Below are 113942 nucleotides of genomic sequence, written 5' to 3'. Positions count from 1 at the left end.
CGATGGATACTTCGTGCTGTTTCCAGAGCGCAATCCGCAACCGCAATTTTGGCTGCAAGAAGCCCGAGTCTCTGCCTTGGTACAGGGCGGTGCGTGGCAAGTTGAACTTCGTGATTGGTCATCGGATCAAGCGCTGATTGATGCACCTGCACGCTTGCAGGCGCAGTCTTCTCGGTTACCGCAAGCCGATCAGGCGTCGGTCGCCTTGACGTGGGATCTCCGAAACGCGTCACGTATCGACATTGCTGCCCAAGCAGACAATTGGCGCGTCGGCGGGTGGCAATTAGCCAATCCCGAAATGCCGTTGGGCTTAACCGAGGCGCAGACTCAGATCACACTATCGGCAACTCGAACGACACGTTGGGATGGGCAACTCGACTGGGCGTTTTCCTCGCCAGACTTCGGCATGCCCGCCAGTTGGGGTAGTCGGCACCCTTTAAGGCAAGCGTTAACGGATATATCTACGTTTTCCGTCGCGGGTGCTTTAGGCGGTACACAATGGTTTCCAGACATCCGTTGGTCTTCCGATTTAGACGATCAGGTGACGGCCTCGGTGACCAATCAAGCCAATGCTCAGTTGGCAGCGTGGCAAGCGGATGTCGAAGCTGAATTACGCGCCCGGCAACAAGCCTTTGCGGCACCGGTGCAGCAGGAGTTAGCGCGGTTAAATGCGCAACGTACGCAGTGGGTGGCGCGTCAGGAGGCCTTAGAAGCCGAGGTTATTAGCGCCGTGGCTAACGTTGAGCAGCGGGTTGCTGATCAAGCGCGGAACTTAGAGGCTGCAGCCACGTCTGAATTACGTGCACTTGAAGCTGCTGCGCAAGCCGAACGAGAAGCTTTGGAACGGGCGGCAGAAGAAGAGCGCGAGCGCTTGGAAGCTGAAGCAGAAGAAGAGCGTGCGCGCTTGGAAGCGGAGGCGGAGGCTGAGCGTCGACGGATCGAGCGCGAGGCAGAGCAGCGTGCGCGCGATGCCATCCGAAACCGATTATTTTAAAAGGTCGAAAGGCCAGAGGGCAGTATGTTGAAACAATGGACAATAACCATCGGTCTGATCGCCATTTTAGTGCTGGCGGGCGGGTTGGGTACATGGGCGGCTCAAGCGACATTTGAGCGTTCCAGTGGTCAAATGAATGATTTGGAAAACCGGTTGAGGGAATTAGGTCTCACGGAAAGCCAGCTACAAAACACCATCGCGCAGGGCATAGAAACCTTTATTATTGACCAGCAAATGGCTCAAGCGCGCGCGGAACAGGAGCGTCAAGATGCGCTGGCTGCGCGGCTGAGACCCATTAATCCACAAGAAGATTTCATCGCCGGGTCGTTGAATGCGGAGTTTTCAATGATCGAGTATTCCGACTATGAATGCCCGTTCTGCAAGCGCTTTCATGCGACCGCACGTTCCTTTGTGCGCGACAATGTCAGCGTGAATTGGGCGCATCGGCATTTCCCACTGCCCAATCACAACCCGATGGCAACCCAAGCGGCCATGGGCGCTGAATGCGTTGGTTATTTGGCGGATGCTGCGGCCTATTGGGCCTACACAGATGCCTATTACGAGCGGACACGATCGAGTGGCCGTGGGGTAGAAGGTCAAACGGTACAACAGTTGATGGAAGAAGTAGGCGTTTCCAGTGCCGATGCACAAACCTGTTTGAACGACCCGCAAATACTGGCCCGTGTGCAAGCGATGACAGATGAAGGCCAGGCAGCGGGCGTTAGCGGTACGCCGGGCGTTTTCATCCGTCATAATCCAACAGGTCAGGTTATGCGCATTCCCGGCGCGGTACCTCTGCCGCAACTGCAGGCCAGTTTTAACCAGTTTCGTGCATCAGTCGGCGGCTGATCCCGAAAAGCGCTGTACCCGTTCTTCAGTGACCGGGTGTGTAGACAAGTATTTGGATAGGCTGGATTCGGGTTCGCCCAGTGTCCTACAGGCTTCCAGCGTCTCGCAGCGCCCATCGTAGGTTAAGCGCAGCATGATCCGGCCAAAATGGTCGGTATCCATGCCGCGGTACAGCATGGCGTCGCGGGCGAAATCGTCCGCTTCACGCTCAAAGCGGCGTGAATAGCTTAATTCAGAGAATACCAGGGGCGCCGTGAGCACCAACTCAGCGGTGGCTGACGAGTCACCCACCAGCAAGCCCCACGCCAGCGCCATTAGTGATCCCCGAACAACACTCTGTACGCCATGGCGATGATGTACGTGGGCGATTTCATGCAACAAAATGGCTCTGAGTTCATCGGGATGTTCGGCCAAACTCACCAGTTGGTCGGTAAATATCATGGTGCCGTCCGGCAGTGCCAACGCATTCGCACCAAGATCACCACCATCGCGAAACAGCACTTGGAGCGTTAAGTAAGGGTAGTCGTCCAGCAGGGGTTGAAAGTGTTCCAGCCAACGTGTCTGTTCTTCGGCGTTCAACGTGCTGGGTGAAAACAAGGTGCGGTCGAGCGCGATGAGGGTTTCCTGCGTTAATTGCTCAGTCACCGGTGCGGGAAGGTGCATGGCAACCACACGGGCCAGGCCTGGTATGCCATAGGCATATACACACCAGCCGAAGACCAACATGAAGGCCGCTGTGGCCGCGATAAATTTTCGGTGCGATTCCAGTCGATGCGCCAAGCCGGACCAGCGTTTAGGCGTTTGTGTCTGGGCAATACGATCCAGGCTCGCGTGGTCATTGCTGGTGAATTTCCCCGCCGGAAACCCGACAAAACGGGTCGTATTACCAATCCGTGATGAAACTTTTATTTCCGTCAGCCGTGCTTGGGCTAATACTTCAGCGGTTGCCTGGTCGAGGATATCGAATTGATCTGTTCCCTTCGAATCAGAGCACAATCGTGCCGGTACGCGACGGGACGAACCCGCCGCGTACCAGCTTCCTTCGACGACAATGGGTGTCGTGAACATACGGTTATACACCTACGTCCAGATCGAACAGATCACCAATGCCTTCGCCCAGCGTTGATACTTTTTCGTCTTGCTCGGAGATGAATTCATCGAGGTCGCCGAACACCACCGCATCGGTGTGCTCTGCGGCGTATTTTGCCGAACGTACTTTAGCCCAAGGAATGAATAGCCCTAAGGTGAGCAGTGTAAACAAGGTGTTGGTAAACAACAGTTTAAAATAAGAGCCAACACGCCAGTTGGGTGCAAAACTGTGTTGGCCGACATAACTTGAACCATAGGTAATGTTGGCCATTTGTACGTTAAAAATGGCAAACAAGAGCAAATAGCCACCTAGCCATACCGGTACCATTAATACCATGCCCAGCGTCTGAAGAACCACGAAGCCAACGGCCAACAAGGCGATCCAGCCCACGGTTACACCCAGTAAAATACCAAATAATGCATAGAACTCGCCGGGGCGGGCCGTAAAGGTGAAGGGTGAAGTACCAAACTGGTGCTGCCCGACAATGTATTTTTGTTGTTGGTAAATCGCAAAGGGCATCAAAATGCCTACCGTGATAACGCCCAAGATCGGCCAGAGCAAGAAAGCCTTATAGGCACCACCTAACGAGCCTCTGAACACAAAGGGAATGTTTCGATACAGGCTGAACCGTGCATTGAAGCGCAGAGACTGGCGAATAGCCCACGGCATAAAGACAAAAAATGCCCCTGTAGCAGCGAGTGCCCAAACCAGCGAGAAATTTTCCGCAAACACATAAAGCGCAAAGAAAACAGAGGCGATGATTCGCCCGGCCAGAATCTTCAGCGGGTCGGCGGTGTATTCAAAGGTCGCGCCTTCCAGCTCGGTGTTGCCATAGAAATATTGTTGATTGCGCACTTTGGCCCAAGCGGAATAGATGCCTAGGGTGACGATGGTTAAGCAGAGGTTAACTATCCAAATGCCGAAGTATTCTTTTCCATTGCCATGGAATTGGAAAGGGCTTTTGTGCGTGTTGGTTAAAGATAAGGTGGCATCAAGCGGTGGCGTACCACGCCAGTTGGTTTGCTCTTGCTCGTTGTTTGTTCCATTGAATGGGAGGTCACCCGTGTATTGCGTCATGATTAAGTCCTTGGTTGTGTTATCCGTTGTCGCTTGGTGGCTTGGCAATCGCCTCTCCGACCCATGCGATGCCGCATAATATGCCATCAACCGTTCATGACGCTATGGTCTATCTCCTACAGCGCTTTGGGATTTCCCCTTTATTGTTGTGCTGTGTGATCCAGTTCACATAGGAGCGCATCTTTGTTTGCCCAGAGGTCGGAAACCCATTGCTGAAAGCGCGCTCGGTATTCGGGATCGGTCTGATAGCCGCCACGCACCCAGGCGTCCGTAATCGGGTATTCTCGGAGGTGGACGCTGACCTCAGTTATTTGGCCGGACACTAATTGCCAAAACGTGGGTACGCCCTCCGGGTAGTGAATCGTAATATCCAGCAAAGCACCGATTTGGTCGCCCATGGCTTCAAGCACAAAAGCAATGCCTCCGGCCTTGGGGCGTAGCAGGTGTTTGTAGGGTGAGTTTTGTGCTTGATGTTTAGCCGCCGTGTAACGAGTGCCCTCGGCAAAATTAATGATTGAAACCGGAATGCCGCGAAATTTCTCACATGCGCGTCGCGTGATTTCCATATCTTTACCCGCCAAATGAGGGTATCTGGCGATGTGCTCTTTGGAATAACGCTTCATAAAGGGATAGTCCAGCCCCCACCACGCCAAGCCGAGCAGTGGGACCCAAATCAGTTCCTGCTTAAGGAAAAATTTGTAATACGGGACACGACGATTTAGCACTTGAATAAGGGCAGGGATGTCGACCCAAGATTGATGGTTAGCCACAATCAAATAGGAGGTGTCTTTACCCAGATTAGCTGACCCATGCACCTTCCATTGAGTTTTGGTGCACAACGCAAAAATTCGCTTGTTGGTTTCGGCCCAAGTCTCCGCAATCCACAAAATAATTAACGCGCAACGACGCCGGAAGGCCGGCACCGGGATGATCAGCTTCAATATCGCAAAAAACAGTAACGGCCCTATGCCGAGCAGGGTATTGAGCAACATAAAGAAGGATACGAGACAGCCCAACACGGCATATTTCATACTATTTCACCGACATTAAGAGAAAATAAGACGGCTCGAACACTGTCAAAGTAACCTCAACTTGCAGTAGTATGCACCGCACCGTTTCATACCGTACACTACTCTTAGTGTCCCTTAGCAGAGGTCAAGAGTGACGCATTCGAACTCCCATGCGAAGCGCCAAGTTTACCGCTTGCGTAAACTGCTGCACAAATATCGGCAAGCATTTGTGCTGCAATCGGCGGTATTGCGTCTGGCTGACCTCGCTAGTGCCGTCACGAACATGAAAGAGTTTTATCCGGCCGTCCATGCGCTGGTCAGCGAGCATCTGCATGCGACCAATTTCTATGTCAGCATGATCACCCCAGAGCGGCAGTTTCAGGTGGAATACTTGGCCGATGAGGATGAAGTAGTTCCTCTGGACAGCATTTCATCAGACACCTTAGCACAAGGATTAACCGGCTATGTCGCCCAACTGGGTATGCCTTTCCTATGTGACCAAAAGAGTTATCAAGCCCTATTGGATCAGGGTGCGGTGATGCGCAGCGGCAGAATGATCACACAATGGATGGGCGTTCCCTTGCGACGTGACGATAGCGTCATCGGGGTGATGGTGTTACAGAGCTACGATGACACCATACATTACGACGAGCGCGATTTGTCGTTATTCGGCCAACTGGCAGAATACACCGTGGTGGCGATAGACCGCGTGCAACACCGAGAGTATTTGGAAGCGACCGTCGAACAGCGCACTTCAGCCTTACAACGTATTAACGACTCTCTGCAACATGAGATCCGCGAGCGCATTGAAGCGGTAGAATTGCAAAAAGCGTTGTTCCAGATTTCTGAACTGGCCGCTGATGGTGCCGATACCACAGAGTTCTATACCGCCATTCAAGGTGTTTTGGGCGGGCTGATGGATTCGGAAAACTGCTACATCGCGTTGGTCAATGAAGACCGAAGCCTGCTCGCCTTTCCGTTCTATCGTGACCAATACAGCGTACCAGCCTTTACCCGGCCGATGGCGAGAGGGTTAACGGAATACGTTATTCGACGTGGTGAAACCACACTGTTAGACCGGCAAAAAGTGGATGCTTTGGCAGCGCAGGGGGAAGTGGTGCCAGCAGACTTCAACAGTGTAACAACCACGCATCGTCCAACCAGTTGGTTAGGCGCACCCTTGAGCCTTGGCGGCGACGTGATTGGTGTGGTGGTGGTGCAATCCTACAATGAAGATTACGTTTACGGAGAGCGCGAAAAGACCATTTTGCACTTCGTGTCACAACACATCGCCGTAGCAATCCAGCGACGTTTATCCGCCGATCAGCAACGGCAGCACCAACAGGAGCTGGAACGTCGCATCGCGGAAAGTACGCAAGAGTTACGTGACGCCAACGAAAGCCTGCGCCGGGAGGTGGAGCAGCGCAAGAAAGCCGAGCAGCGCTTGTATTTTGAAGCCAATCACGATGCCTTGACCGGCTTGGCCAATCGACAGAATTTCTTGCAACAACTGACGTTAGAACTGGCCAAGCGTAAACGGAAACCCAATGGCCTGGCACTGTTGTTCATGGATCTGGACAGTTTCAAGGAAATCAATGATACCCACGGTCACCACGTAGGCGATGAATTGTTGATTGAGGTAAGCAAGCGCTTACAGACCGTGGTTCGTGACCATGATTTGGTGGCCCGACTCGGCGGGGATGAGTTTGTGGTGCTGTTAAATGTGATGGAAGAACGAGCCCATGCCGAAGATGTCGCGCAACGCATCATCAATGTGCTCACCGAATCTGTTCGAGTGGCGGGCCTGGAATTGACCACCGGCGCCAGCATTGGCATTGCGCACTGGCAGGCGCGCTATGACACGCCGGAAGAAATGATGAAAGATGCTGATGCGGCTATGTATCAAGCCAAGGGCTGTGGTCGAGGCTGCTTTGTGGTTCACCAAACGCACTGATCAACGCCGTCCTATCCAACCCTGCGACTGAGCGCGCGCCTACTTTTCCGCACACTATGCTATGCTGAACCGGCATCCATTACGTTAAAAAGGAAGAACAATGAATACAGCAATTATTTGGGTGATTGTGGGCATTGCCCTCATTCTCAGTGAGTTGATGGCGACCAGCATCGTCGCCGTTTTCTTAGGAATCGGCGCCCTGGTAACCGGGCTGTTGGTATGGCTCGGCTGGGTAGACAGTTTAGGCATGCAATTTACGTTGTTCGGGATAATTAGCTTGCTCAGTTTGGTCGTTGCCCGTAAACATTTTCAGCGCTTATTTGGTGGTTTTACGGCAGACGCGGGTGAGCAGGGCAGCCAGTTTCAGCGCGATATTGGCGAGCGCGTAACGGTTGCGCAAGATTTCAGCCAAGGCAGTGGTCGTGTCACCTTGAATGGTGTAGCGTGGGATGCCGAATCGGCCGATGACTTAAAGGCTGGTGAAGTGGCTTGGGTGATCGCCAATGAGGGGATTCACCTAACCGTAACACGTCAAAAACCGGGTAATTAACCTCTGTAAGGAAAGCATCATGGAAAATTTTGATCTCGGAACACTGCTTGGCATCGGCATCGCGCTGGCGGCCATTATTGTTATTCTTAAGTCGGCGCGCATTGTGCCGCAGCGAAGCAACTTCGTCATAGAGCGTTTGGGCAAGTATTCCCGGACCCTCGACTCAGGCTTCCATTTTCTTATCCCCTTTGTCGACAAGGTGGCCTATCAACAAGTACTCAAAGAAGAAGTCATTGATGTAGAGCGCCAAGCCTGTGTAACCAGAGACAACATACAGGTGGGCATCAACGGGGTGATGTACATTCAGGTCGTGGATTCCCATAAAGCCAGTTACGGTATCAACGACTATCGTTACGCCGCCTCGCAGTTGGCACAAACCACCATGCGTTCGGTAATCGGGCAAACCGACTTGGATAAAACCTTCGAAGAGCGGGCCAAGATCAATGAAGAAGTGGTGCGGGCATTGGATGAGGCCGCAGCACCTTGGGGCATTAAGGTTCTGCGTTATGAGATTTCTGACATTGAATTGCCGACCAGCATCAAAGACGCCTTAGAACAACAGATGCGTGCCGAACGTGAACGTCGTGCTGCCATTGCCAAGTCGGAAGGTGAACGTCAGGCCATGATCAACGTATCGGAAGGCCAGAAACAGGAAGTCATCAACCTGTCCGAAGGTGAGAAAATGAAGCAGATCAACGAGGCAGAAGGTCGCGCCCGTGAGATCGAGCTGATCGCTGAAGCCACGGCGGAAGGTATTCGCAAAATTGCCCTCGCCATCAAAGAACCGGGTGGTTCGGAAGCCGTCAGTCTTCGCATTGCTGAACAATATGTGAAAGAGTTCGGTAATCTGGCGAAAACCAATAACACCATGATCATCCCGGCAGAACTGTCCAACATTGGTGGGGCGGTTGCCGGGTTGTCCGAGGTGTTGCGCGCTACGCAGAAGAAAACGTAATCGGTAACGAGACGACGGAGAGCAGGTGAAGATCAGTGCAGCGGCGCAAGCGTCTGGATTAACCGCAAAAACCATTCGCTATTATGAAAGCATTGGCTTGCTGGACAGCCATCGCTTGGACAATGGATATCGCGACTACACGGATCGGGATATCCAGTCGCTCCGTTTTTTAAGCCGCGCCCGCAGTTTAGGCTTTAGCCTAGAAGATTGTCGTAGCTTACTCGAGTTGCAAAAGAACCCGCAGCGCGCCAGTGCTGCGGTTAAGTCGGTAGCCGAGCATCGCTTGGCGCACATTGAAGAACAAATGCGGGACCTCGTACAGATGCGTGAAACGCTGGTGTCTTGGGTGGCGCAATGTCCGGGGGATGACTCCGCACACTGCGCCATTCTGGATCATCTCTCTGAGCCTGATCGCGGCGACTAATAGGCCTTCAGTGGTGTTTCAGGAAGCTCGAATACCGCCGTCTGTGCTTCTTGTTGCGGCTTACCCCAATGTTTTTCCAAGGGTATAATGCCCGCCCAAACCGGCCAATTAAGGTCTGCCTCATCATCGTTCACACCCGTGGCGCGTATCTTACTAGACGCCTCGTTGATGTGCAGCCTGACCAAGCCGGTGGCTTTTGCTTCATTGTCGGTCATTGGCCGGAGGTGCGCCCAGCGTCCGGGTGATACCTTGTCCACAAAACGTTCAAACTGCCGCGCTTTCTCCAGTGGATCAGTGATGGCTTCGGCCTGACCAAACAAGGTTGCCGACCGATAATTGACCGAATGGTGAAACGCTGAACGCGCCAGTACCAAACCATCCAACTGCGCGATGTTGACACACACCTCCTGCCCAATGGCGAGGTTGCGTGCTTTGGCATGCCCATGCCAATACACATAATCACCTTCGCGCCAGTGGCAAGTAGGGGTCGCGAAGGGTTGTCCGTCGATACTTTGGGCTACGGTACACATCAGCGTTGTATCCAGAATTTCGTCAAGTACCTTGCGGTCGTATAAGGCTCGGCCAGGGCCGCGTTTTACGTGGCTGCGTTGGCCATGCAAGGGTGCATTCTCAAGGGTGCGCATTAAAAACTCCTTTACATCAATGACTGGGTAATGGCCCTTGCCAGCTTAGGGCATCTGGCATTTAATTAAATATCCAGATATTGATTATTTTTAGAGGCCAGATTATGCCGAATGCGCATCTCCTGTGGTCGGTTGAGCTTCAACATGGCAAGCGCTATCGGCAGTTGATTGAGCATATAAAGCGGGGCATTACGACGGGCCTATGGTCATCTGGTGATCGGTTGCCGTCATCGCGCCAGTTAGGGGCCATGCTTGGGATATCACGTACCACCACCAGCCGGGCTTATGATCATTTAATTGCCGAAGGATTCCTGGTCAGTGAGCCTAAGCGTGGGGTGCGGGTCGCGGATACTCGTTGGGCTGTCGCGTTACCAAAGAAAACGCGACCGTTGTTGGCCCCTGCAAGGCATGACATACGCTGTGATTCCGGTGCGGACAGTACCGTGTTTCCCGCTCGCCAATGGGCCGCCAGTATGCGGCGTGCTTGGGTTAAACCGGACACACAGTTGCTCGAAGGGCGCTACACCACAGGTTATCCCTTGCTCAAAGAGGCCATTGCCGACTATCTTCAGCGTTCATGCGGACTGGATTGTATCGCCGAACAAATATTGGTCACCGCAGGCAATCGGGACGCTTTGGTGCTGCTACAGCATGCGTTGGAATCCGTTGTTCCCAACGCGCAATGGTGGCTGGAGGATCCATCGTATGGGCCGATGCGCACGCTGTTACAGCAACGCCGCCGTGGTGTTCAGTGTTTGCCCGTAGACGACGAAGGCGCGCAATTGCCTCTGGCATCGGTTCGGCCGCAGGTCGCACTCTTGACGCCTAACCGGCAATATCCCTTAGGTATGAGCATGAGTTCTGCCCGTCGACAGGCATGGCTACAAACCCTGCAAGAGCAAAACTTGTGGGTAATCGAAGACAATTACGACACCGAATTTACCTATCAAGGGCGCCCACAATTGCCTTTGATGCAGGCCGACCACCAAGATCGTATTGCGTTGGTAGGGAGCTTCTCGAAAGTCTTATTTCGTGGCTTACGATTGGGGTACGTCGTCGTGCCCCTGTCCTGGGTTGACTCTATGGCACGTAGTCAGCGCGCTTTGGGTGGTTCAGCGGCTCTCCCGGTCCAGCCGGTACTGGCGGACTTTATGCTCAACGGATCGTTTGACCGTCATCTCAATCGAATGCGGCGCCATTATCGAGAAAAACGCGATGTCTTATTGAGTCTTTTAGCCGAACATCTGAGCCCGTGGTTGGATTGGCAATCGCCTTCTGGTGGTATGCATGTGCGCGCGAGCATTAAGCCCGCTTGGCTGGCGCGACGGCGCGAGCCAAGCAGCGGATGCTGGGACCAACAGATCGCTCAGCGCTTGTTAACACAGGGCATAGAGTTGAACGTTCTGTCCGCGCACTATCAAAATGTGAGTACCGCGCAACAGGGTTTTGTTCTTGGGTTCAGTCAACCCTCTCAGGACGATATGGTCCATATTGTAAAGGCGCTTGCTGCCGAGTTTGCGGTGACTTGAACGATGCAGATGCCTACCAAGTCAAGTCTTCGCGCACGTTGATGGCGTGCAGTGATGTCTAGAATGCAGAATGGACGAGGATTAAAGGCCATCGGTTGCGTATTACGGGCCCGTATGTTGGTCGATTTACAGCGTTGAACGGAGCAGAATAGCAACGTGTTTTAGGGTAGGGTTTTACCATCGTCAGGGATCTATGGATAATCGTCGACCTGTTCCAGCATCCATCACTGTCACGCTGATGTGGGTGGTTCTGGCTATATCATGTTGCGAGTAAAACAGTTGGATTCATGATCGAAGAGGAAATTTGGACGTCTGAGCGTCAGCCGAGGCGACGCTCTTGGCTTTGGCCTGCCTTGTTGGCGTCGGGAACGGCGCATGCTTTGGTGGCTATGGCTTTGCTGCCTGAAGTGAACTTGACCATGCCCGCTGGCCAAGTTACCTCGGCTGTACCCGCTTTGCGCATGATTGAGCTGCAGGCGCCGATGGCTGTTCCATTGGCAGACAATCCCTCCATCCATCCACCCGTCAACGCACCGGATGATGTTGCTCTGTTGACAACAACCGCCACGGATACTGCCTATGCCCTGGCACCGTCGCCAGAGCCAGAGCCAGAACCAGAACCAGAACCAGAACCAGAACCAGAGCCAGAGCCAGAGCCAGAGCCAGAGCCAGAGCCAGAGCCAGAGCCAGAGCCAGAGCCAGAGCCAGAGCCAGAGCCAGAATCAGAGCCAGAATCAGAGCCAGAATCAGAGCCAGAATCAGAGCCAGAACCAACGACTGTGGCGTCAGCCGCTATGGTGTCTCCCATCAATGAACCGTCTCGTGACGGCGCGGCGCAGCCCACAGGCAGCGATGTGCTGGCCAACTCAATGGCGCAGGATCTTGCCCGGCAACGGGCAATCGATGCCTACAAAACGGAGTTATTGCAACGCTTGCAAGCGTCCATGCAGTATCCCCGGCGGGCGCAGCGACGTAATTTGGAGGGGGTGGTGCAGGTACAGTTCACCATTCATGCTCAGCAGGGTATCGAAGATTTTTTGATCGCCGCATCCAGTGGGCAACAGGTATTGGATGATGCAGCGCGACAGTTGATTCTGCGCGACATCACCTTACCGGACTTTCCCTCCGAGTTGTTGGCACAGGACCAATCATCCTTGGAGTTTGCCTTGCCCATCGTCTATCAGCTGCAGTTCATCCGCTGATCGTGCCGTTTGTCACAAAAGCAATCCAAACGGCTGTAAGTACAGTATAGTCCCGCTAATTACTGGTCTTTGGGTGAGTTTTTTATGAAGAGCAAAAAACGCGGTCTCGCGTGTTGGTTGGCCATTGCGAGCGCCGGGTTCGTGCACACGGTGTCGGCGTCAGAATTTGTGATCTTACCGGTGTTTGGTAATCAGCAAGATACCGGGTTCCAGTTTGGCGCAGCGGGTATTTGGGAGCAAGCGCCAGAGCCCGACGCCTTGGCTGCTAATATATTTTTTGTGCTCACCCAAAACGGTCAGCGGTCTTTGGCGACGGGCCTTCGATTGCCAGGCCCGGTAGCCGAACGCCAAGACGCTATTGAGTTGGGCATTCGGTTGAGCCAGTTCCCCAACGAATTTTTTGGCTACCGAACCACCTTTCTAGCGGAAGGCGAGCGCTATGACGAAGAATCTGTGACCTTGAGCGCGGGTTGGTCCTATCCTTTAAACACGAACTGGCGTGCTCAAGCTACTGGCCTAGCAGCCTGGGCCGACGTCACCTTTGACAATCCATCCAGCCCTCTCTTAGATAATGTTGCGTGGACGACCGGTGGCACAGCGCAAGCTCTTGAATTTGAGCTCTCCCGGGACACGACGGACGACAATGGCTGGCCGACACAAGGCAGCCGTTTTATCAGCGGCATCACCACCGGGCAGGCCGAACAGCAGGCGTTTTCGATTTTCCAACAAGAAGCGACCCGATACTGGGGAATGTCGCCACAGTGGCGCAACAGTGTGTTGGCGCTGGGTGCACAATGGCAATTCGCCTCGGCGGATACGCCGTTTATCTTTATGCCGTCGCTGAATGGCACGCAATGGATGCGTGGCTTGGATGGCGCGCAGTACCGTAATTTGACCACCGTCAGTGCACAAGCAGAGGCGCGGATCCCATTGAGTCAACGCTTCGCAACCACCGTCTTTACGCATGTAGGCCAGATTGGCGCTGATCCCGGCGAATGGACTGAGTCCGCCTTAAAAACGGGCGGTGGCCTTGGTTTTCGTTATTCCATCAGCAGCGAACGCCGACTGAATATCCGGGTCGATCTGGGCTGGGTTGATGGTCGGGGTGGTGCCGTGATCAATTTCGGTGAAGCGTTTTAATGCACGGACGGGTTACCTTATTGCCATTCTGTATTTTGGCTTAGGAGGTCATTCCGCAATTGCGCCAAAGCTTCTTGTTCCAGTTGCCGTGCCCGTTCGCGGCTTACGCCCATCTGGTCGGCTATCTCCCGGTAGCCGACATTATCCCGCTGATCGACACCGTAGCGTAGCAACAGTACCTGACGTAGGCGATCCGGTAAACGGCGCAAAATTTCTTTTACCAAGCGCTGGTTATCGGAATGCTCTTGCGCCCGCCGCGAGTCCGAATGGTCTAAATCCAGGATGACATCGGGATCATCCAATGACAGGGTGTCCGTGAAGGCCTTTTGGTTCGACATCGTTTCCGTACCCAGCAGATCCCGTTCTTTATTGGCTTGATAGGCCTTGTTGATGGCACTTAAAGGTGTGCGTACGGTGTGCGTTTTTTGCTTTAGCGCCAGCAGCAGAGACTGTTCAATCCAGAAATGCGCATAGGTAGAAAATCGATACGCTTTGCGCGGATCGAATAGATCCAGCGCCCGCATTAACCCGACGTTGCCTTCCATGATCAGATCACCAATTTCCAAACTGTAGGTTGGACGGCGATGCACCTGCCGGATGATTAAGCGCTGGTTGTGCAGCAAAATCCGCTTTCTGATCTGCTCAACGACTGCCCAACGGCGACGCAGAGTCGGATGCCGGCGGCTCTCAGCGCGCAGGTGTTCTAGCCAATAAGCGATGGCGTCATGCTCGCTTTGCCAGATATTCTCCACTTCCGACTCTACTTGCTGCAAGCGGGTTTTGCAGCGGTTCAGGTAAGCCGGTATGGCGTCTCCCCGCCAACATTGTAAGCGAACGAGTGCACGCATTAAGGCCCAAAGATACGCCTGCTGTTGTTTCGCTGACAGCGCCGGATAGTCATTCGCCAATTGTGAGTACCAAGCCGTACGATCGTTTTTCGTCATGATGCACTGAACCAGTTGGTGTTTTATGTACGTATGCTCAAGGTGCGACAAAAGATCACTCGACTCACACAATTTGGATAAATAACGAGACATGGCTGAGACACTTTTCTTTAGTATGGCGGAAGCCAGTCGGCGTGCCGGGGTTGCGGCCGCGACGTTACGCAAATGGGCGGCACGTTATAACATTGATGCCAGTCATCGGTCCGTCGGTGGGCATCGGCTGTATTCGGAGGCCGATCTCGAGCGCTTACGCACCGTGTCGCAATTGAAGGCTCGAGGTTGGTCATTAACCGATCTGGCTAATATGGACTTACCTACCCTGCGGAAGATGAATCCCAGTGAGGTGAACCAGAACATTCCGGGTCATATCTCTTTTTGCGGCTTGCGGGTGGTGGCTGACTTTGCGTCTTGGTTTGGTGACCGGGCGCGTGTTCTTGACGAGATGGATGTGACGTTGGCGACCGGTGTCCTGATATGGGAAGTCGGTTCGTTAAGTGATCAGCACGTGACGCGAGCGCAGCGTTTGGCCAATGCTGGCGTGCCGGTTTTGATGGTGTATCACTATGCCCTGAACCGCCGGGTGCAACAGTTGTCGGCGGAGGGTATCGCAGCGGTGTCCGGGCCTTTGGGTTGGTCTACGTTGATGGATTGGCTGTTACAGCAGAGCCCGAATACATCGTTTAAAGATGAGGAGCTGGTTAAGTGGGCCAGTGCAGTACCGAACCTAGAGTGCGAATGTCCAAGGCATGTGGCATCAATATTGTTGCAGTTGCGCGAATTTGCGCGCTACAGCCAACAATGCAGCTTGGACAGTCCTGCTCAAGCTGAACTGCACCAACGGTTGTATCATTGGACTCAGGCCGCGCAGCAGCCTCTGGAAGAGGCGCTGCGGGCGGTGATTGCTGGCGAGTCTTAGGTTTCATCAAGAAGCGCTTTCGGGGTATGCCTCTAGCGCTCCACGGCAGGCCGGGGAGTCGCGCTTCGAGGCATACGCCCTGCGCCCTTCGGATAGCTGGACATCAAGGTTACAACGATTCGATACGGCTACGCTGTTCGCTCAGTTGCGCCAGTGAGACGGAAATCGCATCGGCTTTTTCCTGTTCCTTAGCCACCACGTCGGCAGGCGCTTTGGCGGTGAACTTTTCATTGCTCAATTTACCCTGAATCCGCGCCAGTTCTTTTTCCGCTTTCTCGATTTCTTTGTTCAGACGTGCCAGCTCGGCAGCCACGTCGATCAATCCGGCCATGGGCACCAAAACCTGCATTTCACCGACCAGTTGCGTGGCGGACAGTGGGGCATCTTGGTCGGCATTCAACCAAATGATGCTTTCGAGTTTAGCCAGTTTTTGTAAGAAGTTACGGTTGTCGTCAAGGCGACGCTGGTCTTCTGTACGGCCATTTTTCAACAGCAGCGGGATGGGTTTATTGGGTGAAATGTTCATTTCGCCACGGATGTTACGCACACCAACGATGACATTTCGCACCCAGTCCAGGTCCGCCTCGGCGGCGGCATCCACTTTGTGTTCTTCTGGCTGCGGGTAGGGTTCCAGCATGATGCTGTCGCCGGTTTTGCCGGTCAGCGGTTTGATCGATTGCCAGATTTCTTCTGAAATAAACGGCATGATGGGGTGGGCCAAGCGAAGTATGGCGTCCAACACGCGAATCAGCGTGCGACGTGTGCCACGCAGCTGTTCAGCGGTTGAGTTTTCGTCCCAGAAAATCGGCTTGCTCAGTTCCAGATACCAGTCACAGTATTCGTTCCAGACAAAATCATAAAGTGTCTGGCTGGCAAGGTCGAAGCGGTACTGTGCGAAATGGCGGTTCATGTCGGCTTCGGTGCTTTGTAAGCGTGAAATGATCCAGCGGTCAGCCAGTGACAACGCAACCTCAGCATTCGCATCGAACTGGCCACAATCCAGCGGTGAACCGTCTTCGGCCAAGGTGTTCATTTCCACGTAGCGCGCCGCATTCCACAGCTTGTTGCAGAAATTGCGGTAGCCTTCGAGGCGCTTCACATCGAACTTGATGTCGCGCCCGTTGGAAGCCAAAGACGTTAAGGTAAAACGCAACGCGTCAGTGCCAGATGGCTCGAAGCCGTCCGGAAAGGATTGCCGAGTGGCCTTTTCGATTTTGGCGGCCAGCTTGGGCTGCATCAAGCCGCTGGTGCGCTTGGTGACTAAGGCTTCGATGTCGATGCCGTGAATTAAGTCCAACGGGTCGATGACATTGCCCTTCGACTTCGACATCTTTTGTCCGTTCTCGTCACGGATCAGGCCCGTCACATACACGGTGTGGAAGGGCACTTGGGGTGTGCCGTCGTCGTTCTTCATGAAGTGCAATGTCATCATGATCATCCGGGCAACCCAGAAGAAGATGATGTCGAACCCGGTTACCAGCACGCTGGACGGGTGGAAGGTTGCCAGTTCGGGTGTTTTTTCAGGCCAGCCCAAGGTAGAAAACGTCCACAAGGCGGAGCTGAACCAGGTATCCAGTACGTCTTCGTCTTGGCGCAATGTCACGTTGTCGCCTAACCCGTGTTTACTGCGAACTTCGGCTTCGTCACGGCCCACGTAGACGTTGCCCGACTCGTCGTACCACGCCGGAATCTGGTGACCCCACCACAGTTGGCGCGAAATACACCAATCCTGAATGTCGCGCATCCACGAGAAGTAGGTGTTTTCCCATTGCTTGGGCACGAATTGGATGGCACCGTCTTCGACGGCTTTGATCGAGGGCTCGGCGAGTTTTTTGGCATCAACATACCATTGGTCGGTCAGCCACGGTTCTACCGCGACGCCGGAACGGTCACCTTTCGGGACTTGCAGCGTATGATCTTTCACTTCCGCCAATAAACCGGCCGCGTCAAAGGCAGCGACGATCAGTTTACGCGCCTCGTAACGGTCCAAGCCGGCGTATTCAGTGGGCAGCGTGGTAGCAAAATCGGTCCATTCGGTGCCGTCATACTGAAACGCTTGGGCTTCCGCCAAGACGCTGGCGTTCTGGTCAAAAATGTTGACCAGCGCAACGTTGTGGCGCTTGCCCACTTGGTAGTCATTGAAGTCATGCGCCGGGGTGATTTTGACGCAACCGGAGCCAAATTCCATGTCGACGTAGTCGTCGGCAATAATAGGAATGCGACGGTTCACCAAGGGTAGGTCAATAAATTGGCCGATCAACGACGCATAGCGCTCGTCTTTTGGATGCACTGCGACGGCAGTATCACCCAGCATGGTTTCGGGGCGTGTCGTGGCAACCACCAAATAGCGTTCGCCATTGGCGGTTTTTGCGCCGTCCGCCAAGGGGTAGCGGAAGTGCCACAGGTGGCCTTGTTCTTCTTTGTTCTCAACTTCCAAGTCGGAAATCGCCGTGTGCAGTTTCGGGTCCCAATTCACCAAACGCTTACCGCGATAAATCAGACCTTCTTCGTGCAGGCGAACAAACACTTCACGCACGGCGTTGGACAGCCCTTCATCCATGGTGAAACGTTCACGCGACCAGTCGACCGAATCACCTAATTGGCGCATTTGTTCGGTGATGGTTCCACCCGACTTGGCTTTCCATTCCCATATTTTCTCAATAAAGGCGTCGCGGCCCAACTCATGGCGTTTGATGCCTTGCTCGGCAAGTTGGCGCTCAACCACCATCTGGGTTGCAATGCCGGCATGGTCGGTGCCCGGCTGCCATAGGGTTTTGCTGCCCATCATGCGCTGATAGCGGGTTAAGGCATCCATGATGGTGTGTTGGAAAGCGTGCCCCATGTGCAAGCTGCCGGTGACATTGGGCGGCGGAATCATAATGCTGAAGGGCGTACCTTCACCGCGCGGGGCAAAATAATTCTTCTGTTCCCAGTGTTGGTAGTGTTTTTGCTCAATGTCCTGCGGACGATAGGTCTTATCCATGGGGTTCCGAAATCTGTCATTGGGTGAATAAAGTTGGCGCAAAGTATAACCGGAATAGCGGGCAGGGTGCACCTTGGTACAGCGCGTAAACGCGATTACATCGGGTGACTTTTGAGCGGATAGCCTCGTTCTTGATAGAACTTATAATGTGATCTTTTCACCGCCTTTAAGCGGTCTTCCGCAAACACCACTTCAATGACCCGATTAAATCGTGAGAACGAGGTAGGTTGATCATGTGAGAGGTTAATCATCACATCATGATGTTCACCGCACGCATGCTGGCTTGAAATATTCACCGGCGCAAGGCCATCTGAGAGGAGACCATGAGGTACAAAGGATTCAGGCCGGTAGGACCACAAGAGCTCGTCAATGGGCGTCATCCAGGCGTCATCACAGTGAATCAGTACTTGATGCCCGGCACGCCAGGCTTTTTCCGCCAAACGGCACACGTACAGCGCTGCTTCGTCGAACTGTTGCACACTGAGAATGTGAAAATCCACTTGGGTCATAGCCACCACATAAAGCCGAAACGGGTTGCTATGATAGCAGAGCCCGTTTCGAAATCAGAGGCAGCAATTACGCTCGAAGGTATTTATACACCGTGTTTCGACTCACGCCCGCTGCTTTTGCCGTACGCGATATATTTCGCCCGTTGGCGGCATACAGTTGGGGTATCAACACGCTTAAATCCGTTGGCTGCGCTTGTGACGACGGTGTGTCGCTGAGGTGGGCAGTCGAGCTTGAGGGCGCAGGCGAGACCGGGTTGTCCTCTGGTGCCAGATCATCATAAAAATCAGCGGGCAAGTCATCGGTGCTGAGCGGCGCGCCATCGGCCATCGCTAAGGCGACTTTGAGCACATTCACCAACTGGCGCATATTGCCGGGCCAAGGATGGCGGAACAACAGATGACGTACCGGAAAGGGCAGTTCCGGGTCTGTTGGTTCTTTCAACCGCGAATAGATGTAGAGAATCAGTGCTTCTTTATCCAGCCGCTCACGCAAGGCGGGCAGCTCTAGGCTAAGCCCGGAAATGCGGTAGTACAGGTCTTGCCGGAAATTACCCTGTTCCACTTCGGCTTTCAAATTGCGGTTGGTGGCCGAAATTAATTTGATATCGACCGGAAACACTTCGCTAGAACCCAAGGGCGTGACCACACGTTCCTGTAACACGCGCAGCAAGCGCGACTGCACATGCAACGGCATTTCACCGATTTCATCCAAAAACAGCGTGCCTTTATGGGCGCGCCGAATTAACCCGATAGAGCCTTTGGTGTGGGCCCCGGTAAAGGCCCCTTTCTCATACCCGAACAGTTCTGACTCCACCAACTCCGTGGGAATCGACGCACAGTTGACCGCCACCAGATTCTCTCCACGGCGGCTGCTGTGATAGTGCAATGACCGCACCAGAATTTCCTTGCCTGAGCCGGTTTCGCCACGAATAAGGATGGGAATGTCTTTCTCGATAATCTTGCGTGCTTGATTGAGTATCTGGCGAACCTGCGCGTCACCGTGTTCCAACTCGGCATAGGGAATGACATCGGGCGGCAACGCAGAGACCGTTCGGGGTGCCTGATAGTCTGGTTGTTGCCGGAAATCTGGCACCGTTATCTTGGGTGCGATGGGAGGGTTTACCTTTACCCATACACGGAATCGTTCCAAAACGCGAAGTGACAAGGGCATGGATGCCGGCTGCTGACGAATTTCGCGCATGGTACAGCCGAACACGGCTTCCACGTTCAACAACGCAAGGTCATGGGCCAACAACGCCGATGCCCGCCGGTTGGCCGAAACGATGGTGCCGTTTTCATCCAGCACCACGAGGCCGGACCAATGACTTTCCAAGCTGCTGATGTTGGTGTTGAACGCCAGAATATAGTGCTCGCGTTCAAAGGCGGCATAGATCAATTGATTCTCGACGGTCAGCGACATCAGCTTAACCATGCCTAGGGTATGGTCTTGCGGTAAGTAGGCATCGGACGAAATATCCAATACCCCCACGAGCTGCTTATGGGTATCAAAAATGGGTGAGGCCGCACCGACCATAAAACGATTGGCGCGCAAAAAATGTTCGTCGCGATTGACCTGAATGGCTTGCCCCGTCGCCAATGCTGTTCCGATTGCGTTGGTGCCGACGCCAGATTCTTGCCAACGATGCCCCGGCACCAGACCATGCTCATTACGGCTGCGGAAACGGTTCGAGCCCCACGTATTCAATACATGACCCTGCCGATCGGCCAGGACGATGACACAGGACGAGTTGGTCAGAATATTTTCGTAATAGGGCAGTACCTCGTTCTCCGTGGTACGCACCAGATCCTGATGTTCGTCCATCAATGCGCTGACATGCCCCGTAGGCACACTGCCAAAGTCGGGTGTGGTGGAATGCGACAAACCAAAGGATTCACAGCGATACCAAGAAGCTTCAATCAGCTCCTTATGGCTGGGCTCGGTCTCCTGCGCGGCGGGTTCGGCAACCAACGCATTCGGCTGTATGGGATCTGATTCTTTCATTGGGCAACATCTATTTATTGTTATGAGTTGTCGCATTGCTGACCACAACAGGCGCCGACAATGACGGAACACTACGCTACGGTGTCATAAAAAGTTCACAAAATACAGAGACAACAGTTGTAACCGAAGTGTTCATCTTTGAACAGGTTGAATTGTTCAGTGTTAACAAAAATGAACATATTAGAACGTTCATAGTTTTTCGAATAATCATAGGTCTATCGAGTTAAATAGCAAAAAAAGTTTATAAAACAATAACATAAAACTTTTTTCGTACATGTTCGAAAACATGGCACGTTGATTGTATTACGTTATCCCAAGGTTGTTCGTGAACAGGTGTTCACAGCAATACACCATAAAAATAACAAGTGAGAAAGAAGCATGTCGTTAATTCTGGAGAACGTCAGCCGTGTGGTTGACGGAGAGCACTGGATCTCGGATATCAGTCTCTCGCTTGAGCCCGGCTCGTTCAATGTGCTCCTTGGGCGTACCTTGTCGGGCAAAACCACGTTGATGCGCCTGATGGCTGGTTTGGATCGGCCGTCGAAAGGGCGGGTGCTTATGAATGGCGTGGACGTAACCGGGGTGCCGGTGCGTGACCGTAACCTGTCGATGGTGTACCAACAGTTCATCAACTATCCCAACCTGACGGTGTACGACAACATCGCTTCACCGTTGCAGCTCGCCAAAATGCCGGAATCGGTCATTCGTGAACGGGTGCTGGAAACCGCCAGCATGCTGCACATTGAAGCTTTGTTGGACCGTTATCCGATGGAATTGTCGGGTGGTCAACAACAGCGTACGGCGATGGCGCGCGCCTTGGTGAAGGACGCCCAATTGATTCTGTTCGATGAGCCCTTGGTAAACCTGGACTATAAGCTGCGTGAAGAGCTGCGCGAAGAATTGCGTGAGCTGTTTAAAGTACGCAATTGTATCGCGGTATACGCGACCACAGAGCCTAACGAAGCCCTGGCATTGGGTGGTTACACCGCCGTGTTGCATGAAGGACAACTGCTGCAGTACGGCAAGACCCCGGAGGTCTATCATCGCCCGAAAGACATCATAACGGCAGAAATGTTCTCCGAGCCACCGATCAATGTGGTGAAGGGTTTGGTCACGGACACCGAAGTGACCTTCGATGAAACCGTACATTTTCAGCTCAACGCCGACCTGCGGAACCTGCCACCAGGGCAATATAATTTTGGCGTGCGGGCATCGCACATCGGTTTGGTTCCCCACGCAGATGATGATTTGGAGCTTCCGGTAACCGTCGATCTGGCGGAAATCAGTGGTTCGGAGACCTTCCTGCACGTACGTAACGATCACTTCGACCTGGTGTTGCATCTTTCCGGGGTGCACGAGTACCACGTTGACGAAAAGATCAAAGTCTACTTTCCCACGCACAAGCTCTATGCCTTCGATCTCGACGGGCAATTTGTGCATGGTCCGCGCCGACTTACAGGAGCATAAAATGGCCCAGATTACCTTAAATGCCTTGGCGCACAGTTATATGCCGAACCCGTCCGGGGACGCCGATTACGCCATTCGGCACATGCAACATGTATGGGAGCAGGGCGGTGCCTATGCCTTGTTGGGGCCTTCCGGCTGTGGCAAGTCTACCTTGTTAAACATCATTTCCGGCTTGCTTGCACCCTCGGAAGGTGAGGTGGTGTTTGATGACCGTATTGTGAATGACTTGCCGCCGGAAGAACGCAACATCGCGCAGGTTTTCCAGTTTCCGGTGATCTACGACACCATGACGGTGTTTGATAATCTGGCTTTCCCGTTACGCAACATGAAAGTGCCAGAACATAAAGTGGCGCCTAAAGTTCATGAAGTAGCGGACATTTTAGACCTCACCAAATTGCTTAAACGTAAAGCCAAAGGTCTGAGTGCGGACGAAAAACAGAAGGTGTCGATGGGTCGCGGTTTGGTGCGCGATGATGTGTCAGCCATTCTGTTTGATGAACCCCTGACGGTGATTGACCCCCAACTGAAATGGAAATTGCGGCGCAAGCTGAAGCAAATCCATGAACAGTTCAACATCACCATGGTTTACGTAACACACGACCAATTGGAAGCCTCCACGTTCGCCGACAAGATCGCCCTGATGTATGAAGGGCAAATTGTGCAGTTTGGCTCCCCTCGCGAGCTGTTTGAAAACCCGGCGCATACCTTTGTGGGTTATTTCATTGGCAGTCCCGGAATGAACTTCATTCCCGTTACCTTGAATGACCATGGCTTTGAGTTTGCCGGGTTAACACTTCCGGCCAGTAATGCTTTGATGTCACAAGTCCGCAGCATGGGTTCCGACAACATCAAACTGGGCATTCGCCCCGAGTTTGTGCACGTGTGGGATGACAAGAATGACGAAGCTTACGAAGTCAGCGTGCGCGATATAGAAGACCTTGGTACCTACCGCATTATGTCGTTCGAATTTCGCGGCACAGTGATGAAGGCGCGCTTGCACGAAGACCAGAAACTGCCCAGTAAGAAAGCGTGGATCAGTTTCCCCGAGCAATGGCTCAAAGTCTACGTCAATGAATTCTTGGTGGAGGTGAACGATGAACAAAATTGAGAGTAATAAAGGGTGGCTATTCGTTCTGCCGGTGTTCGTCATCGTTGCGTTCTCCGCCATTATTCCGTTGATGACCGTGGTCAATTACTCCGTTCAGGATGTCTTTGATACCAACACCCGGTTCTTCACCGGTACGGAGTGGTATCGGGAAATGTTGAATAACCCGAATCTGCGCAGTGCCTTAGGGCGGCAGTTCGCGTTCTCCTTTACGATTCTGTTGATTCAGGTGCCGCTGGGTATCGGTGTAGCGCTGTTGATGCCGAAGAAGGGTGCAGCCGCTTCTTGGAGTTTGGTGTTGGTGGCCTTGCCGCTGCTGATCCCCTTGAATGTTGTGGGCACGATTTGGCAGATCTTCACCCGGTCTGATATCGGCTTGATGGGTTGGGGTATCCGTGAGCTTGGCTATGCCTACAACATTTCGCGAAATTCGGGCGATGCATGGGTCACCATTATCTTGATGGATGTCTGGCACTGGACGCCGCTGATCGCCCTGCTCTGCTACAGCGGCTTGCGGGCCATTCCAGAGGCGTACTATCAAGCAGCGCGGATTGATCGTGCATCGAAGTGGGCTATTTTCCGCTACATCCAGCTGCCCAAGTTAACCAATGTGCTGATCATCGGTGTGCTGTTGCGCTTTATGGACTCGTTCATGATTTACGCGGAACCGTTCGTGTTAACCGGCGGTGGCCCTGGCAGCTCCACCACCTTCCTGAGCCAGGCGTTGACGGCGATGGCAATTGGACAATTCGATATTGGCCCCGCTGCGGCGTTCTCGCTGATTTACTTCCTCATCATTCTGCTCGTGAGCTGGGTGTTCTACACCACCATCATGCACATGCAGAAAGATAAGAACGGCGCTTAACCGGGAGCCTTGCCATGAGTCAGAACATTTTATCTAACACGGCGGTCGCCACTTCGGCTCGAACCAAAAGTTCGGGGATGGTGCGGTCGCAGCGGAAATCGAAAGAGGGTACCGGTATGAAGTCGCGTGTTGCCTTTGCGGTCTACATCCTATTTGTTTTGTTGCCCATTTACTGGTTGGTGAACATGTCGTTCAAGACCAACCAGGAAATTCTCAGCACCTTAACGTTTTGGCCACAAGATTTTACCTTGGACAACTATCGGACGATTCTCACCGATGCCAGTTGGTACAAGGGGTATTTGAACTCCATGACCTATGTTGGCATCAACATGGTGATCAGTCTGACGGTGGCGTTGCCAGCGGCCTATGCCTTCAGCCGGTATAAGTTCACCGGTGACAAGCATTTGTTCTTTTGGTTGCTCACCAATCGGATGGCACCACCTGCGGTCTTCCTGTTGCCATTCTTCCAACTGTATTCATCCATTGGCCTGTTCGACACCCATATTGCTGTGGCATTGGCGCATTGTCTGTTCAATGTGCCGCTGGCGGTTTGGATCCTGGAAGGCTTTATGAGCAGTGTGCCGAAGGAAATTGATGAAACGGCGTACATTGACGGCTACAGCTTTCCTAAGTTCTTCGTGAAGATTTTCATCCCACTGATTCGTTCGGGTATTGGTGTTACGGCGTTCTTCCTGTTCATGTTTTCGTGGGTTGAATTGCTGTTGGCACGCACCCTGACGGCCACCAATGCACAGCCGATCGGAGCCATCATGACACGCACTGTAGGTGCCTCGGGGATTGACTGGGGGGTGCTGGCAGCAGCCGGTGTGCTCACCATCGTGCCCGGTATCTTCGTGGTGTATTTCGTTCGTAACCATATTGCCAAGGGCTTTGCCCTGGGCCGTACCTAAGAGGGGGAACTTCACATGAGTTGGATGGTTTGGACAGTCCCCACGGCAGGATTCTTCACCGGTATCGCTTTAATACTTACCGGTATGTCGATCTGGCAGTATTTTTCACCGTCAATTGAACGCAAAGGCGTGCTGCCGATCAGCACCACGCGCGGTGATCGCTTGTTTATTGGTCTGTTAACCAGTGCCTACATACACCTTGGGGTGGTGGGTTTTACAGACTTTCACGTTTTGGTAGCCACGGGTGTGTCGGCAGTCTGGATGATTGCCGTGATGCGCTGGGGCTGATCAAAAAAACGCACGGACGGGAACACAACGCAGGGATGCATTCAGAAATAGCAATGAGGTTAACATGAAAAAAAATAATACGATGTGCCTTTCAGTGCTCGCGGCGAGTTTGATCATGGCAACGGCGCAAGTCGGTGCTCAGTCAAACCAATACCGCGCTGCAGCAGAGCGTTGGGTAGATTCAGAATTCAATCGTTCAACGCTGTCACGGGAAGAGCAATTGGCTGAACTGGAATGGTTTATCCAAGCGGCTGAACCTTTCCGCGGGATGGAAATCCGCACCGTGGCTGAAGGCTTAACCACGCACGAATATGAGGCCAGCGTCCTTGCCAGAGCCTTCACTGAGATCACCGGGATTAACGTGACCCACAACATCATCGGCGAAGGCGATGTTGTGGACACCATGCAAACCCAGATGCAATCTGATCGTAACATATATGATGGCTATGTGAACGACTCTGATGCCATCGGCACACACCTGCGGTACGGTAAAACCATCGCCATTTCAGATGCTATGCAGAACGAATGGCGTAATTTCACCAATCCAGGTCTGGATCTGGATGACTTTATCGGTATCCAGTACACCACGGGTCCGGATGGTAAAATTTACCAACTACCCACGCAGCAGTTCGCTAACCTGTACTGGTTCCGCGCCGACTGGTTTGAGCGGGAAGACCTGCAAAACGAGTTCCGCCAACAGTATGGCTATGAGCTGGGCGTACCGTTGAACTGGTCAGCGTATGAAGATATTGCTGAGTTCTTTACCGGTCGTAACATCGATGGTCAAACCGTTTATGGCCACATGGATTATGGTCGTCGTGACCCTTCACTGGGCTGGCGCTTCCACGATTCCTGGTTGTCCATGGCGGGTATGGGTTCGCCCGGTCTGCCATTCGGTAATCCGGTTGATGACTGGGGCATTCGGGTGAACGAGCAGGGTAATCCCGTGGGTGCATCGGTGTCTCGCGGTGGTGCGACCAACTCTCCAGCTTCCGAATTTGCGTTACGGAAAATGGTGGAATGGCTGCGTGATTTTGCGCCACCAGAAGCACAAGGCATGACCTTTGGTGAAGCCGGACCGGTACCTGCACAGGGTAACGTTGCCCAGCAGATCTTCTGGTATACCGCCTTTACTGCAGACATGACAGACCCATCTTTGCCAGTTACCGAAAGTGATGGTACGCCAAAATGGCGTATGGCCCCGTCGCCTGTTGGTCCTTACTGGCAAGAAGGTATGAAAGTGGGTTATCAGGATGTGGGTTCTTGGACATTCTTCAACTCTACACCGGAAGACCGTCGTACCGCGGCTTGGTTGTTTGCTCAGTTCACCGTATCAAAAACGGTATCACTGGAAAAAACCATTCGTGGTCTAACACCGATCCGTCGTTCTGACATCAATTCACCAGAAATGACTGAATTGGCGCCAAAACTGGGTGGCTTGGTTGAGTTCTATCGTAGCCCGAACGAAAGCTGGTGGACGCCTTCAGGCACCAACGTCCCCGACTACCCACGTTTGGCTCCGCTGTGGTGGCAGAACCTGGCACCGGCGGTCAGTGGCGAAGTGTCTCCACAGGAAGCGTTGGATAACCTTGCTGCAGCGATTGATAACACCATGATGCGTCTCGCACGCGCCAATGTGTTCTCGCAGTATGCGCCCGTCATGAACCCAGAGCGTGACCCTGAGTACTGGCTGGCACAACCTGGTTCGCCGAAACCTCGTCTGGCGAATGAGAAGGAGCCTGGCCGTACCCGTCCATACGATGAGCTGATGGCTGATTGGATGGCCGCGGGAACGCGCTGATCTTCTGCAACTCCTAGTCGGTAAGCCATGGTGAAGTGAAGTGTCAAACGTACATTGCGCAGCAGCGCTTCACTTTCGGGTAGTCGCCCACGACTTACCGGTGTTGTCATTATGTCCTTTGCCGCCCTTCGCGGGCGGCCTTTTTCGCTAAATCTTTGTTTTACCTATTGGGTCCTGAGTGATCGGCACTCGTGGATTTAGTCTCAGCTTTTGGTCAGACAATAACGATAATCCTGGCCTTAGAGGTGCAACATGAAATCAGTACAACGCATCAGTGTACGTTTTAATCTCGTCACCACCGCCGTCGTGGTATTGCTCTTGTCCGTATTTACTCTGAACACCTACCGTCAAACGCAGCAAGCGTTGACGGATCAATTCGATGAACAGATTGCCTCCGTGGCATTCCGCTTACAGCAAAGCATTCCACCGGCGATCTGGAACTTTACCCCCAGTCAGGCCCTATTGATCGTAGACGCCGAAGTGGCTTCTCGCGTGATCGACGCCATTTTTATCTATGATGATACCGACGCTTTGGTTGTCGGCATGACCAATGACGCCGAAGGCACCGTAGTCGATGCTGACCCGGAAATATATGCCGCGCGTAACCCGGATGTCGCTATGGATTTAACCTGGGGCGATGCGCTGGTTGGCCGTGCCGAAATCTATACCGATGCTTCGCACATAGACGCAGCTATTCAACAATCACTCATTAGCGCGCTGGTACAAAACCTGATTCTTGTCGTGGCGCTCATTGGTGCCGCGATTATTCTATTAAACCGTTTGGTCACGCGTCCTATTGCTGCGCTGGCTTCTGCTCTGGCGGATATAGCGCAAGGCGACGGAGATCTCACCCGCCGTATTCCGATTCGCCGGCGCGACGAAATAGGCTTATTGGCCGACCGTTTTAACCAGTTTATTGGCACCATACACACCTTGGTGCAAGCGGTCATCGAGTCGGTCAACGACATGGATGCCGCCATTAACGATACCCAGCGTGTTGCTGCCCGCACCAATGAGGGCGTTAAAGCACAACGGCAGGAAACCGACCAAGTAGCCGTCGCCATGCAAGAAATGACCAACACCGCCAACAGTGTGTCGCACAGCGCTGAAGTGGCTGCACAAGGCGCACATGATGCCGATGACCAAGGGCAAAAAGCCCGAACCATCGTACAAGGCGCGATCGACGGTATTGATGCTTTGGCCAGCGACATCGAACAGGGCGCCGAAGTTGTGACCTCGTTAGAGCAGGAAGTCGCCAACATCACTACCGTTTTGGATGTGATTCGTGGAATAGCCGAACAAACTAACTTGCTGGCCCTGAATGCAGCCATTGAAGCGGCCCGTGCCGGAGAACAAGGGCGCGGCTTTGCCGTCGTGGCCGATGAAGTAAGGACGCTGGCCAGCCGAACGCAAGCCAGTACCGAAGAAATCCATCACATGATCGAACGCTTGGAAACTGGCGCCCAGCGGGCGGTTGCTTCCATGAATAGCAGCCGTCAGCAAGGGGAATCCACCGTGCAACAGGCCAGCGGTGCCAGTGGTGCATTGGACGGAGTTGCCGCCGCCATTTCCGACATCAACCGCATGAACATGCAAATCGCCACCGCCGCCAACGAACAAACGTCCGTGGCGAACGACATCAGCCAGCGGTTGACCCGAATCGTAGACATTGCCGTGACGGCTGAACAAGACACTGATGAAGTGGATGCGCTAACCCGTGGCTTATTAGAGCGAGCGCGGCAACTGCACAAACTGGTGGGGAATTTTCAGGTGTAGGTGGTATTTGATAGGCCGGCAACCAGAATTTTTGCTTACCGGCCTTTGACCATTAGGCCTCGGCTTTGTTCAGTAAATACTGCGTTAACAAACCGACCGGGCGGCCCGTTGCACCGGCTTTAGCCGTGGTCCATGCTGCGCCCGCGATATCCAAATGCGACCATGTGTAGTTTTTGGTGAATTCTGCCAAATAAGTAGCCGCGGTGATGGAACCACCCGCCCGACCTTGGCCAATGTTGCGCAGGTCGGCGTAGGGTGAATCCAACTCTTCACGGTAGTCATCCCACAGTGGCATCGGCCAAGCGCGGTCCCAGATGGACTTTCCGGCGGCCAACACCTCTGCCTGCATTTGGTCGTCATTGCTGTACACCGCCATCGGGTGGTGCCCTAAACCGACGACCACCGCGCCAGTGAGGGTTGCAATATCAATCACCGATTCGGGTTTAAACCGCTCGGCGTATGTTAGCGCATCGCACAATACCAAACGGCCTTCGGCATCGGTGTTCAAAATTTCAATGGTTTTGCCAGACATCGACGTCACCACGTCACCGGGCCTGGTCGCGCGGCCGGAAGGCATGTTCTCGGCAGAAGCCACAATACCAATCACATTGATCTTCGGTTGCAGCTCCGCCAGAGTAGACAGCGTGCCAAACACCGAAGCCGCGCCGCACATGTCATATTTCATTTCATCCATACCCGCGGCCGGTTTAATGCTGATGCCACCGGTATCAAAGGTTAGGCCTTTGCCGACCAAAATATGGGGCGCTACATCGTCGCCAGCACCGCGATAATGCATCACAATCAATTTGCCCGGTTCGTCACTGCCTTTAGAAACCGCCATGAACGCACCCATGCCCATGGCTTCCATCTCGGCTTCTTCCACAATATCGGTATGAATGTGGTGATACCGATCAGCCAGCTCCAGCGCCTGTTCAGCCAAATAAGTCGGCGTACACACATTGGGCGGTAAATTGCCCAGTTCGCGTGCCACGTTCACGCCATGCGCCAGTGCCTTGCCGCGAGTGATGGCAGGCTCCAAATCAGCATCGGCTACCAAGTTGAACTGCTGAACATTGAACTGCGGGTTCTTTTCAGACTTCGTGGTGTCATAGCGATAGGCACCCGTGAGTGTCCACTCCACCAGTTTTTGTATGGTCCAATCTTGGGTGCGACCCTGAACCTGTAACCTTTGGCTCAACACATTCAATTGCGTGCTTTGGGTTTTGCTCATCGCCTGTGCCACGCTGGTGGCCACTTTTTGTAGCTGGTTTTCGCTGATGTGCAAACTGTCGCCCGTACCAATCAACAACACCTGCGCACCTTCAGACTGCAAAAGCGGTGTTTGCTCACCCACTTTCGTGCTGATCAATTGTTGCTTGCGCCAAGCGTTAATGCGGGTGGTCAGTTGGTCTGGAAAGGCGCTCAGGGCATTGTCTTCCTGACCCACAAAACCGATGATCAGGCTGGTGTTGGCGGAAAAATCGGCCGCCGAACTGAGTTTGAATTGCATTGTGAACTCCATAAATGCGCGTGAATAATGCTGCTTATCCTAGCGATGTAAGCGCCGGAAAGACAGTGCATTACAGGACCAATACGGGATAACACTGTATGGAGACGTGAACGGCAGGGGATCTGCTATTTTTGTAGGGGCCAAGCTGGCAATTGAACCCGCCGCGCGGATTCAACAAGGCCTTAAACTACAAGCTAAAAGACCAAAACAAAAACAGCGCGATAATAGCCGCTATGCCAAACATAACTTTGCCAAGCTTTACATGTGCCTCGGCTTCACGTTGGGTACGCAACTTCAACAGCTTAATCCCGGATTCCGACAAGCTGTGGCAATGCGTACAGGCAGACACTTCTTTAGGGTATCGCAGCTTGCATCGCTCACATTTAACGGTAGGAATGTGCCGAAAATAGAAGACTCGCATCGTGAAATGTTCCTTATCTTGAGTTTATGAAGCAGCGTGGTCTCAGCTGCTAAATAACATCCGGGTCTTACATACCGCTTTAGGCTGCAACAAGCCTTCTTACATCAAGCTTATCGCGGTGTTGTTCGGCATGCCATAGCTCATATTGCGACTGCTGATTAAGCCAGCTTTCTGCCGAAGTATTGAAAGCAATAGAAAGCCGGATAGCCATTTCAGGACTAATTCCTGCCTTGCCGTTTAGCAAAGCACTCAACGTTTTTCGGCTAACACCCAATGCCTCTGCAGCGGCCGTAACAGAAAGCCCAAGAGGTTCAAGGCAAAGCTCTCGTAATACTTCACCAGGGTGGGGAGGGTTGTGCATCATCATTGGCGGTACCTCAGTGATAATCTTCATAATTGACGATCTCTGCATCGCCATCTTCAAACCGGAACGTCACTCGCCAGTTACCGCTGACTGTCACTGACCAGATTCCTGCTCGATTACCGGAAAGTTCATGCAACCGAAGGCCGGGTAAATCCATATCTTTGGCATCTGACGCTGCATTTAATCTACCGAGAACAAGCCGAAGCCTGTTTGCATGAGCGGCTTGAATCCCTGCTGTGCTGCCGGACTTGTAAAATTTGGCCAAGCCCTTGTGTTTGAAGCTTCGAATCATTCCTTAATGTACCCTGTAACGTATCAGGTATCAATGCACATGGTAGCATACTTCTGCGCCCACACCTTATCCTACATTGGCTAAGCAGCCTCAAAATCCAGTGGATGAATACCATCCAGATTGACCGTATTGCGTGCCACCCAAAGATCGTACATATCTTGCATTGCCAACCAGCTTTCTGGCGAACGCCCAAGAACCTTGGACAGCCGCAGAGACATTTCCGGGCTGATGCCACTGTCACCTTTGAGCAGCCGAGACAACGTAGAAGGCGAAACGCCCAAACTGGAAGCGAGTTGGCGGGAACTGATGCCGAAAGGCTCTAAGTACACCTCCCGAATGAAAGCACCGGGATGCGGCGGATAATGCATAGCCATTAGTGATAATCCTCATAATCAAGAATGTAAGCGTTGCCGTCCTGAAATTCGAATGTCATACGCCAATTTCCGTTAACCCAAATTGACCACCGCCCCTTGTCTTTTCCTTTCAATGGATGATGACGAAAGCCCGGAATGTCCATGTCTTGCATTGAAGTCGCGGTATCCAGAGCAACAAGCAGCATGGGCAGTTTGTTGGCGTGATCAGGTTGAATGCCAGCCGTGCTGCCAGTCGAATAGAACCGTTTTAGTCCTTTGTAACGGAATGATTTAATCATGAAAAGGATGATAGCGCGTTGCGCACAGCGCAACCATAAGGTGAGAACATAAATATTTATTCATCTGAGATGTGAGGATCAACTCTACTTAAATGTCCAAATTAAATCTTTCTGGTGTTTAGTTGCCACAAAAATCTTTAATCTTTTTCCGGAAGATGAAAGCTGCAGGGGCATGCCAAACTTCTGGATTATCGTTCAGCTCCTTTTCAAAAATTGCTTTAATTTGCTGAAACTCATAGATGGCAATACATGAACTAAGCCAAGGGATTTCTAGACTACTACTGGTTAATGACTCCGCAATAATTCCATCAGATACACCTGCTAGCCAAGCAGATTTTTCATTTTCAGACATTCTGAAATAGTCGTCACCAGTAACGTAGCCAAGAGATACAGCAATTACACAGTTAGATATCAATAGAGTTAAACAGAAAATTGCAATTTTCATATTTTTTCCTAGTCCAGAAATTTTTTTAGTAATCGCTTGTTAGAATTAGTCATTAAAATTCGGGATCCAAAATGTTCCATCAGAGTAATCCTTAAATGGACTTGTTCCTTCCGTCTTATGATATTTTGCCACATCTTCCAGAATGTTTTCAGCAACTACTCGAAAGAATCCACTAGGATACAATAGTTCCCATCTATGGGTAAAAGAAACTCCCTCGTCAGGGCAATAATCTTCAATTTGGTATACCTTTTGATAGAATGGCTCGACCTTTGTAACATTTAACTCAATAGCCCTGCCAGGAATACGATATTCATGCATAAGAGAATTTCTATACAGCCAGAAAAGATTTTTATGGGTTAGTTGATTCCAATGTATTGAACCAAGTTTTATAGGGGAGTTGTTTTTATCGTGAGGCCAAAGCTTTAGTACATTTTTTGGTTCCGGGTCATTGCTAATCGCAATTTCAGTAGAAAGGGTTTTATTGTCAATGTTGAAACAAATATTTACTGTAGAGTCAACCCAGTCGCTTAAAGATTTAAAGTCTCGATTATCATTATGTGAGACCTGTAGAGCTCTCTTTAGGTGTAGAAGACTAATGCGTTCACAGTCATTCCATTTTGCAGATGTTTGAATAGTGCGCTTGAAGCGCTCACCATTGCTTGATATTTTCGGGAATCGGCTTTTAGCTAAAGAATCAATGATTGAGCACAGCAATATTTTGGCGTTGACACTTTGTTCGTTCAGATTGAAATCAGAAAATGCAGAATTAATCCTATCCCGATTGAAATTAATAAATCTTTCTACCTTTTCCTTGTGTGTTTCAGCCATTTAATACATCCTGTTGATTACTTGGTAGAAGTATATTCATATGCGATATCCTTTTGGTTTATTTATAGAGCATACGCATAAATATGATGGACAGTGTACAACAGACTATTCTAAACAAGATTAGCAGAAAAACGCAGATATGCACGTAAAAAAACAGTATGTTTTTGAGCGGCGCTGGTGAAGGCAATGGACTTAGGGGTATGCCTCAAGGCGCGCCTTCCGGCCTGCCGTGAAGCGCCGGAGGCATGCCCCGAAAGTCCATGCCGTGGCCGTAGGATTTTGATTCCCGCCTGCGCGGGATTGACTGAGGGCGGTGCCGTACGCGGCAATGGCTTGGCGTCGTAAATTACGACGAAAACGCAGGGCGTGGCTTCTTGGTAACTTTCGGCGGCAGCGTAACACGCTGCTGGTGTGCGGTAGCCCAGTGCAGCAGTTGCAGTGTGCCATCTTGCGTTTCTACCACGCTTGAACAGCTCTCTAACCAATCGCCATCGTTGATGTACAGCACGCCGTCTACTTCTTCCAGCTTCGCTTGGTGGATGTGGCCACACACAATGCCATCTAAGCCACGGCTTCGCGCTTCGGCAATGGCTTTTTGCTCAAACTGCTGCACAAAATGCTGTGCTTTTTTACTGCGAACTTTTAAGAAGCCGGACAGCGACCAATACGATTTACCCAAACGAGCGCGCCATTGGTTGAGCCAGCGGTTCAGCCGCACGATGGTTTCATAGGCATGATCGCCGATCCAGAACAGCACCCGAGAATGCGCAATGTGGTCGTCAAAGCAGTCGCCATGCAGCACCAAAAGCTGACGTCCGTCGAGCAATGTGTGCACGTATTCTTCATGGACTTCGATTCGGCCTAGCCGATGTCCAACCAATTTACGAAAGAATGGGTCATGGTTGCCTGGTACGTAAAGCACTCGAACGCCATTTTCCGCCATGGTGATGACGTGGTTGACCACCGCTTGGTGACTTTTGGGCCAATGACCTTTTTTGCTCATCTTCCAGAGGTCAATGATGTCGCCGACCAAAAACAGCGTGTCACAGGTATGTTGTTGCAGGAATTCCAGAAGATGGTCCGCTTGGGTATTGCGGTTGCCTAGGTGCGTGTCGGAGATCCAGAGCGTGCGATAGTGGGTGCTGGTCATCATCTTGTCCACGTGTCGGGGATAATGACCAAGCTTGCCGTCGAGTTGTGACAACTCGACGGCAATTCTATGACGATTTAAAGACTAATTGTTGCTGTGCAGTTCGTCGTTCAATTGCACCGCAGACTTGTTGGTTAAACATTCCACTTGACCGTTGGTGGAATTACGGCGGAACAATAGGTCTGACTTACCGGCCAAGTCGCGGGCTTTTACCACGTCTACCGGTTGGTTTTTGTCGTCTAACAATTGTACTTTGGTGCCCGCCGTGATGTACAAGCCAGACTCCACCGTGCAACGATCGCCCAAGGGAATGCCGATGCCGGAATTTGCACCCAACAGGCAGTTGTCGCCAACACTGATAACAATATTGCCACCGCCTGACAGCGTGCCCATGGTGGAGCAACCGCCGCCAAGGTCTGAACCGTTACCTACGATCACGCCAGCAGAAATGCGGCCTTCCACCATGCTGGTACCTAATGTACCGGCGTTGAAATTAATAAAGCCTTCGTGCATGACGGTAGTGCCTTCGCCCACATAAGCGCCCAAGCGCACGCGTGCGGTGTCGGCAATGCGTACACCTTCAGGAATCACGTAATCGGCCATTCGGGGGAATTTGTCGACAGAATCAACCGTCAAGCGCTCGCCGGTGAGGCGGGCCTGCATTTGGCGATGTGGCAGGTCGGTGACGTCAATCGGGCCTTGGTTGGTCCAGGCAATGTTGTGCAGCAATCCAAACATGCCGTTCAGATTGATGCTTTGTGGTTTTACCAACCGGTGCGACAACAAATGCAATTTCAAGAAGGCTTCCGCTACGGTTGTCGGTGCTTGGTCGGTTTCCAATACCACCAAAATAGAGGGGGTTTCATACACTGCGCCACGAGCGGCGAAATGTGCTGATCGCGTGAAACCAGCATCGACCATGGGTTGTGCCAAATAGGTCAGGTTGGTGCTGCGCAGTTCGAGCACGGCGTTGCCACCCTCATAGCCGAGATCACGTGCTTTACTGACCAATTCATCGGAAGGGTTAAGTATGGGCTGGGGAAAATAGGCTTCAATGATCTTTCCCGATGAATTACGGGTGATGGTGCCTAAGGCCAATGCGAATGTCATGGTCTGTCCTCTATTAAGCAAAATGTTCTGTCCATTGGGCGGCGTTAAAACCAACCAATAGTCCGTTTTCGGTTTCGACCACCGGGCGTTTAATGACCGATGAATTAGCCACGGCCACCGCCGCAATCTGTTCGGCATCGCCGGAATCACAGGCGGCTTGTTGGTCAGCCGACAATTTACGCCAGGTCGTGCCGCGGCGATTAATTAAAACGCCAGTGTCGGCTTGGTTAAGCCAATTGACGAACGTAGCGGGTGCTAAATCCGCTTTTTTGTAGTCATGAAAATCATAGGGTATGTTTTTTTCGTTTAGCCAAGTGAACGCTTTTTTCATAGTGTCACACTGTTTGATGCCATACACCTTAATCATTAGTCTAACTTATCCTTTTGCATGAGAGAGTTGATCGACGAAGCGTGCAATGCGTTCGGCGGCCTCAATGCATTCTGGCAATGTGGCTACCAAAGCCATACGAACGTAACCCGCACCGGGATTAATACCATCCATTTCACGGCCTAAAAAACTGCCCGGCAGCACGGTGACATGCTGCTGCGCAAATAATTGTTGGGCGAAATCTGTATCGGGAATGGGCGTTTTGGCCCATAAATAAAACCCTGCATCGGGCATTTGTACGCCAAGTTTGCTTTCTAGAATGGCCAACACACGGCGAAACTTTTCCCGATAGGCTGAACGGTTGTGTTCAACATGCGTTTCATCTTGCCATGCCGCCATGCTGGCCTTTTGCACCTGTAACGGCAAGGCGGAACCATGGTAGGTCCGGTAATTTAAATAGGGTTTTAGCAATGCGGCATCACCGGCAATAAAGCCGGAGCGCAGTCCGGGCAGGTTGGAACGTTTGGACAAGGAGTGAAACACCACAGCATTCTTGAACGCGCTATCGCCACGGGCGCGGCAGGCTTCGAGTAAGCCGATTGGGCGTTCATTTTCGGTGAAGTAGATTTCGGAATAGCATTCGTCGCTGGCGACAATTACGTTATGTTGTGCTGCTTTGTCCAGCAACCAAACAAGGGTGTCCAGTGGAATCACTGCACCGGTCGGGTTGCCGGGGCTGCACAGAAAGAGAATCTGCGTTTTGGCCCAAACGTCATCGGGTATGGCTTGGAAATCCGGGTTGAAGCCGTGTTCGGCGGTGCAGTTTAACAGCCAGGTTTGCCCACCCGCTAATAAGGTAGCGCCTTCATAAATTTGGTAGAAGGGGTTGGGCGTCATGATGTAGGGCCGTTGGTCGGCTTGGCTTGGGTCGAACGCGGCTTGAATGAATGAAAAGATGGCTTCGCGGGTACCGCATACGGGCAATACCTGTTGCAAGCCATCAACCTTCGATAAGTCAAAACGTTGCTCTAACCAGCGCGCAATCACGTGGCGTAGCTCCGGTAGACCCGCCGTGGTGGGGTACACTTCCAGGTCGTCCAGCGCATCGGCCAGTGCATCACGCACAAACAAGGGTGCCGCGTGCTTGGGCTCGCCAATCGACAGCGCGATGTGCGGCAGCTCTGCGTTGGGCGTAACGGCTGCTTTGAGGTCACGTAAACGCTCAAAAGGGTAGGGCTGTAAGTCATTCAGCAAAGAATTCATCAGGTCTGCTCGATCAGTTTGTTCAGTTTTTGCGTCAGCAAGCTGCGCACGCGTTCGCCAAAATCAGGGTCATGAATGGGTTCATTATTGCGCGCATCCACTACAAAGAACACGTCTTCTACGCGCTCACCCAAGGTTGAGATGCGTGCATTTTGTAGATTCAGCCCCAGTTCAATGAACACTTCACCGATTAGGGCCAGTAAGCCGGGGCGGTCGGTGGTGATGACTTCCACCACGGTGCGGTGATTAATGAAGTCGTTCGATAGGTTGACCCTGGTCGGCACATTAAAGTGTTTTAACACGCGCGGTACGCGACGACTGATCTGCCGGCGTTCCGGTGGCTCGGCGATGGTTAGCAATAACCGGTGCTGAATTTCACGCAGCCGCTCGGTGTCGTTCATGTCGATGGGGCTGCCATCCTCTTCCAATACGATAAAGGTATCGAGTGAATAATTGGACGATGGTGAGGTCATGATGCGCGCATCATGGATGTTTAAACCGAGCTGATCCATCACATACGCAATGTCGGCAAACAGGTGCGCACGGTCGGGCCCATAGACGAATATTTGTGTGGCTGACTCGAAGGCTCCGGCGTTCAATTCTTGAATCAGTACCATTGGCGTACCGGCACCCTGGGCGGATATGGCCTTGGTATGCCAAGCGATGTTTTCCGCCGATTCGCGCAGGAAGTAGTCGTCACCAGGGTTGTCCCAAATAGCCCGCACGGTGTCGGCATCAAAACCATCGGCTTGCAGCAGTTCGATGGCTTTGTGTTTGGTGTCTTCTATGCGTTCATCCTTGCCAACCGGGTTCTCCAAGCCACGGCGCAGTGCGCGCTTGGTTTCAGTATATAACTGCTTTAACAAGGCAGCGCGCCAGCTGTTCCAAAGTGCGGGGTTGGTGGCGTTGATGTCGGCCACGGTCAGGACGTAGAGGTAGTCCAGATGCACGAGGTCCTGTACTTTTTGAGTGAAACGATTGATCACATCCGGGTCGGAGATATCTTCCCGTTGTGCGGTGAGCGACATTAATAGGTGATGACGCACCAACCACACCACCAGTTCGGTATCCCACTGCGGCAGTCGGTGGCGTTCGCAAAACTGGAAGGCCTCTTCCGCACCGATGATGGAATGGTCGCCACCCTTGCCTTTGCCAAGGTCATGAAACAAGCCCGCAATATAAATGAGTTCGACTTTGGGGAGTTGGTGGATGACTACACTGGCAATCGGGAATTCAACGAGGTTCGAACGATGTCGGAAGCGCCGTAAATTCGACACGGTCTGTAGACTGTGCGCATCCACCGTATACACGTGAAAAAGGTCAAACTGCATTTGCCCGATGACTTGCCCAAACTCGGGTAAATACAGACCTAAAATGCCGTAGGCACTCATGCGCCGTAAGTTGGTGCTGACCCCCTGTGGTGCGCGGAACAGCTCAATAAAGAACGAGATGTTGCGAATATCGTTTCGAAACGCGGGGCCAATGAGGTAACGATGTTCATAGATTGCGCGAATGGTACTGGCACGTACACCCTTGAGTTCCGGGTTATGGGCCAGCAACACAAAGATTTCCATCAATGCCGAGGGCGTTTTGTCGAACACGCGCGGGTGGCTTATTTCGATGTAACCGTTGTTGTTTAAGAAACGTGAGTTGAGCTTAACGGGCGGGGCAGGGAGATCGGTGTTTAAAATCACTTCATCGAAATGCTGGAGCAGCATGTCGTTCAATTCACGCAACCTAAATACCGTCCGGTAATAGGTTTTCATCAACTGCTCGACGCCTAACGCTTCATCGTTGTCCGAGAAACCAAAGGCTTCGGCAACGGCCTTCTGTAAGTCGAACAGCAGGCGGTCTTCTTCGCGGCCACTGATGACGTGCAGGGCGTAGCGTATTCGCCACAAATAGTCTTGCCCTTCCATCAAGGTTTGGAATTCAGCTTCGGTTAAAAACCCACGTGAAATAAGGGTCTCTAAGTTATCGTCACCAAAGTGCCGCTTGGTCACCCAGCCGATGGTTTGAATATCACGCAAGCCACCGGGTGAGGTTTTTACGTTTGGCTCAAGGTTGTAGGCGGTATTGCCGTATTTTTCGTAGCGCAGTGCCTGTTCATTGAGCTTGGCCTTGTAGAAATGTGCGCTGGGCCAAATATGTGGTGGACTGACACGTTCAAGCATGTGCTCGAACAAGGTGCTGTTGCCGCTAAGTAAACGGGCTTCCACCAGATTGGTGACCACAGTCACGTCATCCGTCGCCTCTTCTATGCACGCCTTCAATGTGCGGACGCTGTGGCCGATGTGCAGGTTCAAATCCCACAGCAGGGTGATGAAGCGCTCGACGGACTCGACGGCACCCTGAACGTCTTCTTCTTGGTCAAAGAGCAGCAAGAGGTCAATATCCGAGCGCGGCAGCAGTTCACCCCGGCCATAGCCACCGACGGCGACCAAGGCGGCATTTTCCGGCCAAGTGTAATGGTTCCACAGCAGATGCAGCATTTCATCGATGGTGTTGGCTCGACTTTGTACGAGGTCACGTACGAAGTCACCCGATTCGAAGCGCTGGTCTAATGTGTCCTGCGCTAAACGCAGCGCTTTCTTTAATCCACCCAGGGCGACCGGCGTTTTCGCCAGCGCCTGTTGTACCGCAGTTACATCAAGCAAGGAGGCCGTTGACATGGTGGGTTCCGTCATCCGATGTGTCAGAAGGGCAATACTTCGTCGGCCCGTTGGGTTAACACTTCGGGGCCATTTTTGGTCACGACAATGGTGTGTTCCCACTGTGCAGAGAGCTTGTGGTCCTTGGTGACGACGGTCCAGCCGTCCGGCAGGAGTTTATTATGACGCTTACCGGCATTGATCATGGGCTCAACCGTAAAGGTCATGCCTTCCTGAATGACGGTGCCAGTATTGCGGCGACCATAGTGGAGAATTTGCGGGTCCTCATGGAACACTCGGCCAATGCCATGACCACAGTATTCACGCACCACCGAGTAATGATTCTTCTCCGCGTGTTGTTGAATCACATAGCCAATATCGCCAATGGTGTTACCGGGCACTGCTTCTTGAATGCCGAGGTACATGCACTCTTGGGTCACGTCAATTAAGCGTTGAATGTGCGGCTTAGGTTCACCAATGACAAACATCTTACTGGTGTCGCCGTGAAATTCATCTTTGATGACCGTCACATCGATATTAATGATGTCACCCTTCTTCAGAATTTTCTGGTCATCCGGTATGCCGTGGCAAATGACATGGTTCACACTGGTGCAGATAGATTTGGGGAAACCCCGGTAATTCAGCGGGGCAGGCACTGCCTTCTGCACATTCACAATATAGTCATGACAAATGCGGTCTAATTCGCCCGTGCTGATGCCGGCGGTCACATAGGGCGTAATCATATCAAGCACGTCAGCGGCAAGACGGCCAGCCACACGCATTTTCTCAATTTCGTCCGGCGTCTTGAGGGTGATTCTTTCTTTGGCCATGTAAGGAGAGAACATCAGATAATAGAATGAAGCGCTAGTGTAGTGTTTTTTTGGCCGCAGTTCATCCTATCGCCTTTATAAATGTCGATGCTGGCGCTGGCGCTGCGCATACCGCCGGTCGATATTTCTGCTTTTCAATGTGGGGTGGGTATGGTATAAAGCGCGCGCCCCGATTGGCGGGGTAAATCCACACAGGCGATGACAACACTTTTCTGGGTGCCGCAAGGTTAGAAAAGTGGAGGATGCTCGACAAAGGCAAACTCCAAGGGTCGTCTGGAGGCTTAACCCAAACAAACTATGAGGTTTATCATGGCTGTAACTATGCGTGACCTGCTGAAAGCAGGTGTGCACTTCGGGCACCAGGCTCGGTTCTGGAACCCAAAAATGGGCAAGTACATTTTCGGTGCCCGCAACAAGATTCACATCATTAACCTGGAAAAAACCGTGCCAATGCTGAATGCAGCGTTGCAACACGTTGAGAATCTGGGTTCAAACAAGCGCAAAGTATTGTTCGTGGGCACTAAGCGTGCCGCGTCGGACATCATCAAGCGTGAAGCTGAGCGTGCGGGTATGCCGTATGTTTCGCACCGTTGGTTGGGCGGCATGCTGACCAACTATAAAACCATTCGTCAGTCTATCCGCCGTCTGCGTGAACTGGAAACCCAGAAATCCGACGGTACGTTCGATTTGCTGACCAAAAAAGAAATTCTGATGCGTCACCGCGAGATGGAAAAGCTGGAAAAATCCATCGGTGGTATCAAGGACATGGCTGGTTTGCCGGATGCCTTGTTCGTGATCGACGTTGACCACGAGCGTATTGCGATCACTGAAGCCAACAAGTTGGGCATTCCTGTGATCGGCGTTGTTGACACCAACAGCAACCCTGATGGTGTAGATTTCATTATCCCAGGTAACGATGACGCCATTCGCGCCATTGAAATCTATGTAGGCGCTATCGCCGATGCGATCAGTCATGGTCGTGAAGCAGTGGCCGAAGCAAAAGACGAGTTTGTTGAAGTGGCTGACGAGAGCGCAGCAAACGAAGCCTAATTCGTATTGAACACCTGAACCATCTAAAGGGGGGCGATACGACCCCTCTTTTTTTACAGAGGAATTAGCACATGGCAAATATTACGGCAAGCCAGGTAAAAGAGCTGCGTGAGCGCACTGGCCTAGGCATGATGGAGTGCAAAAAAGCACTGGTAGAAGCAAACGGTGATATTGAAGCGGCCATTGATGAGCTGCGGAAGTCCAGCGGCTTGAAAGCGGCGAAAAAAGCCGGTCGTACGGCGGCTGAAGGTGTTGCGGTTAGCCGTGTATCCGAAGACGGCAAGTTCGCCGTGTTGGTTGAAGTGAACTCCGAAACCGACTTCGTTGCACGCGATGACAACTTCCTGAACTTCGTCAATGTTGTAGCCGAGAAAGCCTTTGCCGACCAGCAGGATGATGTTGCTGCTTTGATGGCAGGCGAGTTGGAAAACGCGCGCGAAGCGCTGGTACAGAAAATTGGCGAAAACATTTCTGTACGTCGAATTGCCAAGCTGCAAGGTGGTGACGACGCAGTTATCGCTGGATACTCACACGGTGGCCGTATTGGCGTATTGGTTGAGTTGAAAGGCGGTACGGAAGAGCTGGCAAAAGATATCGCCATGCACGTTGCGGCGATCAATCCACAGTTTGTGAGTGCCGAGCAAGTGCCTCAAGACGTATTAGAGCGCGAGAAAGAAGTCGTTCGTGCGCAGTCTGAATCGTCGGACAAGCCTGCTGAAATCATTGAAAAAATGGTTCAAGGCCGGATCAAGAAATTCTTGGCTGAGATCAGCTTGGTTGAGCAGCCTTTCGTCAAAGATCCTGATGTTAAAGTCGGTGAGCTGGCACGTAAGGCCGGTGCTGAAGTCGTTAGCTTCGTACGTTTCGAAGTGGGCGAGGGCATCGAGAAAGAAGAAGTTGATTTTGCTGCTGAAGTAGCTGCAACAGCGGGCATTAACCGCTAAGATCGTTCTCGATCACAGGGTGTGCGCCCGCACACCCTGATGCTTTACCACTATCCCCATGCCCAAATGAGGTTGCTATGCCCCCAAAAGACCGTTCCGCCCGTTATAAACGCATTCTCTTGAAGCTGAGCGGCGAAGCCCTTGCCGGTGATAAAGAGTTTGGTATCGATCCCAGTGTGTTGGATCGCATGGCGCTAGAAATCGGTCAGCTTGTGGGCATTGGCGTGCAGGTGGGTTTGGTGATCGGCGGGGGTAATTTGTTTCGTGGTAAAGAGCTGAGTGACGCGGGCCTGGACCGTGTAACCGGCGACCACATGGGTATGTTAGCAACGGTAATGAATGCTCTGGCTATGCGCGATGCATTGGAGCGCGCTAATATTCGTACCCGAGTCATGAGCGCCATTCCCATGAGCGGTATTGTAGAGCACTATGATCGTCGCACCGCAGTCCGTTACCTGAACCAGTCTGATGTAGTAATATTCTCCGCCGGAACCGGCAACCCATTCTTTACAACGGATTCGGCCGCGTGTTTACGCGGTATAGAAATTGATGCCGACATTGTAATAAAGGCGACAAACGTTGATGGGGTGTACACGGCCGATCCTAAAAAAGATAAAAGCGCGACAAAGTATGAGATGTTGACTTACAGTGAAGTGCTGGAAAAACAATTGGGTGTGATGGATTTGACGGCCATCTGCCTAGTGCGCGACCATTGCATGCCGGTGCGGGTATTCAATATGCATCAGGCAGGTTCGTTGCTCAAAATTATGGTAGGCGAAAACGAAGGTACGCTGATTGTTGAGGATGTAGACAATGTTGAATGAAATTTTAAAAGACACCGAAGCGGCCATGCAGAAGTCCATTGATGCATTGGATCATGCCTTTAACCGCATTCGTACCGGTCGTGCCAGCCCAACGTTGCTGGAAAGTGTGACCATCGATTATTACGGCTCTGAAACACCGATTACCCAGTTGGCCAACGTGTCAGTGGAAGATGGTCGTACCCTGGCTATTTCGCCTTGGGAGCGCAATTTAGTGCCCGCGATTGAGAAGGGCATCATGAAGTCGGATCTGGGCCTGAACCCATCGACCACCGGCGACACGATCCGGGTGACCATGCCGATGTTGACCGAAGAAACGCGTCGTGACTACATTAAACAAGCGCGGAATGAAGCTGAAACGGGTCGGGTTGCGGTGCGAAACGCGCGTCGTGACGCCAACAACACGGTAAAAGAACTATTGAAAGAAAAAGAAGTTTCCGAAGACGATGCGCGGCGCAATGAAGAGCAGATCCAAAAATTGACGGATAAGTACATTGCGCAAGTCGACAAGCATTTAGCAGAAAAAGAAGCTGAATTGATGAAGGTGTAGGCCATAGCCTACGGTCAACAGGCATCGTGCAAAGGCACCTGGATTTTGGTCAGTCTTGGTGCCTTTTTGGTATATGGCTGAGTTGTCGTAAAGGAAGATAGGAGTCTACATGCCGGACTTTTCGGCGTTGCCGGTGCTGCCGCAACACATCGCCATTATTATGGATGGCAATAATCGTTGGGCCAAAGGTCGAATGTTGCGTGGTGTTTCGGGGCATAAAGCCGGTGTTAAATCACTGCGTACCACCGTAGAGCACTGTGCCCGCCTTGGCATTGAAGCCGTAACCTTATATGCCTTTAGCAGTGAAAACTGGCGTCGTCCGCAGGATGAAGTGTCGGCCCTGATGGATTTGTTTTCATGGGCATTGACCAAAGAAGTGGACCGCTTGGTGGAGCACAACTTGCGCTTGCGGGTCATTGGCGATACAACCGGGTTCACCAGCAGCATTCAAGAGAGTATTGCGCGGGCAGAAGCATTAACGGCACACTGTACGGGTATGTGGATCAATGTGGCGGCCAATTATGGTGGCCAATGGGACATTACCCAAGCCGCACGTGCCGTGGCACAGCAAGTTCAGATGGGGGCGTTGCAAGTCAATGATATTACGCCCGATATGTTTTCGACGTATTTGAGTTTGAGTGATTTGCCGCCACCGGATCTCTGTATTCGCACTGCCGGTGAGCAACGACTCAGCAACTTCTTGTTATGGCAATTGGCGTATGCCGAATTGTATTTTTCGCCGAAGTTATGGCCGGATTTTGATGCCGATGCGCTCTTTGAAGCGTTACAAGCATTCGCCACTCGGGAACGCCGCTTTGGTGGTCGTTGATCGAGTTAAGCGTGATAGGAATGAATAATGATAACTAAAATTGATAATCGCGTGAAAACCGCCGTTGTGCTAATCCCCATCATGTTGGTCGGTATTTATGGCCTCCCATTGGCCGGATTCGCTATTTTCATGGGCGTTATAGCGGTTATGGGAGCCTGGGAATGGGCTGATATGGCGGGCATCGGTGAACGTTGGCAGCGGTTCATGTTTTCTGCCGCTGTCGGTGTATTGTTACTGGTGCTCTATGCTCTGTTGGACGCTGAAGTCGTGTCCTTCGGTTGGCTGTTGGCACTATCGGTCGGTTGGTGGCTCGCCGGATTTGCGCTCATTCTGTGCTATCCATCGGCCACGCGCTGGTGGGCGTCACCTTGGCGTCGAGTGGTCGCGGGTGTCTTGGTGCTGTGTTCCATGTGGCTGGGTTTTTACTGGATAAAGTCGGCCGATGACACCAACTTATTGATCACCTTATTGATGCTCTTGGTTTGGGGTGCGGATATCGGTGCCTATTATGCGGGGCGCGCCTTTGGTAAGCGAAAACTGCTGCCGGATGTCAGTCCCGGTAAAACATGGGTGGGCGCCGTGGCCGCCGTTGTGAGCGCCATGATCATTGGTTTGCTGGTGGTGTTAGTGATTGTTAATACCCAATTCTGGGGTTGGCAGGATTATGCTCTGCTGATGGTGTTCGCTGCCGTGGTAGTGGTGATGTCGATCGTCGGTGATTTGGTGGAGAGCATGGTAAAACGTCATCGCGGATTGAAGGACAGTGGGTCGATTTTACCGGGACATGGCGGCATCATGGATCGCATTGACAGCATGTGTGCCGCAGCGCCGGTGTTTGCTGGCTTTCTGTATGTCTGGCCTGCGTTATGAAACGTCGTCAACGGGTTTCTGTCTTAGGGTCAACCGGCAGTATTGGGGTCAATACCTTAGATGTGCTGGGTCGCCACCCGGATCTGTATGAAGTATTTGCCCTGAGCGGTTTTCGCAATCTTTCCCTTCTCGCCAGGCAATGTGCGCAACATAGACCGACGTATGCGGTCGTGCCGGATCGTATTGCCGCTGTCGAGCTTATGGCGGCACTGTCCCTGTTAAGCCCACAGACGGAAGTCTTGGTGGGTGAAGAAGCGTTGTCCGTGATCGCTGCGCATCGGGAGGTCGACATCGTGATGGCCGCTATTGTAGGTGCGGCCGGTTTAAGCCCAACCCTGGCAGCCGCCAAGGCAGGTAAACGAATCTTGTTGGCGAATAAAGAAAGTCTTGTCGTGGCTGGACATTTGTTGATGCAAGCCGTCCAGGACAGTGGTGCCACCTTGCTCCCGATTGATAGTGAACACAATGCTATCTTTCAGTGCCTGTCCAAGGTTAATGATCCTGCGGTGGTTTCTGTTGTGCTTACCGCATCAGGCGGTCCGTTTCGCCAAACACCGCTGGCTAAATTGGCCAAGGTCACGCCCGAACAAGCCTGTGCGCACCCCAATTGGTCGATGGGTAGAAAAATTTCAGTGGATTCAGCGACCCTTATGAACAAAGGGTTAGAGCTGATAGAAGCCTGCTGGTTGTTTAATTTACAACCCTCTGACATCGAAGTGGTGGTGCATCCGCAGAGTGTGATTCATTCTATGGTGCGTTACGTCGATGGCTCGGTGATTGCACAGATGGGCGCACCGGATATGCGCACGCCCATTGCCTATGGTTTAGCTTGGCCGGAACGTATCGATGCGGGTGTGGCGCCTTTGGATTTTCAGGCGCTGTCCGGACTGACCTTTGAAACGCCGGACACGGAGCGTTTTCCGTGTTTGCGTTTAGCGGCCGATGCCATGGCGTTGGGCGGTACAGCACCGGCTATCTTGAATGCGGCCAATGAAGAAACGGTGGCGGCATTTCTGGCCGGAGATATTGGTTTTATGGATATTCCTCGGATCAACGAGCAGGTGCTGGTTCAAAGTACGGTCAATCCCGTGATCGATGTTGCACAATTACTGGCAGTGGACCGTTTGGCGCGGGTCACTGCTAAGAACTTGATTGAGGGTGTTTGAGAGTGTTGACCACGATTCTTTTCTTTTTGCTTGCACTGTCGATATTAGTTGGCATTCATGAAGCCGGGCATTATTTTGCGGCGCGCTGGTGTGGCGTTAAAGTGCTACGATTCTCGATTGGCTTTGGTAAGCCATTATTCTCATGGCGAAATCGTGAAAATACCGAATTTTCATTAGCCCCCATTCCCCTGGGCGGTTATGTCAAAATGCTGGATGAACGTGAAGGAAACGTTGCGCCGGAAGACCTTCCGTTCACTCATAACCGGCAATCGCCACAGAAACGAATTTTTATTGCGGCAGCAGGCCCGTTGGCTAACTTTATTCTGGCTGTAGTGATTTTCTGGGTGGTTAATCTGACCGGTGTGCAAGTAGTGCGACCATTGATTGAAACCCCAGCGGAATCCAGCTTGTGGCAAGGCCAATGGCCCGCCGAGCGCGCCGAAATTGTGGCTGTCGACGGTCAACCGGTGGCGGATCTGCGGGAGCTGCAATTGAAACTGCTGGACCGTTTGGGTGAAACGGGTGTGATTGAATTGACCCTGCAAGATGATGTACAGCAACGCTATCGCGTGTCCTACCCGATTGAGCGTTGGCTGGCCCGTGTCCAGGACCCCAGCCCGATCAGTGCTTTGGGATTATCCATTTGGCGTCCGGAGCGTCCGGCGCTGGTGGATGGTGTGATGGCGGGCAGTGCTGCCGAACGAGCGGGCTTGCAGCCCGGTGATCGCGTATTGGCGACCAATGGGCAGCCGATCGCGAATTGGAATGCGTGGGTAGACGTCGTCCAACGCCAGGCGGGTGTTCCGCTGGCTCTCGAAATTGAACGGGCTGGACAACGGCTTACGGTCACGCTTACCCCGGATGCAACACAGGATGCGCAAGGGCAAACCGTAGGACGGGCCGGCGTTTATGGCCCTTCTGTGGATACCTCGGATTTGATTCGTACGGTGCATTACGGGCCTATTGCGGCGCTGCGTGCGGCCGTCGTTGAAACAGGGGATACGTCGGCGATGATTCTCGGCTTCCTGCGCAAAATGATCGTCGGTGAGGCGTCCGTAAAGAATTTAAGCGGGCCTGTATCGATCGCGCAAGTGGCGGGTGATTCGGCCAGTTTTGGTGTGGTTGCCTTTCTAAGTTTCCTTGGGTTGCTGAGTATCAGTTTAGGCATTTTCAATTTGCTGCCCATTCCCGTTTTGGATGGTGGACACATACTGTATTATGTCGCCGAAATTGTTCGTGGTAAGCCATTGTCCGAGCGCGTTCAAGCCTGGGGTATGCAGATTGGTATCGCGTTGATGTTGGGCGTAATGTTCATTGCGTTTTTTAACGACTTTCAGCGGTTTTGATGCCTGCTCATCAATGCAGACATGGGCAAATTAAGGGTAAACCTCATTGTAGTGTGTGGTCTAAACAGCGATCTTGCCCGGCGTTTTTACCTCTCAGTGTGTTCGTTTTGTCGTTTTTCAGCTAAGGATTCGTTAACTACATGGCGCAAATTAAGCGATTGATCGGTTTGTTGCTGATCTGTATCAGTACTTCAGCAGCAGCGACTTCAATACAGGTGGACGGCTTGCGCCGAGTTTCCAGTGCAGCGTTTTATGCAACGTTGCCCGGTGTGCAAGACCGTACCGCACAACCTGGATTTCAGGTGGCCGAGGCGATAAGAGCGCTGTATGCCACAGGCTTGTATCAAGATGTTCAGGTGCAGCAAACACCAGCCGGTGCGTTACTGTTCGAAGTGCAGGAATACGCGCTGATTGAGCGGGTGAATGTGTCGGGCAATAAACGTATACCGACGGAAGCCCTGGATGCCGCCTTGGAACGTGTGGGTGTGGTGGAAGGTTTGTCCTATCAACCGTCCGTTCTGGCTCAAATCCAATCCGAACTGGAAAGCCAGTATGCCATTCAAGGGCGTTATGATGCGGTGGTGGATGTCAGTGTAGAGCCTTTGCCGCAGAACCGGGTGGCGGTGATTATTGCCATTGAGGAAGGCGGTGCGGCCGCCATACGATCCATCGAAATCCGCGGTAATGACGTGTTCGACAGCGCTGAATTGCTGCGCGATACCCGGTTACGCGCCCGACGCGTGGGTGATCCGTTGCAGTTGTTCAGTCAGCGCCATCAATACGATCGAGATACCTATTCCGGTGATCTCGAGCGTATCAGTTCGTACTACTACGATCGCGGGTACGTGCGGTTCAATATCGAGAATACGCAAATTTCGCTAGAACCCGACCTGTCGGGTGTGCACTTACTCACCGAAGTATACGAGGGGGCTCGCTATCGTTGGGGGGCGGTCACGGTTTCGGGCGATTTCGCAGCGCGTGAAACCGAGATTCGGGCCGCTGTGTTGCCGCAGGAAGGTGAATGGTTTTCACGCGCCGATTTAGTGAGCACACAAGATCGAATCATCGGCATTTTAGGTGATGATGGCTATTTGTTTGCCAATGTCGAGCCGCAGGCGAGCGTCAGCGATGATGAGTTGACCGTGAGCATCAACTTTGTCGTCCGGCCGGGTCCGTTAATGTATGTGCGCAATATTCAGTTTGTGGGCAATCAGGGTACTCTGGATGAAGTGTTGCGCCGTGAAATGCGCATCTACGAGGGTGATTTGGCACGCAACAGTGACATTGCAGCGTCACGTCGCCGCTTACAACAATTAGGCTTCTTCAGCGTCGTGAATGTTAACCAGTTGCGGGTTCAAGATGCTGAAGATCAGGTGGATATTGTGTTTTCTGTGTTGGAAGACAAGAGCGGCAATTTGCAGGCATCCCTTGGCTTTCAACCTGGTGTGGGAATTTTTGGTGCGGTTGAGTTTTCGCAAGAGAACTTCCTCGGCACCGGTAAAAGTCTGGCCTTGCGCAGTCAGGTGTCCAATACCACAACGACATTCTCATTGAACCATGTTGATCCCTATTTCACGCAATCCGGCATCAGCCGCGATTTGAATCTGTTCTATGAGCGTACGAACTGGTTAGACCGCAACGTCGAAACCTACGGTCTGGATCGCTGGGGGGGCAAGTTTTCCCTGGGGCGGCCGGTGTCCGACAATAGCCGTTTACAAGTAGGCTTAGGGTTCACGCAAACCCAACTGTATGTGGGTGATAAACCACCGCAAGAGGTTACATCGTTCCAGGCCGATTACGGTGATCGCTATGACGATTGGACCCTGGAAATGCAGTGGAACTACAGTGACCAGATTGGTAGTTTCTATTCGACGGAAGGGCAGCGCCATAACATAACCGGCGAAGCGACCTTGCCCGGCAGTGACTTAAATTACTACCGGATAACCTACCGCGGCGACTATATTCAACCGGTGCTGCCGTTCGATGGCTATGCCATTCGATTACTTGGGCAGGCGGGGTATGGCAATGGCTTTGGTGAAACGGACCGTTTGCCCTTTTACAAACACTTTTATGCCGGTGGTCCTGGCACTCTTCGCGGTTACCAGGAACGTACAGTTGGTCCTTACAGCACCGAATTGGCTGGCAATGAAGGGTCGGCAGTGCCGTTTGGTGGCAATTTGATGTTGAGTTCCGGCATGGAGTTTATCGTGCCAATGCCGCTGGTGCGCGACAAGTCGCAATTCCGCGCCGCTGCCTTTGTGGATGTAGGCGGTGCCTTTACCGAGCGTTGTTTGGCGGGCAATACGGATTGTGCCGAAGGGTTCTCGGTGGATGGTTTACGTGCCTCGTATGGCTTGGATGTGGTGTGGCGCCCCATACCAATGTTGCCTTTGCGGTTTATCTACGCCAACCCAATAGCGCCGCAGGATGGAGATCGCCTGCAACGATTCCAACTGTCTTTCTGGAGTAATTTCTAATGACCCGAATGTTCGCTCTCTTACGTCGTACTGCACTGGTTTTTGCGTTTCTGGTGGCTCCCACTGCACTTGCGCAAAACAGTTCGGACGCCACCATCGCAGTAATTGATCAGGAATATGTGTTGTTTCAAAGCGAAGCCGCACGCCAGATTACTGCCGAACTTCGCCAGGCTTACGCCAGTGAAGACCGTCGTGTTAATCAACTGGAACAAGAGATCACAGAATTACGTCAACGATTGGAGACAGACGGTCCGTTGTTGACAGAAAACGAACAAGCCGCATTACAGGTGCAGACAGAAGCAAGACTGCGCGAACGCGAAGAACTGGTCCGTCGCCTGCAAGCGGCACAACAAAACCGCCGTCAAGAATTCTTGCGCACCTTTGAACCCATACTGACAACGGTATTGGAGCGCATTATAGTAGAGCAGAATATTGTGTTGTTGTTGTCGGGTGATCAAGTGGTCTACGTTCGACCTGAGTTGGATATCTCGACCTTGGCGCTGGAACGGTTTAATGCCGCTGTCGCTGAAGCCCGGCAGTCAGCAGCACCCAACGAAGAACAAGAATAAGGCTCTGGGTTATGAATACCCCTGATAGGCGCACATACCGGGCAGTCGAATTGGCTGAATTACTGGGTGGCGAGGTAAAAGGCAATCCAGATCAGTGCATTTCCTCGATAGCACCCATTGATCAAGCCTCTACTGGGCAATTGAGCTTCGTCGCACGGCGGCAGTTCGTGAAGAAAGCGGCAACGTCAAAAGCCGATATTTTGTTAGTGACAGCAGACCTGGCCAGTAGCTTGCCGCATACTTGCATCATTGTGCGTGACCCCTACCGAGCCTATGCTCAGGTGTCTCAATTATATTGGGAGAAGCACTGGTTCGCGCCGTCAGTACATCCAACTGCTGTGCTGGCCGACGATGTTGTGGTTCCGGCAGATTGCCGAATCGGCGCTCAGGTGGTGATTGAATCCGGTGTCGAGTTGGGTACAGGTGTCGAATTGGATGCGCAAGTTTACGTCGGTGCGGGAGTCAAAATCGGTTCCGGTACCATCATTCGGCCGCGTGTGACACTGTATTCCGGGGTGGTCATTGGTGAAAACTGCATGATTCAAGCAGGCACGGTCATTGGTGCGGATGGTTTTGGTTATGCCCGTCATGCCGGTGGCTGGGAAAAGATCGCCCAACTCGGCGGTGTGCGCATTGGCAACCGCGTGGAGATCGGTGCGAACGCAACCATTGATCGTGGCGCCTTGGCCGATACCGTCATCGGCGATGACGTGATCATCGATAATTTGGTGCAAGTCGGTCACAACGTCGTGGTCGGTGAGCGCACGGCCTTGGTCGCACAATGCGGCATTGCAGGCTCAACGGTTTTGGGTAAAGATGGGTCGGTCGGAGGGCAGTCGGCGGTTGGCGGTCATTTAACCATTGCCGACAATGTACATTTTGTCGGTAAGGCAATGGTGGCGCAGTCCATTGAAAACCCCGGTCAATATGCATCGGGTTTACCGGTACAGCCGTTCAATGATTGGCGCCGGGCCGTAGCCCGCATTGGTCAACTGAAGAATTTAAACGACAAAGTGAATACTTTGTGGGCGAAGTATGGCGAATTGGAAGCGGCAGATGCCACCCCCGATGAATCGTCATCAACCTGACCTGAATTTTAAGGGCTGAATTTAAAGGCTGAATTTAAAGGCTGAATTTAAAGGATAGTGCTATGAGTTATACCTTGCCAATGGATCACGAGCAGATCAAAACGCTGCTGCCGCATCGCTATCCGTTTTTGCTGGTTGACCGGATCATCGAGTTAGAGCCGAACAAGCGTATTGTGGGCTACAAGAATGTGTCCGGAAACGAAGAATTTTTTAATGGACACTTCCCTGGCCAGTCGATTATGCCCGGCGTGTTGATTCTTGAAGCATTGGCCCAGATTGGCGCTATTTTGGGTTTCGCATCATCGGGTAACCGACACGAGGACGGATATTTGTTCTTGTTTGCCGGTATCGACAATGTGCGCTTCAAGCGTCAGGTAGTACCGGGCGACCGGTTGGATCTGGAGTTGGAGATCATCAGTTGCAAGCGTGGTATCTATAAAATGGAATCTCGTGCGCTGGTCGACGGTGAGTTGGCCGCCAGTGCCGATATTCTTTGTGCTGAACGTAAACAGGTTAAGGCGTGATTCATCCTACGGCTCTTATTGACCCTGGCGCTCACATTGCGCCCGATGTGACCATCGGTGCCTTTAGCATCATCGGTGCCAATGTGACCATTGGTGCTGGCTGTGAGATTGGCCCTCATGTCGTCATTAAAGGGCCTACGGTCATCGGTGAGCGCAACCGCATTTTTCAGTTCGCATCCATTGGCGAAGAATGCCAAGACAAGAAATACCGCGGTGAACCTACCGAGTTGCACATTGGCGATGACAACGTCATTCGTGAATGTGTCACCATGCAACGTGGCACAGTGCAAGATGAAGGCGTTACACGTGTCGGCTCGCGTGGATTGTATATGGCATATGTGCATGTGGCACACGACTGCCGAATCGGTGATGACGTGATCATTGCGAATGCCAGTCAGGTTGCTGGTCATGTTTGGCTTGATGATCACGCCATACTGGGTGGTGGCACCTTGGTACACCAGTTCTGCCGTGTTGGTACGGGTGCCATAACCGGTGCAGGAACGGTTATTTTTAAAGATATTCCGGCCTATATCATGGCGCAAGGTAACCCGGCCAAGCCCTACAGCATGAATTTTGAAGGTCTCAAGCGTCGTCAAGTTCCAGAGTCCAATTTAAAAGCGTTGAAAAATGCCTACCGTTTAGTGTTCCGTCAGGGTAAAACGCTGCAAACAGCCATGGCCGAACTGGCTCAAGACCCTACCCCTCAAGTGCAGACGTTTCTGGCCAGTCTGGCGACCTCCACTCGCGGTATCATTCGCTGATATGTCCTCGCGCGCCCTTCGTATTGCGGTGATTGCAGGCGAAGCGTCCGGCGATCAGCTGGGCGCAGGTTTGTTGTCCAGCCTCAAAGCCTTGCATCCAGACATCGAATTCGCTGGCGTCGGTGGTCCCGGCATGCAAGCGCAAGGCTTGGTCAGTTGGGCCGATCAGGAACGTTTGGCCGTAATGGGATTGTTTGAGGTGATACGCAAATTGCCCAATTTACTGCGTTTGCGTAAGCAGTTGTTTCACCAAATACTGGCATGGCAACCGGATGTGTTTTTGGGTATTGATGCCCCGGATTTCAATTTGCCGTTAGCACGTCGGCTGCGCGCCCGAGGGGTCACCACGGCACACTACGTCAGTCCATCCGTATGGGCATGGCGGCAGGGCCGAGTGCACGGTATTCGTCGTTCAATTGACCTTATGCTCACCTTATTTCCATTTGAGGGCGACTTCTACGCCACGCATCAAGTCCCCTTTGCTTTCGTCGGTCATACCTTGGCCGACCGATTACCCATGCATCCAGATGTTTCTGCCTACCGGCAATCCTTAAATCTTCCGCTTAACGCACCGATACTGGCGGTGCTACCGGGCAGCCGACGGGGTGAAGTGGCTCGTATCGCTCCCGATTTTTTGGCCGCAGCCCGGCGATTGAAGCAACGAATGCCAGATTTGTTGGTGCGCATACCGGCTGTGAACGCAGCACGCAAGCAAGATATTGAGGCGCTTTTGCGCCACGATGATGCCTCTTGGATGCAGGTCGTTGAAGGTAAAGCGCACGACATTCTGGGGGCCAGCGACCTGGTGTTGGTGACCAGCGGCACAGCAACCTTAGAGGCCGCGCTGCTGAAGAAACCCATGGTCGTTGGTTATCGTTTCAGCACCTTAACGTATTGGATCGGTAAGTGGTTGGTGCGTATTCCTTGGGTTGCCTTGCCGAACATCCTGGCACGCCAAATGGTGGTGCCCGAATTGTTGCAAAATGACCTGTCAGCCGAGCGAGCTGCGCAAGAACTGTACGACCTTTGGCATGACAAAGAACGCCGCCTGCATTGTGTCGAAACCTTTCAGTTCATGCATAAGCGCCTCGGCCGACATGCCGATCAAGCGGCTGCCAAGGCGGTACTGGCTCTGATCGGCACGCAGGGGGAAGCGCGGAATGCTTGAGTTGGATCAGTATTACAGCGGTTGCATTGCCGGTACCGATGAAGCCGGGCGTGGCCCCTTATGTGGTCCGGTGTATGCGGCAGCGGTGATATTAGACCCGGCGCGCCCGATAGAAGGCTTGAACGATTCCAAAAAATTGGATGCCGCCGCGCGTGAACGCTTATTCGACCGTATTTGCCAGCACGCTCAGGCGTGGGCCATAGCGCAGTGTTCAGCACAAGAAATTGATCAGTTGAACATTTTGCGTGCCAGCCATTTGGCGATGGAGCGCGCGGTGGGGCAATTGGTCATCGTGCCTGACCAGGTTCTGGTAGACGGTAATCGACTGCCTAAACACCTCAAACTGCCTGCCGAAGCTATCGTCAAAGGCGATGGCCGCCATTCCGCCATTGCCGCTGCTTCTATTTTAGCCAAGGTCGCACGCGATCGGGTCATGGCCGAACTGCATCAACAATACCCGCACTATGATCTGGCGGCGAATAAGGGGTATCCTACGCCGCAACATCTCGCTGCGTTAACCACGCATGGCCCGACCCCCGAACATCGGCGTACATTTGCTCCGGTGAAACGCTGGTTGGAACAAGCCATGATTCAAGGAACACTGGAACTGTAAAACATGACCGCCACTTCAGACACCTTTGTCCATCTTCGCTTGCACACGGAATACTCGTTGATCGACGGCTTGGTGCGGATCAAGCCACTGGCAGGCGCGGTCGCTCAACAGGGCATGCCTGCGGTGGCGATGACCGACCAGAATAATTTTTTCGGACTGATCAAATTCTATAACGCCATGATGGGGGCAGGCATCAAACCCTTGTTGGGCAGTGATCTCTGGGTAGAAAACACCGACGAACCCGGTAAGCCCTTTCGTATTCCGTTTTTGTGCCAAAACCTGCAGGGCTATAAAAACCTGATCGCCTTGATCTCTCGTGCTTTCCAGCTCAATCAAGATGTGCATCGCGCGGTGGTGAAAATCGAATGGATTGCGGAATTGAACGACGGATTGATCGTATTGTCAGGTGCCAACTATGGCGACGTGGGGCAAGCCATTCTGCGCGGTAATGCGACCATGGCTGAACAACGCGTGCAATGGTGGCAAAATCATTTCGGTGATCGCTATTATTTAGAGTTGCAGCGTACCGAGCGGGCCGGTGATGACGCCCATGTGGCCGGTGCGTTAACCTTGGCGAGCCGGTTCAATGTGCCGGTGGTGGCCACCAACGATGTGATGTTCATACACTCGGAAGATTTTGAAGCGCACGAGACCCGCGTGTGCATCAACGAAGGCATGGCACTGGACGACCCGCGTCGTGAACATCGCTTCTCGGATCAACAATACCTGAAAAGTCCGGCTGAAATGGCCACCTTGTTTGCCGATATACCCAGTGCGATCACCAATGCCGTAGAAATTGCCCGTCGCTGTTCGGTGGAAATAGAGCTGGGCAAATATTATCTGCCCGATTACCCAATTCCAGAAGACTTGGCAGATGACCCGTTCTTCCAACAACACACGCCTTATCAAACCATCGCCGAGCGCGTGAAACGTGCTATGGCAGAGGCTTGGACAGGCCGGGAACAGGAACCCGAATACGATACCGCGTTACGCACCGGCATCTTCTTTCACAAAGTATCGTGGGAAGGACTGGAAGAGCGTCTTGCCATCAGCCACGATTCAAGTGCGCCGGACTACGCGTCCGAGCGGCAAGTCTATGTCGATCGGTTGAACTTTGAACTCGACATCATCTTGCAGATGGGTTTTCCGGGTTATTTCTTGATCGTGATGGATTTCATTCAGTGGGCTAAAGACCATGATATCCCTGTAGGTCCAGGCCGTGGCTCGGGTGCCGGTTCATTGGTGGCCTATGCGCAGAAAATCACCGACTTGGATCCGCTCAAGTATGATCTACTGTTCGAGCGGTTCTTGAACCCCGAGCGGGTATCCATGCCGGATTTCGACGTAGATTTCTGCATGGATAACCGAGATCAGGTGATTCAATACGTGGCGGACCACTATGGCCGTGATGCGGTATCCCAAATTGTCACCTTTGGCACCTTGGCGGCTAAAGCTGTGGTGCGTGATGTCGCCCGCGTGCAAGGCAAGAGCTATGGTTTAGCCGATAAGATTTCCAAGTTGATTCCCGGCACACCGGGTATGACGCTGGAAAAGTCATTAGAAGAAGTGCCAGAGCTCAAAGCCTTTATTGAGCAGGACGAAGAGGCGCGTGAAATTTGGGACATGGCGCTAAAGCTGGAAGGTGTCACGCGGCAAACGGGTAAACATGCGGGTGGGGTCGTGATTGCCCCGACTAAGCTGACAGATTTTTCGCCCCTGCTGTGTGAGCCGGATGGCAGCGGGTTGGTCACGCAGTATGATAAAAATGATGTTGAAGCTGCCGGGCTCGTGAAGTTCGACTTTTTAGGTTTACGCACCCTCACCATCATTAAATGGGCGTTAGCGATCATCAACCCGAAGCGGCGGGCACAAGGTCTAGAAGAGATAGATATAGCGCAGATTCCGCTGGACGATGAAGCCGCGTTTAAACTGTTGAAACAGGCCAAAACCACCGCCGTTTTCCAGTTAGAATCGCGCGGTATGAAGGCGCTGATTAAAAACATGCAGCCGGATACATTGGAAGACATGATCGCGCTGGTGGCATTGTTCCGTCCCGGTCCGCTGGACTCGGGCATGGTGGAAAACTTTATCAACCGGAAACACGGACGCGAAGCCATTGCCTACCCGGACGCTACCTATCAGCATCCCTCATTACAGCCCATTCTAGAACCGACCTACGGTATCATTGTTTACCAAGAGCAGGTCATGCAGATCGCGCAGACCTTGGCGGGCTATACGCTCGGTGGCGCGGATTTACTGCGTCGGGCCATGGGTAAGAAGAAGCCTGAGGAAATGGCGAAGCAACGGGAAACCTTTGCCGAAGGCGCTGAGCATAAAGGCATTGATGCCGATCTGGCGACCAAGATTTTCGATCTGGTGGAAAAGTTTGCCGGTTACGGTTTTAACAAATCACACTCGGCTGCCTATGCCTTGGTGTCATATCAAACCCTGTGGTTAAAAGCGCATTACCCCGCAGCATTCATGGCGGCTACCATGTCGTCGGAATTGGATAACACCGACAAAGTGGTGATCTTCCTTGAAGACTGCCGTGAAATGAATGTGAACGTCTTACCTCCCGATGTGAATGCCGGTGACTACATGTTCACGGTGAACGACCAAGACGACATTGTATTTGGTCTGGGGGCCGTGAAAGGCGTTGGTGAGGGCCCGGTATCGGCGATTGTGGAGGGTCGTGCCAGCGGTCCCTATGTCGATCTATTTGATTTTTGTGCCCGGGTTAACTTGAAAAAAATGGGCCGCCGGGTCATTGAAGCACTCATTAAGTCAGGGGCCTTGGATACCATTGGACCAAGCCGTGCCGTATTGATGGCTGCCTTGCCTGATGCGATGAAAGCGGCGGAGCAAGCCAGTGCAAATGAAGCGGCGGGGATGGTGGACTTGTTTGGGGACATTCAGCTGAATGATGAAGCGGATCCCTACCATGATTATCGTCACCTGATTGAATGGCCGATCAAGGAACGTTTAGCGGGTGAAAAAGAAACGCTGGGCTTATACCTTACCGGACACCCGATCGACGAATACGAAGAAGAAGTGAAACGCATCGTAAGCGCCCGGCTGGCCGATATTGTACCGCGCAAGCAGGACATGCAAACGCTGGCGGGGCTGGTCATCGATATCCGCCGCATGAAAACCAAAGCGGGTAAGGACATGATGTTCGTAACGCTCGATGATCGCACCGCGCGCATCGAGTTTGGTGTCTTTGATGAGCAGGAGTCACCATGGGTCAGCTTGATAGAAGTGGGTCGGGTGATTTTTGTGCAAGCCGAAGTGACGTGGAATGAATACCGCGAAGAAAACCGGGTCAAGGTGTCGGATGTGGTGGATGTGGCCCAAGCGCGGCAGCGTTTTGCCCAATCGGTGGTGATTCGCATGGCCGATGTTGCTCACGGTGCGGTAAAAAAACAACTGGACCAATTGAAGCAGTTGTTGGCAGAACGCCCGGCCGACAGTCCCAGTGTGCCCATGCATATTGCGTATCAGCGGGCGGATGCCAGAGGGGAAGTCCTGCTCGGCGACGCGCATAAGGCGCCACTGACCGATGAGTTTTTGTACCGTTTACGGCAGGTCTATGGCGTTGACGCCGTTGAGGTTCGTTTTCATCGTTGATCAAAAATAGAATTGTTTACTTAAATTCACAGCTCAATCTTAGCCATTCTGCTTGTCTCCCCGCGTGTGAACCGCTAGGCTGCAAACAGATGAATATACCGGTTGTTAAAACCGATTAACCCAATGTATGAGTGTGGGGACGCGTAATCCATGAATCCCAACTATCTTGATTTCGAGCAACCCATTGCGGAGCTGGAAGCCAAAATTGAAGAATTGCGCTTGGTCGGTAATGATCATGAACTGAACATTACCGAAGAAGTAGACAAGTTGCGTAAGCAAGCCGTGAAGTTGACGGAGAATATCTTCACCAATTTGACCGCTTGGCAGGTCTCCAAATTGGCGCGTCATCCGTTGCGCCCGAACTCGTTGGAGTATTTTGCGCGAATTTTTACCGAATTCGATGAAATGCATGGTGATCGTCATTTTGGCGATGATGGTGCCATCATCGGGGGTACCGCGCGTTTGGATAGTAAGCCGGTGATGTTGATCGGCCAGCAAAAAGGGCGCTCGGTACAAGAAAAAGTTAAACGCAATTTCGGCTGTCCACGTCCGGAAGGGTATCGCAAAGCGTTACGTTTGATGGAGTTTGCCGAGCGGTTTCGTATGCCGGTCATGACGTTTATTGATACTGCGGGTGCGTATCCGGGTATCGATGCCGAAGAGCGCGGGCAAAGTGAAGCCATTGCATTCAATCTGCAAAAAATGTCCAGCTTGGAGGTGCCTATCATCTGTACGGTGATTGGTGAAGGCGGTTCCGGGGGTGCTCTGGCGATTGGGGTGGGTGATCACCTGAATATGCTGCAATATTCCACCTATTCGGTGATTTCGCCGGAAGGCTGTGCGTCTATTCTGTTTAAAACCTCGGATCGTGCACCCGATGCGGCCGAAGCTATGGGGATAACGGCCAACAAATTGTATGACTTGGGCTTGGTCGATACAGTCATTCAAGAGCCATTAGGTGGTGCTCATCGTGATCTTGATCTGACCGCAGCGAAGATCAAGCAGAACTTATTGAGCCAGCTGTCGGAGTTGGAACAATTGCCGGTAGGTCAAATGTTGGAACAGCGCTACCGCCGATTAATGTCGTACGGCAATTTTGCCTAATCGGACACGCTAGGTAAGCGCCTATGTGTAACGAACATCGGTAAAACAAGGGGTTGCTATGACATTGGCTCAACATCCCCCTTTTTATGAGTTTAAACACCTCAACGACGGTGTTATAGCGCTGGAGCACAAATGCTTTTTACAAGGTAAGGCGGCCATGGACCGTGTGCCCGCCTACCTGTTCACCATTATGCATTTGGCCGCGAACCAACCGATTGGTGAAATCGATTTACGATTAATACCGACAGACTACTTGCAGCTTTATGGGGGCCAAATGGGCTACCATATTGATGTCCCCTATCGCGGTCATCGCTTTGCCGTAAGAGCCTGTTTGTTGTTGCAGGAAGTTGCGCAGGCGCATGGACTGACCGAGGTATGGATAACCTGTAACCCGGATAACCTAGCGTCGCGTCGTACCTGCGAGCTCATTGGCGCAACCTATGTCAATGAGGTCAAGGTGCCCTTTGCCAGCGAACTGTATTGGCGTGGAGACCGCTTCAAATGTCGTTATCTGTGGGACCTCACGCAACATCACTCCTTGACCTTCTGAACCACGCCAGAGCTGACGCAGCACCGCGTATTTGGGTTGCCTACAGCGGTGGTATGGATTCTTCAGTGCTGGCGGCTTTGGCTGTAAAACGCTGGCCGGATAAAGTCGCGTTACTGCACGTTAACCATCAATTACAACCTGTGGCAACAGACTGGGTAGCGCATTGTCAGCGCCAAGCCGATGAGTGGCGCGTGCCGTTTGTCGCTGTTAAGGTGACCGTAGACATGGCCGCTCGTTCGGCACAAGGTGTTGAGGGTGCGGCACGATCGGCCCGCTACGCGGCGTTCGCACAGCATGTAGCCACCGACCAGGTGTTGTTAATGGCCCATCATGCGGATGACCAGGTTGAAACCGTGCTCTATCGCTTATTGCGTGGTGCGGGCCCGGACGGCTTGGCGGGCATGTCCGAATTCAGACCGTTAGAAACGGGAGGCCAGGTTTGGCGACCTTGGTTGACACAGCCACGCACGACCTTACAGGCCGCCGCCACGGAACTTGGTTTAACCTGGGTGGAAGATCCGACCAATGCGCAAGCCGAAGCGGATCGGAACTTTTTGCGGCATCGGGTATTGCCGGTGATTGAAGAGCGCTGGCCGCAATATCGGGCCACGCTGGAACGCGCACGGACCTTGCAGGCACAAGCGGCGCATCAACTGCAAACGTTTTGGCAGCCGCTGGTGGAAACACGTCAGCAAGGCGATGGCTTGCGCATCGATGATGTTATGGCATGGCCTGAAGCGGATCAAATGGCACTGTTGCGAACCTGGTTAGCGGACTTTGCGCCGTCGTATCAGCAATTACGCGCTTTGATTCATACGGTATTGCCCGCAGCACCCGATGCTTCTCCGCAGGTGGTTCTAGGTCCGGTCAGTGTACGCCGCTATCAGCAGGCTTTGTACATCGTTTCAGATCAGCCGGCACCACCAGAACACCACATTACGCTTTCCTTAACACAATCAGCCAGTCACCCGGCGTTTGGGCGGGTCTGTTTAAGTGATACGCAAACGGATGAAGACGCCTTGGTGTTGCCGCTGGAATGGGCGCAACGATCCGACCTTTCGGTCGATTGTCGGCGCGGCGGTGAGCGCTTTCACCCGTACGGACGACAAGGTAGTCGCGACCTTAAACGACTCTTGCAGGAATGGGGCATACCGCCTTGGCAACGCGATCGTATCCCTTTGGTTTACGCGGGTACAGAGTTGATTGCGGTGGGGTTGCGTGTGGTGGGTCGCGGCTGGGTGCTGGCGCAGTCGTTGGACAGACCAGACCGCTAACGACGACCCAGCCACCAAAGCGTCTCCAGGTCTTTTACCCACTGCTGCATGGCCTGCCACGGATCCTGCCAGCCAAGGTCGGGCAGCGCCGCGCGCAGAGCGTATCGCTCTGTTTTGGTCAACTGCAAGAGGCGATCGACCATTACGGCATCGACCCACGGATTTGCCAGGCCCGCATATTCCCAATCCAAAACCACCCATGCATCACCCCTCAACAGCAGGTTCCCGATATGGAGATCATGATGTGTCAGGCGAAAGGCGTCTGTCGACCAGTGCTGCGCGCGTTGCACTGATTGCACGAGGGTAGCAATGGTGTGCGGGTCAGACCCATGCAGCCGTGCATCATCGGCATATTGTTGGGTCAGTCGGCGATAGTTGTAGGGTGGCAATTCGATGTCGACATTCCACCACGTCATGACATGGTTCAGTAGGTGCTGGCGTGCACGACCAGAAATCTGTTCCAGGTGCGGGGTGTTGCCGTCTGAGAAGCGAAATAAAACGCCGTGATTGGCATCGTGCCAGACCAGTTGTGGCGCAAAAGGAAAAGTCTGTAAATGCCGCAAAATAGTCAATTCCTGAGCGAGTCGCGCTTTCTGTAACGGCGTCGATGGACTCTGCCGCCACACCCAAGCACCGCGCGCGCTGTCTATGCGCCAATGCGGGCAGCCAGTACCTAAAGGTAAGCGGGTTAGGCGATGAACATCGCCAGTATGGGCCAGTGCGGCCGACGGGAGTGTTATCTCGACTTGGTGATTGGTCATCTCATTGCTATACTCGCGGGCGTCTCATCGGGGTGCTGGAACACATCGTAGCATGTGTGTCTGGCTGAGAGTTTACCCGCTGAACCTGATCCAGTTAACTCTGGCGTAGGGAATGGGATGGAGCCTGACACAAAACAGGCCAATGCCTTCCTCGCCGGTCGCTGTTGTCTAACGAACCGGGAGTCATCATGAAATACCCTCGTACACCTTTCGTCGTTACCTTGTTGTCGGCTTCTCTTGCGGGTTCTGTACTCGCGAATGATTTGACCGTTTATACCTACAGTTCATTTACCAGCGAATGGGGTCCTGGCCCGCAAATTAAGGCTGCGTTTGAGGAGCAATGCGCATGCACCCTAAACTTTGTCAGTACCGATGATGGCGTTAGTCTGTTGAATCGGGCACGTATTGAAGGACGAAACACACAAGCTGACGTTATCTTGGGCATCGACGATGCACTGATGGCCGAAGCGCGCGCGCTGGGCGTGGTGCAGTCACACCGCTTGAACTGGGCAGACTATCCCTTGGCGCCCGATCTGCAATGGCAGGATGATACCTTTGTACCGTTCGACTATGGATATTTTGCGTTTGTCTATGACACCGAAAAAACACCAGAACCTGCCGGTTCGTTGCGCGAATTGTTAGCCAGTGATGCAGCCATTATTTACCAGGACCCGCGCACCAGTACCGTGGGGCAGGGCTTAATGATGTGGATGAATGCGGTATATGGGGCAAATGTAGAAGGCGCATGGGCTGATTTGGCGGCGCAAACCGTCACGGTAACTTCAGGCTGGTCAGAAGCGTATGGCATGTTCTTGGAAGGCGAAGCGGATTACGTGTTGAGTTACACCACGTCTCCGGCTTATCACATGGTGGCTGAAGGATCAGACCGCTACCAAGCCGCTGGTTTTGCAGAAGGCCATGTGGCACAAATTGAAGTGGGTGCAGTGTCGGCTTTTACGGACAATGCCGAACTGGCGAATGAGTTTCTGGCATTTTTGATCAGTGCCGAAGCACAAGCCATCATTCCAGTCACTAACTGGATGCTGCCGGTACGTACGGACGCTGAATTGCCAGACGCCTTTGCCAGTTTGCCTGAGCCAGCGCGCATTGGCTTTACGCCGGAAACCGTTTTTCAAGAACGGCAAAACTGGATTCGTACCTGGCGTAATGCCGTCAGTCAATGACCTACGTAATCCCACCCTATCAGTCCGCAGACGCGGCTCGTTCTACCACCTATTGGAGTGGGTTGGCGGGTTGGGTCAGTTGGCTTGCTATGGGCACGTTACTGAGTGTATCCGGCATTGCGGTTCTGGCGCTGTGGGGTGGGCAACAAGCCGGCGCACAATGGACAGCGCTGCAAGATCCGTGGTTATGGCGGGTGCTGCGATTTACGTTGTGGCAGGCCGCCTTGAGCGCTGCATTGTCAGTGTTGTTTGCCCTGCCTGTTGCCAGGGCCGTTGCCTTAGACGAACAGTTACGCGGCACCAAGGCATTTCTGCGCTGGTGCCTGCTCTGTTTTGTCATGCCCAGTCTGGTGTTGATTACGGGCATGGTCGTTTTGTTTGGCCGCTCGGGTATATTAACACCTTGGTTGGGCAGTGACTGGAGCCTGTATGGCTTGTCGGGCATTCTTTTAGCGCATGTGTTTCTCAATATGCCCTTTGCCATTCGCGTGCTGACCTTTCAGTGGCAAAGTATCCCATCGACCGCTTGGAAATTGGCGGCGCAATTCCAACTGTCATCCTGGCAGCGTTTTCGTTGGGTGGAATGGCCCGCGTTACGCGGTGTGTTACCGGCCGCCTTCGGGTTAATTTTCCTGTTATGTTTTAACAGTTTTGCGGTGGTTTTAACGTTGGGCGGGGGGCCCCGTGCGACCACCTTGGAAGTCGCCATTTATCAAGCGCTTAAATACAACTTCAACCCGCAAGAGGCGTTGATTCTAGCCGCCATTCAATTGCTTGTGGCGGGTGGTTTTTTTGTTCTCTTTAATCGCTTCGGCAAGCTAAGCTGGGTCATGCCTGCTACCGGGCTAGGTTGGCGGCCAAGACTGAGTGGGCTTGAACGCCGGGCGGGCCAATGGGTGTATGGTCTGGCCATTGTATTTTTAACGGCCCCTGTATTGGCGCTGTTGGTGGTGGTCAGTAGAGTGAACATCGCATCGTTGCCGTGGCTTTCACTACTCATTAGCATGGGTTATTCCCTGCTGTTTGCCCTTTCAGCCGCGCTGTTTTCATTGCTCTTGGCGTTAAGTTGTCTGGCCCTTTGGCGTCGTCAACCCAGTGCGCGACGACGACAGTGGGTGGACGGGGTAGCCCTGCATCACTTGGTCATCCCAGGTATGGTGCTTTCCGTTGGGCTGTATATCTTTTTTATGCCTTGGGTGAACTGGCAGCGCTGGGGCTGGCTGGCGGTAGTGGGGTTGAATGCGCTGGTAGCATTGCCTTTTGTATATAGCCACCTCAAACCGCGCGTGCATGAATACGATGCCCAGTATGGCCGTGTTGCCGCCGATTTGGGTTTGACCGGATGGCCGCATTGGCGGCGTACGATTCTGCCTAAATTATGGCCTGCGGTGCAGCGCGCCTTCGCCATAAGCTTCGTTTTAGCGCTGGGTGATTTTGCGTTGTTTGGTATTTTTGGTCATGACCGCTGGCAGACTTTGCCGTGGCTGATTTATGGCCTAACCGGCGCGTATCGTCTGGCCGATGCAGCCTTTGCTGCGCTGTTGTTACTGGCACTGGCGTGGTTTGCTTTGTGGTCCTTGGAGCGCTCCTATGCTCGACGTTAAAGAATTGCATCTACTTAGAGCCGGACAGGTTTGGCGTTATAACTTTCAGGTGCCGCGTGGCACCGGACTGGCGTTAATGGGGCAAAGTGGGGCAGGAAAGACATCGCTGCTGGAATGTTTAGGGGGATTTTTACCCGCCCAGTCCGGACAGATATTGCTCGATAGCGTGCCTATTCACGGCTTGCCACCGGAACAGCGGCCCACGTCCACACTGTTTCAAGACCACAACCTGTTCGAGCACTTAACGGTAGCGCAGAATTTAGCGCTGGGGTTTCAGCAAGGTAAGCCCAGCCCGGCACAATGGGCGCGTCTGCAAGCGGCCTGTGAAGTGCTTGATGTAGTGTCTTATTGGTCGCGCTTGCCCAGCGCCTTGTCGGGCGGTCAGCGCCAGCGTGTGGCCTTGATTCGCACAGTGTTGCGTGAGCAGCCCGTTATTTTATTGGATGAGCCGTTCAGTGCGTTGGATGATGGCAGCCGCGAGCGCGCTGGGGCGTGGGTGCAAGATGAAATTCGCAGGGCGCGAAAGGTGTTGGTGTTTGTGACGCATCAACAGGCCGATGCGGAGAGGTGGGCGGAGCAGGTGGTGGAGGTCACCACCTGATCTAAAAACCGCTTTTTCTCAATCTGGCGTTGTTAAAAAAGCTCTCGAATCGCTCGTTTACGTGCAGTAAACGTCGACTCTTCTTGATCTTTTTTGCCTAGCCAGATTTTCGCCTCTTCGGTTTTGCCATTTTAAGAAGCTTTTTCTCAATCTGCCTTTAGGGCTACACGTTAAACCGGAAGTGCATGACATCGCCGTCTTTTACAACGTATTCCTTGCCTTCTAAGCGCATTTTTCCGGCCTCTTTGGCGCCTTGCTCGCCTTTGTATTGAATAAAGTCGTTATAGGCGATGGTTTCCGCACGGATAAAGCCTTTTTCAAAGTCGGTATGGATAACGCCTGCTGCTTGTGGTGCGGTAGCGCCAATGCGGACGGTCCAAGCACGCACTTCTTTCACGCCTGCGGTAAAGTAGGTGTGCAAGCCCAGTAATTCATAACCGGCGCGAATCACTTTGTTGAGGCCGGGTTCGTCCATGCCCAAATCGGCCAGAAACTCATCACGTTCTTCATCTTCCAGTTCCGCAATTTCAGACTCAAGTTTGTTACAAATCGCCACCACTTGTGCGCCTTCTGCTTCCGCAATACGCGTCACTTGATCCAGTAGTGGGTTATTGAAGAAACCGTCTTCGTCTACGTTGGCGATGTACATGGTGGGTTTCAGGGTCATCAAGTGGAAGTGGGTATCCAACATGCGTTTTTCGTCTTCACTCAATGCCATAGAACGCAGCGGTTTGGCTTCGTTCAAATGTGGCAGAATGCGCTGCAATACCTCAACTTGGACAATGGCTTCTTTGTCTTGCCCTTTGGCTTTCTTTTGCAGTTTTAACAATTGTTTTTCGACGCTGTCTAAATCGGCCAATGCCAGTTCGGTGTTGATGACTTCGATGTCGGCAACGGGGTCTACTTTATTGGCTACGTGAATCACGTTGTCGTTATCAAAGCAGCGTACGACATGGGCGATGGCGTCGGTTTCACGAATGTTCGCCAAAAACTGATTGCCCAAGCCTTCACCCTTGGATGCACCGGCGACCAAACCCGCGATGTCGACAAACTCCATGGTAGTAGGTACGACACGCTCCGGTTTTACGATGGCGGCAAGCGCATCCTGCCGAGGGTCCGGCACCGGCACCACACCCGTGTTGGGTTCAATGGTGCAAAAAGGAAAGTTTTCCGCGTCAATGCCAGCCTTTGTCAGTGCATTGAACAGCGTTGATTTGCCGACATTGGGTAAGCCGACGATGCCACATTTAAAACCCATAACAAACCTCTCGTTTAATCTGTTACCCAGCTTTGCTGCTGTGCAAGGAATTCATGGCTTGCGCCCATTCGCCGTTACAAACCCGTACCATTTCGCTGGCGGCGGCTGCAATGGCATCATCTATGCGTGTTTGATCGGCCGGTGCGGCCTTGGTCAGCACGTAGTTTACAACCTCATTGGCGGTTCCTGGGTGTCCAATACCCAAGCGCAGGCGATGAAAGTCACGGACGTTGCCCAGCTGGGCGATGATGTCTCGCAACCCATTGTGCCCACCATGACCACCGCCTTTCTTGAGGCGCGCGACGCCAGCGGGAAGATCCAGTTCATCATGAGCGACCAGAATCTCATGCGGCGGCACTTTATAAAAATTCGCCAGAGCGGCTACGGATTGTCCGCTGCGGTTCATAAAGGTCATCGGTTTTAGCAGCCATACCGGTTGCTGGCCTATGTTGACCAGACACCATTCACCGGCATATTTTTTGTCCGCTTTCCATTGCCCATGCCAAAGATTGGCGAGTCGATCCACAAAGTCAAAACCGGCATTGTGTCGGGTGCGATCATACTGTGGGCCGGGGTTTCCTAGCCCAACGATGAGACGTATGTGATCCGAATGGCTCATGTTCTGGTTTCACTTTTTTCAAGTCTGGCATAAAAAAAGGGGCCGCGAAGCCCCTTTTTCGTCACGCGGGACGCTTAAGCGTCTGCTTCTTCGGTGTCTTCATCAGCCGTGCTGCCGCCTTTAGCGCCCAAGACACTGACGACCGGTGCGTCGTGCGTTGCGCCTTTGGCCAATTCAACCAAGGTAACACCTTTAGGTGCCTTGATGTCGGACAGGTGGATAACGCCACCAACGGGCAAGTCGATCACATCCACTTCGATGAACTCAGGCAGATCACCCGCTTTACAGGTGATTTCTACGTCATTCATGCTGTGCTGCAACAAGCCACCGGCTTTAGCGCCAACGCACTTGTCTTCGTTTAAGAAGTGCAAAGGAATGCGTTTGTGCACGATGGTGGTCTTGGTAACACGTTCGAAGTCCATGTGTACCACATCGCCGCGTGCTGGGTGACGTTGCATATCCATCAAAACAACTTGTTGCTCTTTGTCACCGATTTGCAACGTCAAAACGTGAGAAAAGAAACCTTCGTTTTGGGTTGCCTTGGCAATGGCCGACTGGCTGAATGACAAGTTCACAGGCTTCTGTGCTTTGGTTCCACCGTACATGATTGCAGGGATCTTGCCTTCGCGACGCAGGCGGCGGCTCGCACCCTTGCCTGTATCAGCGCGATCTTCAGCAACCAAGGTATATACTTGAGACATTTCGTTTACTCCATAGAATAAAAAAGCTGTGCACATCGCGACCAATGAACACAGCCGTTGTTGCAGCCTACCGACTTTTCATCAATAGGCCGCGTGTTGAGCCAAGTCGGCTCTGGTATCAATGATGTTCGCTAAAACTGAGCTAAGTCGTTGATTTAGCGGAACATTGCACTGATGGATTCTTCGTTACTAATGCGGCGAATGGCCTCGGCCAAGATACCCGCCATAGAAAGCTGGCGGATGTTACCACATTGTTTTGCCTCAAGCGACAATGGAATGCTGTCGGTTACAACGAGTTGTAAGTCCGCGCTGGCAACACGTTCAATGGCCGGACCGGATAACACCGGGTGTGTCGCGTAAGCCACTACTTTACGGGCGCCGAATTTTTTCAGGGCAGATGCCGCCATGCACAGTGTGCCTGCGGTATCCACCATGTCGTCGACCAAAATGCAGGTCCGGTCCGTTACATCGCCAATGATGTTCATCACTTCCGATTGGTTCGCTTTCGGGCGGCGCTTGTCAATGATGGCCAGATCTGCGTTCAACTGCTTGGCAATGGCACGAGCACGAACCACGCCGCCAATGTCAGGTGATACGACCACTTTATTGTCATAATTCTGCTTCATAATGTCGTCAAGCAGAATGGGGGAGCCATAGATGTTGTCGACTGGAATGGAGAAGAAGCCTTGAATCTGGTCAGCATGCAGGTCTACGGTTAGGACACGATCCGAACCCACGACGGTTAACATGTCGGCGACGACTTTAGCGCTGATGGGCACCCGGCTGGAACGCGGGCGACGATCTTGCCGAGCATAACCAAAGTAGGGCACAACCGCTGTGATGCGGCCCGCTGAGGAGCGACGCAAAGCATCAATTAACAACACCAATTCCATCAGATTTTTGTTGGTGGGGGCGCAGGTCGGCTGAATGATGAACACGTCGGCACCGCGTACGTTCTCATCGATCTCAATAGCGACTTCTCCATCACTGAATTTGTCGACTCGAGCGGCGCCGAGCGGGATATCAAGGCGCTTGGTGACCTGTTCTGCGAGTTCAGGGTTGGCGGTCCCTGTGAAAACCATCATGTTTGACACGCTGCTGTCCTCGAGTGATTGCGACTGATCGTTAGGTATGTGTAGTGTTGGCTGCATGGCTTACGGGAGTGTCTCTAAATAGGTCAAAACCGGCGAGCGGTTGACACCTTGGGCAACAAACACACGGTACTCGCTGGCCATGTCTGCCGCAGCTTCGGTGGCTGCGTCTTGGTCGGCGAAGGACACAAAGCCACAGCCTCCGGTGCCGGTCAATCGTGCAGTGCCCCAAGCGGCAAGTCGGTCCAGCATTCGTTGTATTTCAGGATACAACGCGCGTACGGTTGTTTCACAATCGTTTCGGCCACCCCCAGCCAATGCGGTGCGTATTGTCGTTATTTGGCTATTTCGTGTCAAACCGGGATGTTGAAAGATGGCGGCCGTGGAAACAGAAACACTCGGACAGGCCACCAAAAACCACTGTTCCGGCAACGTTACCGGCGTAAGCGCTTCCCCGATACCTTCAGCCCATGCTGAATGCCCGCGAACAAAGACCGGTACGTCGGCGCCGAGCGCTTGACCGAGTTCAGCCAGTTGGTCTGTGCTGAGTTCGCACGCCCATAAGGTATTCAGCATCAATAAGGTCGTGGCTGCATTGGAGCTGCCACCGCCGACGCCACCACCCAAGGGTAGATGCTTGTGCAACGTGATGCGCACACCATGGGTGTTCTTTCGTCGGGGTAGGAGCATCTGTGCCGCACGCCAGATGAGATTGTCCTGCACGGGGATGTTGATTTGGCTATGGAGGTCGATCTGTGGCTGGGCAGTGAGTTGGAAATCCATTTCGTCGCCGTACGCGAGAAGCTGAAACAGGGTTTGCAGTTCGTGGTAGCCATCCGGGCGACGACCGGTGATGTGGAGCATTAAGTTCAACTTCGCGGGTGATACGACGCGATGGTTCGGAAACGCGCCTTTAGACACCGCTGATATCCCACGTGGAGATAATAATTTGGGCGCGTGAATCTTCGAAGCGCATACTAAACCGCAGAGGGAGTTGGGTTTCTGGGTCGTATTCGGTGTATTCGATGGTCCAGCCGTGTTGTTCCATGCGTTCTAACAAGGCATCGCTATTCAATTTGATGCCCGCGCGAGCACCGGGCGACGGTATGCCGCGCAGCCAATATTGAAGATGATGCAAAGGTAGGTCGATGGCAATGGCTTCGCTCAGGAGTTCTTCCAGTGAGGCAGCAAAAAAATGGTCGTCTTTGGTGCGCAATTCGGCCCAGCCATAGCCACCATTAATGGTCGCGCCGCCTTGGCCTAATGGCCCGCTGAGCCGAATATTGTAGTCTTCATCGCGTTGTTGCCAGTAAACGGTGAAGTTAGCGCCTTCTGACCCTTGCCGGGCACCCACTCTGCCTTGTAATGTCCACGTCTCCACGGCACGCATGCGATCCCGGTGCTCCAACCAGGGCGGAAGCATTTCTTCTTGTGCCACTGGCTCGGGCGGGCGTGTGCTACAGGCCACTAAGGTAAATGCAAATAAGACTATCAACAGTGGGTTAAGGCGTTTCATGAATTAAGTCCACGATGGCTTCAAGACGCTGAGTATTCTGGTGGCGCTCCAGCCAGTCGGCCGCGATAGACAACGCGCGAGCACGATCACCACCACGCCAAATGGCTTCAACGTAGTGCGCCACAATTTCGTCATCATCCTCATCCCAGCCTTGAAGATCAAGTGCTAACCGCAAATAGGTCTCAGCTTCGTCGAATTGGCCTTCCTTGAAGTAGAGCCAACCAAGGCTGTCGGTAATGGCTGCGCTGTCAGGATTGAGTTCGTAGGCCCGCTCGATCAGTGGTCTTGCCTCCGCAAAGCGATCGGTCCGATCGACCAAGGTGTAGCCCAAAGCGTTCAACGCAGCGGCGTTGTCAGGTTCTTGTGCCAAGATGGCGTTCAAATCCGCTTCAAGCACATCAAGACGATCAAGTGGTTCGGCTGATAAGGCGCGCAAATATAATAGTGTGGTGTCTTGTGGTTGATCTTCCAAGCCCAACGAAAAAGCGGCGAACGCGCGCTCGTAGTCTTCGCGATCGAACCAAAAGCGCCCGTGCAATTCCGCTATCTGGTAGCGAATATCGGCAAAATAAAGCTGATGTTGTGCAAACAGTTCGTCGATGTTCACGCCGGGAATCGAATGCTCTGCCAATATTTGTAACTGCCGCTGTATGGCCCTTGGCGCCCATTCCGGATCGGTCACTTGCAGGTAGGCTTCATAAGCGGCCGTCATGTCGCCCCGATCCTCGGCCAGCCGCCCGAGATAAAAGCGGGCGATGGAGTGTTGGTCGGTGTCGAGTAATTGGGTAAAGAAAGCTTCGGCACGAGGATCATTTTGTGCATAGGCCAATTCGCCGGAAAACCTGAGTAGGCGTGAATTGTCGGGCAGCTGCTCCAAGCCTTGCAGCAGTACGGCAAAGGCTTCCGCCTGTTGTTGCTGTGCCAAGAAGCTTTGTGCACGCAGCAGATAGAAGCGGTCCACGTCTGGAAACTGCTGAATGGCGGACGTCAGAACAACCTCGGCGCCCTGCCAAAGACTTAAATCCAGCAAGGTTTCGCCGTAGGCTTGATAGGCTTGGGGGGCTCGAAGTTGCCCATCGAGTGCCCGCCATAACAGGGCAGCCGCACGCTGATCACCTTGCGTCTCAGCCAGATATCCATTGATCAGCGTCAGGTCAGAAGATTGTGCGGCTGGCAGGTCAGCGGCCAACAATGCTTGGCGCAACGCCTGTTGCTGCGCCGGCGGCCAGCCTTGGATCAAATCAAAAGGCACAAATAAAGCGAAGTCTGCTTGCTGCGCCAGTAGAGATTCCAATGCTTCTACGGCTGGATCGATGCGTTGCAAACCTAAATTCAGTTGCCAAGCGCCATGCCAGGCTTCCAAATTGGTGGGTTCTAACTCGGTCCAGCGGTCATAGTAGTAAGTCGCCGCTTCGATTTGCCCCAGTTGAATGGCTAAGGGTGCTACGCGTGCAATCAAGTCGAGATTGTTCGGGTAGTCCGAGAGCGCGGCATCATAAAGCTCCAATGCCACCTCGGGCTCATTATTCCGCGCCGCCAATTCGGCCAATACCACGCGAAAGAAAACTTCGCCGGTCATTGCCTCGGACGCTGCCGTTGATGCTTCAGGCGGCGATTCAGCGCCCGGGCGCGTTGACGTGCTGGCACATCCCCACAACAGTGAGAGGCTCAACAGCAAAACGAGGTGAACGTTGTAATAGCGCAATACGATTCATCCAATACGGTGGTTTTTCATGTAGAATATGTTGCCTTCGAAAAATCAGATCAGTCGAACGTCGTCCTGCTCGGTCCGGCAACGTGTTACGATCAGCCATTTTGAAGTCCACACCGCATGGAGTGTACCCCATGCTTTTTTTGGTTGCAGTATAGACTCGCTAAAGATATGCCGTTAATTGCCCTAGGTATTAATCATAAAACCGCTCCGGTTGATGTGCGCGAAAAGGTGGCCTTTGCGCCCGAGAACCTGGCCGCAGCGCATCAGTCCTTGTTGGCGGCGGGACAAGGTGTTTCTGAAGCAGTGATTGTATCAACCTGTAATCGCAGTGAACTGTACTGCGAAGTCGACGATGCCGCGGCCGGTGAGCGGTTACGTCAGTGGTTGGCCGATTATCACCAATTGCCGGAAAACGCCTTGTCAGCGTACAGCTACGAATTTCATGATTTAGACGTGGTGAACCATCTGGCACGTGTGGCGTCCGGTTTGGACTCCCTGGTGCTGGGCGAGCCGCAAATTCTTGGCCAGTTAAAATCGGCTTATGCGGTGGCGCAAGAGTCCGCAACCGTTTCCGGGCAGCTTAATCGACTGTTTCAGCATTGTTTTGGTGTCGCCAAATCGGTGCGCACGAATACCGCCATTGGCCGCAATCCGGTATCGGTTGCCTATGCTGCAGTGGATATGAGCACCCATGTGTTCAGTGATTTAGGGCGGTGTCATGCCTTGTTGATTGGTGCTGGCGAAACCATTGAACTGGTGGCCCGACATCTCAAGGAGCGCGGCATTGGAAAAATGACCGTGGCCAATCGAACGCTACAGCGTGCACAGCAAGTCTCGGCTGAATTTGGTGCGCATGCTATTTTGCTGGGTGACATCCCCGACCATTTAGCTAACGCCGATATTGTCATCTCGTCGACCGCGAGCCAGTTGCCGATCCTGGGTAAAGGTGCGGTGGAACGGGCGCTGAAACAACGTAAGCACAAACCCATGTTTATGGTGGACATTGCGGTGCCGCGTGATATTGAACCGGAAGTCGATGCGCTCGACGACGTGTATCTCTATACCGTGGATGATTTGCAGCAAGTGATTGAAGACAACGTGCGCTCGCGGATGGCCGCCGCCGCAGAGGCGGACAGCATCATCACCCAAGCGGTTCAGCAGTACGCCGACAGTGTGCGCGAACGCGATGCCTCTGCCACCATCAAGGCGTTGCGTGAACAGGTGACAACGGTGGCTGATGTAGAATTGGCGAAGGCACTTGCACGCCTAGCCCGCGGCGATGCCCCGGACGACGTGATGCAGCAATTAAGCCGGAGTATTACCAACAAAGTGTTGCACCCACCCAGTGTTTTTTTAAAAGAAGCCGGACGTCAAGGACGTACGGATCATATTGAGTTGATACAGGAGATCTACGCTTTGCCCAAAGACCTCTCGGGCGGCGCGGAAACATCATGAAAGACACCTTACGTACCAAGCTGGAACAATTGATTGAACGCTTTGAGGAGCTGTCTGCTTTGCTGTCTGACGCGGGGGTGATCAGCCGCCAAGACCAGTTCCGTGAATATTCGCGTGAATATGCAGAGTTGGAGCCGGTCGTTCAGGCCTTTGAATTGTATCAAGGGGCGCAAGCCGATTTTGACGAAGCCAAAGCGCTGTGCAGCGACAGCGACCCGGACATGCGTGAGATGGGTCAGGAAGAAATGAAAGCGGCCAGTGAGCGTCTGACGACGTTGGAAGCCGAACTGCAAGTCCTGCTCATGCCAAAAGATCCGGATGATGACAAGAACGTCTATTTGGAGGTTCGAGCAGGTACCGGTGGCGATGAGGCAGCGATTTTTGCCGGTGATCTGTTTCGTATGTACGCCAAATACGCCGAGTCCAAGCGCTGGAAAGTCGAGGTGATCAGCACCAGCGACGGCGAACACGGCGGTTATAAAGAAATCATTACGCGGGTTGTAGGCCAGGGCGTGTACGCACATTTGAAATTTGAATCCGGTGCGCACCGCGTGCAGCGTGTTCCGGAAACCGAGTCGCAGGGGCGTATTCACACTTCGGCCTGCACGGTTGCGGTCATGGCCGAAGCCGACGAAAGTGGTGACATTGACATCAACAAAAACGATTTGCGGATCGATACGTTCCGCTCTTCTGGTGCTGGCGGTCAGCACGTCAACACGACTGACTCCGCCATTCGCATTGTGCATTTGCCCACCGGCATTGTGGTGGAATGTCAGGATGAACGTTCACAGCACAAGAACAAAGCCAAGGCCATGGCCCTGTTGGCGACCAAGCTGGAGCAAGCCGCCAAAGACGCCGCGCACGCCGAACAGGCTTCACAGCGTAAATCTCTGGTGGGCAGCGGCGACCGCTCGGAACGTATTCGCACCTACAATTATCCGCAAGGGCGGGTGACCGACCACCGCATCAACCTTACCTTGTATAAATTGGATGAGGTGATGGAAGGCAAGCTGGATGATGTTATCGGCCCTCTACGCCACGAACACCAAGCGGAGCTTTTGGCGGAAATGGGCCAGTAAAGTTATGCGAATTCAAGAGGCTTTGCGCTGGGCGATATCGCAACTGCGGTCCGAAGACGCACAAGCCGATGCGGAAATATTGCTATGTCATGTTCTGCAAAAGCCCAGAGCCTTTTTGTTTACCTGGCCTGAACGACCATTGTCAGAAGCCGAGCAAACTCATTTCGAAACGCTGCTAGCGCGACGAATTAAGGGCGAGCCGGTGGCCTACATTACCGGCAGACGCGCCTTCTGGAATCTCGAACTTGCTACCCATCCCAGTACCCTAATTCCTCGCGCCGATACTGAAACCCTGGTGTCGGCGGTACTTGAAACGGTGCCGGAGCAACCCTTGGATATAGTGGATTTGGGTACAGGTACCGGTGCCATTGCATTGGCTTTAGCCAGTGAACGCCCGCATTGGCGGGTACAGGGCATAGATCGCCTGGCAGAGACGGTGCGTTTGGCGCAGCAGAATGCACAACATAATGGGTTGGCGCACGTGCGTTTTGCACAAGGCGATTGGTGCCTTGGTTTGGTTGATCACAGCGTCGATGTGTTGGTCAGCAACCCGCCCTATATCCGCACGGACGACCCACATTTGCAGCAAGGTGACGTGCGGTTTGAGCCTTCGTCTGCCTTGACGTCCGGCGCTGATGGTTTGGACGATATTCGAGCCATCATCAATGATGCTGGTCGAGTATTGCGTGCTGGTGGATGGCTGTTTTTGGAGCATGGGTATGATCAACGTGACGATGTTGTATTGTTAATGATTGATGCCGGTTTCGAACACTTGGAAACGCGAAAGGACTTGGGAAGGCAGGATCGGGTGACCTTTGGAAATCTGCCTACTGCTATCAAATTATAAAAATCAATAGTTTCAGTTTATTGGTTGCTGCGTCTTACTCTATTAGCCAACGGTAGAATTGCCGTCTACACTGACAACCATCAAGATTTTTTGGCAGAAAGGAGAAGCAACATGACGACCAATGCAATTGGTATCAAAACAGAACAGGCGCAATCGCTGGCCGCCGATTTGAACGATTTGCTAGCTAACTACCAAGTGTTCTACATGAACGCACGGGGTTACCACTGGAACATCCGTGGTAAAGACTTCTTCGAGCTGCATCTAAAATTTGAAGAGCTGTACAACGACCTGCTGCTAAAAATTGATGAAATTGCAGAGCGCGTTCTAACCCTAGGTTACGAGCCAGCGCACAGCTACAGCAGCTACTTGGGTGCTTCCGCCATTCAGGAAAAATCTAAAGTGACCGATGGTAGCGAAGCCATTGCGCAGATTCTGGAAGCGTTTAAAACCCTGCTCGGTAAACAACGCAAATTACTAGCGGAAGCCGGTGAAGCGGGTGATGAAGGTACTTCAGCGCTCATGAGCGACTACATTCGGGCACAAGAAAAGATGGTGTGGATGTATGGCGCCTATCTGAATCGGTAATTGTGTTCAGGTGCTGATGGGTTTCGTTGCCCATCAGCACCCTAAAACATTTAGTCAAAACGTGGCAAGTACGTTCCCAAAGCGCGTTCCAGTGCTGCCACGCCGGAGGGTAAGTCCACCGCTTCGCCTAAGGCCTGCATGCTGGAACCTAAAGCGTGCAACGTACGGAAGAGGTGATGTGCGCGGCACTGTTCACCCATCTGCCCGATGCGCACAATGCGCGGCCCGAACGAGCCGGAAATTTCTACCCCATGCTGCTTCGACATGTGTTGCAGCAAGGTCTTCCCATCGATAGGTTCAGGTAGATTAATACCCACCACCGAATTCAAACGCGAAGGCCCCTGCACATACAACGACAACCCTAAACCCTCGATACCTGCCTGTAACGCCAATGAGCACTTCAAATGGCGATCAAAACGGCGCGGTAGCGTTTCCTGGCAAATCAAACGCAGCGCCTCATGTATGGCCAAAATGCCCGACACCGGTGCCGTATAGTGATAAGACTTCTGATACCAAAATTGATCCGCCAACTTGGCGTCGTAACACCAATGGCGCAGGGTATCTTTGCGCGTGGTAATTAACGTCCAAGCCCGCTCGGAAAAAGCCACCAGCGATACGCCAGGAATCGAACTTAAGCCCTTCTGGCCGCCGGTAATTACCGCATCGACTCCCCAATCGTCCATGTCCAGCGGCATGGTGCTTAACGTACAGACCGCATCCGTAATGACCAAGCAGCCCATTTCACGCGCCACCTGTGCAATTTCGGGCAGGGCATGGTTGAACACCGTATTCGACGTTTCGCCTTGAACAATCGTCAGTACATTGGGGCGATGCTGACGCAATGCGGCAATGATGGTTTCGGGGTCGGCCGCTTGCGCGCTACCAACGTCTAAGCGAATAACTTCCGCTTCTACGCGCTCAGCCATTTCTGCCAAGCGATTACTGAAAAAACCATTGCGCACCGACAGCACCTTACTGCCCGGCACGACCAAGTTCACAATCGCCATTTCCATCGCCGCCGAGCCCGGGCCCGCAACGCCCATAATGTGCTGCGATTCCGTTTGAAATACATAGCGCGACATTGCCTTCACCTGCTCGATGATGCGTGCCATGGTGTCACCCAAATGGTTGATCACAATGCCATTCGCCGCCGCTACCTTCGCCGGAATTGGTACCGGGCCTGCGCCCATCATCAGCAAGGGTTCGTCGGGTAATATATTGTCCAATGGGACGATATCAGGCACAGCATGGCGCATGGGATCAGCATCCTTTAGGTGGTGTTGAAATGGAGTCATTAACGATAACAGAGCCACTATAAAAGTGCGCGGGGATTATTGTTCTGGTGACATTTCTTCTCGAAAGCGCTGTTGCAGGATGGTTAATACCGTTTGTTGATCTTCGGAACTGAGCAGCGAAATGTCCATTTTGAAGCCGTAGGGTGTTTTGGGGTGATTGATGGCAATCCATGTCCGTGCGGGGGCAAGCCACTGTAACCATTTGGGCGGGTTGCGTTGCATCATGGACGGTTCAATCATGAGATCTTCGAGCATCAAGTATGCCCGTCCAGCGCGTTGAAGGCTTGCGCCTTTCAGTGAAACGGGTGTGATAATAACTTCCTCCTGGCGCCTGAATGGGCTGTCAATACCAAGAAACAGTAAGGTCCATTGCCAAATAAACAAGGGGATTAAGAAAATCATATTGTGACCCGGCAAGAAATATGACTGGAAGAAAGTGGTGGCGAGTACTATGAAAAAACCGGCCCAAAGAAATATAACATGGCGTCGGCGCTTCGCCGGATCCGCAGAAAATACAAGGGTTTCAGGCTTTATGCTCATGATGTTTTCCTTTCATGATGGGTACATTCCGTTACTGCATCGGCATCTTAACGAATCGGCAGAGCGTATGTAAACGGTGATTTGGGCGTTTCGGCAGTGTATGAGCCGCTACGACGCGAACTCTATCCACAAGTGGATGAATGGATTGATGCACAGCCATTAGAAACACTTTATCTGTCCGCAATGACGGTGGCTGAATTGCGAGCCGGTGTTGCACTCCTTCCAGAGGGCAAGCGGAAAAGAGCGTTACAGCACAATCTCGAGCATCACATTCTTCCTTTGTTCAATGGGTATGTCTTGTCGTTTGACCTAGCCTGCATTTAGCACTATGCAGATTTGTTCGCTAGAGCAAAAAATGCCGGATTGCCTATCGCCGCTGTAGATGGTTTCATTGCGGCCATTGCCCTTGCCAACAAATTGTCAGTGGCAACACGCGACAAATCGCTATTTGAGGCTGCGGGTGCCAAAGTGATTAACCCATGGACACAAAAGGAGCAAAGTTAATGCATAGAAGTGATCATCAACGGATATCAAAATCGATAACTCAAGAATTGAAAATCGTGCTTGGCCTCCTTTTTTGGCTCTTTGTACCTCCTATGGTGATTTATGCGCTTCCCGCCTATTTTATCGATCATTTTTTGGCCAGTTTGCTCATGGGCCCAGCATTTCTTATGTGTTGCTGGGGGCTGTGGAAGTTTGAGATATTGAGGTTCGGCAGATAAATAAGGGTTGAGCGTGGTCGCTCAACCCTTGGCATGACTCAGCGCTTTTTCAAATCTTTGGCATTTTTTGCCAATTTGACCACTTTCGCAAAACCCTTGTAGCGCTGCCTGCGCTCCCAAACGTTTTCTTGTGCAATGATTGTCTCGCGTTTGAGTTTTAGAAATCGTCGTACCCGATCGGGCTCAAGTTCACCGCGGTCGATGGCGGCAGAGAGCGCGCAGCCTTCATCACCTTGGTGATTGCAGTCTTTAAAACGGCAAAGACGCGCCAGTTCAACGATGTCGTCGAAGACACGATCTACCCCTTCGCTGGCATCTCCTAAGCGCAATTCGCGCATCCCTGGCGTGTCCACAATCCAACCGCCATCAGGAATACGCACCATCTGGCGGGCGGTGGTTGTGTGGCGTCCTTTTGCATCATCTTCTCTAATAGCCGCGGTATTGAACCGTTGGTCGCCGAGCAGCCGGTTGGTCAGGGTTGTTTTTCCGACACCCGATGAGCCGAGGAGCGCGACCGTTTGGCCCTCCGATGTCCACGGTTGCAAGGTGATCGCAGCTTGCTCGTCCAGAGCATTCAAAAGAACGACGGGCGTGGACGCGTGTAAGGATTGTGCCGTTTCTCGATAGTGATCGACTTGGTCCGTCAGATCCGCTTTAGTCAGTACGATCACAGGCATAACCCCTGAGTCCAGTGCCAGTGCCAGATACCGTTCCAAGCGGGCCTTATTGAAGTCGGCGTTGCATGACGAAACGATAAAAACGGTATCGACATTGGCCGCCAATAATTGTGGCTTGGGGTTTGTGCCTGACGCGACGCGTTGCAAAAGTGACTGACGAGGCAATAACGTTAAGGTGCCTGGTGTGTCTGGCTTCAGCCATACCCAGTCACCTACCGTGGGACGCTCATCCATGGGTAGGCTGAGCCATCGCTTTTGTGCCGGTTCATGCCATTGTACCTGTTCAGTCTGTAAGAGCAGTCGTTCTCGATCGACTCCCAGAACGCGTGCAACCTGACCGTCTTCTAGCTGTTCCAGCGTTAAGGTTTGTTGAAATATCGGGCGCCAACCAAGTTGGGCCAAAGAGATGAGTTTTGTCATTGTGGTTCAAACCTGTATTGATTCGAGCGAAACGCCGAACAGACGCCGCCCAGAATGCTATGTGCACGCGCAAACCAGCGCGCAGTCGTTAAACAGGGCAGGGCAATACAGGTAATGTCGACCAAGGTAAGCGATGCTTCCCTTAGCGGGTTTTATGCCGCGATATACCGGATGTCGTGTTAGGCCTGTATTGCCACACAAACAATTGCGTTAGACCGTGTAGACATAAAAAAACCTCTTGGTGAGTTGTGGTTGGGCCTAGAATTTTGCCACAGTTGTGTTTTCAATCACATACGGGAACGCTGTCTTTCAGATCAAATTTTCGTGTCTAAACAGCATCTGGTTGCTGCTCCGGTGCTGCTTCCTGAAAAGCCGGTAGCGCATTGCAACGTTGGGCAATAGCGTCAATCAAGGGAAATTCGCCCATGGGTAATTTATAGCGATAGGCATTGTAGACCTGCGGAACCAACACCACATCGGCCATATTAAGGGTATCGCCAAAGCAATAAGTGCCAGCGGTGCGCTGCAACTTGCCTTCCAATGCGGTGAACCCTACCTTCAACCAATGGCGATACCAGTCATCACGCTCTTGTTCGCTGTGGCCTAAATGGCCAGAAAGGTGCTGTAACACCCGCAAGTTGTTCAAAGGATGAATGTCGCAGGCGATATCCAGCACCAAGGCTTTTATCTGCGCGCGCAATCCTGCATCAACAGGATAAAGCGGTGGATTTGGAATTTTATCGTCCAAATAGTCCAAAATAGCCACTGACTGATTCAATACGAAATCACCATCCACCAATGTGGGCACTAACTCCGTGGGATTCATCGCTCGGTAGTTTTCCATGTGTTGCTGGCCGCCGTCTTTCACCAGGTGCACGCTTTCTTGCTCATAGGCGATGCCTTTGAGGTTCAGGGCGATTCTCACCCGGTAGGCGGCAGACGAGCGCCAGTATCCATAAAGTTTCATTGGGTATACATCTCTTCAACTTATCTATTGAAAGTCAGGGGTTTTGTCTCGGTGTTGGTGGACTGGAAGGTGTGTCTGTTCAGGACCGTAAAAGCGCATGGATGCGCTTGTCGAGCCCCCAAGGACGGGTTCACGGCGTGTCATGAACAGACACACCTTCCAGGCCGACTAACACCAGAGGGTGAAACTACCGAGGCCTTCAAGCCTTAACTACCCTCTGATCAATAGCCCCAAAAATGCTGTTTCCATCGCTGTCCAGCATTTCCATGCGAATACGGTCACCAAACTTCATAAATGGGGTGCTTGGCTTGCCATCACGAATAGTTTCAATCATCCGTACTTCTGCGATACAACTGTAGCCGACGCCACCTTCGCTGATCGCGGTGCCGAAGTCCGTACCTTGCTTGTTGGATACCGTACCCGAGCCGATAATGGCCCCGGCACCTAGGTTACGTGTGGTAGCAGCGTGCGCAATCAACTGACCAAAGTCAAACGTCATATCCACCCCGGCATTTGGTTTGCCGAACAACTCACCGTTGTAATGCGACAGCAACGGCAGATGCAACTTGGCATCTTGCCAATCGTTGCCCAATTCATCGGGCGTTACCGCCACCGGGCTGAACGCTGAAGCGGGTTTTGATTGGAAAAAGCCAAAGCCTTTTGCCAGTTCATTGGGAATTAAACCGCGCAAGGAGACATCGTTCACCAACATCACTAAGCGGATTTTATCGCGTGCGGCCTGCGCTGAAATACCCATAGGAACATCATCGGTAATGACGGCAATTTCACCTTCAAAATCAATGCCGAAGGTTTCCGAAGGTACTGGAATGTCCTCACAGGGGCCAATGAAGTCATCCGAGCCGCCCTGATACATCAATGGATCAGTCCAAAAGCTGGGGGGCATTTCAGCATTGCGCGCTTTGCGTACCAGTTCAACATGGTTTACATAAGCACTGCCATCCGCCCACTGATAGGCACGCGGCAGGGGCGATTCGCAATGCGTGGAGATAAAGGCTCGTGCACCTTGCGCATCACCCGCGTTGAGTGCTTGATAGACTTCGCGCAGCTTGCCTTCCGTGCTTTCCCATAGGTCAAGCGCTTGCTGCAGCGTCGCGGCGATGTCGGGTACGGCAACACACCGCTGTAAGTCTCGGCTAACCACCACCAATTGCCCGTCGCGGGTGTGATTCTGTAAGGTCGCTAACTTCATGGCTTAGGCATCCAACTGTTCACATACTGAGTGTTTTCGGTAGCGGACATCTGTTCGCCAACGTACAACGAGTCACGCGTATCCAGCATGACCGCCACTTCGTCCAAAAAGGTTTTCGGCTTCTCTTGCGCAGCTTTGAAGGCCTTGGGGTGTGGCCCATGGGTAAAGCCTGCCGGGTGGAACGTCAGCATACCCGCTTCAATGTTGTCGCGGCTGAAAAAGTCACCGGCGTGGTAGAACAGCACTTCATCGTAGTCGTCATTATTGTGGTAAAAGGGCACTTTTAAGGCCCCAGGGTCACTCTCTACCGGGCGTGGCACGAAGGTACACACGACAAAGCGCTGCGCCACAAAGGTGGTATGCGCCGAAGGTGGTAGGTGATACCGATGGCTCATCAAAGGGCGAATGTCCCGCCAGTTAACACGCATCACCGATAGATCACCATGCCAGCCAATGGTATCGAGCGGATTGAACGGGTAGGTCACCACGGATACCGCGTTGTGACGTTTGATGTGAACTTGCCACGCATCTTCGGAATATTGCGCTTGAAAGACCGTATCAATTTTTGGCGTATCAATGACGGCCGGGTCGAAGATGGCGTGGTTGCCGACCAAGCCTTTTTCGGGCAGTTGGTAGGCATCGTTGGTGGCTTCAATCATTAACAAGAACATGGGTTCGGTGGGGACGATACGCCACATGGTGCTGCGAGGAATGACCACGTAGTCACCGTCAGTGATGCTCAAATGCCCATAGTCACAAAACAACTCGCCTTTGCCTTGATGGATAAACAGCAGGTCGTCACCATCGGCATTGCGCGCCAGAAATTCCATCGGCTCGGTGAGGCGCCAGACCCGAAATTTGCAATGCGCGTTGTGTAATACGTCTGGCAAATCCCACGGTGAACCGTTCAGGTTCTGTTCCAGTTGCGTAAGGTCAAATGCCCTGGGCCGTAAAGGGCCTTGCCAATCAACCCAGCTTGTGGGGGCGTGGGTGTGGTGAAAATGGCTGGCAGGACCGAAGAAGCCGCTGCGCCCAGCTTCACGCTCGTAGATCGCGCGATCGGGAAAATCGGCATGCGCTTGGCGCGACACTTCACCTTCCCGAAGGGGGAATGTAGCCCATTTACGCATGTTCGATCACTCCACGACGAATTTGATCTTCTTCGATCGATTCAAACAGCGCTTTGAAGTTACCTTCGCCAAAGCCTTCGTTACCTTTGCGTTGAATGATTTCGAAGAACACCGGGCCAATGACCGTATTGGTGAAGATTTGCAGTAGAATGCCATCTTTCATTGGTGCGCCGTCAATCAGAATGCGCAGGTCCCGCAAGTCATCGAGGTTTTCACTGTGCCCTTCAACGCGGTCATTTACCTTTTCATAATAGGTATCCGGCGTGGACATGAATTCAACGCCGCGCTCGCGCAGGGTGCGCACGGTTTCATAAATGTTTTCGGTGGACAGGGCGATGTGCTGAATGCCTTCACCGTTGTACTCTCGAATGAATTCTTCGATTTGTGATTTGTCGTCGGAGGACTCGTTGATCGGAATACGGATTTTGCCGCACGGGGCCGTCATGGCTTTGGATACCAAGCCGGTCAGCTTGCCTTCAATGTCGAAGTAACGAATTTCACGGAAATTACCTATGCGCTCGTAAAACCCTGCCCACGTGGCCATATTGCCGCGTTTAACGTTGTGCGTCAGATGATCCAACACCTCCAGACCAACGGCATGGGCCTTCATATTTTCTTCCCATTGATCGTACAGTTTGAAGTCAACTTCGTAGATGCTGTTCGCGCCATACCGGTCAACAAAATAGAGCAAGCTGCTGCCGATGCCGTACACCGCAGGAATGTTTAGTTCCATGGGGCCAACTTGAGTTTGATAGGCCGTAGCGCCATTGCTCAGCGCGTGTTCGAATGCCTTAGCCGCATCTTTCACGCGGAACGCCATGGCACACACACTGGGGCCGTGTTCGCGGGCAAAGGCTTCGGCTTGTGAATTCGGTTGGCCGTTAACGATGAAGTTAATATCGCCCTGCTTGAACAGCCAAGCATCTTTCGAGCGGTGCTTGGCAATTTCGGTAAAGCCCAATGAGGTGAACAGCGCTTTCAAATTCTGAATACCTTCGGCATCCGCGGCGGTGTATTCAACGAATTCGAAACCGTCGGTACCTAGGGGATTGATGTGATCAGTCATGTTGTGCTCCGTCTCAAAGGATTGAGTTGTCTGTTTCTGTTGCTACATCTTGGTCCTGAGATGGCTTAAAGGAAAGCAGGCGACCCAAAGTGGCACTATCATTCGATACTCTATTTTTGTAATTAATAATGTACAAATAGGTGGGGTGTTCTGAAAACCATCGAAGAGGCAGATATATGGCGGGTCAAAGAATCGGGAAGTAGATGGTTAATTGGAACGCCGGGCGTTCACCTGTACAGAAGGGCTTACAGGAGGTGTTTGTGTGAGCCTTTTGGCACAGCGTTACGGTACAGAGTGCGGTGAAGGTTACTGATACAGAGCAACCTCAGCAAAGGGTATCATGCCTTGGCTAAAAGCAGCGTAGTCGGAAAAGCGACAGTAATACACCGTACCCAACGTATGCGGCTGACCGCGCAGCATCCAATGGCTGGTGCGTTGTGGTCGACGATAGCGTCCGGTGATCCAGTGCAGGTCATTGCCTTCTTTACGTACAATGGCCCAAGTGTAGTCGTCTAAGTCGTATTCTGTTTTCGCCGTCACTCTGGGGTTCTGGCCAAGATCACGCATAACCTGCTGCCAACGCGGGCCATGGCCCGTGCGCGGGCCTGCTAAGCCATGCGCTATTTCATGCAAGATGGTTTCCTTGGCTTGGTCTAGGTTACCCGCTAGGGCGTGCTGCAACGACAACTCAATGCGCTTTTCCCGATATCGGCACAGCCCAAGTGTGCGGCGCTGACGATTGAAGGAAAATGACCATTGCGGAAGGTGACGCGCCAGCAAGCTGGAGGCTAGGGTTTCTATGGTTTCAAGTTTCTGACGTTCGGCAGGGGTCATAGATGTACGGCAGGATACTTACACTCAAGTCACGCTTTCTAGGACGACCCGTTAGGCTTATGCGGTATCGCCGTGAACCCATCCATGGGGGCTTGGCGGCAGCCATCCAGGCTGCCGACATCCCTTATAAGCCTAACGGGGCGTCTTGGAAAGCTCGATATTTTCGCCATTCAAGTTCAACCCTATGTGAGTTACTGAGTGGCGGATATCGGGATGCCTCAGCGGGGGAGTCCACAGCACGGATGCTGTGGTCTAGGCTCCAAGGATGGATTTACGCCGACCCCGCAGAGGGATTCCCGGTAGCCGTCACGATAAGCAACGACACAGGTCTTAATAACTAGCCTTCGTAGCGCTGGAAGACCAGTGTCGAGTTAGTGCCACCAAAGCCAAAGCTGTTGGACATCACGCGGTTCAGCATTACGCCTTCTTCGGTTTTGGTCACGATGTTTGCACCTTCAGCCGCCGGGTCGAGCGTTTCCACGTTGGCGGAGCCTGCAATAAAACTGTTTTGCAGCATCAACAACGAATAGATCGCTTCTTGTACACCAGTGGCGCCCAGCGAGTGCCCGGTCAACGACTTGGTTGAACTCACTTTCGGTGCTGTTTTGCCTTTAAAAGCTTCTTTGATCGCACCGAGTTCCGCGGTATCACCGGCAGGTGTGCTCGTACCGTGGGCATTGATGTAATCAATGTCACCCTCAACGGTGCTCATGGCTTGCTGCATACAGCGCACAGCGCCTTCGCCAGACGGTGCTACCATGTTGTAACCGTCTGACGTAGCGCCGTAACCCACCAGTTCCGCATAGATTTTCGCGCCACGCGCCTTGGCATGTTCCAGTTCTTCGAGAATCATCATGCCGCCACCGCCCGCAATAACGAAACCATCGCGGTTTGCATCGTAAGCGCGCGAGGCCTTCTCGGGGGTATCGTTGTATTGGGTTGACAACGCACCCATGGCATCGAACAGGCAGGACAATGTCCAATGCTCTTCTTCACCACCACCGGCAAACACCATGTCTTGCTTGCCCATCTGAATCTGCTCCATGGCATTACCAATACAATGCGCGCTGGTCGCACAAGCAGAAGTGATGGAGTAGTTTACGCCTTTGATTTTGAACGGTGTGGCCAAGCACGCCGATACCGTACTGCCCATGGTTTGGGTGACGCGGTAGGGGCCAACCCGCTTCAGGCCCTTCTCACGCAATATATCCGCTGCTTCGGTTTGGCTGGCAGAGGATGCACCACCGGAGCCGGCAATTAAACCTACCCGAACATTGGAGTATTGTTCTTCGGTCAAACCAGCGTCTTTGATGGCTTCGGCCATGCTGTAATAAGCATAGGCGGCCGCATCGCCCATAAAACGTGCGGTTTTGCGGTCAACGTATTCGCTGAGGTCAAGTTCAGGCCGCGCTGCAACGTGGCTGCGCATGCCCAATTCGGCGTATTCGGGCTTGGCTTTGATGCCAGAACGCATGAGACGCAGACTTTCAGTGACCGTGGCTAAATCATTACCCAGACAGGAGGCAATGCCCATACCTGTTACGACGACACGACGCATATTAGCTCTCCATCTGATCGGAAGTGAACAAGCCTACCCGCAGATCATTCGCGGTGTAGATGATCTTGCCATCGCACTCTAGGGTAGCGTCGGCAATGCCCATCACCAGCTTGCGCTCAATCACACGCTTGATGTCAATATGGTAGCGCACCAGTTTGGCATTCGGCATAACCTGCCCGGTGAATTTAACCTCACCAGCGCCCAGTGCACGGCCACGACCAGGGTTGCCTTTCCATGCCAGGAAGAAACCGATTAATTGCCACATAGCATCGAGGCCTAAGCAGCCTGGCATGACTGGATCGCCGGGGAAGTGACAACTGAAAAACCATAGGTCTGGGTTGATGTCGAGTTCGGCGATGATCTCGCCCTTGCCGTGCGCGCCGCCTTCCAAACTGATGTGGTTGATGCGATCTAACATCAACATTTCTTTGACGGGTAATTGCGCGTTGCCGGGGCCAAACATCTCGCCATAGCCGCATTTCAGCAGCATGTCTTTATCCAGTGAACTAGGTCTGTCGGTCATAAACGTGAGCCTTCGTGACGAGGTTGCTAAAAATTGGGCAGACCATACCGCATTTACGGGGTCGAATTCCACATTAACCGCGCATAAGTGATGTGGAGCACGGTTAAGGATGGTCTGCATGGTAGCGAATTTCTGGCCTCAGCGCACCAGAGACATCAGCCGAGCAGACCAAAAACTCCCACCATCAACGGCACCAGAAACGAGCTGAAAACGCCGGTTAAACTCATGCCCAAACCGGCGAAAGCCCCTGCCATCATGCTCATTTGGATGGCTTGTGCCGTACCAAATCCATGGGCCGCTAATCCTAATGAGAAGCCCTTGATGGCGTCATCTTCGATGCGCAAAACACGAAACAGTGGTGGGGCAAGCACACAGCCAATGACGCCTGTAATTAAAACCAGCCCAGCGGTGAGCGAAGGGAAGGCTCCGATTTTTTCAGCGATGCCAATGGCGATCGGCGAAGTAACGGATTTAGGTGCGAGGGCAAGCAGTAACTCCGGAGATGCCCCCAGCAGCACGCCTATGCCGAGGGCGGTCACCACAGCCACCAAAGCTCCAATCAGACAGGCCACCATAATCGGCATGAACAACGCACGAATGCGCGGTAAGTAGTCGTACAGAGGGATGGCGAGGGCGACGGTGGCTGGTCCCAGTAAAAAATGAATGAACTGCGCGCCCGAAAAGTAGGTGTTGTAGTCGGTGCCCGTTACTGTGAGTAGGGTGATGATGGCGATCATCGATACCAGAACTGGATTCAACAGAGGCATGCCCCGAACTTTATAACTGAGCCAGCGGGCCAGCAAAAAACAGGCGATGGTGACGAGGAGCCAAAGCAATGGACGAGCAGCGAAATAGACCCAGAATGAGGTATGCAAGAGATCATTCATGCGGTGGCTGCCCTATTTTTGGCGCGGGAATCAGCCACTTGAGCAACAATGCAGTAACAAACATCGCCGCAAAGGTACTGCCGATCAGTGTCGCGGCAACGATCCATCCCTCTAGACGTAAAACGTTCAAATGCATCATCAATCCGACCCCTGCAGGAATAAAGAGAAGGGATAGATGCTGGATAAGACCTTCGGCCGGTGTGCGAACAGGCTCCGGCACACCGCCATTGATGACCAACGCCCCCAGTAATAACAGCATACCCATCACGGGGCCTGGGATGGGCAGGTTGGCCCATACCACCAAAGCCTCTCCCAGGAACTGAAAAACCAACAGACAGAAAAAACCTAACAACATAGTATGGTAGTGCTCCCTGATAACAGTGGTGTTCGGGCATCACTGGACGCCATGGGATTAAGTGCCTAAGATCTTAACAGGAAGATTCAGGAATATTTATCATGCAGTTGGTTGAGCATCTAACGCAAGAACAAGTACTAACCATTATGTCGCGGGTGCGCTTTTTCAAGCGCTTCAATCATGCCGATTGTTTGTTGATGTTGGAAAAAAGCACTCAGCTTATTGCCTGTCGCGCGGGTGAATGGGTGTTAATGCAAGATGACGAGCGCGATCGAGCGCTGTACGTATTACTGACCGGGCAATTGGAAGTGTGGAAGGACGATGTGCACATTGGCGACATTAAGCCGGGTCATTGTTTTGGTGAGGTATCCTTTCTGACCAAGAGTGCCCGTTCGAGTTCGATAAAATGTCAGTCGAATGCCGTGCTGTTTCGTTTGCAGCGTAAAACCCTGACCGAGTTCCCGATTCACATCCGCGAAAAAATCAAAGACAACATCATCATGCTGTTGCTTGATCGGGTGAAACAGGGGCCAGTGTTTAAAGAACCGGCTGCCGCGCCTGAAGGTGATTCACCCTTTCAAGCATCGAAAGATGCGACTTATAGCGATGATTTCGACATGATGGATGATTTGTAGGCTAAAAGCCTCTTTCTTTCGATCTGACGTTGTTAAGAAAGTCAGATCGTCGTCTTGAGGTTTTTTAGCTCTAAAATCACTCAATCCCAGATTGAAATAAGAGACTTTGGTCGCCGTTAAGGAAGCCACAAAGCAAAGCGCGCGCCACCACCTTCTTTATTGATCAATTCAATGCGCCCTTCGCGACCGCTCGGTTCGGCACGATGCAGGCTGGCAATCCGGCTGGCGAAGTAGATGCCTAACCCGGTACTGCTGGTTTTCACCTGCAGGCTAGCATCCGGGGCCAGACAGTTAAGCAGCGCATCGGGGTAGCCACGACCATTGTCGTCAATGGCGATGCACAGCATCCCGTCCTCTTCCCAGGCCAATAGTTTGATCCAGTCTTTGGTATAGCGAATCGCATTGGTCAGAATATTGGTTAAGACATGGTCGACCAACGTTGGGTCCATATACCAAGTCAGTTCTTCATCCACGTCCACTTCCACCCGGATTTTTTGGCTTTCCAGTGTGCTGGCATAGCGCGCCGCAGCATCTTCCAGCACGTCTAGAACCAATACTTCTTCGAGGCTCGGGTGCAGTAGTTGGTTGTCAATGCGATACACCCCCAGCATGTGACTCAAACCGCTGTTAATGCGATTACTTTCCATCTGAATGCGACGTAATTTGTCCGCCGCTTCAGGGGTTTCTTCCGTTAATGCTTGGATGACTTCTTCTAACTGATTACTGATCAAACCCAATGAATTCTTGACGTCGTGCACCGTTGAGGCGAGCACGGTAGCCATATCGAGAGGTTCGTTTGACATGCTTGAGACTCCTATGCCAAGGCATTCACACGCGCTTTGATCGCGTTGTAGCGTTCGGCTTGATAATGGTCAGGCGGTAAAAACTTTAAGCGTTCCATGTAGCGTTCAATGGTGGCTAAATGGTGCGTTTCTTTGTCTTTTTGATACAGCTTCATGTGGGCCTGTACCATGTTCAATATCAACCCCGGGTGACGAGGTGAATGTTCCAGCGCGCGTTCAAAAAACTTCAGAGCATCCTCATAGTTTTCATCGCGATAACGCTGATTACCTTCTTTGTTTAACTCGGCAGCACGTTCCTTGGCTTTCTCGGATACTGGTTCGCTTTGCAGCATGAACAATTGTTGCTGCACACCAACATCATCTCGATGGTGCTGCCGGATCGATTCGACAAAGGCATCGCCCAGTTGTTGTTTATCGTATTGATAAAGGGCACGTGCCACATCCATGGCCAGTTCCGGTTTTATTTGGGCCAGATGGCGCATGGACATATCATGCGCTTTCTTTAACTCACCATCACGGGCCGATTCCATGCCTTGTATGTCCAGCGATTCGGCCATGACGATACGGCCTTTCAGTTGCACAGGTAAGGCATCTGGATAGCGGTCCATCATTCGTCGGGCAATCTCAATGGCACCTTTGGAGGCTCGCCTTTGTTCACTGTCCGTGCCCTGAACTGCCAAGGTGTTAAACGTGTCCGCCAAGCGAACATAGTGTGCCGGATTCTCATGCCGAGTATTCGCTGCTAAGGTCAATACTTCTTTAAAGGCTTTGGCGGCAGTGGTGTAGTCGTTTTGTTGGCGGGCCAATTCACCCAAACGGAACTGCCGCTTCAGGTTTCGTGGCGATACACGCGTGGCATTGGTTAACGCTTCCGTCGCTGCACCGGTTTTTCCTTCTTGCAGGTAACAGGTTGCCAGGGCATCGTAGGCTTCTACATGGTTAGGGTTAGCGGTCAGGACTTCTTGTAGTAACGGGCGTGCCTTATCAAAGGCTTTGCGCAGCATCTGGATGCGTGCTTTTTCAAAGATAGCCCAGTCTTGCGGTCGCTTGGCGAGCAAGTCGTTCAGTTCTTTTTCGGCTTCGTCCAGTTTGTTTTGCCGAATCAAGGTGCTGATTTGAATTTTGCGTGCCCAAGCTCGGTGTCGTGGTTGGTCATTAATGACTTGCTGGCAGGCCGCCAGAATCAACTCGTCATCCTGCTTGTCCATGGCCATTAATAAGGGATAGAGCGCTTCAAGGCGTTTCACCCATTTGTCCAGCCGGTGTTTAAAGGCGTCAAAGGCAAAGGGTTTTGCCAGGTAGTCATCCGGATGGGTTTCAACGGCACCCATCACCATGTCTTTTGATGTTTCTGCGGTCACCATCACCCACAGCGTGGTGAACTTAACCTGACCGGTTGCACGCATTTCTTCGAGTAATTGTTGACCGTTTTGTCCGTCTCCCAAATTGTAGTCGCAGATGACGATGTCACAGGGGCGTTCGCGCAAGATGGTTTTCGCTTGTAAGGCGTCAGCGGCTTCATAAACGTTACCGGCGCCAAGTTGAGCCAGCATGCTGCGGATAGACTTACGCACATTCGCAAAGTCGTCCACAATCAAATAATGCATTGTGTGGATGGATTTCTTAAAAACCATGGCGTAAACCTAGTTCCTTTGGCAATGAGAGCTTTGCTGTGTTTGGTGTAAATCCCGGTCGTGGCTGCTTAACAATTCGTCAATGGTCAGTTGATATGACGTAACGAAATGTTCCATAAAATAATGTAGTTCAGGTGCTTCGGTATTGCGAATACGTTTTTCGATCTGGCGCGACGCGCTCTGAAACTCTTTATTACCAGCATCGAGTTCGGCCTGACATTTGAGATAAGCGCTGATCATGTCGGCGTATTTCACCAGCTCCGTATGTTCGGGGTTGGCGTGTTCATGCAGCAGTAAATGCTGGTAGTCCGTTTGGAGTTTGGCCGGTAGATAGCTCAGGATTTCGCGTTCGGCCTCAGCTTCTACGGCCTTGTACGCTTGGGTGATGGTCGGCGAATGGTACTTGATGGGGGTTGGCATGTCGCCGGTAATCACTTCGCTCACATCGTGGTATAGCCCCAACACCGCCACTTGTTCGGCATTGACCTGCCCGTTGAAAAAACGATTTTTGATCAGTGCTAAAGCATGCGCAATGGTGGCGACCTGCCAACTGTGTTCCATGACGTTTTCTTCGACGACATTGCGTTTTAACCCCCAGCGTTTTATCCAACGCAAGCGATTAAGATAAGCAAAAAAATGACTGGCCATAGTGGGTTACCTCACGAGCACAAGGCTGAGCCAAGGGACATAGGTAATGATCAACACCACACCAAGGAGCACAAGCAGGAAAGGCAGCGTGGCACGATACAGCTCGGTTATGGGCTTTTTAAACCGGTAGCTGGCAATAAACAAGTTCATCCCCACAGGCGGTGTAAAATAACCGATTTGCATATTGGCAACAAAGATCACCCCAAGGTGTATGGGATCAATGCCGTACTGCAGCGCCAGCGGCAGCAGCAAGGGTACCATGATGACGATGGCGGCGAAGATGTCTAAAAAAGCGCCAAGTACCAGCAACAGGAGGTTCAGAATAATCAAGAAAACCAATGGGTGACTGACATGCTCGCTCACCAAATCGAACAGAATAAAGGGTATGTTGTTGAACACCAGTAGATTGGTGAAGGCCATGGCCGCCCCGAGAATCAACAAAATGCCACCCACCATAACGAGACTTTCCCGCAGTGCGCGCATCAAGGCCCGGGGTGAAATTTCACGGTACACCAGCGTTTCAATGAGCAGTACGTAGAGCGCTGTGACAGCCGCAGCCTCTGACAGCACCAGTACACCACTGAACACTCCGCCTAGAATAATCACGGGAATGAGTAACTCCCAGATGGCTTCCCGTAAGGCTGCCCGGCATTCTTGCCACTCAAACGGCACTTTGGCGATGGGTTGGTGACGGTTGGCCCATAGGCCGTAGATATACAACACAACAATCATCAGGACGGCCGGGATCAATCCCGCCATGAACAAATCGACAATATCGACCCCAGGAACGTCCATTTGCTGGGCGATAATGCCGTACAGAATCAGTGGAATCGCGGGTGGCAGTAGCAAACCCAAGCTGCCTGAGGTCGTTAACAACCCCAAACTGAATGTTTTGTCGTAGTGGCTTTGGGTTAATGCGGGGTAGAGTAGGGCTCCGAGGGCCACGATGGTTACCCCGGAACCACCAGTGAGCATGGTGAAGAAAGCGCATGTTAATAGGGCGATCAACATCATACCACCGGGCAGCCACCCTAGAACCGCCTGAGATAAACGCACCAAACGCTGAGCGGTGTTGGCCTCACTGAGCAGGAATCCGACGAAGGCAAACATCGGCAGCGCCATCAGTACAGTGGACTCAGTGATGCGATACAGCTCGATACCCAGCACTTGCAGGTCCAAGCCCGCGAATGAAAACCCCACCCCGGCAGCGGACAACAACACCAGGAATAACGGCATGCCAAGCAGTGCGATGAGCAAAATACCAAGATAAGCGGCAGGCATCATAGTGGCGTGTGCTCCGCTGTTTGGTCTTCAGTTGATTCCGCTTCGGTTGTTTCATTTTCCGGGCGCACGGGATACACCACCATGACCGCGTATCGCAGCGCCATTAGGCCGAAAGCCACCGGCATGATGGTTTGAAACGGCCACGCCAAAAATCCGGCAAAGGCTGGTGAGCCGAACAGTCGCTCATCCAAAACCATGCGACCGGTATGCCATGCTAAGACAACCAAGGCACCGCAGCTTAAAGCAGAAATTAGACGCATAACCCCATCCGCCAATCGGGGCGGCAGGACATGTAAGGCAACGTCAATTTTAATGTGATTATTCTGCCGCGCGCCAATCAAAGAGCCCAACAGGGCGATCCAAAGCACGCCGATACGATTCAAAGGATCAATCCAGGACCATGAGAAATCGAACAGATTACGCGCCACAATTTGCGCCACCGCTAAGGTCAGCATGGACATAAATACGCCCAGCAATAAGCCGTCTTCCAGTCGATGCCACGCTTTTTGGGTGTGTTGCCAAGCCGTTTTTAGGGTCATGGGTTGGCCTGGCGGTGATCGGCTAAAGCCATAAGGAAACGATCCAGCCACGGCTGGGTAAATTCGCCGGTATCGACCAAAATACGATATGCCGCTTGCGCATTGCTGCGAATGGCGTCCGTTTGTTCTGCCGACAACCGAACTTCTTCGATACCCTGGTTGATTAAGGCTGCATAGGCGGAGCGATTGTTGGCACGGCTATTCTGATCCAGCTCCGCAAAGGCTTGTTCTAAGATACGGGTGACGATGGCTTGGTCGTCAGCTGACAGCCGGGAGAAATGTCGGTCATGCAAATAAAGTGTGCCATAGGTGTAGATCAATGGTAGGTCCGTTACATGGTTTACCCGCGCAAACCACTGCAAAGTAAGTGCGGCCGCCGGCGGACTGATGATGGCATCTATGGTGCCGGTTTGGAGCGCCGTCAGTACTTCAGAAATACCCAGAATGATGGGCGACAAACCGAAAGAACGTGCCACTTTTTCCGAAAAAGGGTCATTTGCGGGTAGCCAGAGTTTTTGTTGCTTAAGCGTATCAACGGTCGCTACCGGAGAACGGCTCATTACGTACGCGAAGCCGCCATCGACAAAACCAAAGGTATGATAACCGCGTTCTTTAAGGGCTTGGCGTAAATCATCGTCCAGAACGGCGCGCACGGCATCCACTTCTTCATAATTGCCGAACGCAAAAGGTGCATTCATTACTTGGATATCCGGGAACACAGCCGAAAGTGCCCCTGTTTGCACCAGTGCGCCGTGCAATTGTCCGATACGAATGCGGCGCTCTACCGATTGATCATCACCCATCACACCGCCGGGGTATACGCGAATACTTACGCGGCCATCCGTGGCAGCCTGAATTTGGCTGCTGGCCCGTTTCAAGGCATTCACTTCGGCGGTGCCGTCGGGGTAGAGCGTGGACACTTTAAATTCCATGGCGTTGACAGACAACGACACGGCGGCCAGCAATGCGCCCAACCAACGATATGTGACCATTCTGCTCTCCTGCTACAAACCTTATGCAGTATGACACTCAGCGCTTAAAAATAGAATTCACCCGAATCCAGTAGTTCTCTGGCAAGGCGTTGTGCATAACTGTTTTGCAGGGTTAGGTTGCCTGCTTTGGGGTCTGCAGCCAGAACCTCCTCTAAGAGTTGGTTGTGTAACGCTTGGTCAAACATCAGGCGGGCATACTGTTGTGCGTAAAACACCTTCACAATGAGATTTTTCCCTTCCGATGCCGCAATGGCGGACTCAAAGTAGCTTCGTGCGACCTCCGGCTCACCACCAAGAGCGGGCGGCAGAAGACTGGCCAAAACACCGAGATAGAGCTGGCCCATGCCATTGGCATGGTTCGGGTCCAAGGCAACCTGGCGTTCCAGTATGTGTTGCACGCGCGCGAGTTCAGCTATCGCGTTCCAGTCATCACTGTGGCTTTGAATGTAACTGGCCCAAGTGGAACCTAGCAGATACAGCGTTGGGGCCGCACGGGCACGATCAATGCCTTGCAGGCGTTCTTCCAATTCCGAGACACGAATGCTTCGCGGATCGCACAGCGCTTCTATTTCTAAGCAGGAAGCTTGCATCGCCAAATCCAGTGCCTTGGCGGTGAAATGTTTTTGTCGCATCGGGTCGTCAATAAAGACACCGGCATAGGCGCTGTTCAATTCGGCGGCTGTGGCCAAAATACCACTGCGCTTGGGATAGGTGGCGACCATGCCGTCGAGCGTAATGAGGTAAGTGGGTAGGCCAGCGCCCACGATCTCTAAGTCTTCGTTACTGAGAATACCGTTAGCGATATTGCTTGGTAATTGCGTGGTGGCGCAACCACCGACCATTAACATCCCTACAATGAGGAGAATTCGAATCATTAAATGCAACGCCTTGTCTGGTTCATGGTCATCATGCCGATTGAAGCCGGGTGGCCCTAGCGGATTTACAGAGTTGAGATAAAATTCAATGCAGCATCCAGTCCTTCATCGGATAAGGCACCTTCGTCATGCAAAATCTGGTATACCCGGCTGCGCGCCGACAGCAGTTCTGCTTTTATTTGCTCATTACTGGACATGATATTGACATCTTGTTGGCCTATCGCTGCAAAAGCGGCGTTGTTATCTTGTCGGCTACGTTGATCCATGTCGGCAGCATAGGCCGTTAAGATACGATGCACGACCGCTCGGTCGGCCTCGGAAATCGTCCGGAAGGAGCGCTCTGAGAGCAGGACCAAGGCATAGGTGTATATGATGGGTTGGTTCAACAGATACTCAACCCGCGAGTGCCATTGCAGTGTCAGTGCCGCAGGAACGGGCGACACAATGCTGTCGATGCCGCCGGTCGATAGGCTGGTCAGCACCTCACCAATGGGCAATGAAATCGGACGAAGCCCTAAAGCTTGCGCAAATAAGGGTGCCGTCGAGTTGGCAGGTACCCACAAACGCGCTGCATTCAGGTCACTCTGATCTTCTATCGGTTCTTGCGACATGATGTACGCAAAGCCGCCATCAATGGGGCCAAAGCCTTGCCAGCCCAATGTACTTAAGCGAGCGAGCAATTTGCTGTCCCATTCGGCTCTTAAGCGGTCTACGTCCGCCACAGAATCGAACAGGAAAGGAAGGTTGTACAGCTGGAGGTCGCCATGTAAGTGGCTGATGGCACCACTTTGCGCTACCAAGCCATCGAGTTGTCCAATACGGATGCGACGCAAGACGGCCTGATCATCACCCATGACGCCACCGGGGTAAATTTGCAACCGCACTCTGCCTTCCGTTTCCGCAGCCATGGCTGCACTGGCAGCGCGCAGTTGTTCGACCGCGTAGGTGCCAGCGGGATAGAGGGTCGAAATCTTCAGCGTGGTGTTGGCTGTGGCGAACGCAGGTAACACCAGTAAAACGAAGAATAATGCACGAACCATAAAACGACCCCTTAATTGGTTACCCGGTTCCCCTGACGGTATAGACCATACGTTGCAATGGCATGACAGCAACTGATGCATTGTGGTGTAGGAGCGCAGCATGCCTTTCATGCGAGCGTGCGCGAAGCTTTTCGTAGGAGCGCGGCCCTCCGCGCGAAAGTTCGGCCAGAGGGCTGGCCTCCTACATGAAGCACCGGCCAGAGGGCTCACCTCCTGCGCACCAACTTTTCTAGCCGTCCAGCTTTTGCTTCAGTATGTCATTCACCAAGGCTGGATTGGCTTGGCCCTTCGAAGCCTTCATAACTTGTCCGACAAAGTAGCCAAATAACTTGTCCTTGCCACCGCGATAATCCGCCAACTGTTGTGGGCTGGCCGCAATGACCTCATCAATCATAGCTTCAATAGCACCGGTATCGCTGACCTGTTTCAAGCCTTGCTGCTCGATGATCTGGTCAGGTGAGCCATCACCATTCACCATGGCTTCAAAAACCGTTTTGGCGATCTTCGACGATATAGTGTTATCGGTAATACGCTGGATAAGTTGACCCAGATCTGCCGCCGATACAGGGCTTTTACCAATCGGCGTATTGGTTTTGTTCAACACGGCCGTGAGGTCGCCCATCACCCAGTTGGCGGACAACTTGGGTTCTTTGCTTGCCTCCGCAACTGTTTCAAAGAAATCGGCGATGTCGCGCGTGTTCGACAAGATCAGTGCGTCGTATTCGCTCAAGCCATACTGTGCCATAAAGCGTTCCTTCTTCGCATCGGGCAGTTCGGGCAATTGATCTCGTACCGCTTCAATGTAAGCATCATCGATTTCAACCGGCAGTAAGTCAGGCTCGGGGAAATAACGGTAGTCGTTCGCTACTTCTTTGGAGCGCATGCTGCGCGTTTCGTCCAACACCGAATCATACAGGCGGGTTTCTTGTACTACCGTGCCACCGTCTTCGATGATGGCGATTTGCCGTTCGACTTCATAATTGATGGCGCGCTCCACAAAACGGAAGGAGTTCACGTTCTTAATCTCACAGCGCGTGCCATATTCTTGCTGGCCTTTCGGGCGCACGGATACGTTGGCGTCGCAACGCATGGAACCTTCGGCCATGTTGCCGTCGGAAACGCCCACATAGGTGATGATGCTGTGGATCTTCTTCAGATAGGCCACGGCTTCTTTGGCGCTGCGGATGTCCGGCTCAGAAACGATTTCCAGCAAGGGTGTGCCAGCCCGGTTAAGGTCGATCCCCGTCATGCCCTGAAAGTCTTCATGCAGTGACTTTCCGGCGTCTTCTTCCAAGTGCGCACGGGTCACGCCAACACGCTTGAGCGTGCCGTCATCCAGCATGATTTCGACTTCACCTTTACCCACGATCGGGTGATCCATCTGGGTGATCTGGTAGCCTTTCGGTAAATCAGGGTAGAAGTAGTTTTTACGATCAAAAGCCGAGCGCTTGCCGATCTCGGCGCCGATGGCGAGGCCAAACGAGACGGCTTTGCGCAAGGCGTTTTCGTTAAACACCGGCAATACACCCGGCAAGCCTAGATCTACGGCACAGGCTTGTGTGTTGGGTGCGGCTCCGAACTTGGTGCTTGCACCGGAAAAAATCTTGGTGTTGGTCGAGAGTTGTGCGTGTACTTCCAGACCGATGACGATTTCCCATTCCATTTCTTAACCCTCTTTACCAAATGTCGGAGTCTGTGTATGCCAATCTGTGTTGAGCTGGAACTGGTGTGCCAGGTTCAATAGGCGGGCTTCGTCAAAGTAATTACCGATCAGTTGCATACCAACGGGTAGGCCATTTACCTGGCCGCAGGGCACGGACATGCCGGGTAAGCCTGCCAAGTTCACCGACAGGGTGTAAATATCTTCCAGGTACATGGCCACCGGGTCATTGCCTTTGGCGCCCAGTTTCCACGCTGGATGTGGGGTGGTGGGGCCAGCGATCACGTCCACCTCGGCAAACGCCGTTTGGAAATCATCTTTAATCAGGCGGCGCAATTGCTGGGCTTTATTGTAGTACGCATCGTAATAGCCTGTGCTCAAAGCATAGGTGCCGATCATGATGCGGCGCTTAACTTCTTCACCAAACCCTTCAGCCCGGGTGCGCGTGTACATGTCGAGCAGGTCTTTCGGGTCTTCACAGCGATAGCCAAAACGCACGCCGTCATAACGAGACAGGTTGGTGGAGGCTTCGGCAGGCGCGATGATGTAGTAGGCTGGGATGGACAATTGCGTACGCGGCAGGCTGATTTTTTTGACCACGGCACCCAGTTTTTCCAGCTCTTTAACGGCAGCGTTTACGCGCTCGGCAATGCCGCTGTCGAGTCCTTCACCGAAGTACTCTTCGGGCAAACCAATGCGCAAGCCCTTAATGCTGTCACCCAAAGTCGCGGTGTAGTCGGGCACGGCGCGGTCAACACAGGTAGAATCTTTGTGGTCGAAACCGGCCATGGCATTCAGCAACAAGGCAGCATCTTCCGCCGTTTTGGTCAGTGGGCCGCCGCTGTCGAGCGAGGAACCATAAGCGATCATACCCCAGCGCGAGACGCGGCCATAAGTAGGCTTCAAGCCCGTGATGCCACATAAGGCCGCTGGCTGGCGAATGGACCCGCCGGTATCTGTGCCGGTAGCGGCTGGCACTAGGCCGCCCGCAACGGCGGCCGCTGAACCACCAGAGGATCCGCCGGGAATGGTGTCGGTGTTCCACGGGTTACGCGTCGGCCCATAGTAAGAGCTTTCGGTAGAGGAGCCCATGGCGAATTCGTCAAGGTTGGTTTTACCCACCATGACGGTGCCAGCCGCTTTCAGCTTACTGGTGACGGTGGATTCATAAGGCGCAATGAAGTTGTCGAGCATGCGCGAGCCACAAGTGGTTTTCACCCCTTGGGTACAGAAAATGTCTTTGTGGGCTAAGGGTATGCCGGTCAGTGGGCCAGCTGTGCCATTTTTGATGGCTGTATCCGCTTCGGCTGCCGCAGCCAAAGCCGCGTCGGCGGTGACGGTAATGAACGAATTCAGTTGGCTATCCAGTTGTTGAATTCTGTCCAAATACGCTTTGGTTAATTCAGTGCTGGAGAACTCTCCGGCAGCGAGCCCCGCAGAAAGTTGTTTCAGTGTTTTGTCGATCATGACTAATTCCTTAACAATAGCGTGCGCTATTCAATAGTAGGGTCAGCAATTAACAGACCCGTCGCTCAATCTGGTCTTAATCCGGCGTTGCTAACAATGGCCGCCCAATCACTCAATAACTTGGGGTACCAGATATAGGCCCGCTTCAGTTTTCGGGGCGATGCTCTGGAAATGTTCCCGCTGATTGTCTTCCGTTACGTCATCCGCACGTAAGCGTTGGGTTGCATCAAGCGGATTGGCCAGTGGTTCAACGCCTGTGGTATCTACAGCTTGCATCTGATCCACAAGATTCAAGATGCTGGATAAGGCATCTACATAGGCAGGTACGTCCTGCTCAGCAATCTTCAGGCGCGCCAGTTGCGCAATGGTTTCCACTTCTGCGCGGTCGAGGCTCATGCTCTTCTCTCCAGAGTTAATATAAGTAAGAATTAACAAAGCGCGCTACGTTACCACATTTGCGCCTTGCTCAAAATCCCCACCGCTGATACATTGCAGGCTGATTGAGCCACAGCAGCAGGGGTATTACCTGGCGCCTGCAATGCGATGATTGTGCTCTCTGCCAGATTGCTTAATTGGACGGATTACATGTTTAAGAAACTCAGAGGTCTCTTCTCCAGCGACCTTTCTATCGATTTGGGTACCGCTAACACGCTTATTTACGTGCGAGATCGTGACATTGTCTTAAATGAGCCATCAGTGGTTGCGGTCCGTACGCGAGGCAATTCGAAAGAAGTCGCGGCGGTCGGTACCGAGGCAAAACGTATGTTGGGCCGCACACCCGGCTCGATTACAGCGATTCGGCCCTTGAAAGATGGTGTGATCGCCGACTTCCAAGTAACGGAGAAAATGTTACAGCACTTTATTGCTAAAGTGCACGAAGGTTCCTGGATAACACCCAGCCCACGCGTATTGATTTGTGTGCCCTGCAAGTCCACCCAGGTTGAGCGAAAAGCAATTCGTGAGTCGGCCTATGGTGCTGGCGCCCGGGAAGTAATTTTGATCGAAGAACCCATGGCAGCGGCCATTGGTGCCGGTTTACCAGTAGAAGAAGCCCGCGGGTCGATGGTGGTGGATATTGGTGGCGGTACGACCGAAATCGCCATTATTTCTTTAAACGGCGTGGTGTATGCCGAGTCCGTGCGCGTCGGTGGTGACCGTTTTGACGAAGCCATTGTGTCTTACATTCGTCGAAACTACGGCAGTTTGATCGGTGAAGCCACCGCAGAGCGCATTAAAGTGGAAATTGGCTGTGCGTACCCGAGCTCTGAAGTACGTGAGTTCGAAGTGCGGGGCCGTAACCTTGCCGAAGGTATTCCGCGCACCTTTACCTTGAACAGCAATGAGGTTATTGAAGCCTTGCAGGAATCACTGTCAGCCATCGTGCAGGCGGTGAAAAGTGCTTTGGAGCAGACGCCGCCAGAATTGGCCGCCGATATTGCTGAACGCGGGATGGTGCTGACCGGTGGTGGCGCCTTGTTGCGTGATTTGGATAAATTGCTCAGCGAAGAAACCGGCCTGCCAGTTTTGGTGGCAGATGATCCATTGACCTGCGTTGCCCGTGGTGGTGGCCGTGCGTTGGAGATGATGGATGACAAAATTTTCGAGTTGGCGCACGACATCTAATGGCTAACCCATCTCTGTCAGGGAGCGACGCTTTGCACGCTGGCCAGACACGGGAGATGGTTTGAGGCAATGAGCAACTCCTTGTTTCATACCAAGCGTTACTACGGTACACGCTTGGTTATTTTCTTTCTGTTCGCCATGGCATTGTTGGTTGCAGACTGGCAATTCGCCCAAATGAATTATGTGCGCCAAGTGTTTTCGGTGGGGTTTACCCCTGTGCGCTGGCTGGTCAATATTCCTTCGTCCGTCAGCGAGTGGTCGTCGCGCAATTTGGTGGCTCGTTCAACCTTGTTGGAAGAAAACGCGCGGCTGCGTGCGCAATTGTTTGTGTTGGAACGGCGTGCCCAGCGCATGATTCTTCTGGAAACCGAAAACGATCGGTTGCGCCTGTTGTTAAACGCATCGGAACAATTGGAAGACCGCTTCATCTCTGCCGAACTCATCGGCGTCGACCCGGACCCCTTCAGTCATCAGGTCATTTTGAATCGTGGCCTGAGTTCGGGTGCCTACATAGGACAACCGGTGATAGACGCGAACGGGCTGGTTGGGCAAATCATTCAAGCAGATCAATTAACCTCTCGCGTGCTATTGATTGGCGATGTTAACCACGCTGTGCCGGTGCAGGTGAACCGTAATGGCGTGCGCACTACAGTTGTGGGTACCGGTGATCTCGGCCGCATGGAATTGTTGTTTGTGCCGGAGACGGCCGATATTGTGGTCGGAGACTTACTCATTACCAGTGGTTTAGGCCAGCGTTTCCCGGTGGGTTATCCGGTAGCCGAGGTCACCGAGGTGCGACGTGATCCCGGAACCACCTTCGCGACCATATCTGCACGGCCGCTGGCTGAGTTGGATCGAACCCGTCATGTATTGCTGGTAGACACTCAGCGCAGTGTAGAGAGTGATTCTGTCACTGCTCCGGCGCCAGAGGAGCAGTGACGTGGAAATTCCAAAGGCCCATGGGCGGTCTATCGTGGTCGCCACGCTTATAGTGGCCTTCTTCCTCCGCACATTGCCATTGCCAGGTTATGCCGGGTTGATTGCCCCCGAGTGGGTGGCGGTGGTGGTGATCTATTGGGTGTTAGCGCTACCGTACCGGTTTGGTGTCGGCTTTGCGTTTTTATTGGGCCTGTTTGCTGATGCGCATGAAGGAACGCCGTTAGGCTTGAACGCCGCGTGCTATGCACTTCTGGCGTATTTGGTGATGTTATTTTATCAACGTATTCGGGTGTATCCCCCGGTCCAGCAAGCGGGAACGGTGCTGGTGATGATGGTACTTTTTCTTTCGCTGAAGTTCGCTTTGCGGCAGCTCTTCAGCTACCCCGGTGACTTGTTTTTGTCTCTCCTGCCAGCGCTCACCAGTGCTGTTTTGTGGCCCTGGCTTTACCTGATATTGCGTGGCCTGCGCATACGATACCGAGTAAAATAGCATGTCGTTAATTTTAGCTTCTGGCTCACCTCGCCGTCGGGAATTACTGCAACTGCTGGGTGTGCCGTTTCGTGTTTTGGTGGCTGATATCGACGAAACCCCAGGGTCGGGCGAAACCCCCGAAACCTATGTACAGCGGATGGCCAGTGAGAAAGCGCAAGCCGTCTGGACGACATTGACCGCTGCGGAGCGAGCGTCTTCGGTTGTCTTGGCCGCCGATACCACCGTTGTTCTTGGCTCACGGATCATGGGGAAACCCGTTGATTACGATGATGCACGGCGGATGCTCTTGCACTTGTCAGGGCAAACCCATCAGGTACTGACCGCCTTTGCGTTGGCTACTGCACGGGGCGTTTCCGGGGACTTTCATTGCACGCAGGTAACCTTTAAAACTCTGTCCGAGCAAGAGATTTTGGCGTACTGGAACAGTGGTGAACCGGCCGACAAAGCAGGTGCTTATGGCATCCAAGGCCGTGGCGCACGTTACATACGTGCTATTGAAGGAAGCTATCATTCCGTCATGGGGCTACCCCTTGATCGGGTCGCTGATCATTTGGAGGCGGCTGGCATAACATTATGGCAGGAACAAACAGTCCATGAATTCTGAAATACTGGTCAACATTACGCCGATGGAAACCCGCGTCGCTTTGGTCGAAAACGGTGCGGCGCAAGAACTCTTCATCGAGCGCACACAAGCGCGCGGTATCGTTGGCAATATTTATTTAGGGAAGGCCGTCCGTGTGTTGCCCGGTATGCAGGCGGCGTTTGTGGACATCGGCTTGGACCGCGCGGCCTTTATACATGCCTCAGACATCGATACCGATAATGAAACGCCGAAACCCATCAATCAACTGGTGTACGAAGGCCAGGCATTATTGGTGCAAGTCATTAAAGACCCGATCGGTACAAAGGGGGCTCGGCTGACCGCGCAACTGTCTGTACCGGCTCGATATTTGGTGTATATGCCGGAAACCGCGCATCTCGGCATCAGTCAAAAAATTGAAAACGAAGAAGAGCGTGGGCGTTTACGTCAACTGGTACAGCAACTGCAAGAAGAGCTGGAGATCGTAGGTGGCGGTTTCATTTTACGTACCGCTGCGGAAGGCATTGGCGAGGCCGAATTGCGTGCAGATATGGCGTATTTAAAACGCTTATGGGGTGCACTCAAAGAAAAAATGAAGAAGCAAAAGGCTCCGAGCAATATCTATGAAGATTTGCCTCTGTATCTGCGTGTCGCAAGAGACATGGTGCGCCCGGACGTGGAGAAAATTCGTATTGATTCGCGCGAGAACTTTCAAAACACCATCGATTTCGTGCGTAAGTATAATCCCGAAGTCGAGCCTGTTTTAGAATATTATCCTGGTGAGCGCCCCATCTTTGATCTGTTCGGTGTCGAAGACGAATTAGAACGCGCCCTATCGCGCAAAGTTGAGCTAAAGAGCGGTGGTTATCTGATCGTTGAACAAACCGAAGCCATGGCCACGATAGACGTCAATACCGGTGGGTTCGTCGGGCATCGGAACCTCGAAGAAACCATCTTTAAGACCAATTTAGAAGCGGCTACTGCCATCGTACGGCAACTCCGATTGCGTAATTTGGGTGGCATCATCATTATTGATTTCATCGATATGGAAGATCCAGAACATCGCCGACAGGTCTTACGCATGTTTGAAAAATTGCTTGAGCGTGACCATGCCAAAACCAAGGTGACGGGGGTTTCCGAATTAGGTTTGGTGGAAATGACACGCAAGCGCACCCGCGAAAGCTTGGAACAGGTGATGACGGAAACCTGTTCTACCTGCGGCGGTCGAGGACGGATAAAAACAGCACAAACCACCTGTTATGAAATATTCAGGGAAATTCTCCGCGAAGAACGAGCCTATAATAACGGCAGTTATTTGGTGTTGGCGGCCCAAACAGTGGTGGACCGATTGCTGGATGAAGAATCCGCATCGGTGGCGGATTTGGAAATTTTTATTGGCAAGCCCATTAAATTCCAGGTAGAACCCATGTATCACCCGGACCAGTTTGATGTTGTACTTATGTAGCTCATTTGTGTCTCGTCACCGGGTGTTGTAGAGCTTCCCCATGGCTAGAGAATCGCAATTCTTTTATCTCGGTCGCGCCATCTGGCGTTCACTGGCCATGGTCGGTGTGTTGCTGATGCTCTATGTCATCATGGGGCGGCAGGTTGCGCCCATGATTAACCGGACGGCCCCGGCGGTGGAACAATTCCTCTCTACCTGGCTACAACAGCCGGTGCGTATCGGCAGTGTACAAGGTGAATGGCGTGGATTCGGCCCGGTGTTTACCGTGCGAGATGTTGCCATAGGTGAACAATTCGCTTTGGACACCTTGGTCTTAGAGCCTGCCCTAATTGCTTCCCTCGTTAAACAAGACATTATTTTCTTCCGCCTTTCTGCCACAGGTGCGAGCATTGATGTCAGCTATGAGGATGATCGCTGGACGGTGCCAGCATTCAGTGCCTTCGAGAGTGACACGCGCGTTCGACGCAGCCTATTACAAATCTATGATCAGCTTTTGGCGCAAGACAGCCTGCAATTGCGCAATATTCGCATCAATTTATTGAAAGATACTCAACGTTTCGATGTGTTACTGGCCGACGTTTTCATTCTGTCATCGCCTGATCAACATGCCGCACGCGGTGATGTAGTGCTAGACCCGGATGGGCAGGCCGTACCGGCCGCCATTCAGGTTGAAGCGCGCAATATCCGGGCTACACCAGACTTTTCCATCTATCTTGAGCATGACTTGTTTGATTTACCCGCAGTGCTGAATGTTGCTGGTGGCACGGCAGATTGGCCCATTGATGCCTCTCGGCTCGCTGTTTCTGGTGCTTGGTGGGCTGAATGGCAGGGTGGTGCGTGGCAGGAAGTACACGCCGAAATTGATCGGGGAGAAGCAGCCTTTCGTTTTGTGGGTGATGCGGCGACCGGTGTGCAGCAACAAATTGAAGCATTCTCTGCTGCGTTGCATTGGTCCCCAAAGAATGGCGCGCAATATCTACAATTGGAAGATCTAACCTTTATCTATAACGATCGACTATGGCCGCTGTCGCGTTATGAACTGACACTGGATGGCCAGCAAGCGCTCATAACGGCCAGTGAAATTAATGTGGCAACCTTGGGTGCTCTGCTCACTGACTGGACGGGAACTCCTTTGTTTGACCGTCATGAAATTACCGGAACGGTGACCGATGTGCAGGTGCAGATTCCGCAACAAGCGGATGTGCTGCAGTGGCAGGACACTCGCTTAACAGGTGTACTGACTGAAGGCTATTTTGGACCCTTCGGCGGCTATCCAGGTATTGAAGGCATCAAAGGCCGCTTTACGGCAACCCCGCGCGGTGGTGTTTTACAAAGTCAGGCCGGGGATTGGCGGGTGGATATTCCAGAAGTTTTGCCATCCGTGTTGGAATTGAATGTCGAGGCTGGTGAGTTTGCCTGGCGAGTGGGGGAGGGCAGCGTGTTAAACATTGCCAGCGGTCCACTCTCTATGTTGTGGCGTGATGTCGGGCGACTACAAGGTCAACTGGCCACCACGGTTGACTTAAGCGCACAGCCGCGCCTGACGGAATCTGTTTTTGCGTTGTCGTTGGCCGGTGAGCGATTGGACACTGGGGCGTTGAACGACGCCTTACCGATGAATTTAGATCCGGCCGTGCAGCGCTGGATTAGAACCAATATTCATTATTTGGAGGCCGAAGATTGGGCGGTGATTCTGCCTAATACGTTCTCACCCGATCCAAAAGTGCAGGCCGGTGTACTCATGGCCGATGTACAACGAGCAAGTGTGCGGTTTGATCCGGCATGGCCAGACGTTGCAAACGCGACGGGACAGTTTTTCATGGATCATCGAGGCCTTTCTGTTGCTCTGCAAGCAGCCGAATTGGGGGGGCTTCGTTTGGCAAATGGTGACCTGAACATGCCATTTTCGGTCGGGCCGCGGTGGGTGCACATCAATATTCCGGTCGCCGGTTCAGCACAGGATGCCTGGCGCTTGGTCACCGACTCGCCGTTGCACAGTCTGTTGAATGACACCATTCGACAATGGGATGTCAGTGGTGAGATTGCGGGTCATTTATCGCTGAACGTACCGCTATCGGAGGCCGACATTTATGCCGACATTGCGCTCGATGTGCGACAAGGCCGTTTGGTCTTGCCTGAGCAAGCGTTGGCCATCAGCGACATCAGTGGGCCGTTGTTCGTCAGTACCGAACAAGGTGTGCGTGGCTTGGGATTGCAAGGGAAGTTTTTTGACCAGCCTACACAATTTGATGTCGCTACCCAAGTCCATGATGGTGCTTGGAATTTTTCCATCCACGCCGACGGCGATTTACCTGTCGATACCTTTGGTGCTTGGCTGGATGACCCGGTTTTGAGTGGTATGCCGGGTATTGTGCCCTACACGGCTAATATAACCTTTCTTGATGGCTGGCCGCAGTTTGAGCTGTCGTCCAGTTTGCAGGGCTTGGAAATTCCTTTGCCAGCGCCGGTAGGTAAACAGGCAGAAGAAACCCGAGCGCTGGCGCTGACGTTGGGGCTCGGTGACACGCATCAGGTGGCCTTTACTTATGGCAATGATGTGGTAGGGCAACTGATTGTGGCTAATGACTGGAGCTTGGACAGTGCCGTTTTTGGTGTGGGCGAGGTGCCCCGCCCGTTGCAGTCCGGACGAATTTTGGCTGACATCCGTGTGCCCGACTTGGACGCGGATGCCTGGTGGATCGAGATTCAACGATTCAGAACGCTGTTTTCGTCCAATGACGATGGATTACCACTGGCAGGCCCCAGTATGCGCGCGGATGTTAATCTGCAAGCCGCCAGCGCTACATTGCTGCAACAACAGTTCAACGATTTTACTGTAGCCCTGAATAACAGCGCCGATGGACTGACGGCCGAAGTAAGGGCGAACGAGGTGCGCGGTATTTTGGGCTTGTCAGGTGAGCCCGGTGAGCCTTTGATCCTTATTCTGGATTATTTGAGTTTGCAAACGGCGCAACGGCCAGAGTATGAGCCTCCACCGCCCTATGCCTACGATCCCGAAGACGATCCGTTCTATGATTACGCGGCGCAAGACATTCCGCCCATGCAAATTGAGTTACGCCGGTTGTTAGTGAATGACCTTGACTATGGCTATTGGAGCTTTAATGTCGAAAATGATGCCGATAGCGTCCGCGTGTCAGATTTGAATGGATTGGTCCGCTTTCTCGAAGTGACTGGCGATATGGAGTGGCGTTTTGCCGAACAACAGCGGCAATCCACGCATTTGAATTTGAATATTCGCGGCGGAAACATCAACCGGTTTCTGACCGCATCAGGTTTTACGCCCATTGCCGACAGTCAGAGTGTACGCGCCACCGCAGATGTAAGTTGGCCAGGTAGTCCGCTGTATTTTGCGGGGTTGGGGTTGGTCGGCAGCGTCGATTTTGACCTACGTAATGGTGCAATCTACGAGTTGGAAGAATTTGATTCGATCAAATTGATTGGCTTAATGAATGTCACGCGTATTTTTCGGCGCTTGTCACTCGATTTTCGGGATGTATTGAATGCCGGGTTCTCCTATGATCAGATCGCCGGGGATCTGGTGTTAAATCAAGGGGTAGTATCCGTTGGTGATCGCTTACTGCTTGACGGCAGTGGGGCGAAAATGTTTTTTAATGGCAGTTATGATGTGCCAACCGATCAATTGGATGCCGAAGGCGTTGTCATTGCGCGGGTAACCAATGCTGCGGGGTTAGTGGCGTTGGGGGCTGGTGTTACGCCGCCCTTAGCTTTGTTGGTGATTTTTGGTGAGCGTGCATTCGAGCGCGAGTTAGAACGATTGTTCAGTGTGCGTACGGAAATATCGGGCAGTCTTCGTGATCCTAATGTCACGGCCACCCGGTTGTTTGACAGTAATATTCGTGGCAACGATGCGACGATAGAGGAGCGAGTGCGTGAATTATTTGGACCCGAAAGCAGACCCTAACGGAAATAATAGCCAATTGCGTGTGGCCGGTGTGCAAATGACCAGCCAACTGGACCTGCAAGGCAACTTGGATGCTGCCGAACAAGGCATTGCACAAGCGGCAAAGGCGGGCGCTTCTCTGGTGGTGTTGCCGGAAAACTTCGCGACCTTAGGCACCGGAAAAACGGCCGATGTAGCGGCCAAAGAAGTGAACGGTGACGGACCAGTGAATTTATGGGCGGCTGCCCAAGCCAAACAATATCAAGTGTGGTTGGTCGCCGGTACGATACCAACATTGGATCCGGCCAGCGGTAAGTTTTTTGCCCGCAGTCGTGTTTATTCACCGGGCGGCAATGTCATCGCACAATACGATAAAATCCATCTGTTTGATGCTTCGGTGGGCGACGCTCAAGGTCGCTACGCCGAGTCTGACCACTACACGCCGGGCCAAGAAGTCGTTACATGGGCGCTGGGCGATTTCACCATCGGCATGAGTGTGTGTTACGACCTGCGCTTTCCTGAACTGTTTCACCGTTTGCGCATGGCCGGTTCAGACCTGATTGTGGTTCCGTCGGCGTTTACCCATCGTACCGGACAAGCACACTGGCAGTTGCTATTGCGCGCCCGCGCGGTAGAGCAGGGTGTTTATATGCTCGGTGTAAATCAGTGCGGGTGGCATGATGCGCGGCGGCAAACCTGGGGCCATAGCCATTTGGTCGATCCGTGGGGCGATTGTGTGGAATCCTTGGCGTCCGTGCCTGCCGTTTTGGTGCGAGATATCTTTAAACGCCGCTTGTCCCACATTCGTGAACAGTTGCCCATTCACGAGCATCATCGGCTTTGATCAACCCATCGGTCAGCCGCGCGGCGTAGCATCAAAAATGCTCGGCGTTTTCGTAGTAGCGCTGCTTTTCCAGTGGTAGGAAAATGATATCCACCGGGTCAACGTTCTGACCGTTCAAGATCCTGGCGATGGTGGCGGCGCTGCGGTCTTGAATGTCTTGACCCCGGTCGAACCAGCGTACATCAATATATGGGTATGAGGGCGTAATTTTACCCTCAAAAACTTGCACGGAATTGACGATTTCCAACAAAAAGTTTTCAACGTCCGTTTGCATAACAGCGGCTAGTTGTTCGACCAGCTCGCCTGAGCATGCTTTCACCGTTTCGGTGTCAATTCCATGGAAAATGAGTTGTGGCATTTTTTTCTCCAATAGGTACTCTGTAAAGAGCCTTATCGGCTCTTTGTGAGAGTGGCTTGATCAGAAGCTTCTGACCAGTGAAAAAGACACACCGCTGATGCGGTATCCGGGGCGCTCAAACAACGTCATCCACTCGCCCTGCATATTCAGGTTTCTGGAAAGGGGTAGTAATAATCCCGCACCAACGGAGAGGCTTGTGGTGGCGTAGCTGATTTGGTCACCATTCGTATAAGTTTCGGTAAACATAACCTCAGAAAAGCCTATGATGCCATAAATGGCACTCTGGTCATTCTCAATGGTTGGTCGAAAGTAGAGGCCAAGGGTGCTATCAATGTCGGCGGTAACACCATCCTCATCATCCAATATGCCCAGCCCATAGCGACCTTCAATTGCTAAACTTGGGTTCAGGTAGGCCCCGACAATTATTTGGCCCGATATGGGATTCAGGATGACAAAATCGTCCTTATCGAGCAAATTATATGAACCACCGATACCAATATAAGCGTTAGCGGTGGCGAACGAGGATGTTAATAAGAGAGCAGGTAGGGCAAAGCGATAGGGTTTCATGGTTCAGTTCCTTGAATGTATTAACATAGTGCCTTGTCAGCGCGGCAAGAATACTGAAAGTGAACCATGGGCGCCAGTGTAGGGCATGTTCCATTGCACTCGGGGCAAGAAAAAAGGGCCTGCATCGCTGCAGGCCCTTCAATCTATACAATAAATGGCGGAGGGATAGGGATTCGAACCCTAGGTAGGCTATTAACCTACGCCGGTTTTCAAGACCGGTGCTTTCAACCGCTCAGCCATCCCTCCGAGCTGTGCGACAGTCTACTGTCTCGCCGATGAAAGTCAACGATAAATTGTTGATAATGTTGATCTTTCTAGGATCTTTCTTAACGGAGAAGCATGGCATGTCACGCTACAAACTGATCTACTTTGTACCCGAAAGTCACCTCGAAGAAACCAAAGGTGCCATCTTTGCTGCAGGTGGTGGTGCGCTGGGCGATTATGATCATTGTGCCTGGCAAGTGTTGGGTGTTGGTCAATTTCGACCTCTGAACGGCGCACAGCCTTTTTAGGTCATCACGGCGTGGTCGAACGGGTGGCTGAATACCGGGTGGAGATCATGGTAGAGCGGTTGTATGTGTCCGCCGTCATCCATGCGCTGAAAGACGCGCACCCGTACGAAGAACCGGCGTTTGAATTGGTGGCATTGGTTGATCCGGAGGCACTTAGCGCGGTGTGATGCGCGTCTCCAAAAGCGGTAGGCCCGGCCCCTTATCACGATGTTCAACATAGTGTTCCAGCGCCGCTCGCACCGTTCTGAACGCCAAGTGATCCCAGGGTATTTCATGTGGATGAAACAGGGCCACTTCAGAGCTTTCGGAGGTTGGCGCGCAGTCTGCATTGGGCATATCGGCCAGATAGAACATATGAACTTGGTGATATTGAGGCAGGTCTACAATGGCGAGCAGTTGGCGAATCGTAGGCCGTGATCTGGCTTCTTCCCATGTTTCGCGCAGCGCGCCTTCCGCAACCGTTTCACCGTTCTCCATAAACCCACCGGGTAGGGTCCATAAGCCTAACTGTGGTTCAATGGCCCGCTTGCACAGTAAAATTTGCTGCTGCCAGATCGGTAGAGTGCAAGTAATGATACGCGGGTTTTCATAATGCACGACAAGGCAGGCTGGGCAATGGAACCGTGGCATGTTGTCATCGGGTGGAACGCCATAGGCCAACGGGGTGGCACACTGGTTGCAGAATTTCATTGAAGTGTTCACCAAATAGTTGTCACTTTAGCTTCTGTATAGCTACAGTCAATACAGGGTACATAGAGATTCAGATTGTCGAACCTGTGTATAATCACCACTTAACGCGCGCTTATCAAACGAAACAGGCTAATGACTCGGCAGTATAGCAACGAAGTGCCATCGGATTGGCAAAAGTCGATCAGCAATTACGCGGGTAGAACACTGCCCAGCGTAGACCGTGTTGCGGGAGTCATGGTGCTGCTGGCCCCTGGCGAACATGGATTGGATGTGTTGTTTACCCAGCGTGCCTTAGATTTGAACAGTCATCCCGGTGAAGTATCCTTCCCTGGCGGTAATGTTGAGCCGGAAGACATTGATCTGTATGCAACCGCCCTCCGTGAAACGCAAGAAGAAGTTGGGCTCACGGACCAACCGGTTCGATTAGGTCGATTGGATGCTCTGTACGCTCGTTCGGGCATTCTGGTAGAACCACATGTCGCTTGGCTGGACCAAAAGCCGATGTTGCAGGCTTGCCCCGATGAAGTAGCCGAAATTTTCTGGGTACCGCTTTCCGAGCTGTTTTCACGACCGCCAGAATATCAGTTATTTGAGCGCAACGGTCGACACTGGCGGGTGCCTTTTTTTTATTACGGGCCATGGAAGATCTGGGGCATGACGGGCATGATTACCGTCAATTTGATCAATGTCATTTGGCAGCAGGCATGGCCTTCTTTTCATGAGGAATGGGGTAAAAACCCCATGGACGATAATGCCTAACGAGGCCATTGAATGCCGATTGTAGAACAAGCTATGCACTTAGCCTGTGTGTTGTCCAACCAGTTTTCGGGCGAGGAGCGTCTGCGCCGCGATATCGAGGAAGCGTTGGCCGGTTTGGACGTCGTGGCCACCGGGCTGAGCTTTCCGCCGATGACGGAAGGTTATCTGTGGAAGCTGCAACAGCGTTCGATCGATCAGTCCGACCTCTGCATCGTCTTGGTGGGTCCAGAATATGGTCCTATCTCGCCCACGGG

The 113942-nt window shown here is 52.6% G+C and carries 112 protein-coding genes, 1 tRNA gene and 1 riboswitch (2 of these 114 only partly in view); of the genes, 57 read left to right on the top strand and 56 right to left on the bottom strand.

Translation table 11 applies throughout. The annotated features are described in order from the left end of the window. Together ACFOSD_RS11880 and ACFOSD_RS11875 are read left to right on the top strand one after the other, a co-directional pair. Positions 1-994, top strand: the 3' portion of a protein-coding gene (locus ACFOSD_RS11880) for a TIGR03545 family protein (RefSeq protein ID WP_380696784.1). The gene continues 974 nt to the left of window position 1, outside the view; only the last 994 of its 1968 coding nucleotides appear in the window; its start codon lies beyond the left edge, outside the window; the stop codon is at positions 992-994. 24 nt (positions 995-1018) lie between these two features. Next, complete coding sequence (locus ACFOSD_RS11875) at positions 1019-1843, top strand: DsbA family protein (protein ID WP_380696782.1); 825 nt, start codon at positions 1019-1021, stop codon at positions 1841-1843. Here the strand turns inward: ACFOSD_RS11875 and ACFOSD_RS11870 are convergent. The 3 genes from ACFOSD_RS11870 to ACFOSD_RS11860 form a co-directional block, all read right to left on the bottom strand. Beyond that, positions 1829-2911 carry a M48 family metallopeptidase gene (locus ACFOSD_RS11870; RefSeq protein WP_380696780.1) on the bottom strand — a complete coding sequence of 361 codons (1083 nt, stop codon included), beginning with the start codon at positions 2909-2911 and terminating at the stop codon, positions 1829-1831. The genes ACFOSD_RS11875 and ACFOSD_RS11870 overlap by 15 nt on opposite strands. 4 nt (positions 2912-2915) lie before the next feature. After that, positions 2916-4010 (bottom strand): YjgN family protein, encoded by a 1095-nt coding sequence (locus tag ACFOSD_RS11865; RefSeq protein WP_380696778.1) that lies wholly within the window; start codon positions 4008-4010, stop codon positions 2916-2918. Between the two features lie 140 nt (positions 4011-4150). Continuing rightward, positions 4151-5041, bottom strand: coding sequence for an acyltransferase (locus tag ACFOSD_RS11860; RefSeq protein ID WP_380696776.1), 891 nt, complete (start codon positions 5039-5041; stop codon positions 4151-4153). 130 nt (positions 5042-5171) lie between these two features. Here ACFOSD_RS11860 and ACFOSD_RS11855 point away from each other — a divergent pair, with 130 nt between their 5' ends. The 4 genes from ACFOSD_RS11855 to cueR all read left to right on the top strand — a co-directional run bounded on the left by ACFOSD_RS11855 (position 5172) and on the right by cueR (position 8903). After that, a complete protein-coding gene (locus tag ACFOSD_RS11855) occupies positions 5172-6974 on the top strand; it encodes a sensor domain-containing protein (RefSeq protein WP_380696774.1) in 1803 nt (600 codons plus the stop codon). Between the two features lie 100 nt (positions 6975-7074). Further along, the gene (locus ACFOSD_RS11850; RefSeq protein WP_380696772.1) at positions 7075-7524 is read left to right on the top strand and encodes an NfeD family protein; all 450 of its coding nucleotides are present in this window, start codon (positions 7075-7077) and stop codon (positions 7522-7524) included. Between the two features lie 19 nt (positions 7525-7543). Continuing rightward, positions 7544-8479, top strand: coding sequence for an SPFH domain-containing protein (locus ACFOSD_RS11845; protein ID WP_380696770.1), 936 nt, complete (start codon positions 7544-7546; stop codon positions 8477-8479). Positions 8480-8504: 25 nt separating this feature from the next. Further along, a complete protein-coding gene (gene cueR / locus ACFOSD_RS11840) occupies positions 8505-8903 on the top strand; it encodes a Cu(I)-responsive transcriptional regulator (RefSeq protein ID WP_380696768.1) in 399 nt (132 codons plus the stop codon). On the opposite strand, the gene ACFOSD_RS11835 is transcribed toward cueR, so the two are convergent. Then, positions 8900-9547: a pyridoxamine 5'-phosphate oxidase family protein gene (locus ACFOSD_RS11835; RefSeq protein ID WP_380696766.1), complete on the bottom strand. Its 648-nt coding sequence runs from the start codon at positions 9545-9547 to the stop codon at positions 8900-8902. The genes cueR and ACFOSD_RS11835 overlap by 4 nt on opposite strands. 104 nt (positions 9548-9651) lie before the next feature. On the opposite strand from ACFOSD_RS11835, the gene pdxR reads away from it, so the two are divergent. The 3 genes from pdxR to ACFOSD_RS11820 all read left to right on the top strand — a co-directional run bounded on the left by pdxR (position 9652) and on the right by ACFOSD_RS11820 (position 13418). After that, the gene (pdxR, locus tag ACFOSD_RS11830; RefSeq protein ID WP_380696764.1) at positions 9652-11076 is read left to right on the top strand and encodes a MocR-like pyridoxine biosynthesis transcription factor PdxR; all 1425 of its coding nucleotides are present in this window, start codon (positions 9652-9654) and stop codon (positions 11074-11076) included. A 287-nt stretch (positions 11077-11363) separates the two neighbouring features. Next, a complete protein-coding gene (locus ACFOSD_RS11825) occupies positions 11364-12278 on the top strand; it encodes an energy transducer TonB (RefSeq protein WP_380696762.1) in 915 nt (304 codons plus the stop codon). 84 nt (positions 12279-12362) lie between these two features. Beyond that, on the top strand, positions 12363-13418 hold the full coding sequence (locus tag ACFOSD_RS11820; protein WP_380696760.1) for a BamA/TamA family outer membrane protein: 1056 nt from the start codon (positions 12363-12365) through the stop codon (positions 13416-13418). 17 nt (positions 13419-13435) lie between these two features. On the opposite strand, the gene ACFOSD_RS11815 is transcribed toward ACFOSD_RS11820, so the two are convergent. Beyond that, positions 13436-14362: a sigma-70 family RNA polymerase sigma factor gene (locus ACFOSD_RS11815; RefSeq protein WP_380696758.1), complete on the bottom strand. Its 927-nt coding sequence runs from the start codon at positions 14360-14362 to the stop codon at positions 13436-13438. Positions 14363-14453: 91 nt separating this feature from the next. On the opposite strand from ACFOSD_RS11815, the gene ACFOSD_RS11810 reads away from it, so the two are divergent. Beyond that, entirely contained in the window at positions 14454-15278 is an 825-nt protein-coding gene (locus ACFOSD_RS11810) for a MerR family transcriptional regulator (protein WP_380696756.1), read from the top strand. A gap of 109 nt (positions 15279-15387) precedes the next feature. Here the strand turns inward: ACFOSD_RS11810 and ACFOSD_RS11805 are convergent, their stop codons facing one another. From ACFOSD_RS11805 to ACFOSD_RS11795, 3 genes are all read right to left on the bottom strand, one after another. Further along, positions 15388-18261, bottom strand: coding sequence for a valine--tRNA ligase (locus ACFOSD_RS11805; RefSeq protein ID WP_380696754.1), 2874 nt, complete (start codon positions 18259-18261; stop codon positions 15388-15390). Positions 18262-18356: 95 nt separating this feature from the next. Further along, positions 18357-18770, bottom strand: coding sequence for a DNA polymerase III subunit chi (locus ACFOSD_RS11800; RefSeq protein ID WP_380696752.1), 414 nt, complete (start codon positions 18768-18770; stop codon positions 18357-18359). Between the two features lie 67 nt (positions 18771-18837). Continuing rightward, positions 18838-20772 (bottom strand): sigma-54-dependent Fis family transcriptional regulator, encoded by a 1935-nt coding sequence (locus ACFOSD_RS11795; protein WP_380696750.1) that lies wholly within the window; start codon positions 20770-20772, stop codon positions 18838-18840. 378 nt (positions 20773-21150) lie between these two features. On the opposite strand from ACFOSD_RS11795, the gene ACFOSD_RS11790 reads away from it, so the two are divergent. From ACFOSD_RS11790 to ACFOSD_RS11760, 7 genes are all read left to right on the top strand, one after another. Then, entirely contained in the window at positions 21151-22239 is a 1089-nt protein-coding gene (locus ACFOSD_RS11790) for an ABC transporter ATP-binding protein (protein WP_380696748.1), read from the top strand. 1 nt (position 22240) lies between these two features. Then, positions 22241-23347 carry an ABC transporter ATP-binding protein gene (locus ACFOSD_RS11785; RefSeq protein ID WP_380696746.1) on the top strand — a complete coding sequence of 369 codons (1107 nt, stop codon included), beginning with the start codon at positions 22241-22243 and terminating at the stop codon, positions 23345-23347. After that, a complete protein-coding gene (locus ACFOSD_RS11780; RefSeq protein WP_380696744.1) occupies positions 23334-24209 on the top strand; it encodes a carbohydrate ABC transporter permease in 876 nt (291 codons plus the stop codon). The genes ACFOSD_RS11785 and ACFOSD_RS11780 overlap by 14 nt, the downstream gene beginning before the upstream one ends. A 116-nt stretch (positions 24210-24325) precedes the next feature. Further along, the gene (locus ACFOSD_RS11775; protein WP_380697277.1) at positions 24326-25120 is read left to right on the top strand and encodes a carbohydrate ABC transporter permease; all 795 of its coding nucleotides are present in this window, start codon (positions 24326-24328) and stop codon (positions 25118-25120) included. Positions 25121-25135: 15 nt separating this feature from the next. Then, positions 25136-25408 carry a DUF2160 domain-containing protein gene (locus ACFOSD_RS11770; protein ID WP_380696742.1) on the top strand — a complete coding sequence of 91 codons (273 nt, stop codon included), beginning with the start codon at positions 25136-25138 and terminating at the stop codon, positions 25406-25408. A gap of 64 nt (positions 25409-25472) precedes the next feature. Continuing rightward, positions 25473-27209, top strand: a complete 1737-nt coding sequence (locus tag ACFOSD_RS11765) for an ABC transporter substrate-binding protein (protein ID WP_380696740.1) — start codon at positions 25473-25475, stop codon at positions 27207-27209. 252 nt (positions 27210-27461) lie between these two features. Further along, entirely contained in the window at positions 27462-28985 is a 1524-nt protein-coding gene (locus ACFOSD_RS11760) for a methyl-accepting chemotaxis protein (RefSeq protein WP_380696738.1), read from the top strand. A 52-nt stretch (positions 28986-29037) separates the two neighbouring features. Here the strand turns inward: ACFOSD_RS11760 and ACFOSD_RS11755 are convergent, their stop codons facing one another. After that, on the bottom strand, positions 29038-30495 hold the full coding sequence (locus ACFOSD_RS11755) for a leucyl aminopeptidase (protein ID WP_380696736.1): 1458 nt from the start codon (positions 30493-30495) through the stop codon (positions 29038-29040). A gap of 106 nt (positions 30496-30601) precedes the next feature. Here ACFOSD_RS11755 and ACFOSD_RS11750 point away from each other — a divergent pair, with 106 nt between their 5' ends. Continuing rightward, on the top strand, positions 30602-30946 hold the full coding sequence (locus ACFOSD_RS11750) for a hypothetical protein (protein ID WP_380696734.1): 345 nt from the start codon (positions 30602-30604) through the stop codon (positions 30944-30946). Positions 30947-30995: 49 nt separating this feature from the next. Here ACFOSD_RS11750 and ACFOSD_RS11745 read toward each other — a convergent pair whose 3' ends face one another. From ACFOSD_RS11745 to map, 12 genes are all read right to left on the bottom strand, one after another. Further along, complete coding sequence (locus ACFOSD_RS11745; RefSeq protein ID WP_380697275.1) at positions 30996-31283, bottom strand: HigA family addiction module antitoxin; 288 nt, start codon at positions 31281-31283, stop codon at positions 30996-30998. A 10-nt stretch (positions 31284-31293) separates the two neighbouring features. After that, on the bottom strand, positions 31294-31572 hold the full coding sequence (locus ACFOSD_RS11740; RefSeq protein ID WP_380696732.1) for a type II toxin-antitoxin system RelE/ParE family toxin: 279 nt from the start codon (positions 31570-31572) through the stop codon (positions 31294-31296). A gap of 80 nt (positions 31573-31652) precedes the next feature. Beyond that, entirely contained in the window at positions 31653-31946 is a 294-nt protein-coding gene (locus tag ACFOSD_RS11735; protein WP_380696730.1) for a HigA family addiction module antitoxin, read from the bottom strand. Beyond that, on the bottom strand, positions 31946-32224 hold the full coding sequence (locus tag ACFOSD_RS11730) for a type II toxin-antitoxin system RelE/ParE family toxin (RefSeq protein ID WP_380696728.1): 279 nt from the start codon (positions 32222-32224) through the stop codon (positions 31946-31948). Before ACFOSD_RS11730 ends, ACFOSD_RS11735 begins: the two co-directional genes overlap by 1 nt. Positions 32225-32342: 118 nt before the next feature. Further along, a complete protein-coding gene (locus ACFOSD_RS11725) occupies positions 32343-32669 on the bottom strand; it encodes a hypothetical protein (RefSeq protein ID WP_380696726.1) in 327 nt (108 codons plus the stop codon). Between the two features lie 45 nt (positions 32670-32714). Then, positions 32715-33497 (bottom strand): hypothetical protein, encoded by a 783-nt coding sequence (locus ACFOSD_RS11720; RefSeq protein WP_380696724.1) that lies wholly within the window; start codon positions 33495-33497, stop codon positions 32715-32717. A 346-nt stretch (positions 33498-33843) separates the two neighbouring features. Further along, on the bottom strand, positions 33844-34650 hold the full coding sequence (locus ACFOSD_RS11715; protein WP_380696722.1) for a UDP-2,3-diacylglucosamine diphosphatase: 807 nt from the start codon (positions 34648-34650) through the stop codon (positions 33844-33846). Positions 34651-34731: 81 nt separating this feature from the next. Next, positions 34732-35757: a 2,3,4,5-tetrahydropyridine-2,6-dicarboxylate N-succinyltransferase gene (gene dapD / locus ACFOSD_RS11710; RefSeq protein WP_380696720.1), complete on the bottom strand. Its 1026-nt coding sequence runs from the start codon at positions 35755-35757 to the stop codon at positions 34732-34734. 13 nt (positions 35758-35770) lie between these two features. Then, entirely contained in the window at positions 35771-36124 is a 354-nt protein-coding gene (locus ACFOSD_RS11705; protein ID WP_380696718.1) for a Spx/MgsR family RNA polymerase-binding regulatory protein, read from the bottom strand. A gap of 9 nt (positions 36125-36133) precedes the next feature. Next, a complete protein-coding gene (dapC, locus tag ACFOSD_RS11700) occupies positions 36134-37348 on the bottom strand; it encodes a succinyldiaminopimelate transaminase (protein ID WP_380696716.1) in 1215 nt (404 codons plus the stop codon). Then, positions 37348-40020 (bottom strand): [protein-PII] uridylyltransferase, encoded by a 2673-nt coding sequence (glnD, locus tag ACFOSD_RS11695; RefSeq protein ID WP_380696714.1) that lies wholly within the window; start codon positions 40018-40020, stop codon positions 37348-37350. The genes dapC and glnD overlap by 1 nt, the downstream gene beginning before the upstream one ends. Before the next feature lie 23 nt (positions 40021-40043). After that, complete coding sequence (gene map, locus ACFOSD_RS11690) at positions 40044-40829, bottom strand: type I methionyl aminopeptidase (protein WP_380696712.1); 786 nt, start codon at positions 40827-40829, stop codon at positions 40044-40046. Positions 40830-41135: 306 nt separating this feature from the next. On the opposite strand from map, the gene rpsB reads away from it, so the two are divergent. The 19 genes from rpsB (at position 41136) to tilS (ending at position 62160) form a co-directional block, all read left to right on the top strand. After that, positions 41136-41879 (top strand): 30S ribosomal protein S2, encoded by a 744-nt coding sequence (gene rpsB / locus ACFOSD_RS11685; protein WP_380697273.1) that lies wholly within the window; start codon positions 41136-41138, stop codon positions 41877-41879. A gap of 71 nt (positions 41880-41950) precedes the next feature. Further along, the gene (tsf, locus tag ACFOSD_RS11680) at positions 41951-42823 is read left to right on the top strand and encodes a translation elongation factor Ts (RefSeq protein ID WP_380696710.1); all 873 of its coding nucleotides are present in this window, start codon (positions 41951-41953) and stop codon (positions 42821-42823) included. Between the two features lie 77 nt (positions 42824-42900). Beyond that, positions 42901-43647, top strand: a complete 747-nt coding sequence (gene pyrH / locus ACFOSD_RS11675) for a UMP kinase (RefSeq protein WP_380696708.1) — start codon at positions 42901-42903, stop codon at positions 43645-43647. After that, complete coding sequence (gene frr, locus ACFOSD_RS11670; protein ID WP_380696706.1) at positions 43637-44194, top strand: ribosome recycling factor; 558 nt, start codon at positions 43637-43639, stop codon at positions 44192-44194. Before pyrH ends, frr begins: the two co-directional genes overlap by 11 nt. 109 nt (positions 44195-44303) lie before the next feature. Further along, complete coding sequence (gene uppS, locus ACFOSD_RS11665) at positions 44304-45023, top strand: polyprenyl diphosphate synthase (RefSeq protein ID WP_380696704.1); 720 nt, start codon at positions 44304-44306, stop codon at positions 45021-45023. Between the two features lie 27 nt (positions 45024-45050). After that, entirely contained in the window at positions 45051-45893 is an 843-nt protein-coding gene (locus tag ACFOSD_RS11660; RefSeq protein ID WP_380696702.1) for a phosphatidate cytidylyltransferase, read from the top strand. Further along, the gene (ispC, locus tag ACFOSD_RS11655; protein WP_380696700.1) at positions 45890-47059 is read left to right on the top strand and encodes a 1-deoxy-D-xylulose-5-phosphate reductoisomerase; all 1170 of its coding nucleotides are present in this window, start codon (positions 45890-45892) and stop codon (positions 47057-47059) included. The genes ACFOSD_RS11660 and ispC overlap by 4 nt, the downstream gene beginning before the upstream one ends. A gap of 2 nt (positions 47060-47061) precedes the next feature. Then, positions 47062-48405 carry an RIP metalloprotease RseP gene (gene rseP / locus ACFOSD_RS11650; RefSeq protein WP_380696698.1) on the top strand — a complete coding sequence of 448 codons (1344 nt, stop codon included), beginning with the start codon at positions 47062-47064 and terminating at the stop codon, positions 48403-48405. Between the two features lie 140 nt (positions 48406-48545). Next, entirely contained in the window at positions 48546-50882 is a 2337-nt protein-coding gene (gene bamA, locus ACFOSD_RS11645; RefSeq protein WP_380696696.1) for an outer membrane protein assembly factor BamA, read from the top strand. Next, positions 50882-51451: an OmpH family outer membrane protein gene (locus ACFOSD_RS11640; RefSeq protein ID WP_380696694.1), complete on the top strand. Its 570-nt coding sequence runs from the start codon at positions 50882-50884 to the stop codon at positions 51449-51451. Before bamA ends, ACFOSD_RS11640 begins: the two co-directional genes overlap by 1 nt. A gap of 11 nt (positions 51452-51462) precedes the next feature. Continuing rightward, complete coding sequence (gene lpxD / locus ACFOSD_RS11635; protein WP_380696692.1) at positions 51463-52539, top strand: UDP-3-O-(3-hydroxymyristoyl)glucosamine N-acyltransferase; 1077 nt, start codon at positions 51463-51465, stop codon at positions 52537-52539. Between the two features lie 62 nt (positions 52540-52601). Beyond that, the gene (gene fabZ / locus ACFOSD_RS11630; RefSeq protein ID WP_380696690.1) at positions 52602-53063 is read left to right on the top strand and encodes a 3-hydroxyacyl-ACP dehydratase FabZ; all 462 of its coding nucleotides are present in this window, start codon (positions 52602-52604) and stop codon (positions 53061-53063) included. Beyond that, positions 53060-53824: an acyl-ACP--UDP-N-acetylglucosamine O-acyltransferase gene (lpxA, locus tag ACFOSD_RS11625; protein WP_380696688.1), complete on the top strand. Its 765-nt coding sequence runs from the start codon at positions 53060-53062 to the stop codon at positions 53822-53824. Before fabZ ends, lpxA begins: the two co-directional genes overlap by 4 nt. Before the next feature lies 1 nt (position 53825). Continuing rightward, positions 53826-54992: a lipid-A-disaccharide synthase gene (gene lpxB, locus ACFOSD_RS11620; protein WP_380696686.1), complete on the top strand. Its 1167-nt coding sequence runs from the start codon at positions 53826-53828 to the stop codon at positions 54990-54992. Beyond that, positions 54985-55605 (top strand): ribonuclease HII, encoded by a 621-nt coding sequence (gene rnhB, locus ACFOSD_RS11615; RefSeq protein ID WP_380696684.1) that lies wholly within the window; start codon positions 54985-54987, stop codon positions 55603-55605. The genes lpxB and rnhB overlap by 8 nt, the downstream gene beginning before the upstream one ends. A 3-nt stretch (positions 55606-55608) precedes the next feature. After that, entirely contained in the window at positions 55609-59232 is a 3624-nt protein-coding gene (gene dnaE, locus ACFOSD_RS11610) for a DNA polymerase III subunit alpha (protein WP_380696682.1), read from the top strand. Positions 59233-59382: 150 nt separating this feature from the next. Further along, entirely contained in the window at positions 59383-60336 is a 954-nt protein-coding gene (gene accA / locus ACFOSD_RS11605) for an acetyl-CoA carboxylase carboxyl transferase subunit alpha (RefSeq protein ID WP_380696680.1), read from the top strand. A gap of 58 nt (positions 60337-60394) precedes the next feature. Further along, the gene (locus tag ACFOSD_RS11600) at positions 60395-60886 is read left to right on the top strand and encodes a GNAT family N-acetyltransferase (RefSeq protein WP_380696678.1); all 492 of its coding nucleotides are present in this window, start codon (positions 60395-60397) and stop codon (positions 60884-60886) included. Further along, positions 60838-62160: a tRNA lysidine(34) synthetase TilS gene (gene tilS / locus ACFOSD_RS11595; protein ID WP_380696676.1), complete on the top strand. Its 1323-nt coding sequence runs from the start codon at positions 60838-60840 to the stop codon at positions 62158-62160. Before ACFOSD_RS11600 ends, tilS begins: the two co-directional genes overlap by 49 nt. On the opposite strand, the gene ACFOSD_RS11590 is transcribed toward tilS, so the two are convergent. After that, positions 62157-62921: a phosphotransferase gene (locus ACFOSD_RS11590; RefSeq protein ID WP_380696674.1), complete on the bottom strand. Its 765-nt coding sequence runs from the start codon at positions 62919-62921 to the stop codon at positions 62157-62159. The two genes, tilS and ACFOSD_RS11590, sit on opposite strands and share 4 nt — an antisense overlap. A gap of 18 nt (positions 62922-62939) precedes the next feature. Beyond that, positions 62940-63050, top strand: a riboswitch (TPP riboswitch). Positions 63051-63109: 59 nt separating this feature from the next. Here ACFOSD_RS11590 and thiB point away from each other — a divergent pair. The 3 genes from thiB to ACFOSD_RS11575 are packed head-to-tail and all read left to right on the top strand — an operon-like array spanning position 63110 to position 66310. Further along, complete coding sequence (gene thiB / locus ACFOSD_RS11585) at positions 63110-64105, top strand: thiamine ABC transporter substrate binding subunit (protein ID WP_380696672.1); 996 nt, start codon at positions 63110-63112, stop codon at positions 64103-64105. Then, entirely contained in the window at positions 64102-65709 is a 1608-nt protein-coding gene (locus ACFOSD_RS11580) for an ABC transporter permease subunit (protein WP_380696670.1), read from the top strand. The genes thiB and ACFOSD_RS11580 overlap by 4 nt, the downstream gene beginning before the upstream one ends. Further along, complete coding sequence (locus tag ACFOSD_RS11575) at positions 65696-66310, top strand: ATP-binding cassette domain-containing protein (protein ID WP_380696668.1); 615 nt, start codon at positions 65696-65698, stop codon at positions 66308-66310. The genes ACFOSD_RS11580 and ACFOSD_RS11575 overlap by 14 nt, the downstream gene beginning before the upstream one ends. A gap of 163 nt (positions 66311-66473) precedes the next feature. Here the strand turns inward: ACFOSD_RS11575 and ychF are convergent, their stop codons facing one another. The 7 genes from ychF to ACFOSD_RS11540 form a co-directional block, all read right to left on the bottom strand. Further along, entirely contained in the window at positions 66474-67568 is a 1095-nt protein-coding gene (ychF, locus tag ACFOSD_RS11570) for a redox-regulated ATPase YchF (protein ID WP_380696666.1), read from the bottom strand. Positions 67569-67590: 22 nt separating this feature from the next. Beyond that, positions 67591-68187, bottom strand: a complete 597-nt coding sequence (pth, locus tag ACFOSD_RS11565; protein WP_380696664.1) for an aminoacyl-tRNA hydrolase — start codon at positions 68185-68187, stop codon at positions 67591-67593. Positions 68188-68261: 74 nt separating this feature from the next. Further along, entirely contained in the window at positions 68262-68888 is a 627-nt protein-coding gene (locus ACFOSD_RS11560; RefSeq protein ID WP_380696662.1) for a 50S ribosomal protein L25/general stress protein Ctc, read from the bottom strand. A 155-nt stretch (positions 68889-69043) separates the two neighbouring features. Continuing rightward, positions 69044-69970 carry a ribose-phosphate pyrophosphokinase gene (locus ACFOSD_RS11555; protein WP_449329100.1) on the bottom strand — a complete coding sequence of 309 codons (927 nt, stop codon included), beginning with the start codon at positions 69968-69970 and terminating at the stop codon, positions 69044-69046. Between the two features lie 72 nt (positions 69971-70042). Continuing rightward, positions 70043-70900 carry a 4-(cytidine 5'-diphospho)-2-C-methyl-D-erythritol kinase gene (gene ispE, locus ACFOSD_RS11550; RefSeq protein ID WP_380696658.1) on the bottom strand — a complete coding sequence of 286 codons (858 nt, stop codon included), beginning with the start codon at positions 70898-70900 and terminating at the stop codon, positions 70043-70045. Next, the gene (gene lolB / locus ACFOSD_RS11545; RefSeq protein ID WP_380696656.1) at positions 70893-71495 is read right to left on the bottom strand and encodes a lipoprotein insertase outer membrane protein LolB; all 603 of its coding nucleotides are present in this window, start codon (positions 71493-71495) and stop codon (positions 70893-70895) included. The genes ispE and lolB overlap by 8 nt, the downstream gene beginning before the upstream one ends. Beyond that, the gene (locus tag ACFOSD_RS11540) at positions 71482-73074 is read right to left on the bottom strand and encodes a tetratricopeptide repeat protein (protein ID WP_380696654.1); all 1593 of its coding nucleotides are present in this window, start codon (positions 73072-73074) and stop codon (positions 71482-71484) included. The genes lolB and ACFOSD_RS11540 overlap by 14 nt, the downstream gene beginning before the upstream one ends. A gap of 303 nt (positions 73075-73377) precedes the next feature. Here ACFOSD_RS11540 and hemA point away from each other — a divergent pair, with 303 nt between their 5' ends. The 4 genes from hemA (at position 73378) to ACFOSD_RS11520 (ending at position 77175) form a co-directional block, all read left to right on the top strand. Next, positions 73378-74664, top strand: a complete 1287-nt coding sequence (gene hemA / locus ACFOSD_RS11535) for a glutamyl-tRNA reductase (RefSeq protein WP_380696652.1) — start codon at positions 73378-73380, stop codon at positions 74662-74664. Next, positions 74661-75743, top strand: coding sequence for a peptide chain release factor 1 (prfA, locus tag ACFOSD_RS11530; RefSeq protein ID WP_380696650.1), 1083 nt, complete (start codon positions 74661-74663; stop codon positions 75741-75743). The genes hemA and prfA overlap by 4 nt, the downstream gene beginning before the upstream one ends. Further along, entirely contained in the window at positions 75679-76590 is a 912-nt protein-coding gene (gene prmC / locus ACFOSD_RS11525; protein WP_380696648.1) for a peptide chain release factor N(5)-glutamine methyltransferase, read from the top strand. The genes prfA and prmC overlap by 65 nt, the downstream gene beginning before the upstream one ends. Before the next feature lie 111 nt (positions 76591-76701). Then, entirely contained in the window at positions 76702-77175 is a 474-nt protein-coding gene (locus tag ACFOSD_RS11520; RefSeq protein ID WP_380696646.1) for a Dps family protein, read from the top strand. Between the two features lie 50 nt (positions 77176-77225). On the opposite strand, the gene ACFOSD_RS11515 is transcribed toward ACFOSD_RS11520, so the two are convergent. After that, complete coding sequence (locus tag ACFOSD_RS11515) at positions 77226-78431, bottom strand: pyridoxal-phosphate-dependent aminotransferase family protein (protein ID WP_380696644.1); 1206 nt, start codon at positions 78429-78431, stop codon at positions 77226-77228. Between the two features lie 75 nt (positions 78432-78506). Continuing rightward, the gene (locus ACFOSD_RS11510; protein ID WP_380696642.1) at positions 78507-79010 is read right to left on the bottom strand and encodes a hypothetical protein; all 504 of its coding nucleotides are present in this window, start codon (positions 79008-79010) and stop codon (positions 78507-78509) included. 96 nt (positions 79011-79106) lie between these two features. Here ACFOSD_RS11510 and ACFOSD_RS11505 point away from each other — a divergent pair, with 96 nt between their 5' ends. After that, a complete protein-coding gene (locus ACFOSD_RS11505; RefSeq protein ID WP_380696640.1) occupies positions 79107-79334 on the top strand; it encodes a hypothetical protein in 228 nt (75 codons plus the stop codon). Between the two features lie 436 nt (positions 79335-79770). Here ACFOSD_RS11505 and rsgA read toward each other — a convergent pair whose 3' ends face one another. The 10 genes from rsgA to ACFOSD_RS11455 form a co-directional block, all read right to left on the bottom strand. Next, positions 79771-80829 (bottom strand): ribosome small subunit-dependent GTPase A, encoded by a 1059-nt coding sequence (rsgA, locus tag ACFOSD_RS11500; protein ID WP_380696639.1) that lies wholly within the window; start codon positions 80827-80829, stop codon positions 79771-79773. 328 nt (positions 80830-81157) lie between these two features. Beyond that, a complete protein-coding gene (maiA, locus tag ACFOSD_RS11495) occupies positions 81158-81796 on the bottom strand; it encodes a maleylacetoacetate isomerase (RefSeq protein WP_380696637.1) in 639 nt (212 codons plus the stop codon). Between the two features lie 199 nt (positions 81797-81995). Next, a complete protein-coding gene (locus tag ACFOSD_RS11490) occupies positions 81996-83006 on the bottom strand; it encodes a fumarylacetoacetate hydrolase family protein (RefSeq protein WP_380696635.1) in 1011 nt (336 codons plus the stop codon). Continuing rightward, entirely contained in the window at positions 83003-84136 is a 1134-nt protein-coding gene (locus ACFOSD_RS11485; RefSeq protein WP_380696633.1) for a homogentisate 1,2-dioxygenase, read from the bottom strand. Before ACFOSD_RS11485 ends, ACFOSD_RS11490 begins: the two co-directional genes overlap by 4 nt. Next, positions 84129-85202 carry a 4-hydroxyphenylpyruvate dioxygenase gene (gene hppD, locus ACFOSD_RS11480; protein WP_380696631.1) on the bottom strand — a complete coding sequence of 358 codons (1074 nt, stop codon included), beginning with the start codon at positions 85200-85202 and terminating at the stop codon, positions 84129-84131. The genes ACFOSD_RS11485 and hppD overlap by 8 nt, the downstream gene beginning before the upstream one ends. Before the next feature lie 306 nt (positions 85203-85508). Next, positions 85509-86036 carry a SprT-like domain-containing protein gene (locus tag ACFOSD_RS11475; protein WP_380696629.1) on the bottom strand — a complete coding sequence of 176 codons (528 nt, stop codon included), beginning with the start codon at positions 86034-86036 and terminating at the stop codon, positions 85509-85511. Between the two features lie 337 nt (positions 86037-86373). Next, positions 86374-87594, bottom strand: coding sequence for a beta-ketoacyl-ACP synthase I (gene fabB, locus ACFOSD_RS11470; protein WP_380696627.1), 1221 nt, complete (start codon positions 87592-87594; stop codon positions 86374-86376). A 1-nt stretch (position 87595) separates the two neighbouring features. Then, on the bottom strand, positions 87596-88117 hold the full coding sequence (fabA, locus tag ACFOSD_RS11465; RefSeq protein ID WP_380696625.1) for a 3-hydroxyacyl-[acyl-carrier-protein] dehydratase FabA: 522 nt from the start codon (positions 88115-88117) through the stop codon (positions 87596-87598). A gap of 155 nt (positions 88118-88272) precedes the next feature. After that, positions 88273-89004 carry an LrgB family protein gene (locus ACFOSD_RS11460; protein WP_380696623.1) on the bottom strand — a complete coding sequence of 244 codons (732 nt, stop codon included), beginning with the start codon at positions 89002-89004 and terminating at the stop codon, positions 88273-88275. Next, complete coding sequence (locus tag ACFOSD_RS11455; protein WP_380696621.1) at positions 88997-89359, bottom strand: CidA/LrgA family protein; 363 nt, start codon at positions 89357-89359, stop codon at positions 88997-88999. Before ACFOSD_RS11455 ends, ACFOSD_RS11460 begins: the two co-directional genes overlap by 8 nt. Positions 89360-89460: 101 nt before the next feature. Here ACFOSD_RS11455 and ACFOSD_RS11450 point away from each other — a divergent pair, with 101 nt between their 5' ends. Beyond that, on the top strand, positions 89461-89994 hold the full coding sequence (locus ACFOSD_RS11450; protein ID WP_380696619.1) for a cyclic nucleotide-binding domain-containing protein: 534 nt from the start codon (positions 89461-89463) through the stop codon (positions 89992-89994). A gap of 116 nt (positions 89995-90110) precedes the next feature. Here ACFOSD_RS11450 and ACFOSD_RS11445 read toward each other — a convergent pair whose 3' ends face one another. From ACFOSD_RS11445 to gatC, 11 genes are all read right to left on the bottom strand, one after another. Continuing rightward, positions 90111-90797 (bottom strand): sensor histidine kinase, encoded by a 687-nt coding sequence (locus tag ACFOSD_RS11445; protein WP_380696617.1) that lies wholly within the window; start codon positions 90795-90797, stop codon positions 90111-90113. A gap of 11 nt (positions 90798-90808) precedes the next feature. Further along, positions 90809-92431, bottom strand: a complete 1623-nt coding sequence (locus ACFOSD_RS11440; protein ID WP_380696615.1) for a response regulator — start codon at positions 92429-92431, stop codon at positions 90809-90811. A 9-nt stretch (positions 92432-92440) separates the two neighbouring features. Next, a complete protein-coding gene (yfbR, locus tag ACFOSD_RS11435) occupies positions 92441-93079 on the bottom strand; it encodes a 5'-deoxynucleotidase (RefSeq protein ID WP_380696613.1) in 639 nt (212 codons plus the stop codon). Positions 93080-93085: 6 nt separating this feature from the next. Further along, on the bottom strand, positions 93086-94363 hold the full coding sequence (locus tag ACFOSD_RS11430; protein ID WP_380696610.1) for a TRAP transporter large permease: 1278 nt from the start codon (positions 94361-94363) through the stop codon (positions 93086-93088). Continuing rightward, positions 94360-94902, bottom strand: coding sequence for a TRAP transporter small permease (locus ACFOSD_RS11425; protein WP_380696608.1), 543 nt, complete (start codon positions 94900-94902; stop codon positions 94360-94362). The genes ACFOSD_RS11430 and ACFOSD_RS11425 overlap by 4 nt, the downstream gene beginning before the upstream one ends. After that, positions 94899-95894: a TRAP transporter substrate-binding protein gene (locus tag ACFOSD_RS11420; protein ID WP_380696606.1), complete on the bottom strand. Its 996-nt coding sequence runs from the start codon at positions 95892-95894 to the stop codon at positions 94899-94901. The genes ACFOSD_RS11425 and ACFOSD_RS11420 overlap by 4 nt, the downstream gene beginning before the upstream one ends. A 44-nt stretch (positions 95895-95938) precedes the next feature. Further along, positions 95939-96769: a TRAP transporter TatT component family protein gene (locus tag ACFOSD_RS11415; protein WP_380696604.1), complete on the bottom strand. Its 831-nt coding sequence runs from the start codon at positions 96767-96769 to the stop codon at positions 95939-95941. Positions 96770-96834: 65 nt separating this feature from the next. Continuing rightward, positions 96835-97809, bottom strand: coding sequence for a TRAP transporter substrate-binding protein DctP (dctP, locus tag ACFOSD_RS11410; protein ID WP_380696602.1), 975 nt, complete (start codon positions 97807-97809; stop codon positions 96835-96837). 229 nt (positions 97810-98038) lie between these two features. Next, positions 98039-99472, bottom strand: a complete 1434-nt coding sequence (gene gatB, locus ACFOSD_RS11405; RefSeq protein ID WP_380696600.1) for an Asp-tRNA(Asn)/Glu-tRNA(Gln) amidotransferase subunit GatB — start codon at positions 99470-99472, stop codon at positions 98039-98041. A 3-nt stretch (positions 99473-99475) separates the two neighbouring features. Further along, positions 99476-100936 (bottom strand): Asp-tRNA(Asn)/Glu-tRNA(Gln) amidotransferase subunit GatA, encoded by a 1461-nt coding sequence (gene gatA, locus ACFOSD_RS11400; protein ID WP_380696598.1) that lies wholly within the window; start codon positions 100934-100936, stop codon positions 99476-99478. A 108-nt stretch (positions 100937-101044) separates the two neighbouring features. Continuing rightward, positions 101045-101332 (bottom strand): Asp-tRNA(Asn)/Glu-tRNA(Gln) amidotransferase subunit GatC, encoded by a 288-nt coding sequence (gatC, locus tag ACFOSD_RS11395; RefSeq protein ID WP_380696596.1) that lies wholly within the window; start codon positions 101330-101332, stop codon positions 101045-101047. Between the two features lie 189 nt (positions 101333-101521). On the opposite strand from gatC, the gene ACFOSD_RS11390 reads away from it, so the two are divergent. The 7 genes from ACFOSD_RS11390 (at position 101522) to ACFOSD_RS11360 (ending at position 110802) form a co-directional block, all read left to right on the top strand. Further along, on the top strand, positions 101522-102559 hold the full coding sequence (locus tag ACFOSD_RS11390) for a rod shape-determining protein (protein WP_380696594.1): 1038 nt from the start codon (positions 101522-101524) through the stop codon (positions 102557-102559). Positions 102560-102628: 69 nt separating this feature from the next. Then, a complete protein-coding gene (gene mreC / locus ACFOSD_RS11385; RefSeq protein WP_380696592.1) occupies positions 102629-103498 on the top strand; it encodes a rod shape-determining protein MreC in 870 nt (289 codons plus the stop codon). A 1-nt stretch (position 103499) separates the two neighbouring features. Further along, positions 103500-103988, top strand: a complete 489-nt coding sequence (mreD, locus tag ACFOSD_RS11380) for a rod shape-determining protein MreD (RefSeq protein ID WP_380696590.1) — start codon at positions 103500-103502, stop codon at positions 103986-103988. Between the two features lies 1 nt (position 103989). Further along, positions 103990-104595, top strand: a complete 606-nt coding sequence (locus tag ACFOSD_RS11375; protein WP_380696588.1) for a Maf family protein — start codon at positions 103990-103992, stop codon at positions 104593-104595. Continuing rightward, positions 104585-106036: a ribonuclease G gene (rng, locus tag ACFOSD_RS11370; RefSeq protein WP_380696586.1), complete on the top strand. Its 1452-nt coding sequence runs from the start codon at positions 104585-104587 to the stop codon at positions 106034-106036. Before ACFOSD_RS11375 ends, rng begins: the two co-directional genes overlap by 11 nt. A 40-nt stretch (positions 106037-106076) precedes the next feature. Then, positions 106077-109979: a YhdP family phospholipid transporter gene (locus ACFOSD_RS11365; RefSeq protein ID WP_380696584.1), complete on the top strand. Its 3903-nt coding sequence runs from the start codon at positions 106077-106079 to the stop codon at positions 109977-109979. Beyond that, the gene (locus tag ACFOSD_RS11360) at positions 109948-110802 is read left to right on the top strand and encodes a carbon-nitrogen hydrolase family protein (protein ID WP_380696582.1); all 855 of its coding nucleotides are present in this window, start codon (positions 109948-109950) and stop codon (positions 110800-110802) included. The genes ACFOSD_RS11365 and ACFOSD_RS11360 overlap by 32 nt, the downstream gene beginning before the upstream one ends. 31 nt (positions 110803-110833) lie before the next feature. Here the strand turns inward: ACFOSD_RS11360 and ACFOSD_RS11355 are convergent, their stop codons facing one another. The 3 genes from ACFOSD_RS11355 to ACFOSD_RS11345 all read right to left on the bottom strand — a co-directional run bounded on the left by ACFOSD_RS11355 (position 110834) and on the right by ACFOSD_RS11345 (position 111973). Next, the gene (locus ACFOSD_RS11355; RefSeq protein ID WP_380696580.1) at positions 110834-111160 is read right to left on the bottom strand and encodes a DUF1904 family protein; all 327 of its coding nucleotides are present in this window, start codon (positions 111158-111160) and stop codon (positions 110834-110836) included. Between the two features lie 60 nt (positions 111161-111220). Further along, complete coding sequence (locus ACFOSD_RS11350; RefSeq protein ID WP_380696578.1) at positions 111221-111727, bottom strand: outer membrane beta-barrel protein; 507 nt, start codon at positions 111725-111727, stop codon at positions 111221-111223. A 155-nt stretch (positions 111728-111882) separates the two neighbouring features. Continuing rightward, positions 111883-111973 (bottom strand) — tRNA-Ser (locus tag ACFOSD_RS11345). Positions 111974-112071: 98 nt separating this feature from the next. Between ACFOSD_RS11345 and ACFOSD_RS11340 the strand changes: the two genes are divergently transcribed. Both ACFOSD_RS11340 and ACFOSD_RS11335 read left to right on the top strand, forming a co-directional pair. After that, positions 112072-112239 carry a hypothetical protein gene (locus tag ACFOSD_RS11340; protein ID WP_380696576.1) on the top strand — a complete coding sequence of 56 codons (168 nt, stop codon included), beginning with the start codon at positions 112072-112074 and terminating at the stop codon, positions 112237-112239. Between the two features lie 11 nt (positions 112240-112250). Further along, positions 112251-112406 (top strand): hypothetical protein, encoded by a 156-nt coding sequence (locus tag ACFOSD_RS11335; protein WP_380696574.1) that lies wholly within the window; start codon positions 112251-112253, stop codon positions 112404-112406. On the opposite strand, the gene ACFOSD_RS11330 is transcribed toward ACFOSD_RS11335, so the two are convergent. Beyond that, positions 112393-112929: an NUDIX hydrolase gene (locus tag ACFOSD_RS11330; RefSeq protein WP_380696572.1), complete on the bottom strand. Its 537-nt coding sequence runs from the start codon at positions 112927-112929 to the stop codon at positions 112393-112395. The genes ACFOSD_RS11335 and ACFOSD_RS11330 overlap by 14 nt on opposite strands. A gap of 132 nt (positions 112930-113061) precedes the next feature. Between ACFOSD_RS11330 and ACFOSD_RS11325 the strand changes: the two genes are divergently transcribed. Beyond that, positions 113062-113688 carry an NUDIX hydrolase gene (locus ACFOSD_RS11325; RefSeq protein ID WP_380696570.1) on the top strand — a complete coding sequence of 209 codons (627 nt, stop codon included), beginning with the start codon at positions 113062-113064 and terminating at the stop codon, positions 113686-113688. 12 nt (positions 113689-113700) lie between these two features. Beyond that, positions 113701-113942, top strand: the 5' portion of a protein-coding gene (locus ACFOSD_RS11320; RefSeq protein ID WP_380696568.1) for a DUF4062 domain-containing protein. 724 nt of this gene lie beyond the right edge of the window; only the first 242 of its 966 coding nucleotides appear in the window; the start codon lies at positions 113701-113703; its stop codon lies off the right edge, out of view.

The organism is Salinispirillum marinum (assembly GCF_042650105.1).
Classification (GTDB): domain Bacteria; phylum Pseudomonadota; class Gammaproteobacteria; order Pseudomonadales; family Natronospirillaceae; genus Salinispirillum; species Salinispirillum marinum.
Note: the sequence above shows the minus strand (reverse complement) of the source record. Positions and strands in the feature narration are given on the sequence as shown.

Coding starts and splice junctions, on each gene's coding strand:
- dctP (WP_380696602.1), bottom strand. CDS start 97,809: ATGGTTCGTGCATTATTCTTCGTTTTACTGGTGTTACCTGCGTTCGCC.
- ACFOSD_RS11490 (WP_380696635.1), bottom strand. CDS start 83,006: ATGAAGTTAGCGACCTTACAGAATCACACCCGCGACGGGCAATTGGTG.
- ACFOSD_RS11770 (WP_380696742.1), top strand. CDS start 25,136: ATGAGTTGGATGGTTTGGACAGTCCCCACGGCAGGATTCTTCACCGGT.
- pyrH (WP_380696708.1), top strand. CDS start 42,901: ATGCCCCCAAAAGACCGTTCCGCCCGTTATAAACGCATTCTCTTGAAG.
- ACFOSD_RS11740 (WP_380696732.1), bottom strand. CDS start 31,572: ATGATTCGAAGCTTCAAACACAAGGGCTTGGCCAAATTTTACAAGTCC.
- hemA (WP_380696652.1), top strand. CDS start 73,378: ATGCCGTTAATTGCCCTAGGTATTAATCATAAAACCGCTCCGGTTGAT.
- glnD (WP_380696714.1), bottom strand. CDS start 40,020: ATGTCAACGGCCTCCTTGCTTGATGTAACTGCGGTACAACAGGCGCTG.
- fabB (WP_380696627.1), bottom strand. CDS start 87,594: ATGCGTCGTGTCGTCGTAACAGGTATGGGCATTGCCTCCTGTCTGGGT.
- ACFOSD_RS11330 (WP_380696572.1), bottom strand. CDS start 112,929: ATGAAATTCTGCAACCAGTGTGCCACCCCGTTGGCCTATGGCGTTCCA.
- ACFOSD_RS11860 (WP_380696776.1), bottom strand. CDS start 5,041: ATGAAATATGCCGTGTTGGGCTGTCTCGTATCCTTCTTTATGTTGCTC.
- lpxD (WP_380696692.1), top strand. CDS start 51,463: ATGAATACCCCTGATAGGCGCACATACCGGGCAGTCGAATTGGCTGAA.
- tsf (WP_380696710.1), top strand. CDS start 41,951: ATGGCAAATATTACGGCAAGCCAGGTAAAAGAGCTGCGTGAGCGCACT.
- ACFOSD_RS11325 (WP_380696570.1), top strand. CDS start 113,062: ATGACTCGGCAGTATAGCAACGAAGTGCCATCGGATTGGCAAAAGTCG.
- ACFOSD_RS11795 (WP_380696750.1), bottom strand. CDS start 20,772: ATGAAAGAATCAGATCCCATACAGCCGAATGCGTTGGTTGCCGAACCC.
- yfbR (WP_380696613.1), bottom strand. CDS start 93,079: ATGGCCAGTCATTTTTTTGCTTATCTTAATCGCTTGCGTTGGATAAAA.
- ACFOSD_RS11865 (WP_380696778.1), bottom strand. CDS start 4,010: ATGACGCAATACACGGGTGACCTCCCATTCAATGGAACAAACAACGAG.
- ychF (WP_380696666.1), bottom strand. CDS start 67,568: ATGGGTTTTAAATGTGGCATCGTCGGCTTACCCAATGTCGGCAAATCA.
- lolB (WP_380696656.1), bottom strand. CDS start 71,495: ATGAAACGCCTTAACCCACTGTTGATAGTCTTATTTGCATTTACCTTA.
- ACFOSD_RS11590 (WP_380696674.1), bottom strand. CDS start 62,921: ATGACCAATCACCAAGTCGAGATAACACTCCCGTCGGCCGCACTGGCC.
- ACFOSD_RS11430 (WP_380696610.1), bottom strand. CDS start 94,363: ATGATGCCTGCCGCTTATCTTGGTATTTTGCTCATCGCACTGCTTGGC.
- ACFOSD_RS11800 (WP_380696752.1), bottom strand. CDS start 18,770: ATGACCCAAGTGGATTTTCACATTCTCAGTGTGCAACAGTTCGACGAA.
- ACFOSD_RS11355 (WP_380696580.1), bottom strand. CDS start 111,160: ATGCCACAACTCATTTTCCATGGAATTGACACCGAAACGGTGAAAGCA.
- fabA (WP_380696625.1), bottom strand. CDS start 88,117: ATGACCGACAGACCTAGTTCACTGGATAAAGACATGCTGCTGAAATGC.
- ACFOSD_RS11575 (WP_380696668.1), top strand. CDS start 65,696: ATGCTCGACGTTAAAGAATTGCATCTACTTAGAGCCGGACAGGTTTGG.
- bamA (WP_380696696.1), top strand. CDS start 48,546: ATGGCGCAAATTAAGCGATTGATCGGTTTGTTGCTGATCTGTATCAGT.
- ACFOSD_RS11425 (WP_380696608.1), bottom strand. CDS start 94,902: ATGACCCTAAAAACGGCTTGGCAACACACCCAAAAAGCGTGGCATCGA.
- ACFOSD_RS11445 (WP_380696617.1), bottom strand. CDS start 90,797: ATGTCAAACGAACCTCTCGATATGGCTACCGTGCTCGCCTCAACGGTG.
- ACFOSD_RS11600 (WP_380696678.1), top strand. CDS start 60,395: ATGACATTGGCTCAACATCCCCCTTTTTATGAGTTTAAACACCTCAAC.
- ACFOSD_RS11350 (WP_380696578.1), bottom strand. CDS start 111,727: ATGAAACCCTATCGCTTTGCCCTACCTGCTCTCTTATTAACATCCTCG.
- ACFOSD_RS11510 (WP_380696642.1), bottom strand. CDS start 79,010: ATGAGCATAAAGCCTGAAACCCTTGTATTTTCTGCGGATCCGGCGAAG.
- ACFOSD_RS11835 (WP_380696766.1), bottom strand. CDS start 9,547: ATGCGCACCCTTGAGAATGCACCCTTGCATGGCCAACGCAGCCACGTA.
- ACFOSD_RS11580 (WP_380696670.1), top strand. CDS start 64,102: ATGACCTACGTAATCCCACCCTATCAGTCCGCAGACGCGGCTCGTTCT.
- ACFOSD_RS11805 (WP_380696754.1), bottom strand. CDS start 18,261: ATGGATAAGACCTATCGTCCGCAGGACATTGAGCAAAAACACTACCAA.
- ACFOSD_RS11660 (WP_380696702.1), top strand. CDS start 45,051: ATGATAACTAAAATTGATAATCGCGTGAAAACCGCCGTTGTGCTAATC.
- ACFOSD_RS11365 (WP_380696584.1), top strand. CDS start 106,077: ATGGCTAGAGAATCGCAATTCTTTTATCTCGGTCGCGCCATCTGGCGT.
- ACFOSD_RS11875 (WP_380696782.1), top strand. CDS start 1,019: ATGTTGAAACAATGGACAATAACCATCGGTCTGATCGCCATTTTAGTG.
- ACFOSD_RS11720 (WP_380696724.1), bottom strand. CDS start 33,497: ATGGCTGAAACACACAAGGAAAAGGTAGAAAGATTTATTAATTTCAAT.
- ACFOSD_RS11390 (WP_380696594.1), top strand. CDS start 101,522: ATGTTTAAGAAACTCAGAGGTCTCTTCTCCAGCGACCTTTCTATCGAT.
- ACFOSD_RS11475 (WP_380696629.1), bottom strand. CDS start 86,036: ATGACCCCTGCCGAACGTCAGAAACTTGAAACCATAGAAACCCTAGCC.
- hppD (WP_380696631.1), bottom strand. CDS start 85,202: ATGACTGATCACATCAATCCCCTAGGTACCGACGGTTTCGAATTCGTT.
- ACFOSD_RS11485 (WP_380696633.1), bottom strand. CDS start 84,136: ATGCGTAAATGGGCTACATTCCCCCTTCGGGAAGGTGAAGTGTCGCGC.
- rng (WP_380696586.1), top strand. CDS start 104,585: ATGAATTCTGAAATACTGGTCAACATTACGCCGATGGAAACCCGCGTC.
- frr (WP_380696706.1), top strand. CDS start 43,637: ATGTTGAATGAAATTTTAAAAGACACCGAAGCGGCCATGCAGAAGTCC.
- ACFOSD_RS11415 (WP_380696604.1), bottom strand. CDS start 96,769: ATGATTCGAATTCTCCTCATTGTAGGGATGTTAATGGTCGGTGGTTGC.
- ACFOSD_RS11420 (WP_380696606.1), bottom strand. CDS start 95,894: ATGGTCACATATCGTTGGTTGGGCGCATTGCTGGCCGCCGTGTCGTTG.
- ACFOSD_RS11845 (WP_380696770.1), top strand. CDS start 7,544: ATGGAAAATTTTGATCTCGGAACACTGCTTGGCATCGGCATCGCGCTG.
- ACFOSD_RS11515 (WP_380696644.1), bottom strand. CDS start 78,431: ATGCGCCATGCTGTGCCTGATATCGTCCCATTGGACAATATATTACCC.
- ACFOSD_RS11540 (WP_380696654.1), bottom strand. CDS start 73,074: ATGACCGGCGAAGTTTTCTTTCGCGTGGTATTGGCCGAATTGGCGGCG.
- prmC (WP_380696648.1), top strand. CDS start 75,679: ATGATGTTATCGGCCCTCTACGCCACGAACACCAAGCGGAGCTTTTGG.
- ACFOSD_RS11340 (WP_380696576.1), top strand. CDS start 112,072: ATGTCACGCTACAAACTGATCTACTTTGTACCCGAAAGTCACCTCGAA.
- ACFOSD_RS11520 (WP_380696646.1), top strand. CDS start 76,702: ATGACGACCAATGCAATTGGTATCAAAACAGAACAGGCGCAATCGCTG.
- thiB (WP_380696672.1), top strand. CDS start 63,110: ATGAAATACCCTCGTACACCTTTCGTCGTTACCTTGTTGTCGGCTTCT.
- ACFOSD_RS11455 (WP_380696621.1), bottom strand. CDS start 89,359: ATGTTGTTAGGTTTTTTCTGTCTGTTGGTTTTTCAGTTCCTGGGAGAG.
- pth (WP_380696664.1), bottom strand. CDS start 68,187: ATGAGCCATTCGGATCACATACGTCTCATCGTTGGGCTAGGAAACCCC.
- ACFOSD_RS11810 (WP_380696756.1), top strand. CDS start 14,454: ATGGCTGAGACACTTTTCTTTAGTATGGCGGAAGCCAGTCGGCGTGCC.
- rsgA (WP_380696639.1), bottom strand. CDS start 80,829: ATGACAAAACTCATCTCTTTGGCCCAACTTGGTTGGCGCCCGATATTT.
- ACFOSD_RS11640 (WP_380696694.1), top strand. CDS start 50,882: ATGACCCGAATGTTCGCTCTCTTACGTCGTACTGCACTGGTTTTTGCG.
- ACFOSD_RS11460 (WP_380696623.1), bottom strand. CDS start 89,004: ATGAATGATCTCTTGCATACCTCATTCTGGGTCTATTTCGCTGCTCGT.
- map (WP_380696712.1), bottom strand. CDS start 40,829: ATGGCCAAAGAAAGAATCACCCTCAAGACGCCGGACGAAATTGAGAAA.
- ACFOSD_RS11790 (WP_380696748.1), top strand. CDS start 21,151: ATGTCGTTAATTCTGGAGAACGTCAGCCGTGTGGTTGACGGAGAGCAC.
- ACFOSD_RS11775 (WP_380697277.1), top strand. CDS start 24,326: ATGAAGTCGCGTGTTGCCTTTGCGGTCTACATCCTATTTGTTTTGTTG.
- ACFOSD_RS11715 (WP_380696722.1), bottom strand. CDS start 34,650: ATGATGACCAGCACCCACTATCGCACGCTCTGGATCTCCGACACGCAC.
- gatB (WP_380696600.1), bottom strand. CDS start 99,472: ATGGAATGGGAAATCGTCATCGGTCTGGAAGTACACGCACAACTCTCG.
- ACFOSD_RS11785 (WP_380696746.1), top strand. CDS start 22,241: ATGGCCCAGATTACCTTAAATGCCTTGGCGCACAGTTATATGCCGAAC.
- ACFOSD_RS11725 (WP_380696726.1), bottom strand. CDS start 32,669: ATGAAAATTGCAATTTTCTGTTTAACTCTATTGATATCTAACTGTGTA.
- ACFOSD_RS11780 (WP_380696744.1), top strand. CDS start 23,334: ATGAACAAAATTGAGAGTAATAAAGGGTGGCTATTCGTTCTGCCGGTG.
- gatA (WP_380696598.1), bottom strand. CDS start 100,936: ATGATCGACAAAACACTGAAACAACTTTCTGCGGGGCTCGCTGCCGGA.
- ACFOSD_RS11730 (WP_380696728.1), bottom strand. CDS start 32,224: ATGATTAAATCATTCCGTTACAAAGGACTAAAACGGTTCTATTCGACT.
- ACFOSD_RS11825 (WP_380696762.1), top strand. CDS start 11,364: ATGATCGAAGAGGAAATTTGGACGTCTGAGCGTCAGCCGAGGCGACGC.
- mreC (WP_380696592.1), top strand. CDS start 102,629: ATGAGCAACTCCTTGTTTCATACCAAGCGTTACTACGGTACACGCTTG.
- prfA (WP_380696650.1), top strand. CDS start 74,661: ATGAAAGACACCTTACGTACCAAGCTGGAACAATTGATTGAACGCTTT.
- uppS (WP_380696704.1), top strand. CDS start 44,304: ATGCCGGACTTTTCGGCGTTGCCGGTGCTGCCGCAACACATCGCCATT.
- accA (WP_380696680.1), top strand. CDS start 59,383: ATGAATCCCAACTATCTTGATTTCGAGCAACCCATTGCGGAGCTGGAA.
- ACFOSD_RS11815 (WP_380696758.1), bottom strand. CDS start 14,362: ATGACGAAAAACGATCGTACGGCTTGGTACTCACAATTGGCGAATGAC.
- fabZ (WP_380696690.1), top strand. CDS start 52,602: ATGAGTTATACCTTGCCAATGGATCACGAGCAGATCAAAACGCTGCTG.
- rnhB (WP_380696684.1), top strand. CDS start 54,985: ATGCTTGAGTTGGATCAGTATTACAGCGGTTGCATTGCCGGTACCGAT.
- ACFOSD_RS11705 (WP_380696718.1), bottom strand. CDS start 36,124: ATGATTAAGGTGTATGGCATCAAACAGTGTGACACTATGAAAAAAGCG.
- ACFOSD_RS11870 (WP_380696780.1), bottom strand. CDS start 2,911: ATGTTCACGACACCCATTGTCGTCGAAGGAAGCTGGTACGCGGCGGGT.
- lpxB (WP_380696686.1), top strand. CDS start 53,826: ATGTCCTCGCGCGCCCTTCGTATTGCGGTGATTGCAGGCGAAGCGTCC.
- ACFOSD_RS11850 (WP_380696772.1), top strand. CDS start 7,075: ATGAATACAGCAATTATTTGGGTGATTGTGGGCATTGCCCTCATTCTC.
- ACFOSD_RS11735 (WP_380696730.1), bottom strand. CDS start 31,946: ATGGCTATGCATTATCCGCCGCATCCCGGTGCTTTCATTCGGGAGGTG.
- dapC (WP_380696716.1), bottom strand. CDS start 37,348: ATGAATTCTTTGCTGAATGACTTACAGCCCTACCCTTTTGAGCGTTTA.
- gatC (WP_380696596.1), bottom strand. CDS start 101,332: ATGAGCCTCGACCGCGCAGAAGTGGAAACCATTGCGCAACTGGCGCGC.
- maiA (WP_380696637.1), bottom strand. CDS start 81,796: ATGAAACTTTATGGATACTGGCGCTCGTCTGCCGCCTACCGGGTGAGA.
- ispC (WP_380696700.1), top strand. CDS start 45,890: ATGAAACGTCGTCAACGGGTTTCTGTCTTAGGGTCAACCGGCAGTATT.
- ACFOSD_RS11755 (WP_380696736.1), bottom strand. CDS start 30,495: ATGCAATTCAAACTCAGTTCGGCGGCCGATTTTTCCGCCAACACCAGC.
- ACFOSD_RS11765 (WP_380696740.1), top strand. CDS start 25,473: ATGAAAAAAAATAATACGATGTGCCTTTCAGTGCTCGCGGCGAGTTTG.
- ACFOSD_RS11745 (WP_380697275.1), bottom strand. CDS start 31,283: ATGATGATGCACAACCCTCCCCACCCTGGTGAAGTATTACGAGAGCTT.
- ACFOSD_RS11555 (WP_449329100.1), bottom strand. CDS start 69,970: ATGGTTTTCACAGGGACCGCCAACCCTGAACTCGCAGAACAGGTCACC.
- ACFOSD_RS11440 (WP_380696615.1), bottom strand. CDS start 92,431: ATGGTTTTTAAGAAATCCATCCACACAATGCATTATTTGATTGTGGAC.
- ACFOSD_RS11820 (WP_380696760.1), top strand. CDS start 12,363: ATGAAGAGCAAAAAACGCGGTCTCGCGTGTTGGTTGGCCATTGCGAGC.
- ACFOSD_RS11560 (WP_380696662.1), bottom strand. CDS start 68,888: ATGTCTCAAGTATATACCTTGGTTGCTGAAGATCGCGCTGATACAGGC.
- dapD (WP_380696720.1), bottom strand. CDS start 35,757: ATGACATTCGCATTGGCCTTAGGCACCATCACCCGTAATTCATCGGGA.
- tilS (WP_380696676.1), top strand. CDS start 60,838: ATGTCGTTATCTGTGGGACCTCACGCAACATCACTCCTTGACCTTCTG.
- ACFOSD_RS11375 (WP_380696588.1), top strand. CDS start 103,990: ATGTCGTTAATTTTAGCTTCTGGCTCACCTCGCCGTCGGGAATTACTG.
- dnaE (WP_380696682.1), top strand. CDS start 55,609: ATGACCGCCACTTCAGACACCTTTGTCCATCTTCGCTTGCACACGGAA.
- ACFOSD_RS11760 (WP_380696738.1), top strand. CDS start 27,462: ATGAAATCAGTACAACGCATCAGTGTACGTTTTAATCTCGTCACCACC.
- ACFOSD_RS11450 (WP_380696619.1), top strand. CDS start 89,461: ATGCAGTTGGTTGAGCATCTAACGCAAGAACAAGTACTAACCATTATG.
- pdxR (WP_380696764.1), top strand. CDS start 9,652: ATGCCGAATGCGCATCTCCTGTGGTCGGTTGAGCTTCAACATGGCAAG.